94 protein-coding genes, 1 pseudogene and 3 riboswitches are annotated in these 115,343 nt (G+C 37.3%); of the genes and pseudogenes, 31 read left to right on the top strand and 64 right to left on the bottom strand.

Going from position 1 to position 115,343, the window contains the following annotated elements:
• Positions 1-424: 424 nt before the first annotated feature.
• The 24 genes and pseudogenes from bsdcttw_RS12405 to bsdcttw_RS12295 form a co-directional block, all read right to left on the bottom strand.
• Positions 425-2,005, bottom strand: a complete 1,581-nt coding sequence (locus bsdcttw_RS12405) for a UDP-glucose--hexose-1-phosphate uridylyltransferase (RefSeq protein WP_185255184.1) — start codon at positions 2,003-2,005, stop codon at positions 425-427.
• A gap of 43 nt (positions 2,006-2,048) precedes the next feature.
• Complete coding sequence (galE, locus tag bsdcttw_RS12400) at positions 2,049-3,041, bottom strand: UDP-glucose 4-epimerase GalE (protein ID WP_185255183.1); 993 nt, start codon at positions 3,039-3,041, stop codon at positions 2,049-2,051.
• A gap of 98 nt (positions 3,042-3,139) precedes the next feature.
• Positions 3,140-4,300: a galactokinase gene (locus bsdcttw_RS12395; protein WP_330602169.1), complete on the bottom strand. Its 1,161-nt coding sequence runs from the start codon at positions 4,298-4,300 to the stop codon at positions 3,140-3,142.
• 26 nt (positions 4,301-4,326) lie between these two features.
• On the bottom strand, positions 4,327-5,238 hold the full coding sequence (locus bsdcttw_RS12390) for an ArsR/SmtB family transcription factor (protein ID WP_225903643.1): 912 nt from the start codon (positions 5,236-5,238) through the stop codon (positions 4,327-4,329).
• Between the two features lie 296 nt (positions 5,239-5,534).
• On the bottom strand, positions 5,535-6,950 hold the full coding sequence (gene lpdA / locus bsdcttw_RS12385; RefSeq protein ID WP_185255182.1) for a dihydrolipoyl dehydrogenase: 1,416 nt from the start codon (positions 6,948-6,950) through the stop codon (positions 5,535-5,537).
• Between the two features lie 38 nt (positions 6,951-6,988).
• Positions 6,989-7,987 (bottom strand): lipoate--protein ligase, encoded by a 999-nt coding sequence (locus bsdcttw_RS12380; RefSeq protein WP_185255181.1) that lies wholly within the window; start codon positions 7,985-7,987, stop codon positions 6,989-6,991.
• A 116-nt stretch (positions 7,988-8,103) separates the two neighbouring features.
• Positions 8,104-9,552 (bottom strand): aminomethyl-transferring glycine dehydrogenase subunit GcvPB, encoded by a 1,449-nt coding sequence (gene gcvPB, locus bsdcttw_RS12375; protein ID WP_185255180.1) that lies wholly within the window; start codon positions 9,550-9,552, stop codon positions 8,104-8,106.
• Positions 9,536-10,879: an aminomethyl-transferring glycine dehydrogenase subunit GcvPA gene (gcvPA, locus tag bsdcttw_RS12370; RefSeq protein WP_185255179.1), complete on the bottom strand. Its 1,344-nt coding sequence runs from the start codon at positions 10,877-10,879 to the stop codon at positions 9,536-9,538. The genes gcvPB and gcvPA overlap by 17 nt, the downstream gene beginning before the upstream one ends.
• A 4-nt stretch (positions 10,880-10,883) precedes the next feature.
• Positions 10,884-11,255 carry a glycine cleavage system protein GcvH gene (gcvH, locus tag bsdcttw_RS12365; RefSeq protein ID WP_185255178.1) on the bottom strand — a complete coding sequence of 124 codons (372 nt, stop codon included), beginning with the start codon at positions 11,253-11,255 and terminating at the stop codon, positions 10,884-10,886.
• 92 nt (positions 11,256-11,347) lie between these two features.
• Entirely contained in the window at positions 11,348-12,436 is a 1,089-nt protein-coding gene (gene gcvT / locus bsdcttw_RS12360; protein WP_185255177.1) for a glycine cleavage system aminomethyltransferase GcvT, read from the bottom strand.
• Between the two features lie 82 nt (positions 12,437-12,518).
• Positions 12,519-12,591, bottom strand: a riboswitch (glycine riboswitch).
• A 3-nt stretch (positions 12,592-12,594) separates the two neighbouring features.
• Positions 12,595-12,679: riboswitch (glycine riboswitch) on the bottom strand.
• Between the two features lie 108 nt (positions 12,680-12,787).
• Positions 12,788-14,449 (bottom strand): S8 family peptidase, encoded by a 1,662-nt coding sequence (locus bsdcttw_RS12355; protein ID WP_185255176.1) that lies wholly within the window; start codon positions 14,447-14,449, stop codon positions 12,788-12,790.
• A gap of 264 nt (positions 14,450-14,713) precedes the next feature.
• The gene (locus bsdcttw_RS12350) at positions 14,714-15,817 is read right to left on the bottom strand and encodes an N-acetylmuramoyl-L-alanine amidase (protein WP_185255175.1); all 1,104 of its coding nucleotides are present in this window, start codon (positions 15,815-15,817) and stop codon (positions 14,714-14,716) included.
• A gap of 66 nt (positions 15,818-15,883) precedes the next feature.
• Positions 15,884-16,753 (bottom strand): GNAT family N-acetyltransferase, encoded by an 870-nt coding sequence (locus tag bsdcttw_RS12345; RefSeq protein WP_185255174.1) that lies wholly within the window; start codon positions 16,751-16,753, stop codon positions 15,884-15,886.
• Between the two features lie 45 nt (positions 16,754-16,798).
• Positions 16,799-18,214: pseudogene (pyk, locus tag bsdcttw_RS12340) on the bottom strand (pyruvate kinase); the annotation flags it as partial.
• Positions 18,215-18,748: 534 nt separating this feature from the next.
• Positions 18,749-19,993 carry a [Fe-Fe] hydrogenase large subunit C-terminal domain-containing protein gene (locus bsdcttw_RS12335; RefSeq protein WP_185255172.1) on the bottom strand — a complete coding sequence of 415 codons (1,245 nt, stop codon included), beginning with the start codon at positions 19,991-19,993 and terminating at the stop codon, positions 18,749-18,751.
• 259 nt (positions 19,994-20,252) lie between these two features.
• Complete coding sequence (sufU, locus tag bsdcttw_RS12330) at positions 20,253-20,687, bottom strand: Fe-S cluster assembly sulfur transfer protein SufU (RefSeq protein WP_185255171.1); 435 nt, start codon at positions 20,685-20,687, stop codon at positions 20,253-20,255.
• Positions 20,677-21,906 (bottom strand): cysteine desulfurase, encoded by a 1,230-nt coding sequence (locus bsdcttw_RS12325; RefSeq protein WP_185255170.1) that lies wholly within the window; start codon positions 21,904-21,906, stop codon positions 20,677-20,679. Before bsdcttw_RS12325 ends, sufU begins: the two co-directional genes overlap by 11 nt.
• Positions 21,890-22,987 carry a SufD family Fe-S cluster assembly protein gene (locus bsdcttw_RS12320; protein WP_185255169.1) on the bottom strand — a complete coding sequence of 366 codons (1,098 nt, stop codon included), beginning with the start codon at positions 22,985-22,987 and terminating at the stop codon, positions 21,890-21,892. Before bsdcttw_RS12320 ends, bsdcttw_RS12325 begins: the two co-directional genes overlap by 17 nt.
• 275 nt (positions 22,988-23,262) lie before the next feature.
• Positions 23,263-24,675: a Fe-S cluster assembly protein SufB gene (sufB, locus tag bsdcttw_RS12315; RefSeq protein WP_185255168.1), complete on the bottom strand. Its 1,413-nt coding sequence runs from the start codon at positions 24,673-24,675 to the stop codon at positions 23,263-23,265.
• 88 nt (positions 24,676-24,763) lie between these two features.
• Positions 24,764-25,507, bottom strand: a complete 744-nt coding sequence (gene sufC / locus bsdcttw_RS12310) for a Fe-S cluster assembly ATPase SufC (protein WP_185255167.1) — start codon at positions 25,505-25,507, stop codon at positions 24,764-24,766.
• 210 nt (positions 25,508-25,717) lie between these two features.
• On the bottom strand, positions 25,718-25,888 hold the full coding sequence (locus tag bsdcttw_RS12305; protein WP_185255166.1) for a hypothetical protein: 171 nt from the start codon (positions 25,886-25,888) through the stop codon (positions 25,718-25,720).
• A gap of 20 nt (positions 25,889-25,908) precedes the next feature.
• Positions 25,909-26,043: a hypothetical protein gene (locus bsdcttw_RS25230; RefSeq protein ID WP_269140601.1), complete on the bottom strand. Its 135-nt coding sequence runs from the start codon at positions 26,041-26,043 to the stop codon at positions 25,909-25,911.
• A gap of 67 nt (positions 26,044-26,110) precedes the next feature.
• Positions 26,111-27,820, bottom strand: coding sequence for a S8 family peptidase (locus bsdcttw_RS12300; RefSeq protein ID WP_185255165.1), 1,710 nt, complete (start codon positions 27,818-27,820; stop codon positions 26,111-26,113).
• 138 nt (positions 27,821-27,958) lie between these two features.
• The gene (locus bsdcttw_RS12295) at positions 27,959-29,836 is read right to left on the bottom strand and encodes a DUF4914 family protein (RefSeq protein ID WP_197979800.1); all 1,878 of its coding nucleotides are present in this window, start codon (positions 29,834-29,836) and stop codon (positions 27,959-27,961) included.
• Between the two features lie 639 nt (positions 29,837-30,475).
• Between bsdcttw_RS12295 and bsdcttw_RS12290 the strand changes: the two genes are divergently transcribed.
• Complete coding sequence (locus bsdcttw_RS12290; protein ID WP_185255164.1) at positions 30,476-31,795, top strand: hemolysin family protein; 1,320 nt, start codon at positions 30,476-30,478, stop codon at positions 31,793-31,795.
• 128 nt (positions 31,796-31,923) lie between these two features.
• Here bsdcttw_RS12290 and bsdcttw_RS12285 read toward each other — a convergent pair whose 3' ends face one another.
• A complete protein-coding gene (locus bsdcttw_RS12285; RefSeq protein ID WP_185255163.1) occupies positions 31,924-32,775 on the bottom strand; it encodes a MurR/RpiR family transcriptional regulator in 852 nt (283 codons plus the stop codon).
• 349 nt (positions 32,776-33,124) lie between these two features.
• Here bsdcttw_RS12285 and nagB point away from each other — a divergent pair, with 349 nt between their 5' ends.
• From nagB to bsdcttw_RS12270, 3 genes are all read left to right on the top strand, one after another.
• Positions 33,125-33,835 (top strand): glucosamine-6-phosphate deaminase, encoded by a 711-nt coding sequence (gene nagB / locus bsdcttw_RS12280; protein WP_185255162.1) that lies wholly within the window; start codon positions 33,125-33,127, stop codon positions 33,833-33,835.
• 63 nt (positions 33,836-33,898) lie between these two features.
• Positions 33,899-35,023 (top strand): N-acetylglucosamine-6-phosphate deacetylase, encoded by a 1,125-nt coding sequence (gene nagA, locus bsdcttw_RS12275; RefSeq protein WP_185255161.1) that lies wholly within the window; start codon positions 33,899-33,901, stop codon positions 35,021-35,023.
• A 109-nt stretch (positions 35,024-35,132) separates the two neighbouring features.
• Positions 35,133-35,306 (top strand): DUF1540 domain-containing protein, encoded by a 174-nt coding sequence (locus bsdcttw_RS12270; RefSeq protein WP_185255160.1) that lies wholly within the window; start codon positions 35,133-35,135, stop codon positions 35,304-35,306.
• Between the two features lie 41 nt (positions 35,307-35,347).
• On the opposite strand, the gene bsdcttw_RS12265 is transcribed toward bsdcttw_RS12270, so the two are convergent.
• From bsdcttw_RS12265 to bsdcttw_RS12235, 7 genes are all read right to left on the bottom strand, one after another.
• Positions 35,348-35,974: a DedA family protein gene (locus bsdcttw_RS12265; RefSeq protein WP_185255159.1), complete on the bottom strand. Its 627-nt coding sequence runs from the start codon at positions 35,972-35,974 to the stop codon at positions 35,348-35,350.
• Between the two features lie 931 nt (positions 35,975-36,905).
• On the bottom strand, positions 36,906-37,865 hold the full coding sequence (locus tag bsdcttw_RS12260; RefSeq protein WP_185255158.1) for a S8 family peptidase: 960 nt from the start codon (positions 37,863-37,865) through the stop codon (positions 36,906-36,908).
• Positions 37,866-38,008: 143 nt separating this feature from the next.
• Entirely contained in the window at positions 38,009-38,293 is a 285-nt protein-coding gene (locus bsdcttw_RS12255) for a hypothetical protein (RefSeq protein WP_185255157.1), read from the bottom strand.
• 254 nt (positions 38,294-38,547) lie between these two features.
• Positions 38,548-40,551 carry a ferrous iron transport protein B gene (gene feoB / locus bsdcttw_RS12250; RefSeq protein WP_330602163.1) on the bottom strand — a complete coding sequence of 668 codons (2,004 nt, stop codon included), beginning with the start codon at positions 40,549-40,551 and terminating at the stop codon, positions 38,548-38,550.
• Positions 40,548-40,778 (bottom strand): FeoA family protein, encoded by a 231-nt coding sequence (locus bsdcttw_RS12245; RefSeq protein WP_185255156.1) that lies wholly within the window; start codon positions 40,776-40,778, stop codon positions 40,548-40,550. Before bsdcttw_RS12245 ends, feoB begins: the two co-directional genes overlap by 4 nt.
• Before the next feature lie 169 nt (positions 40,779-40,947).
• Positions 40,948-41,748, bottom strand: coding sequence for an AraC family transcriptional regulator (locus tag bsdcttw_RS12240; protein WP_185255155.1), 801 nt, complete (start codon positions 41,746-41,748; stop codon positions 40,948-40,950).
• 66 nt (positions 41,749-41,814) lie between these two features.
• Positions 41,815-43,599 (bottom strand): glycoside hydrolase family 2 protein, encoded by a 1,785-nt coding sequence (locus bsdcttw_RS12235; RefSeq protein ID WP_225903642.1) that lies wholly within the window; start codon positions 43,597-43,599, stop codon positions 41,815-41,817.
• Between the two features lie 221 nt (positions 43,600-43,820).
• Here bsdcttw_RS12235 and bsdcttw_RS12230 point away from each other — a divergent pair, with 221 nt between their 5' ends.
• From bsdcttw_RS12230 to bsdcttw_RS12220, 3 genes are all read left to right on the top strand, one after another.
• Positions 43,821-44,591: an AraC family transcriptional regulator gene (locus bsdcttw_RS12230; RefSeq protein ID WP_185255154.1), complete on the top strand. Its 771-nt coding sequence runs from the start codon at positions 43,821-43,823 to the stop codon at positions 44,589-44,591.
• Between the two features lie 103 nt (positions 44,592-44,694).
• The gene (gene melA / locus bsdcttw_RS12225; RefSeq protein ID WP_185255153.1) at positions 44,695-46,020 is read left to right on the top strand and encodes an alpha-glucosidase/alpha-galactosidase; all 1,326 of its coding nucleotides are present in this window, start codon (positions 44,695-44,697) and stop codon (positions 46,018-46,020) included.
• A gap of 187 nt (positions 46,021-46,207) precedes the next feature.
• The gene (locus tag bsdcttw_RS12220; RefSeq protein WP_185255152.1) at positions 46,208-47,995 is read left to right on the top strand and encodes a methyl-accepting chemotaxis protein; all 1,788 of its coding nucleotides are present in this window, start codon (positions 46,208-46,210) and stop codon (positions 47,993-47,995) included.
• Positions 47,996-48,348: 353 nt separating this feature from the next.
• Here the strand turns inward: bsdcttw_RS12220 and bsdcttw_RS12215 are convergent, their stop codons facing one another.
• Entirely contained in the window at positions 48,349-48,894 is a 546-nt protein-coding gene (locus bsdcttw_RS12215; RefSeq protein WP_185255151.1) for a glutathione peroxidase, read from the bottom strand.
• Between the two features lie 268 nt (positions 48,895-49,162).
• On the opposite strand from bsdcttw_RS12215, the gene bsdcttw_RS12210 reads away from it, so the two are divergent.
• The 5 genes from bsdcttw_RS12210 (at position 49,163) to bsdcttw_RS12190 (ending at position 53,909) form a co-directional block, all read left to right on the top strand.
• Positions 49,163-49,627, top strand: a complete 465-nt coding sequence (locus bsdcttw_RS12210) for a MarR family winged helix-turn-helix transcriptional regulator (RefSeq protein ID WP_185255150.1) — start codon at positions 49,163-49,165, stop codon at positions 49,625-49,627.
• A gap of 194 nt (positions 49,628-49,821) precedes the next feature.
• Positions 49,822-51,096: a Y-family DNA polymerase gene (locus bsdcttw_RS12205; RefSeq protein ID WP_185255149.1), complete on the top strand. Its 1,275-nt coding sequence runs from the start codon at positions 49,822-49,824 to the stop codon at positions 51,094-51,096.
• Positions 51,097-51,109: 13 nt separating this feature from the next.
• The gene (locus bsdcttw_RS12200) at positions 51,110-51,424 is read left to right on the top strand and encodes a hypothetical protein (RefSeq protein ID WP_185255148.1); all 315 of its coding nucleotides are present in this window, start codon (positions 51,110-51,112) and stop codon (positions 51,422-51,424) included.
• A gap of 151 nt (positions 51,425-51,575) precedes the next feature.
• Positions 51,576-52,862 (top strand): glycosyl hydrolase family 18 protein, encoded by a 1,287-nt coding sequence (locus bsdcttw_RS12195; RefSeq protein WP_185255147.1) that lies wholly within the window; start codon positions 51,576-51,578, stop codon positions 52,860-52,862.
• Between the two features lie 90 nt (positions 52,863-52,952).
• Positions 52,953-53,909: a multicopper oxidase domain-containing protein gene (locus bsdcttw_RS12190; RefSeq protein WP_185259628.1), complete on the top strand. Its 957-nt coding sequence runs from the start codon at positions 52,953-52,955 to the stop codon at positions 53,907-53,909.
• On the opposite strand, the gene bsdcttw_RS12185 is transcribed toward bsdcttw_RS12190, so the two are convergent.
• The 3 genes from bsdcttw_RS12185 to bsdcttw_RS12175 all read right to left on the bottom strand — a co-directional run bounded on the left by bsdcttw_RS12185 (position 53,910) and on the right by bsdcttw_RS12175 (position 56,370).
• Positions 53,910-54,650: an amino acid ABC transporter ATP-binding protein gene (locus tag bsdcttw_RS12185; protein WP_334297355.1), complete on the bottom strand. Its 741-nt coding sequence runs from the start codon at positions 54,648-54,650 to the stop codon at positions 53,910-53,912.
• 23 nt (positions 54,651-54,673) lie between these two features.
• Entirely contained in the window at positions 54,674-55,444 is a 771-nt protein-coding gene (locus bsdcttw_RS12180; RefSeq protein ID WP_185259627.1) for an amino acid ABC transporter permease, read from the bottom strand.
• A gap of 83 nt (positions 55,445-55,527) precedes the next feature.
• Positions 55,528-56,370: a transporter substrate-binding domain-containing protein gene (locus bsdcttw_RS12175; protein WP_185259626.1), complete on the bottom strand. Its 843-nt coding sequence runs from the start codon at positions 56,368-56,370 to the stop codon at positions 55,528-55,530.
• A 117-nt stretch (positions 56,371-56,487) separates the two neighbouring features.
• Positions 56,488-56,668: riboswitch (Lysine riboswitch) on the bottom strand.
• 183 nt (positions 56,669-56,851) lie between these two features.
• On the opposite strand from bsdcttw_RS12175, the gene bsdcttw_RS12170 reads away from it, so the two are divergent.
• Positions 56,852-57,862 carry a substrate-binding domain-containing protein gene (locus tag bsdcttw_RS12170; RefSeq protein WP_185259625.1) on the top strand — a complete coding sequence of 337 codons (1,011 nt, stop codon included), beginning with the start codon at positions 56,852-56,854 and terminating at the stop codon, positions 57,860-57,862.
• A 279-nt stretch (positions 57,863-58,141) separates the two neighbouring features.
• Positions 58,142-59,860, top strand: a complete 1,719-nt coding sequence (locus bsdcttw_RS12165) for an ATP-dependent metallopeptidase FtsH/Yme1/Tma family protein (protein ID WP_185259624.1) — start codon at positions 58,142-58,144, stop codon at positions 59,858-59,860.
• 278 nt (positions 59,861-60,138) lie between these two features.
• On the opposite strand, the gene bsdcttw_RS12160 is transcribed toward bsdcttw_RS12165, so the two are convergent.
• The 4 genes from bsdcttw_RS12160 to bsdcttw_RS12145 form a co-directional block, all read right to left on the bottom strand.
• A complete protein-coding gene (locus bsdcttw_RS12160; RefSeq protein WP_185259623.1) occupies positions 60,139-60,621 on the bottom strand; it encodes a glutathione peroxidase in 483 nt (160 codons plus the stop codon).
• A 403-nt stretch (positions 60,622-61,024) separates the two neighbouring features.
• Positions 61,025-61,654, bottom strand: a complete 630-nt coding sequence (locus bsdcttw_RS12155) for a hypothetical protein (protein WP_185259622.1) — start codon at positions 61,652-61,654, stop codon at positions 61,025-61,027.
• Between the two features lie 77 nt (positions 61,655-61,731).
• Positions 61,732-62,607, bottom strand: coding sequence for an N-carbamoylputrescine amidase (aguB, locus tag bsdcttw_RS12150; RefSeq protein WP_185259621.1), 876 nt, complete (start codon positions 62,605-62,607; stop codon positions 61,732-61,734).
• 23 nt (positions 62,608-62,630) lie between these two features.
• Entirely contained in the window at positions 62,631-63,635 is a 1,005-nt protein-coding gene (locus bsdcttw_RS12145) for an agmatine deiminase family protein (RefSeq protein WP_330602433.1), read from the bottom strand.
• A 163-nt stretch (positions 63,636-63,798) separates the two neighbouring features.
• Between bsdcttw_RS12145 and bsdcttw_RS12140 the strand changes: the two genes are divergently transcribed.
• Genes bsdcttw_RS12140 through bsdcttw_RS12125 form a run of 4 tightly spaced genes read left to right on the top strand, consistent with a single transcriptional unit; the run spans position 63,799 to position 67,359 of the window.
• On the top strand, positions 63,799-64,683 hold the full coding sequence (locus bsdcttw_RS12140; RefSeq protein ID WP_185259619.1) for a 5'-methylthioadenosine/S-adenosylhomocysteine nucleosidase family protein: 885 nt from the start codon (positions 63,799-63,801) through the stop codon (positions 64,681-64,683).
• Complete coding sequence (locus bsdcttw_RS12135; protein ID WP_185259618.1) at positions 64,655-65,677, top strand: SPL family radical SAM protein; 1,023 nt, start codon at positions 64,655-64,657, stop codon at positions 65,675-65,677. Before bsdcttw_RS12140 ends, bsdcttw_RS12135 begins: the two co-directional genes overlap by 29 nt.
• A gap of 9 nt (positions 65,678-65,686) precedes the next feature.
• Positions 65,687-66,397 carry an SDR family oxidoreductase gene (locus bsdcttw_RS12130; protein WP_185259791.1) on the top strand — a complete coding sequence of 237 codons (711 nt, stop codon included), beginning with the start codon at positions 65,687-65,689 and terminating at the stop codon, positions 66,395-66,397.
• Positions 66,394-67,359 carry an MraY family glycosyltransferase gene (locus bsdcttw_RS12125; protein ID WP_185259617.1) on the top strand — a complete coding sequence of 322 codons (966 nt, stop codon included), beginning with the start codon at positions 66,394-66,396 and terminating at the stop codon, positions 67,357-67,359. Before bsdcttw_RS12130 ends, bsdcttw_RS12125 begins: the two co-directional genes overlap by 4 nt.
• Positions 67,360-67,937: 578 nt before the next feature.
• Here the strand turns inward: bsdcttw_RS12125 and bsdcttw_RS12120 are convergent.
• Complete coding sequence (locus tag bsdcttw_RS12120; RefSeq protein ID WP_185259616.1) at positions 67,938-68,660, bottom strand: sugar phosphate isomerase/epimerase family protein; 723 nt, start codon at positions 68,658-68,660, stop codon at positions 67,938-67,940.
• 195 nt (positions 68,661-68,855) lie between these two features.
• Here bsdcttw_RS12120 and bsdcttw_RS12115 point away from each other — a divergent pair, with 195 nt between their 5' ends.
• Together bsdcttw_RS12115 and bsdcttw_RS12110 are read left to right on the top strand one after the other, a co-directional pair.
• Complete coding sequence (locus bsdcttw_RS12115) at positions 68,856-69,695, top strand: AraC family transcriptional regulator (protein WP_185259615.1); 840 nt, start codon at positions 68,856-68,858, stop codon at positions 69,693-69,695.
• Between the two features lie 148 nt (positions 69,696-69,843).
• Positions 69,844-71,556: a WG repeat-containing protein gene (locus bsdcttw_RS12110; protein WP_185259614.1), complete on the top strand. Its 1,713-nt coding sequence runs from the start codon at positions 69,844-69,846 to the stop codon at positions 71,554-71,556.
• A 96-nt stretch (positions 71,557-71,652) separates the two neighbouring features.
• On the opposite strand, the gene bsdcttw_RS12105 is transcribed toward bsdcttw_RS12110, so the two are convergent.
• Positions 71,653-72,555 carry a radical SAM/SPASM domain-containing protein gene (locus tag bsdcttw_RS12105; RefSeq protein ID WP_185259613.1) on the bottom strand — a complete coding sequence of 301 codons (903 nt, stop codon included), beginning with the start codon at positions 72,553-72,555 and terminating at the stop codon, positions 71,653-71,655.
• Between the two features lie 153 nt (positions 72,556-72,708).
• On the opposite strand from bsdcttw_RS12105, the gene bsdcttw_RS12100 reads away from it, so the two are divergent.
• From bsdcttw_RS12100 to bsdcttw_RS12080, 5 genes are all read left to right on the top strand, one after another.
• A complete protein-coding gene (locus bsdcttw_RS12100; RefSeq protein ID WP_185259612.1) occupies positions 72,709-73,617 on the top strand; it encodes a metallophosphoesterase in 909 nt (302 codons plus the stop codon).
• A gap of 161 nt (positions 73,618-73,778) precedes the next feature.
• A complete protein-coding gene (gene larE, locus bsdcttw_RS12095) occupies positions 73,779-74,582 on the top strand; it encodes an ATP-dependent sacrificial sulfur transferase LarE (RefSeq protein WP_185259611.1) in 804 nt (267 codons plus the stop codon).
• Between the two features lie 198 nt (positions 74,583-74,780).
• Positions 74,781-75,509, top strand: coding sequence for a polyphosphate polymerase domain-containing protein (locus bsdcttw_RS12090; RefSeq protein ID WP_185259610.1), 729 nt, complete (start codon positions 74,781-74,783; stop codon positions 75,507-75,509).
• Positions 75,491-76,168: a DUF4956 domain-containing protein gene (locus bsdcttw_RS12085; RefSeq protein WP_185259609.1), complete on the top strand. Its 678-nt coding sequence runs from the start codon at positions 75,491-75,493 to the stop codon at positions 76,166-76,168. Before bsdcttw_RS12090 ends, bsdcttw_RS12085 begins: the two co-directional genes overlap by 19 nt.
• 53 nt (positions 76,169-76,221) lie before the next feature.
• On the top strand, positions 76,222-78,294 hold the full coding sequence (locus bsdcttw_RS12080) for a carbohydrate-binding domain-containing protein (protein ID WP_185259608.1): 2,073 nt from the start codon (positions 76,222-76,224) through the stop codon (positions 78,292-78,294).
• Positions 78,295-78,452: 158 nt separating this feature from the next.
• Here the strand turns inward: bsdcttw_RS12080 and bsdcttw_RS12075 are convergent, their stop codons facing one another.
• Positions 78,453-78,800 (bottom strand): arsenate reductase family protein, encoded by a 348-nt coding sequence (locus bsdcttw_RS12075; protein ID WP_185259607.1) that lies wholly within the window; start codon positions 78,798-78,800, stop codon positions 78,453-78,455.
• A 17-nt stretch (positions 78,801-78,817) separates the two neighbouring features.
• A complete protein-coding gene (locus tag bsdcttw_RS12070; protein ID WP_185259606.1) occupies positions 78,818-79,522 on the bottom strand; it encodes a M48 family metallopeptidase in 705 nt (234 codons plus the stop codon).
• Positions 79,523-79,813: 291 nt separating this feature from the next.
• Here bsdcttw_RS12070 and bsdcttw_RS12065 point away from each other — a divergent pair, with 291 nt between their 5' ends.
• On the top strand, positions 79,814-80,239 hold the full coding sequence (locus bsdcttw_RS12065; RefSeq protein ID WP_185259605.1) for a CBS domain-containing protein: 426 nt from the start codon (positions 79,814-79,816) through the stop codon (positions 80,237-80,239).
• 109 nt (positions 80,240-80,348) lie between these two features.
• On the opposite strand, the gene bsdcttw_RS12060 is transcribed toward bsdcttw_RS12065, so the two are convergent.
• From bsdcttw_RS12060 to nifH, 3 genes are read right to left on the bottom strand one after another with little or no spacing between them, the layout of a single operon-like run.
• The gene (locus bsdcttw_RS12060) at positions 80,349-80,699 is read right to left on the bottom strand and encodes a NifB/NifX family molybdenum-iron cluster-binding protein (RefSeq protein WP_185259604.1); all 351 of its coding nucleotides are present in this window, start codon (positions 80,697-80,699) and stop codon (positions 80,349-80,351) included.
• A 24-nt stretch (positions 80,700-80,723) separates the two neighbouring features.
• Positions 80,724-81,593: a radical SAM protein gene (locus tag bsdcttw_RS12055; protein WP_185259603.1), complete on the bottom strand. Its 870-nt coding sequence runs from the start codon at positions 81,591-81,593 to the stop codon at positions 80,724-80,726.
• A gap of 26 nt (positions 81,594-81,619) precedes the next feature.
• A complete protein-coding gene (nifH, locus tag bsdcttw_RS12050; RefSeq protein ID WP_185259602.1) occupies positions 81,620-82,498 on the bottom strand; it encodes a nitrogenase iron protein in 879 nt (292 codons plus the stop codon).
• 362 nt (positions 82,499-82,860) lie between these two features.
• On the opposite strand from nifH, the gene bsdcttw_RS12045 reads away from it, so the two are divergent.
• Positions 82,861-83,802 (top strand): coiled-coil domain-containing protein, encoded by a 942-nt coding sequence (locus bsdcttw_RS12045; protein ID WP_185259601.1) that lies wholly within the window; start codon positions 82,861-82,863, stop codon positions 83,800-83,802.
• A gap of 80 nt (positions 83,803-83,882) precedes the next feature.
• Here the strand turns inward: bsdcttw_RS12045 and bsdcttw_RS12040 are convergent, their stop codons facing one another.
• The 11 genes from bsdcttw_RS12040 to bsdcttw_RS11990 all read right to left on the bottom strand — a co-directional run bounded on the left by bsdcttw_RS12040 (position 83,883) and on the right by bsdcttw_RS11990 (position 100,235).
• The gene (locus tag bsdcttw_RS12040) at positions 83,883-84,884 is read right to left on the bottom strand and encodes a LacI family DNA-binding transcriptional regulator (RefSeq protein WP_185259600.1); all 1,002 of its coding nucleotides are present in this window, start codon (positions 84,882-84,884) and stop codon (positions 83,883-83,885) included.
• An 81-nt stretch (positions 84,885-84,965) separates the two neighbouring features.
• Complete coding sequence (locus bsdcttw_RS12035; protein WP_185259599.1) at positions 84,966-85,913, bottom strand: glycoside hydrolase family 16 protein; 948 nt, start codon at positions 85,911-85,913, stop codon at positions 84,966-84,968.
• Between the two features lie 141 nt (positions 85,914-86,054).
• Positions 86,055-87,011: a carbohydrate ABC transporter permease gene (locus tag bsdcttw_RS12030; protein ID WP_225903845.1), complete on the bottom strand. Its 957-nt coding sequence runs from the start codon at positions 87,009-87,011 to the stop codon at positions 86,055-86,057.
• A 2-nt stretch (positions 87,012-87,013) separates the two neighbouring features.
• On the bottom strand, positions 87,014-87,925 hold the full coding sequence (locus bsdcttw_RS12025) for a carbohydrate ABC transporter permease (RefSeq protein WP_185259598.1): 912 nt from the start codon (positions 87,923-87,925) through the stop codon (positions 87,014-87,016).
• Positions 87,925-90,330: a DUF5696 domain-containing protein gene (locus bsdcttw_RS12020; protein WP_185259597.1), complete on the bottom strand. Its 2,406-nt coding sequence runs from the start codon at positions 90,328-90,330 to the stop codon at positions 87,925-87,927. Before bsdcttw_RS12020 ends, bsdcttw_RS12025 begins: the two co-directional genes overlap by 1 nt.
• On the bottom strand, positions 90,320-92,392 hold the full coding sequence (locus tag bsdcttw_RS12015; RefSeq protein WP_185259596.1) for a YIP1 family protein: 2,073 nt from the start codon (positions 92,390-92,392) through the stop codon (positions 90,320-90,322). Before bsdcttw_RS12015 ends, bsdcttw_RS12020 begins: the two co-directional genes overlap by 11 nt.
• 177 nt (positions 92,393-92,569) lie before the next feature.
• Positions 92,570-93,439, bottom strand: a complete 870-nt coding sequence (locus bsdcttw_RS12010; RefSeq protein WP_185259595.1) for a carbohydrate ABC transporter permease — start codon at positions 93,437-93,439, stop codon at positions 92,570-92,572.
• A gap of 13 nt (positions 93,440-93,452) precedes the next feature.
• Positions 93,453-94,391: a carbohydrate ABC transporter permease gene (locus tag bsdcttw_RS12005; protein WP_185259594.1), complete on the bottom strand. Its 939-nt coding sequence runs from the start codon at positions 94,389-94,391 to the stop codon at positions 93,453-93,455.
• 2 nt (positions 94,392-94,393) lie between these two features.
• Entirely contained in the window at positions 94,394-97,345 is a 2,952-nt protein-coding gene (locus bsdcttw_RS12000; RefSeq protein WP_185259593.1) for an extracellular solute-binding protein, read from the bottom strand.
• Positions 97,346-97,467: 122 nt separating this feature from the next.
• The gene (locus bsdcttw_RS11995) at positions 97,468-99,081 is read right to left on the bottom strand and encodes an ABC transporter substrate-binding protein (protein WP_185259592.1); all 1,614 of its coding nucleotides are present in this window, start codon (positions 99,079-99,081) and stop codon (positions 97,468-97,470) included.
• A 647-nt stretch (positions 99,082-99,728) separates the two neighbouring features.
• Entirely contained in the window at positions 99,729-100,235 is a 507-nt protein-coding gene (locus bsdcttw_RS11990; RefSeq protein ID WP_185259591.1) for an HD domain-containing protein, read from the bottom strand.
• A 161-nt stretch (positions 100,236-100,396) separates the two neighbouring features.
• Here bsdcttw_RS11990 and bsdcttw_RS11985 point away from each other — a divergent pair, with 161 nt between their 5' ends.
• The 4 genes from bsdcttw_RS11985 (at position 100,397) to bsdcttw_RS11970 (ending at position 105,273) form a co-directional block, all read left to right on the top strand.
• The gene (locus bsdcttw_RS11985; protein WP_185259590.1) at positions 100,397-100,822 is read left to right on the top strand and encodes a hypothetical protein; all 426 of its coding nucleotides are present in this window, start codon (positions 100,397-100,399) and stop codon (positions 100,820-100,822) included.
• A gap of 129 nt (positions 100,823-100,951) precedes the next feature.
• Positions 100,952-102,220 (top strand): protein translocase subunit SecD, encoded by a 1,269-nt coding sequence (gene secD / locus bsdcttw_RS11980; protein ID WP_185259589.1) that lies wholly within the window; start codon positions 100,952-100,954, stop codon positions 102,218-102,220.
• On the top strand, positions 102,217-103,194 hold the full coding sequence (gene secF, locus bsdcttw_RS11975; protein WP_225903844.1) for a protein translocase subunit SecF: 978 nt from the start codon (positions 102,217-102,219) through the stop codon (positions 103,192-103,194). Before secD ends, secF begins: the two co-directional genes overlap by 4 nt.
• Positions 103,195-103,428: 234 nt before the next feature.
• Positions 103,429-105,273: a right-handed parallel beta-helix repeat-containing protein gene (locus bsdcttw_RS11970; RefSeq protein ID WP_185259588.1), complete on the top strand. Its 1,845-nt coding sequence runs from the start codon at positions 103,429-103,431 to the stop codon at positions 105,271-105,273.
• Between the two features lie 94 nt (positions 105,274-105,367).
• Here bsdcttw_RS11970 and bsdcttw_RS11965 read toward each other — a convergent pair whose 3' ends face one another.
• The 6 genes from bsdcttw_RS11965 to hisS all read right to left on the bottom strand — a co-directional run bounded on the left by bsdcttw_RS11965 (position 105,368) and on the right by hisS (position 115,236).
• Positions 105,368-107,719 carry an ABC transporter ATP-binding protein/permease gene (locus bsdcttw_RS11965; protein WP_185259587.1) on the bottom strand — a complete coding sequence of 784 codons (2,352 nt, stop codon included), beginning with the start codon at positions 107,717-107,719 and terminating at the stop codon, positions 105,368-105,370.
• A 387-nt stretch (positions 107,720-108,106) separates the two neighbouring features.
• Entirely contained in the window at positions 108,107-110,491 is a 2,385-nt protein-coding gene (locus bsdcttw_RS11960) for a hypothetical protein (RefSeq protein ID WP_185259586.1), read from the bottom strand.
• A complete protein-coding gene (locus bsdcttw_RS11955) occupies positions 110,472-111,362 on the bottom strand; it encodes an ATP-binding cassette domain-containing protein (RefSeq protein ID WP_185259585.1) in 891 nt (296 codons plus the stop codon). The genes bsdcttw_RS11960 and bsdcttw_RS11955 overlap by 20 nt, the downstream gene beginning before the upstream one ends.
• Before the next feature lie 19 nt (positions 111,363-111,381).
• Complete coding sequence (locus bsdcttw_RS11950) at positions 111,382-112,596, bottom strand: hypothetical protein (protein ID WP_185259584.1); 1,215 nt, start codon at positions 112,594-112,596, stop codon at positions 111,382-111,384.
• 130 nt (positions 112,597-112,726) lie between these two features.
• A complete protein-coding gene (locus tag bsdcttw_RS11945; RefSeq protein WP_185259583.1) occupies positions 112,727-113,146 on the bottom strand; it encodes a hypothetical protein in 420 nt (139 codons plus the stop codon).
• Positions 113,147-114,006: 860 nt separating this feature from the next.
• Positions 114,007-115,236 (bottom strand): histidine--tRNA ligase, encoded by a 1,230-nt coding sequence (gene hisS, locus bsdcttw_RS11940; protein ID WP_185259582.1) that lies wholly within the window; start codon positions 115,234-115,236, stop codon positions 114,007-114,009.
• Positions 115,237-115,343 lie beyond the last annotated feature (107 nt).

Raw genomic sequence — 115,343 nt, 5'->3', positions numbered from 1 at the left:
GAATCCCATAGGAAAGGGGAATATCTTATTTTTCAGAAGAATGAGATTACTATTTTATATGAAATATATTGCTGGCATATTAGTATTTGACCTTATTTATATGGGATTTGGCATCTTATTATGGAGAGTAATGTCCTTGATAACCGGTTTTATATATGGCAGTATTCAAAAGCATAGAAAAAATAATATTTAGGATAACTTACCGACGTTGATTCTTATCCAATGAAATAGCCCATCTATGTAGATATCTTATCATAGATGGGCTATTTGCTGCAATTTTATATTTGTTAAGATTAATGTTTAGATGATCTTTCTGGTTTATCCTAACCATAGGTTAGGGCTTGAAAGAATGCAGTATCTGTGGCAGTATTTATATTCCATCTACTGTTTAATTTAGCTCTCAATTCCTGTTTATTCTGTTTACTTATATTCTGCCTAACACTGAAATAAACCTCTCAAAGGCTTCCTGACCTGCGGTATCTCTTTTATAAACTCCTGCATGTTCCAGTACTTTTGCAAATACCAGACCAATCTCTTCTTGGAGAATAGAATCAATATTATCTGGCGTGATTTCCTTGTATTTGGGTAGAAATCCTTCCATCCAATCCTTGTGTTTATAAATATCTTCCTCTGCTCCAATCACTTTTGCATTTAAAATAGCAGCTCGAAGTTCTTCCATCTCAACTTTTAAGCGAGCGGGTAATACAGCTAGGCCCATAACTTCAATTAATCCAATGTTTTCCTTTTTAATATGATGAAGCTCACTGTGAGGATGGTAAACACCTAGAGGATGTTCTTTGGTAGTTACATTATTCCTTAGTACTAAATCAAACTCATAGATTCCGTCTTTATTTCTAGCTATGGGTGTTATGGTATTATGAGGCTCCCGGTTATGTTTTTCTGCCTGTGTTCCTTCTATTACTTCCTTTTTATTCAGAAGTTTGCCGGAGGCATCGGAATAGGCATAGATAAAAGCCTCTTCATCAGTATAAGTTCTCCAAGAGTTAAGTATATGATCCCCAAGTTCTATCAATTCCTCTGCCACTTTACTTCTAAGCCGAATAACTGACATTGGCCATTTTACAATACCAGCTTCCACACTCTCAAAACCTTTTATCTGAAATCTCTTTTCGATAGGAGCCTTTGCCATAGCAAATTCATAATTACCCCCTTGAAAATGGTCATGCGTCAGAATAGATCCGCCGACAATAGGAAGGTCAGCGTTAGAACCTACGAAGTAATGAGGAAAGAGCTTAACAAAATCAAAAAGCTTTCTAAAAGCCTCTTTATCTACTTTCATTGGTGTGTGCTCGCTGTTTAACACTATACAGTGTTCATTGTAATAAACATAAGGAGAATATTGGAATCCGAATTCCTGATTATTAATCCTAACTGGGATGATTCTATGATTTTGCCTGGCGGGGTGATCCACTCTGCCGGCATAACCCTCATTTTCAACACATAACAGACATTTGGGATATCCGCTTTGTTTTTTTAACTTTGCTTCTGCGATGGCTTTAGGGTCCTTCTCCGGTTTAGAAAGGTTTATGGTGATATCAATATCTCCGTAAGCTGTCTTAGTAACCCACTTTTGGTCCTTAATAATACGATACCTTCTAATATAATCCGAATCCTGACTGAGTTTATAATAATAATCTGTTGCCATTTTCGGATTTTTCTTATAAAGAGAATTAAATGTTTTAATCACAGTTGATGGAGATGGAACCAAGAGACCCATCAGTTTTGTGTCAAATAAATCTCTATATACAATACTATTACCAGTCAGGATGCCTTTATCTGCTGCATAATCCAGTATTCCATTTAAGATAGATTCAAGCCCTCCCTTAACAATTTCCTCATAGGAGGGGCTGTCCTGAGGCTCTTCATATTCTTCCAGGCTTAGAGCTTCTAAAAGCCTGTTAAGAGTATAATTCTTATCTTCTTTTACTATCAATCCTGTTTTTTCCGCATATTCCATCAAAGCCCTGATGTATTCGAATATCATAACAACCTCTTTCCTGAGCAACCAAGCTTCTAATAGATACTCGTTATTTCGTCTTATAACCATCCGGATGTGTCTGATGCCATTTCCAGGCGGTTGCTATAATTTCTTTCACATCCACAAATTCCGGTCTCCAACCAAGGACTTTCTTGGCCTTTTCACTGGAAGCTATTAATTTAGCGGGATCTCCGGCTCTTCGTGGAGATATCACAGCCGGAATTTCCTGACCGGTGACTTCTTGCGCGGCTTCTATAATTTCTTTTACAGTAAAACCTACTCCGTTGCCAAGATTGAAGATATCACTTTCATTTCCTTTCAGAAGGTATTCTACCGCAAGGATATGTGCCTGTGCCAAATCCGTTACATGGATATAATCTCTTACACAGGTACCGTCTTTTGTATCATAATCATCACCGAAGATATTGATTGCTTCTCTTTTCTTGTTTGGGACCTGAAGCACCAGCGGAATCAGATGGGTCTCGGGGTTGTGAGCTTCTCCGATGCTGCCGCTTTTATGAGCTCCGCAGGCATTAAAGTAACGAAGGGAAACATAACGCAGACCATGTGCTCTGTCTGTCCATTTAAACATTTTTTCCATAGATAATTTTGTTTCGCCATAGCAGTTGGTGGGCTCTGTTTTATCCCCCTCCAGGATGGGTACCTTCTCTGGTTCGCCGTAGGTTGCTGCGGTAGAGGAAAACACAATTTTTTTTACATCATGAGCTATCATCGACTCTAGAAGAACCTTAGTTCCACAGAGATTATTATCATAGTATTTTAAGGGGTTTGTCATGCTCTCACCCACCAGGGAATTGGCAGCAAAATGAATTACTGCATCGATTTTCTCTTTCTCAAAAACACTGTCAACGAATTCCCTGTTACGGATATCACCCTGATAGAATCTTGCTTTCGGATGAACAGCTTCCTTGTAGCCGGTTTCCAAATTGTCAACGATTACAACATCCTCACCTTTTTCAATCAATTCATAAACCGTATGGGAACCAATATACCCTGCCCCGCCTAATACTAATATTGTCATACTTATCTCCTGCCTTTCTTTTCTTATTTACTCTAATTTCCATGCAAATCACCATCTTACCGGTAATACTGCTCCAAATAGTTGTATGGAATGCCTAATTATAATCTAACAGGACCATCGCCAACTTCTACAACATAAAAGTCTGCTTTATATCCGATTTTCTTCTCGTAAATTGTTCCTACATTTTCAATAAAGGCATCTACATTTTCGTTCTTTACGATGCTTACGGTACAACCGCCAAAACCAGCTCCGGTCATACGGGAACCGATAACCCCTTCTTGAGCCCAGGCAGCTTCCACTAAAGTATCAAGCTCTATACCGGTAACTTCATAGTCATCTCTTAAAGATACATGAGAAGCATTCATAAGTTCTCCAAACAAGGTGATATTTCCGGCACTCAGAGCTTCTACCGCCTTCATTGTTCTTTGATTTTCATATACAGCATGCTTTGCCCGCTTTGTTCGGGTGAAATCTCCAATGGAATCCTTATATTTCTCGAATTCTTCTTCTGTCAGCTCTCCTAAGGATTTAATCTCAACAACCTTTTGCAGAGATGCCAGAGCATCTTCACATTCCTGTCTTCTTTCATTATATTTTGAATCGCCAAGGCCTCTCTTTTTATTGCTGCAAGCAATTACAATCTTGGAATCTTCAAGCTTAATAGGTGCATATTCATAGGATAAATCGCTGGTATCTAAGAAGATAGCATGATCTTTTTTACCCATAGCGATGGAAAACTGATCCATAATACCACAATTCACTCCAATAAAATGGTTTTCTGCATATTGACTTACCAGAGCAAGGTCAACCAGACTGATATCAAGACCAAATAATTCTTTTACCATAAAACCTGTCAGAACTTCAACGGAAGCAGAGGAGGACAAGCCGGAGGCATTGGGAATATTACCATAATATAGCAGATCCAAGCCCTCATGAATGGAATAACCCTTATCTTGTAAAGTTTTAATTACCCCTTTTGCATAGTTGGCCCAGTCATCTTTTTTGTCATATACAAGATTTTCAACAGGAACTTCAATTACGCCAAGCTCTTTAAAGTTAAGAGAATAAAAACGAAGTACTTTTTCTCCGTTCTTTCTGGCCGCACCGTAAGTACCGATAGTTAGAGCACAGGGAAATACGTGTCCTCCATTATAGTCGGTATGCTCTCCGATAAGATTCACTCTTCCTGGTGCGAAGAATAACTCTGCATCTTTAGCACCAAATACTTCTTCAAAACTACTTAATAATTCTTGTTTCACAATCTCTTCCTCCTGTTTTATATAATTTAAAATATCAGTTTCATTCGTATATCCTGATGGTAGTCACCAAAGCTGCTTCCAAATAAATTAATCCCGCCAATATGTTTTGCATCTTCTTTTATTCCAAGCCTTACTGAAATAAAACCATTTGCTTCCAGATGGTAAGCGTCTATCGGAAGCTTATTTACCTGTTCCTCATCTATAAAGGTTCCTTCAGGCTTAAAAATCCAGGTTTTTAAGATGCCATACTGAGTATTCTTATCCGGCCACCAGGAAGGATTTAACTTGCCTCTTCTGCCGCCAAAATCACTGGGGCAGGTCCAGGTTCCGGCTTCTATTCCATTTACCCATAAGGTTATATCAGAGGGATAATCCATGTTGTATTCATGATCCTCTGAACAAAGTTCCATGGATACTTCCATTCCCTTCAACTGTCTACTGACAAGTAAATGGTTAGAAAAACGGTATTCCACATATCCCTTTCCAAACCACAACAGTTTGGCTGTAGTACGGTATGGGTTATAAAAGCAACGTGGTTCGTCTTCCTCGTCAATGTAACCCTTTTCACTAACAATTCCGCAAGTTGGCTCTACATAGTAATCAACATAATTGCCAATGGGCATATGAATTACTTCTGAGTCCTCTTCTCTTTCTGTTTTCATCAGAAACTCTATGGATTCCAGGGAAAGCTTGCAAATCTTCATGGAACCTCTGCTGGCAGGCACCAATTCTGTCTCGATAAGCCCTGCCTCCTCCAAAACCTTAACATGAGTTGCTGCAGAGGACTGAGGAAGCTTTAGCTGCTCAGCAATCTCATTGATGTTATAGCTATTCTTATACAAAAGGCGGATTATTTCTATCCGAGCATCGATTGAAAGAGCTTTTGCTATCAGCACCATCCCCTCTTGATTATCCAGATCCAATCGAATGGATTTCACGGATTTTATCCCTCCCTTCTCTTGCTTTATATCAAGATTATTGATATATACTTCTTTTTCTGTTATATTTAAATAATACCATAATTTGATTAAAAAATAAAGGGCTTCTCTCTATCATTCAACATTTCTACAAATACAATTTTACATTTCCCATTATAACTGACATCATAAAGTCCTAATAAAAATAAGGCAGTAACAAAATAACAGATAAATCTTAAGCAACATTTAACTGCTAAGATTTATCTGTTATCCTTGTACTGCTAATTTTGATAATAAATTATTTTTTACACTAAAAATTATTTTCGAGGCATCAGATGAATTGCTCCCGTAAGGGTGTCTGCCAAAGCCTCAGTGATTCCTTCCTCATAAGTAGGATGTGGTCTGACAGCGGTATGCATTTCTTCTGCTGTCAAGCCATTTGCTATAGCTAATGAGAATTCTCCAATCATATCCGTTGCTCTTGCACATATTATCTGAGCTCCCAACAGCTTGCCGCTTTCTTTTTCGGCTATCACTTTTATATAACTTCTTTCATCCATGGAAAGAAGTGTTTTACAATTACCTGACATAGGGTATTTACCGGTCACAAAATCTATTTCTGATTTCTTGGCATCCTCTTCCGTTAAGCCAACAGATGCAATCTCAGGATTCATATATACACAAGAAGGTATACTCTTTCTATTAATAGTCGGTTCACTTCCGGCAATAAGCTCTGCAACGGTAATACCCTGGGCAGAAGCATTATGGGCTAATTGAATACCACCGGTAACGTCTCCAACAGCATAAATACCAGAAATGTTCGTCATAAACCTTTCATCGGTCTTAATCCAGCCTTTTTCACATTCCAAAGTTACACCTGCTGACAGAAGATTATCTACATTAGCCTTTCTTCCGATACATATAAGAACAGCATCGGCAGTAAGTTCCTTTATCTTATCAGCAGCTGAAACAGTAAGCTTTAGCGTTCTGCCATGCTCTTCATCCTTTTCGATTCTTTCAAGTTTCGATTTTGTGTGGATGATAGCACCTTTTTTCTTAAGATTCATAGCGGCACTTTGAGAAATCTCTTTATCAAGGGAAGGTAATATTCTATCCGCTGCTTCTACAATCTCCACTTCCATCCCTAACTGAGTAAAGATGGTAGCAAATTCACAGCCGATAACACCTCCGCCTACAATGATTAGCTTATTGAAATCCTTCTTTCCAGCCAGAAGGTCATCGCTGGTCATAACGTAATCCAAGTCTATGCCTGGGATATTAGGCACTAATGGCTTGGAACCCGTAGCAAGGAGCAGGTTATCTGCTTCAAGAAGCCTCACTTCTTCTGATTCCTTTAAGAAGAGTTTAACTTTACCAGGGCCTTCAATTACTCCTCGCCCATAATAAACGTCTATTTTATTTGCTTTTAAAAGAGCGCCAATTCCGCTTTGTATCTTCTCTACTACTTCATTCTTTCTTTCGTACAATCTTCCCAGGTCATAGGAGATACCATCAATTTTCAGACCTAATTCTTTAAAGTTGTTGGATTCATAATAGAGATTTGAGCTATGAAGCAATGTCTTCGTAGGAATACAGCCTCTATTTAAACAGGTACCGCCAAGTTCATTTTCTTCTACCAAGGCAGTTTTTATTCCTAGCTGAGCTGCCCGAATGGCAGCCTCATAGCCTCCTGGTCCAGCTCCTATTACGATAAGCTGGTATTTTTCTTCCATGGTATTCTCCTTCTTTCCACTATTCATACTTTGCGTGTTTATAATTGTTCCTCCATCACCATATCTGTGACATTAACAAGGATATCTTTCATATTATCTTCCGCTGGTTTTAATTGGTTAAGCCGTTCTGCCATATCCCTGCTGCTGAAACGGCAGCCCTTTAACTGTTGTTCTATTTTTTCAAAGAAAGCAACTTCCATCGCATCGGAATAAACTCTTAAATCAGATATGATTCCTTTTTCAATCTGTAGTTGGATTTCAATACCACCCCATTGAAAACGTCTTTCCATACGGTAATCAAAGGAGAGTTTCTCCCCTGCAATCCATTTCCAAGAGGAGAATTTTTCAACAAGCTCATGTAGTTTTTCTTCCTCCCCGGTATCCATTATATATTTATTTACAGGCAGATTAAAACTCTTAGAAAAAGCTTTTACAAGTTCATCCCGTACCATGTTAATGGTAAGGTCTTCTCTGAACTCATTTAAGTTTACAACTCTGGCCTTTACAGAATCCACACCCTTAGAAACTAGTTTATCCCTGGATACAGTTAAGTACTTCGAAAGTTTTTCTTTGTCAATGTGAATAAGAATCGTTCCATGATGGTAAGAATGAATACCATCCGTATAATAGGCATTACCAGAGAATTTCTTTCCATCTGCCGTAATATCATTTCTGCCATTAATCTCTGCTGGGATTCCAAGTGCTTTTACTGCTTCCACAATTACTGTCATCTGCTTTTTAACGTCATAATCTTCCTTGCGTACAAGAAAGGTAAAGTTTAGATTACCAAGATCATGAAATACAGCTCCGCCGCCGGAGAGTCTTCTAACAAGCCTTCCGCCATCGTTACTTAATTCCTCTATACGGCATTCTTTCCAGGGATTTTGGTTTTTTCCGATAACCACAGTCTTTTCATTCTGCCAAAGGTATAAAATACATTCTCCTTCCCTCACATGTTCCAGAAGATATTCTTCCAATGCCAGATTTTCATAGGGATTAACACTCTCTGCAATGCAATAGCTAAGTTCCTTAATCAACCGAATTCCTCCCGAATATTATTTAAATTTTTCATCGTATATGCTCCTATTTATTGAACAATACACTTGTAAATCCTTTAAAACTATACTTGTTACAGTTTTTAAAGAACAATGCACTAGTTAATACTTCCGGTAAAATCATAACGGATCACCGGAGTCCTTGCTGCCATAACTTCGTCCGGGCGGCCTATTACTGTTTTCTTAGGACTATTTTTTATGTCTTCGGGATCATCCTTAGCTCTTTTATATAATTCTTTATAGATGGATATCACTTTGTCAAGGTTCTCTCTGCTCTCGGTTTCCGTAGGTTCCAGCATAAATGCTTCGTGAACAATTAATGGGAAATACATGGTTGGCGGATGTACTCCATAATCCAAGAGTGCTTTTGCCATATCAAGAGCGGAAACTCCTGTCTCCTTTTTAAGTTCTTCCAGACTGATAACAAATTCATGCATACAGGGACCGGAAAAAGGGGTTAAATACGTATCTTTTAAATTCTCCATTAAGTAATTGGCATTAAGCACCGCATTCTGAGAAGCCGCTTTCAAACCATCTGCACCAAGGGTTAAAATATAGGTTAGTGCTCTTACCAGTACAAGAAAATTACCATTAAAACCTCTTACTCTTCCGATGGAATCCTCCCTGTCTTCTGACAGGACATAACTGTCACCGTTTCTTTTTACTCGTGGCACGGGAAGAAAACGCGTTAATATTTTTTTGCAACCTACCGGACCGCTTCCTGGGCCTCCGCCTCCATGAGGTGTGGAGAAAGTTTTATGAAGATTAAGGTGCATTACATCAAAGCCCATGTCTCCCGGTCTTGCAATTCCCATAATTGCATTTAGGTTGGCTCCGTCATAATAATTCAAGCCGCCTGCATCGTGTACTATCTTCGTGATTTCAAGGATATTCTCATCAAAAAGTCCCAAAGTATTGGGATTGGTCAGCATAAACCCTGCCGTATCTTCACCTACTGCTTTTTTAAGAGCCTCTACATCAACGAAGCCTTTATCCGTAGAAGGTATATTTACCACCTCAAAGCCTGCCATAGCTGCGCTGGCAGGGTTAGTACCATGGGCGGAGTCTGGAACGATAATCTTGGTTCTCTTTACATCCCCTCTTTTTTCATGATAAGCCCTAATCAGCTTAAGCCCTGTGAATTCTCCATGGGCTCCGGCTGCAGGCTGCAGAGAATAATCATCCATACCGGTAATTTCACTTAATAATTTTTCTGTTTCACTAATTACCTTTAGTGCTCCCTGAACGGTAGCTGCGGGCTGAAGCGGATGTATATCCGTAAAGCCTGGTAATGCAGCCATTTCATCATTGACCTTTGGATTGTATTTCATGGTACAGGAGCCAAGGGGGTAGAATCCGTTATTTACACCGTATACCCGTTCAGCAAGCTCTGTATAGTGTCTGCTGATATCTGTTTCCGGCATAGCTTCTAAGTGAAGTTCCTTCTCCCTTTTATAGCAAGCCTTTAATTCTGTTTCAGGTACATCAAGGGGTGGCAGCAGCATGCTTCCTCTGTCTATCTTAGTCTTTTCAAATATCAGCTTCATGTAACTGCACCTCCTTAATTCTATCTATAAGCTCATCCATCTCTTCTTTGGAATTCATTTCCGTAGTACACCATATTATTTTACCGGTATCTGTGCCTTGAAGGGGGAGACCGCCTAATATACCGTATTTCTCTAACTCGTCTAAAAGCTTATCTGTATTGCCCTCATATACCGTGGTAAACTCATGAACAAAATCCCCTTCAAATGCCATTTTAAACCTTGGCAAGGAGCATAATTTTGCTGCAAGATAATGTGCTTTTGACATACTAAGAGTCGCAGCCTGTTTCAGGCCTTTTTTACCCATGGCACTTAAATAAACACTGGCTGTCAGTGCACAGAGTGCTTCGTTGGAGCAAATACTGCTTGAAGCTTTCTCTCTTCTGATATGTTGCTCTCTTGCTTGGAGGGTCAGAACATAGGCTGTTTCTCCTCTTGCATCTTTTGTCTGTCCTGCAATTCGTCCGGGTAATTTACGCATCAATTCTGAGGTAGCAGTCATAAATCCAAGATAAGGTCCGCCGTAAGATAAGGATAAGCCTAAAGGCTGGCCTTCTCCAACCGCTATATCCGCTCCATACTCTCCAGGTGTCTTTAGCATTCCTAAAAGAATAGGATTACAACTCATTACGTATCTGGCACCGGATTCCTTTGTAATTTTTCCGAGTTCCTCATAATCCTCTAATATTCCATAAAAGTTAGGCTGCTGTACCAGAAAACAAGCTGTTTTATCGTCTAACATCTGCTGTAACGCCTGCTTGTCGGTAACTCCCTCTTTAGCCGGCACCACGAAAATCTCCGCACCGGTACCATGGAGATAAGTCTTTACCGTTTCAATTATCTGCGGGTTCATAGCACCACTAAGAAGTACCCTGTTTCTTTTTCGCTCACGGCACATAATAACCGCTTCTGCCGCGGCACTGCAGCCATCATATACGGAGGCATTCGCCACATCAAGGCCTGTAAGCTCACAAATCATAGTCTGAAATTCGAAGATTGCCTGAAGGGTTCCCTGACTTATCTCTGCCTGATAAGGAGTATAAGCGGTCATAAATTCTTCCTTCGATGCTACCTGCTTCACAATAGAGGGAATGTAATGCCTGTAAGCTCCACACCCTCGAAACAGGGAAGAAAACACCTTATTCTCTCCTGCAATCTTAGATAATTTTTTCTTAACCTGCAATTCGCTGATACCGTCTGGAATATCTAGAGCTCTGCCCAGTAATACTTCTTTTGGTATAGTAACAAAGAGATCCTCCATACCGGTATAGCCTAAGGATTTTAATATTTCCTCTTGCTCTGTTTTTGTGTTCGGCACATAGGTTCCCATTCGTTTATTCCTCCCCGTTTATAAAGCGTTCATACTCCTCTTTTTCTAACAGCTCTTCTTTGTCTGTAATCTCTTCAAAAATTACAAACCAGGATTCATAGGGTTCGGAGTTAATATAATCCGGATGATCTAAGAGTTCTTCATTGATTTTTTTCACAGTACCGCTTACAGGACTATAAACTTCCGATACTGCTTTTACTGATTCCACATCTCCTATGCTCTCACCTGCATTAATCTCATCACCTTCTTCAGGAAGATTTACAAACACCAAATCTCCCAATTCCTTTTGTGCATAATCCGTAAGACCAACTTTTGCAGTTGTTTCATCCAAAAATTCCACCCATTCATGTGTTTTGGTAAATAATAATTTGCTCATAAAATTCCTCCATTTGTTTTATATATGTTTTTTAGTCATACTATTGTCAACTGCCTGTTATAACTCTAGCTATAAAACCGCTTAACTATTTCTTATTTTACAGTGTTTTTATAAAAGGGCAGAGGAGACGCTTCTGCTTCAACTTTTTTTCCTCTGATTTCCACTGATAGCAATGCTTTTTCATCATAGTCCTTCGTAACAATCGCCATAGCTCCCGGATATCCCAGGTATGGTAAATGTGTGCCGGAAGTAGTGTATCCGATTAGAGTATCACCAGCATATACAGGGCAATTTTCCCTTGCAATTCCGCGTCCCGTTATACGAAGTCCTATACGTTTTCTCCTAGGTTCTCCGCGATTTAGTAGTCCTTCTTTTCCGAGAAAATCCTCTTTGTGAAATTTAACAGCAAAGGATAATCCGGTTTCAAGAGGTGTAATGGTTTCATCCATTTCATGCCCAAATAGCGGCATCGCAGCTTCCAGCCTCAAAGTATCCCTTGCACCAAGTCCACAGGGAATTACACCATACTCCCTGCCGTTATCAAGTATCAGTTCCCAGAGTTTTTCCCCGTCTTCTTTCTCTACATATAGTTCATAACCCATCTCGCCGGTATAACCGGTTCTTGAGATTAGTGCATTGATTTGGCCTATCTTAACATTCTCCTTAAAGGTATAGTATGCCACGGGTATATCGGAGACCTGGCATAGCTTAGACATTATTTTTTCCGCTGCCGGCCCTTGTAATGCTATTTGTGCAAGTGAATCAGAGGCATCTTCCATCTGAACATCTCCAAAAAGATGTTCGGATATATATTTTACATCTTTTTCACGGTTTGAGGCATTTACCACTAAGAGATAAGATTCTTCCGCTCTTTTATATACCAAAAGATCATCCACTACTCCACCGTCTTCATAGCACATAGGACTGTATTTTACCTGTCCGATATACATATTAGAACAATCATTGGTCACAAGCATTTGAACATTTGCCAATGAATCTTTGCCTTTCAGAAAAATTTCCCCCATATGGGAAACATCGAACAAACCAGCTGATTTTCGAACTGCCATATGTTCTGTAATTACACCGGTTTCATATTGAACCGGTAAAAGATATCCCGCAAAAGGTACGATTTTACCGCCATACTTGATATGACTTGCATAAAGAGGTGTTTTTTTATCCATGCTTTTTCCTTTCTTTGTTACAAATTCTCAACACTTATGTTTTGACCGCAAAAAAAAGGCGTACTAAATAAACTTAGTACGCCTCCGTTTTTTTACCTGAAAGATTCCCTCTAAAATGGTAGAGGTTGCTTCGTCGGTGCTTGCGCTCTCCAGAGTATCGTCCGAAATTGGTCCTTTTGCCTGAGAGTTTTTGCGAATCCCCTTCGGCGCTATGTACACCACAGTCTCTCCCAATTCCATCATCCGATTTTATTTTATTGTCTATATTGCTAAACGATATTCCTATATTAATATGATAAAAGCTAATAGTCAAGAAAAACATCTAAATATTATTATTCTTAAGCTTATATTTTATTGAATATAACCATAACCCCATTCCGGATTTGGATATAGAATGTTTTTTTGCCTGGTTGCATTAATTAATAAAGTGTTTTTTACAGCAGCTGTATTAATAATTGTTTCTGCCTTTCTGTCTAAGCTTTCTCCTATAATTCCTGCACAGATACCGGCTGTATATGCTATCGACATGCTGCTTCCGGATATAGGTTCAATGGAGTTAAAAATAGTGGGGGCAAGAAGATTTATGCCAGGAGCTGTAATAGAGGGTTTTGGAAGACCTGTGGTTGTAAAGCCTTTACCAGTAAATGAGGCCAGGGTTATTGTAACAGGTTCAAATGTATTTATGGTGATAGGAAATTCTGCATTACCTGGGCTGGAAATTGTGGTAAAAGGATTTGAATTATAAAAGAAAGTTTCATCGGTAATAAAGTTACGAATCGGAAGCCATATATGGAATTCCGACTGTAAATTGTCGGTACCGGAGACGATAAACTTCCAAATTCCCTCAATCATATTTCGGAATCGAAACATAATTAATTGCTGTTCGGAATAGGTTTCACTGTTATATCGATCAATAAATATAACTGTTTCCTGATAAATGACATTAATATTTTGCTGAGGAGAAAAATCTGCATGTATCTCATGTATATTAGTTCCGTCTGGAGCAATAATCTTAACATTTAAAAGACTTGGAAGAAACCCCCACATCTCGGCAGTAAAATTCTTATCTCTTTTTCCCACCTGTAAATATACCGTATCTGTAGGATTATCAGCTTGCAGATTCTTATAATAATGATGCCCCTGATCCCCTTCATTTCCGGAAGCCATTAACATGCATATCCCAACTTGATTCGCATTTTCGTTCAAGTAGTTACATAAGATGTCTTCTCCTTTATGAGAACTTTGAGAAGAACTTAGTCCTATACATATTACCACTGGTTTACCCAATTTAGTGGCATTGCGTATTAGATATTCTATCCCCATCATAATGTCATTTTGTTGGTAACATACAGCTTCATTTGGAATTCCATAAAAATCTTTCAAATACTTTTTGGCTGTTTTTAATTTCACAATTGCCAGACCTGCTCCAGGAACTACACCGATAGAACCGGCCATATTATTGGACAGACCTGTTGCAACACCTGCCATAGCAGTTCCTTCTCCGATTATATCTGTGGATGGAACTACCGTTAAAGGGTTTTCAGCTTGTAATGCCATATTGATGTCTTCCGAGGTGTATTCGCTTCCATAATAGAATCCCTCCGGATACCGGGGACTATCTATTGTCTGATCCCATAACAGTTCGATTTTGGTCGTTCTATCCTCCATAATAAAAAGCGGGTTTCTGTAATCAATTCCGGAATCAACTATTCCAATTAGAACCCCATTACCAGTATTTTCACCGCTGTAGACATTGTGAGCGCTTACTCCTTCTGCATTTCCATTGACAAATGCAGTCAATCCGAAGCATTTAGGAATATAAGGGTATCCAAATTCCTGAATTGCATTATTATTAAAGTTCGTAACAGGTATATGAAGCACTGCATATTTTTCGTTGATAAGATTATACGTGCTATTCTGATACCTTTCAAAAAAGCTTAGTTTATTATCATACTCCACAACAAAATCAGCATACTCCTCACTAATTATCATATGCCTATCCCTATCATTCATATTATACCGGCTCCCTTGGCATACTGTATCTCATATTCCTGATAGCTCCCCTATTCCTCCCCATCCGCCTGCAGATGAGGCGCTGCCAAAAATCAGGTAAACACCATTTTTTATTTCTAATTTATGTTAAATTTGTTAAAATCGTTCCTGTATTGAATTATTTAGAAAACATTTTAAAAAAAAGTCAATAAAAAAAATATATAGAAATTACAAGTAAAAGGATTGATGCAATTTATCTGCTAAATTCGCATCAACCCTCAATTTTTATCTATTTCCATTCCTTACAATTAATGTACTGTATCCTTGCTGTCTTAAAGTATCTTCCGCTGCTTGTGCCTCATCCAGCGAATCAAATTCGCCGGTCACAACGGCATACAGTTCTCCCTGACTTATGATATCGGCCATATACCCTGCCTGATTTAAATTATTAACCAGATTTCTTGCATTATTCCCATCTCTGAACAAACCAAGCTGTATATGGTAAGTCGGCTGTTCTTCCTGGCCTTCGCCTATCTGGTAATCTGTATCAATTTCAGACTCCTCATGTTGCCCCAAATTACTGTTAGGATTATTGCTGTTATTCATGTTATTATCCATATTACCATTGGTATTATTCCTATTTTTGTTGAAATTATCATTCATGTTACCGTTCATATTTCCGTTAAATTCATCATTCATGTTACCGTTCATATTTCCGTTAAATTCATCATTCATGTTACCGTTCATATTCCCGTTGAATTCATCATTCATGTTACCGTTCATGTTTCTGTTTCTGTTATCCATCATGTTATCTGTATCTTCATTATCATTAGATGGTTCACCTTCATTAGTGGGCGGAACACCAAGAGAATCTAATATTGCTGTTGCAATTGCATAAGAGATTTCGTCAAATCTCTCATCGAATAGTGTGTTATCTGAATCTGAATTGATGAATCCGACTTCAACCAGTACGGAGGGCATAACTGTTCTTCTTAGTACTGCAAGATCGGTTCTAACAGCAATACCAAGATCGGTAAACCCTAATTCTTCAAGCTCTTTATTTAGGTTCTCTGCGAGCTGTCTAGAAGGGTCATTCATATTATAAACCAAAGACTGCACCCCGCTGTAGGTATTTGGTGTTTGGCCGGAATTTCTATGAATGGATACAAAATAATCTGCTGGTACCATATTCGCCATATAAGCCCGTTCCAAAGGGGATACGTAGACATCCTCTGTCCTTGTAAATAAAACATTTACACCATTGCTGTCCAATATCTCACCAACAGCAAGGGCTAGGTCAAGGTTATCATACTTCTCCATTCTTCCGAAATAAACCGCACCATTATCATAACCGCCATGTCCGGGATCCAGAATGACTGTATAAGCCATATAAGCCTCGTATAATCTTTTAACACTATCTTATGCCATATACAGCCATTTGTGACTGTAACACTTTTATATATCCAGATAATAATAGTCGTATTCTTCTAGAATATCAAATCCCGTTTTTTTATATAGAAGAAAGGCCTCCTGTCTTTCGCTTTCTACCTGAAGAAGCACTTTTTCTTTACCTTCTTCTTTATAGATGTTTAAAACATGGTTTAGAAAACTCTTTCCGTAACCCTTCCCACGATATCTTTTAATAATACCAAATCCAAAGATGGAGACAGAAGAATTATGCTGATATATACTTAAAGTTCCGGCTGCCTTCCCCTTAATATAAGCCAAATATGTGTGATAATCAGTAGAATCCAACGATTCATTCAGCAGTTCTTCAATCTGTTCCTCTTCCCAGTTAAATATCTGTTGGAAAGTTTTGATACCTTCATTTCGATTAATGTTTGTTAAATCTGTAACAATAATATCATCCATTAAACCAACATCTTCTCTTTTTTCTTTTGCTTTATAATTATAAGCCATTAAATAATCAGACCTTCCCATATCCGCACCAAGGTCAACTACACATGCTTTACCATCTTTACTTTGGTACTCAACAACGAAAGCTATCTGTGAAACACCGAACTTCTTTAACTCTTTGCATGCTGCATTAAAAAGAACTTTAAAATAACCCTGTCTTCGATATGAAGGCAGGGTATATGCTGTGATTTCGGCTTCCGATTCAAAAGGCTGAAATATAATCAGGACACTTAACAGTTTATTCTGTTCATAATAACAATAAAAACTGTTAAGCTTTGCATTGTAATTATCTTCTTCCTTTAAATCCGGCTGTCGTTTAAGTTCGTCGTATTCATTGCAGATAGCTATTAGTTTTTGAATATCTTCTTTTTGAATATCATTTAAACTATGAAGTATCAAAACTGCCATATGCTCTCCGCTCTATACTTTATTTTAATTATTAATAAAATGACTTCCTGCAATATGAACCTTGATAATATTTGTTGTTCCTGAGGTTCTAAGAGGTACTCCGGCTGTAATAACAGTAAGTTCACCATCGTGCAGATAACCTTTTCCTTCAACCTTTGATATCGCATGATCAAATAACACGAAAGTATCCTGTTCTTCCTTTATCATAAGAGGTTTAACACCCCAGGATAAATTCAATTGCCTGCATACATGCTGCTCTGTTGTACAACCGATAATCGGGCAGGAAGGACGGTATTTGGATATCATTCTTGCAGTCTGGCCGGACTTGGTTACTGTAATAATAACGGCAGCATTCAGATCATGTGCTGTTGTGCAGGTTGCATGAGAAATTGCATCGGTTATACTAGGATTCTTTTCAGCTTCTAATAATTTAAAACGCTTTTTATAATCGATATCCTGCTCGGTTCTAATAGCAATACGAACCATAGTTTTTAATGAATCTACCGGATATAAACCTGCTGCTGTCTCACCGGAGAGCATGATAGCACTGGTTCCGTCATAGATAGCATTTGCAACATCTGTTGCTTCTGCTCTTGTAGGTCTGGGATTCTTCATCATAGAATCCAACATCTGGGTAGCAGTAATTACCTGTTTACCAGCATTATATACTTTTTTAATAATCATTTTCTGGATAACAGGAACATCTTCTAAAGGTATCTCTACACCCATATCACCTCTGGCAATCATAATTCCGTCAGCTGCATCGATTATCTCATCAATATTTTCAACGCCTTCCATGTTCTCTATCTTAGCGATAATATTGGTAGTTGTGCAGTTATACTCAGCCATAATCTTGCGGATTTCCATAATATCAGCTGCATTTCTTGTAAAAGAAGCTGCAATAAAATCATATCCGTTTTCAATAGCAAAGATAATATCATCTCTGTCTTTAGCGCTAATAAAAGGCATTGTAAGCTTTGTTCCGGGTACATTTACACCCTTGTTATCTGAAATAGCTCCATCATTTTTTACAGTACAGATAATATCTGTATCCGTAAGCTCTTCAACGGTAAGTTCTACTAAACCGTCATCAATAAGTATAGTAGAGCCTACATTAACATCCTTAACCAGATGCTCATAATTTATATATACACACTCATTTGTTCCTTCAATATGTCTTGTGGTAAGTGTGAAAGTCTGTCCTTTGACCAGTTCAATCCTTTTATCTGTGAATTTACCAATACGTATTTCAGGACCCTTTGTATCCAGCAATGCTGCTATGGGGATGTCCAATTCCTCCCTGATTTGTCTTAAACGAACCAAACGGTTATAATGTTCCTCATGGTCTGCATGGGAAAAATTAAACCTTGCACAATCCATTCCTGCTAAAGCCAACTCCCTCATTACATCTCCCTTGTCTGTTGAAGGGCCTAATGTACAGATTATTTTGGTCTTTCTCATGTGCTTATCCTCCTTGTGAAATTAATTAATTATTTCAAATCACCTTGGATACAGATTACAATTTCCGCAAAATAATATAATTTCTGTCTGCTGAAAACATCTTAATCCTAAACCTATTCACCTACTGTAACTGTATGAAACTTTATTAACTTTCACACCAATTCAATCGGAACATGGAAAATTCCAAAGATTACTCCGATTTTAAATTACGGGATAATGATACACCATTTTTTATAATAAATCTACAGCAAATTTATTTATTGTTTCTATTTTCAGAGTATTTTACATATCTCCTTTTGTCTATACATAAACATTACAAATAATTGCAATAAAAATTACCTTTATATAACAATTATACACATAGGAAAGGAACACTAATCAAAATATCATTGTTAATTATTTAACTATTATACTTATCAAAATCTCAATCGGAAAGCTTGACAGGGAGATTTTGATATTTAAAACAATTTTCCAGCTTACAAAATAGAACAATATAATAAATTCTTTCCGGCATCAGGTTTATACTACTTAAACTTAATCTCTGAAATCTCTTGTAAATATGTCGCTGTGTTCGAGCAGACTTTCTACTGTATCAAAACCAAGACGGTGAAGCAGCTCTATGACATAGGGGTTGTCTATCGGTGTTTCGTAAGCTGCTTTATCACCGTAATCATTAACATGCCGTTTTCCTTCGGCCTTATCAATCATAACCTTTGGTCCGCCTACACACCCGCCAACACATCCCATTCCTTCAAAGAAGTTGGCATCTGTCTTGCCTTCAATCAGATCATTAATCATCTGTTTACAAGCCGGAACGCCATCAGCTTGTTTCGTCTTAATATGAATCTTTCTGTCAGGACTTAACCGATCCAGAGTTTTTTCTACTGCTTCACTTACGCCACCTGTTCTGGCATAGATTCGGCCTGCCCTGGATGAATGGTCTTTCTCACTATCTTCCATAGAAGCTGGGTCAATTCCTGCAAATTCAAAGATATCCTGTACTTCCTGAAAGGTAAGCACAAAATCAACGGCATCCTTAATATCTTTTTCTCTGGCTTCCGCTTTTTTTGCAAGACAAGGTCCGATAAAGATGGTTGTGGCATCCGGATGGATAACCTTTATTGTACGTCCGCATGCGACCATTGGAGATACAGCTCCAGGTACATGTGGCATCAGATCATGATACACCCTCCTGATCATTCCTATCCACATAGGGCAGCAACAGCTGGTCAGCTGATAATCTCTTTCTGTCACAATATTTTTATCAAATTCCAAAGCTTCTTTTAATGTCAGTATATCTGCAAAAAGAGCAACTTCAATCATTCCGGCAAAACCCAGATACTTAAATGCATTTCGAAGCTTTCCAGGGGTTACATCTTCATTAAACTGTCCTAAAAATGCTGGTGCAATCAATACATACACTGGACCTTTTGCCTGATGGAGAGCTGATAAAGCCGGCAGTATATCTCTGCTTGCCGTAAGCTTGTCTGCCTTACAGGCATCCACACAAGCACAACAACCCACACATTTATCCTTATCAATTATCAATTTTCCGTTCTCATCTTTTGTAATTGCTTCAAAGATACAGTTATCAATACAGGAGGATGGTCCGTTAGATGGACAATTACACTCACCTATCTGTAATATAGGAGGATATTTTTCTGGGTTTAACAGGCAATCAAGATGATGGGGGTCATAGTCATCGTAATTGTTTTCACCCTCTTTTTTTTCAACATAGTCTTTCGCAAGCTTACGGTAGAGTTCATCAAATCTTGTCATAAAGCACCTCTCTTTTGAACCTTTTTAGTTTTATTTTATATATTCACCACAAAATATGCAAGTAAAGATAACAAAAGCTTCCAGAAACATAGCATCCGAATTACCTAAAAAAATGAGAAATATAACTTTTAAAGGTTAACATAAACAAATGCCATACAAAAGCTGATTTACACTTTTATATGGCACTATTATACTTTTATTACTTAGTTTCATTCATTACCTTATGGATTATACATCTATTAAACAGATATAGATAATTTTATTTACAGTTATCTTTAATACCTTCCTCTAAAGTATGCCATCCAAGAACAGCACACTTTACTCTGGCCGGCATGTGGGATATATCCTTTAGCGCAATGGCATCTTCCAAAACTTCTAAATCATCCTCATTTGTTATCTCATTCTTTATCATACCGGTAAAGGTACTTGCCAGTTGCTTGGCTTCTTCCAAGGTTTTTCCTTTGATCAAATCCACCATGATCGATGCAGAAGCTTGGGATATAGCACAGCCGCTGCCAACAAAGGATGCATCCTGTATAATACCATCATTTATCTGTAGTTCCAGTTCTATCTCATCACCGCAGCTTGGATTGATTCCGCGTTTGGTCTGTGTGGGACAGCCAAGGTGATGTTTGTTGTGATTGGAGTTCGCATGCTCTCTTAATATATCCGAATAAATATTTTCAATCCCCAAGACCCAGCCACCTCCTTACTTTTTTTAGACTTTCAATAAAGGCATTAACATCTTCCTTTGTATTATAAAAATAAAAAGAGATTCGACAGGTTGCAGCTGCTTGCATATACCGCATTAAAGGCTGTGCACAATGATGACCAGCCCGGATACAGACTCCATCTGCATCCAGAAGAGATGAAACATCATGGGGATGTACATCCGACACATTAAAGGAAATAACTCCGCTGCGGCTCTCGCTGTAACTCTTCTCACCATAAATGGTTACATAGGGCAATTCTCTTAATTTATCAAGAGCATAAACACTTAGTTCTTCCTCTGCCTTCTGGATTTTATCATATCCGACATCTTTTATATAATTTATTGCCGCCATTAATCCGATCGCACCGCCTACATTAGGTGTACCGGCTTCAAATTTCTGGGGAAGGGGGGCAAAGGTAGCATCCTGTTCAGAGACAAAATCTATCATCTCTCCGCCAGTCAGAAAAGGCGGCATTTCTTCTAAAAGCTGCCTTTTACCGTATAAAACGCCTATTCCCATCGGCCCTAACATCTTATGTCCGGAAAAGACTGCAAAATCCGTATCAAGTTCACTTACATCAAGAGGAAAATGAGGTATACTCTGAGCACAGTCAAGAACAGTAAAGGCCCCTACACTATGTGCTTTCTTTATAATTTTCTTTACAGGGTATATTGTTCCAAGCACATTAGAGACATAAGCTAAGGCTACGATTCGGGTGTTTTTGGTTATCTTCGCTTCAATTTCATCCTCTTTTATATGACCATTATCATCCAGATACAGATAGTTGAGTACGGCTTTTTTTTCTTTTGCCAGAAGCTGCCAGGGAAGCAAGTTGCTGTGATGCTCTGATATGGGAATAAGAATCTCATCCCCTTCCTTTAAGATACTTCTGCCAAAGCTATATGCAATTAAATTAAGGCTTTCTGTCGCATTTCTGGTAAAGATAATTTCAGCTGGCTCTTCAGCATTTATGAATTCAGCCGTAACTTTTCTTGCCTCTTCATATTCTTTCGTGGCCTTTTCACTGATATCATAAAGACCTCTGTAAGGGTTGGCATTATATTCGCTGTAGTAATCTTCCACTGCTTTTATAACAGCTTCCGGCTTTTGTGTCGTTGCCGCATTATCAAGATATATAAGCGGTTTTTCTCTTTGCTTTTGATTCAGCAAGGGAAAATCTTTTCTATAGGGATTTGACATGGTTTAACCTCCCCTTAACATACTCGGATACTTTTTCTCTTAGTTCCTCGGAGGGTATTGTCTGCAGTGCAGGATTAAACCACGCTTCTACCATAAGTTTCTTGGCATCTGCTTCACTTAATCCTCTGGACATCATATAAAACAATTTTTCCTCATCGATTTTACCGCTGTTAGCTGCATGTTTTCCGGATACATTTTCCTCACCGCAAAGGATAAGAGGAACAGATACATTCTTAATCGTCTTATCAAATAATAAAGTGTATTCACCCTCAGCACCTTCCGATCCGGATGCACCTTTTTTAAAATCAATGGTCCCGCGGAATATCTTCTTACTGGTATCTGAGAGTGCACCGTTTACTCGCATATCACTCTTGGAGTTCTTTCCATAATGATTGGCTACATAATTAAAATCAAGATTTCTTTCTTGATCCCCATAATAAATGGTATCTACATGCAGTTCGCTTTCATCTCCCTTTAAATCCCCTAGTATACCACTTATGCCATGGCTTCCACCCAGTTCACATTGGGTAATATAGATTTGGCCGCCACTCTCTGTCACTGCACCAATATTACTAAAATGAAAGGCATTGTCAGGAAGGAGTTGTATCTGAATGAGACGAATCACTGCATTCCTGCCGGCTTTTAGAAAAACTAAGGTTCCATGGAATAAATCCTCAGCTTTTTCTCCTTCATAGGTAACAACCAGTGTTATCTCACTGTCTTCTTCTGCGAGAATACAAGTTTCTTCGATTAATGCAGGATTTTCATCTTTCAGATTATATTTTAAAAACACAGGTTCCTTAATTCTAACACCCTTGGGAACTGTTATTGTCATCTCCTGATTCTTGTTCAGGCGGATAAAATCCGTGGCCTCTTCTCCCATACCGGTAAGAGGCAGTTTCTCTAAGGGAAGATTATTGTTTCTGGTTATAACCAGCTTCTTTACTCCCTCACCTTCCGGCTCGGTTTTATAAAAAGGGGTAATACTTGGAATCTCCCGCTTAAGTTTTAATTCATTAACACCTAACCAGCGAAAAGTCTTCACCGGCAGTTTATTTGCTTCTTTCAATTCAAGCACCATACTAACCTCCAAGCTGCCAACATACCTTAAATATGGTAGTCAGCTTATATTTATGTAGGAATTATGCTTCTCAATAATTCCTACTAATCTCAACGCACCACCAACGCGCCTTAAATATGAGCGCCAGCCCATATTTATGTAGGAATTATGTTTCTCAATAATTCCTACTAATCTCACACGTCGCCAATACGCCTTAACGCACCGCCAACACGCCTTAAATATGGGCGCCAACCCATATTTATGTAGGAATTATGCTTCTCAATAATTCCTACTAATTAGCCAATGCTGCCTTCCATTTCTAGGCGGATCAGCTGATTCATTTCAAGAGCATATTCCAACGGAAGTTCTTTGGCAATTGGCTCTGCAAAACCACTAACAATCATTGCCCTTGCATCTGCTTCACTAAGCCCTCTGCTCATAAGATAGAATATTGTATCATCACTGATTCTTCCGATTTTTGCTTCATGTCCTATGTCAACATTGTCATTACGGATATCCATAACAGGAATTGTATCAGACCTTGACTTGGAATCAAGCATCAGCGATTCACAGGACACCGCACATTTGGCACCATCTGCTTCGGCGCCCATAACAACTGCGCTGCGAAAGGTTGAGCATCCGCCATCTTTTGAGATTGATTTGGAGCTCATATGGGAGGAAGTATTTTTTGCTGCATGAACTACTTTTACGCCAGTATCCAGGTTCTGCCCGTTACCTGCAAAAGTAATACCTGTATATTCCATCTTTGCATTCTCACCTTTTAAGATGCTCATAGGATAGAGATAGGATACTCTTGAACCAAAGGAACCGGAGACCCATTCCATTGTTCCGTTTTTTTCTACAGAAGCACGTTTGGTATTTAAGTTGAACATATTTTTAGACCAGTTTTCAATCGTCGAATAACGAAGCCTTGCGCCTTCCCCTACGAATAGTTCCACACAGCCTGCATGCAGATTGGCTACATTGTATTTGGGTGCGGAACAGCCTTCGATAAAATGCAGATTAGCTCCTTTATCAACTACAATCAACGTATGCTCGAACTGACCGGCTCCCGGCGCGTTCAAACGGAAATAGGACTGTAACGGTATCTCCACCGATACTCCCGGCGGAACATAAACAAAGGAGCCTCCGCTCCATACAGCACCGTGCAATGCAGCAAATTTATGGTCTCTGGGGGTCACTAACTTCATAAAATGCTCCCTTACGATATCTTCATGCTCTCTTACAGCACTTTCCATATCCGTATAAATAACACCGAGATTTTTTACTTCTTCTCTTACATTATGGTAAACTACCTCCGAATCATATTGAGCGCCGACCCCTGCAAGGGAAGTTCTCTCAGCCTGGGGAATTCCCAAGCGTTCGAAGGTATTCTTGATATCCTCCGGCACTTCTTCCCACTTTAACTGCATTTTTGTATTTGGTCTGACATATGTTACGATATCCTCCATATTAAGACCCTCAAGGCTGGGGCCCCACACCGGAACATTAAGTTCTTTATATATTTTAAGTGAATTCTGTCTGAATTCTCTCATCCATGCCGGGTCATTTTTTTCTAAGGATATAGCATTTACGATTCCGGAAGTAAGGCCTTTTGAAGTCTTATATGAGGCATCCACTTTATCCTTTATATCATAAATACTTCGGTTCACATCTTCGACGTAAGTCTTATTCTTAACAGCTTCCATATTTGGCTCCTTTCTGCTGCAAGTCTTTGAGCTTATTACAGCTGAAACATATTTTCTTTACAATCGTTAAAATAGTTTTTCAACTGTTTTAATGAAAAGCTAATTCTTTGAATCCTTTTCTGTTAACTTCCTCAACAAGAGATGCATCTCCGGTCTTTACCAATTTACCGTCGACCAATATATGCACATAGTCAACATCCAGATATTCAAGAATCTTTGTATTATGAGTAATTATTAAAAGAGAATTGTTTTTATTTTTAAAGGTCTTTACTCCCTGGGATACTATTTTAACAGCATCCACATCAAGCCCGGAATCAGTTTCATCTAATATTGCAAGCTTGGGATTCAGCATTAGCATCTGGAGTATTTCTGATTTTTTCTTTTCACCACCAGAAAACCCAACATTGAGATAACGATCTCCATATTCTTTATCCATACCAAGGCTTTCCATGGTTTTTCCCATTTCTTTTCTATACGAAAGAACTTTTAAAGGCTTTCCGTCCACTGCTATTTTTGATGTCCTCATAAAGCTCTCTAAACTAACACCTGACAATTCTTCCGGGTTCTGGAAGGATAGAAAGATTCCCTTTTTGGCTCTTACATCCGTCTTTTCGTATGTAATGTCATCTCCCTCAAAATATATACTGCCTTCTTCCACTTCATATTTCGGATGTCCCATTATAGAATAACCCAGAGTTGATTTTCCCGCTCCATTAGGTCCCATAATGACATGGGTTTCTCCTTTATTAATAGCAAGATCTAATCCATTTAATATCTCTTTCCCTTCAACACAAACCTTAAGTCCTTTTATTTCCAATAACTTATCTGACATAGTGATCACCATCTACCTTTCATTCATAGTAAATAGGGATATTTCATAAAATAATATGCTACTATACAATATGTTTAATCCCTACTAATTTAATCCCTATTATAATGCTCGGGATTAAACTTTGCAACCCCCAATTACATATATTATTTACACTATTATTTACACGAAAAAGGCTGCTGCTATTCTCATGCAGCAGCCTTGGCTAAATTCTTACCATTTACCGTCATATTTTATTGGATTTGCCTTTTCATGACCGCTTTTTGCTTTACCCTGGATTTCAGGAACGGGCTTTTCTTCGTTTTTCTTTCTGGTAAGTCCTATATGCTCCATCGTTCCGTGAGGTTCTTCCTCATCTGGTCGTCTCATTCCTGCTTTTGCCATAATTATCTCTTTCCTGATGGTTAAACATCATTGTGCTTTATAGATTGTTTCTTAGCATTTCTATTTTGATTCTGATTTTCCCGGGTTATAGGAGTTTGATTATCCGCTTTCTCCATGCGAGCCTTTTTGTTATCCGGTTGACTGTCTTTTGGCATATTTACCTCCTTATCTATTCTTTTCAAGATAAGTATGCTTCTACTGTTTATAGCTTATTCATTCTTCTTATCTCTGTATTGTCTCACCTCTTAAACTGTCGAAGGTTCTGTATATATCAATCATACCAAATCCCCATTCTTTGTTTGGATAAGTCAATGTAGGACTGCGTTTTACTCCTCTGATAAGAAATTGCTTCACTTCAATGGTATCCATATATACCATCTTACCTTTTACTAATCCCCATTCAACAATCAAAGCACATATTCCTGCTGTAACTGCCGCAGCAAGGCTGGTTCCTGATTTTGATGTAAAACCATTACTGCCAGGGCATAATAATTCTACCCCTGGTGCTGCTAAATCCGGCTTTATACCATTTAATCTGGTATATCCTCTGCCTGCATTTCGATAAAGGCTCTGATTTCTGTAATCATAAGCGGTGACAGTTATTGGTATGCCTGCATTTCCTGGTGTTGTTATCGTGGTATCAGGATTCGGTTTGACAAATTTAGTATCTTCCTTTATAAATCCGGTTAACGGAAGCCATACATGGAATCCTGTGCTGATATCTTTTATACCATATACTTTAATTCGCCAGATGCCTTCAGCCGGTTTAATAAACTGCATGAATATGAGCTGATCTCCTGTTTGCGCCTCTGCAATCTGGTAGCTAATATTAAGGGTAGTATCCTCAAATAAAAACCGAATAACTCTGCTTTCACCTAGTCTTGCCGGTATTCTTGGTATATACTCCCCGGAAGGAGATGTGATATCAATAGAATATACACCAGGTGCCTGACCCCATATTTCAAGAGTAAACCCATTCTCACCTTTTCCTACATTCAATTCAACGGTATCATAACCTACCTTATTATCAATATTAGAATAATAATGATGTCCGGCTGCACCTTCGTTTCCACCCGGCAGGACTATAATTACACCATTTCTTTCAGCAAGCGAAGCTAACATATGGCTTATGGGCTCTCTGCCGTCATGTCCTCCCATATTGGAACTAAGCCCTATACAGATTACGATTGGCTTTTTTTGTGCTTTTGAAAGATTTACAAGATAAAGAACACCTGCCATAATATCATTTTCCTGATAGCAATCCACATCTTTTGGAATAAAGAGGTAATCTCGCAGAGCATCTTTTGCCTGTTTCAATTTCACCACTGCAATTTCAGAAGCAGTGGCAACACCGCTGAAATCATTCTCAGTAACTACATTACCGGCAGCTAATCCAGCCAAAGCGGTACCATGCCCATTCTCATCATTAGTAGGGACTACTGTTAGAGGGTTTTCACTCATAAGTGCAGTATTAATATCACTCTGTGTGAACTCTTTACCATAGTAAAATGTATTTTCCCCAGCATCCGGGTTAATGATAGTTTGATCCCAAATAGACAAAATCCTTGTAGTTTTATCACTCTTCATAAAAACCGGATTGCGGTAATCAATTCCGGTATCAATAATTCCAATAATTACGCCTTCTCCTCTCAGATTAAGCCCTGGAAGTGTCAGGAGCCTGTTAAGACCTACTGCTTCATAAGTAAGAGATTCAGCTAATCCAAATACTTTTGGTATTGTAGTATACCCAATTTCCTCGACTAATTTTAATAGTGGCTTTTTAACCGGCACATAAACAACTGCATAAGTTTCATCCAGTTTCACCATCGTTTCACCGGTTATTCCCTCTAATCTATCAAGGTCAGCATCATGTTCTACTATTATATCTGCATAATCATTGCTTGTTATTTTAATCTGTTCTTCCGGTGTCATACATTCCTCTTATAAAGTACTTTGTAATATATATGTAAGTTGAATGCAATAAATATCCTTCTGAAAATAAAAGCCCGGAAAGTAAAGCTTTCCGGGCTTTGAATCATCTATATAACAGCATATTTTATTATTAAAGAATTAATATCTCATTGGAAGAATGTCACAATAGTCATCCAATGTTCCATTGTTATAAAAGCATTCAATAATTTTTCTTCCTAAAGGATCAAGTTCAGGTGTGTTAAACTTAGCAAGCTCATCCTTAAAGAAATCAACCAGAATTTGGGCACCTTTATCATATCCCTCAATACCCACCTCAGCCTGAAGCTCTGGACGAAGGAAATCATTTCTGATATATCTTCCGTCAATACGAATTGACTTCTGACAATATCCAAGGATATTGCAGCGTGCTTCCACTAAATGTTCCGGCTTGAATTTTGCTCCGCCGCGTCTTGCAATATATTCTCTTGCTACCCATTGGGGCATGAAACTTACTTCATATACACCGATATGCTGATTAGGAATTAATACATATCTGGTATGAGAAGAATTCTTTATCTGTTCCAAAAGCAGATTGGCCTGGGTTACCATTTTACCGGTTGCAAATGGCCAATAGGAGCCAACACCTTCACTTGTCATCTTATTGGTTGAATTAATACTGGGGTTATTGTAGCCTCTTGGTGCCACAAGTCTCCATAACCATGCAAGAGCCGGAGGAAGGATATGGAACAGGCCAATAACACCATAACTTGGCTTCTCTTTCGTACAAGGCGGTGTCCTAACACCAAAGCTTCTGATGTCCACCTCAACAAGTTCGCTGACCACATCCTGAACAAATTCTCTTGGAAGAATAACTCTCGGGTTCGGACAAGGTTTACCGTCAGAATCAATGATATGCTCCCAAGGCAGACAGGTCGCACCGGAGGTTGCCTGCATGTTTATATATACTAAAGGTCTCTTAGGCTGGATTAATGTGCTTTCAAGCTGTGGAGAGTCTCCATATTTCTTTATGTTATCAAGACGTAAAAACCAACCGTCTTCTGCATCCTTTACAACTAACTTATGACTTTCATTCTGCATATCGGTATGGCATAAAGCCATATCATCCGTAACAGGACGAAGTTCGCATGCATCTACCAGTTCAATATATGTTTTTTCTTTGGTAATGGTATTCACACCAAGAACAACCTTACCGTCTAATTCTCTATGGATATTTTCTGTCATTTCGCTCTTACCGCCGCCAGAAGCACCTTCATGCATGATAACAATTTCATTATCATAGGGAGTAATTACCTTTACTGTGGATGCGTGGCATGTAGTCCAGCCTTCATTCTCACCTATATTTAGCAATACACCATAAATACCTTTTTTTGCACTGGGACCTGGATAGAGATTATAAGAAAATACTTCATGTAAATCATCAAGTCTGTTATGAACAACCACTTGCTTACCATTAAAATGAGTATGACGAAACGGCGGAGCAAGATAAACAATTGCTTTTGGGGTAAATCCATCTTCCATATCATTTATACTAACAAATTCCTGTAAATCAGCTAAAGCAGCACCAAAAAAACCTGCATTAGCCGGAGCAATTAAAATGGATGGATATCCGTACTCTTTGCCACCGGACATAAAGGGAATTAACATTAAATCCTGTCCCTTAAGCCAATTAAGTGTAGCGTCTCTTAATTCTTTAAAATCCTTGTGGTAAACCTCCTCATATCTAGGTTTATCTGTTTCCTTATCATCTGATACAATAAGGCTATCCGGATCTCTTCTTCTCATATAGTCTTCCGGATAGTTACCGATTACACCATTTCGGCATCTTGTTACTGTTGCTTCCAGAACAGAACCTTTTCCTTCTACGTCGTATCTGACCTCGAATTCATTTCCACCTTCTGGACCAAAGGAAAGAGCCAGTAATTCCTCTTTGGTAGCAGGTACTACTACGCTCTTACAACCACTAATTATTGCTTTTACATCATCTGAAAAATTAAATTTCTGTAACAATTCGTTCACCTAATCATCCTTTCTAGCCATATGCCTCCCTGACTTCTAATCTATTTCAAATAGATTTTACATCAATGTTGACACTTATAAAAACCGACACCCCTTTCATATTCAAAGGGCATCCGTTTTTTATTTACTGTCTGCTGTACTCGTAAAACTTTGTTCTGCCTGCCGTCATTTTCACCAGTTTTCATTCATAAAAGTATACATTTTTTACTTTAAAATGTTACCACAAAAAATGCCTACTTTCCCACCGATTATAAACCATTTCACTCCCACTGTCAACCTGCCTTTTTTCACCATAGCCTAACAGGATATCTCGAAACACTGGATAAATACTGGCTTTGTGGCGTATTTTAAAATTGTATACAAAAGTACAATATGCGAATAAGATGTAATTACTGGCAGTTCAATATCAATACAATTTGATTTTATCAAAAGATGGTCACTATAAGTGCATGTATTTTTATGACACAATGTGTATATTGTTGCATGCATATGTATATTTAATAGTTTTATTCCTGTTGTTTAAGTTTACAACTATTATCTCTAAATACAGCACTTTACAATAACCCCATCTGGCCTATTTACCTTTTTTCAATTTTGTGATATAATAGATACAAAATTTTTTTAGGAGGATTATTTACAATGGATTCTGACCCTGACGGGGATAGTATTTTAATTCAGATACTAATACTAATCGTTATAACATTTATCAATGCATTTTTCTCATGTGCCGAAATGGCAATGGTATCATCCAACAAAAACAAAATTAAGCGGCTGGCCGACAATGGTAACAAGAGAGCCGGTCTGGTTCAGAAAATTATGGAGGAACCTACGAAATTCCTCTCGACTATACAGGTTGCAATTACCTTAGCCGGTTTCTTTTCCAGTGCATCTGCAGCAACCGGCTTATCCGGAACCTTAGGACAATGGTTATTAAAGCTTCATGTTCCACATGGTGATGAAATATCCTTTTTTGCAGTGACCATTATCTTATCCTATTTTACTTTGGTATTTGGTGAATTAGTTCCCAAAAGAATAGCTTTAACAAAAACCGAAGAAATTAGTATGTTTGTTGTAAAGCCCATTAATACCATATCGAAAGTAACCTCTCCTTTCATCCGTTTTCTTACGGCTTCCACTAATCTGGTAATGAGAATATTCGGTTCAAAAGCATCTATTCAAGAAGATGTTTTATCCAGGGAGGAAATAAAGTCCTTAATCGATGAAGGACAAGTACATGGTGTGCTTAATGAGAACGAAAGAGAAATGATTAATTCTATTATCGAATTCGATGATAAAATAGCCAAGGAAATCATGACACCGAAGGTTAATGTTTTTGCCGTTAATATTCTGGACCCTGCGGAAAGCTATTTTGATAAGTTACTGGAAACAAAATACTCCCGTATTCCGGTATATGAAGATGATATTGACAATGTTATTGGTATCTTATATTTTAAGGATTATATGAAAGAAGTTATCAAAGCGGGCAGGGACAACATTGATATTCGTTCTATTTTAACGAAGCCTTATCTGGTTCCTGATAGTAAGAATATCTATGAATTGTTTAAAGAACTTCAGGTTTCAAAAAATCATATTGCGGTTTTGATTGACGAATATGGTGGTTTTTCCGGTATAGTTACCATGGAAGATCTTGTAGAAGAGGTCATGGGGGATATTGAGGACGAATACGATACTTATATTCCAAAGATAAAGAAACTGGATAACTCCACTTATCTCTTAGACGGACTTCTTACCATTGATGAGCTCAATGATGAGTTGGACCTTGATATCTCATCCGAGAATTATGACACTATCTCAGGTTTCCTTATTGATACCATGGGAGCCATTCCAAGTGATGATGAAGACCGTACAATAGAAATTGATAACTTGGTATTTAAAATACTCTCCGTAAAACAAAAGAGAATCGATAAGATAAAACTCTATATTGGCACCTCAGCCTGATTCTTGACCTAGGCAATACACCAAGGCGTATAATGAGAAAAGCTGCAATTTCAACCTATGAAATTGCAGCTTTTTATTAATTTTATCTCAAAATAAAATCATCAATTTTTTATTATATATATTACATATTATAGAAGCTTTGTAGATATGGACTCTGTCGTTCTTGCCTTATTCTCCATGCATTGGTTGTAGTGTTTGATAAAGTATTGCAAATACAATACCTCAAGGACATATAATTGTACCACAGAGGTAGTAGAGGCTCCCCCGTCCAAGGGTCCTTCATTTGAGCCGCATAAAAGGACTATATCCGCATCTGCTGTAAGCGCGGTTTTAGCAAAATGGGTTATTATAACAGACGGGCAGCCATTTTGCTTTACCAACTTATGTATCTCTATCATATCCTTCGTAGATCCGGAATAGGAAAATATAACAGCCAGGTCTCTGGAGTCTAACAAAGAGGCTGCCATGTGCTGCATATGTGTATCTCCGGTAAACTCTACATTAGGAATAATTCTCATAAATTTCTGTTTTGCTTCCAAGGCAATCGCACCGGAAGAACCCACTCCAAAGAAATGAATTTTTCTGGCAGCCGACATTAAATCCACTGTTTTTCCTGCCTGTTCGAAATCCAGTAATTCAAAGGTCTCTTTTAAACTTTCTATATGTGCGGATAATGTCTTTTCACAGATAGTTCTTGTATCATCTCCGACTTCAATAATACCTGCAACACTTTCCTTATTTCCTTCGTTCTTCGTAATATCCTGTGCTAAAAGCACCTTGAATTCCTGATAACCATTTAACTTTAGCTCTTTGCAAAAACGAAAAACCGTAGTATCTCCAACCTTACAGTTCAAAGCCAAGTCCGTTATGGAGGTATATAATACTTTTCTTGGATTTTCAAAGATATAATCTGCAACTTTTTTTTCGGATTTCGTAAATTTTGAGTAATTTTTTTCAATTCTTTCTAATATTCCGCTCATGTTTCACCTTCTTTTCATAACAGTATCTTAGTTGCTAGGCTATTCGTGTCAGGATTACAGTTCTATAATAAGGCTGCCCTTCCCAATATTTTATCGTTACTTATTTTTGCTGTCAATAAGGAGGTAAATAGATGCATTACTCTGTTTAAACCTTCTATTAAAAGATTATACTCATATATAAAAGGCTTGTATACTCTTTATGAAAAATATTTTTATTCTATCATGAAAATATTTTTTATTTTTCTTGCTTTTTTATTTTAGTTAAGCTACTATTATTTTACGAACCGCAGTCTTAAAACTGCGGTCAAAACTACAATTTTATACTAATTTTACAATGTGAGGTACGAAAATGAACTTGATTAAAGCTAATGGTTATAAGGATTTAAGCAGAAAAGCCGCAAATGTAATCTCCGCACAGGTTATCTTAAAACCAAACAGTGTTCTTGGTCTTGCAACTGGCTCCTCTCCTATTGGCACCTATGAACAGCTTATTGAATGGTATCAGAAAGGAGATGTTGATTTTTCAAAAGTAACATCCGTTAATTTGGATGAATACTGGGGCATTTCTCCTGAGAATCCGCAAAGCTATCGTTACTTCATGAACCAGCATTTCTTCTCCCATGTCAACATTAACCCACTTAATACAAATGTACCTAATGGTCTTGCAAATGATCCGGAAGAGGAATGTATTCGCTATGAGAAGTTGATTGCTGATCTTGGCGGTATTGACTTACAGCTCTTAGGCATCGGACACAACGGACATATAGGTTTTAATGAACCGGATGTCTCCTTTGAGAAGACAACTCATGTTGTCGAATTGGATGAAACCACACGACAAGCCAATGCTCGTTTCTTCCAGTCCTTAGAAGAGGTTCCTGATAAAGCTATCACTATGGGTATTCGCTCCATTATGCAGTCTAAGAAGATTCTTTTGATTGCGAACGGACCTGACAAACAGGATATCATCCAGAAAGCTTTATTCGGTCCTGTAACTCCTGAGCTGCCTGCTTCCATTCTGCAATTTCATCCGGATGTAACAGTTGTTTATTCCTTTGAATAAGAGATTGTAACTTTATACCTGCAGTGTAAATTTGCAGGTATCAGAAAGGATATGGTTATCATTATGTTATTAAAAAATGCATCTGTCTTTATAGACGGTAAATTCCAAGCGGCTGATATCACTGTTTCGGGCGGTCTTTTTCAGGATACAGCAGCTAACACCGAAGAACATGAGACATTGGATTTAACAGATAAGCTTATAATTCCCGGCTTTATAGAATTGCACTCCCATGGTTGTATCGGTTATGATTTTACAACATCTGCTCCCGAGGAACTGGAGAAGATGTGTGAATTCTATAGTGAAAACGGTATCACTTCCATTCTTGCGACAACTATGACAATTGGCTATGATACATACAAAAAAGCCATGGAAAACATTAAAACGGTTTGCGAAAAAGGAACAAAAGGCAGCCGTATTATTGGCATTAATATGGAAGGGCCTTTCCTTGGCGCATCAAAAAAAGGAGCTCATGATACCAGATATCTGCTCTCTATCAATGAGCAGAAATATGAGGAACTAAATGACATATCCGGCGACAGAGTTCGAATTATTGATCTTGATCCGGATTTACCAGGAGCTCTTCCCTTTATTGAAAAATACAGTAAAAAGAAAATAATATCTCTTGCTCATACCTCCTGTGATTACGATACTGCTGTAAAGGCTATTGAAGCAGGTGCAACCCACGTTACTCATTTATTCAACGCCATGAACGGTCTCCACCATAGGGCTCCGGGTATAATCGGTGCTGTTTCTGACTGCCCTGTAAATGCTGAGATTATCTGTGATGGAATCCATATCCATCCTTCTGTTATGAGACTGGTATTTAAAGCTTTCCCGGAAAAACTAATCCTTATCTCTGACTCCATGAGTGCTGCCGGTCTGGAAGACGGCCCTTACGAACTTGGCGGACAAAAAGTAATTGTTAAAGATGGAAAGGCAGCTTTGGAGGATGGAACCATTGCAGGCTCTACCACTACCATCTATAAAGCCTTTAAGAAGTGTATAGAAATCGGTATTCCTGTTGAGCAGGCAGTTCTTAGTGCTACTTTATACCCTGCCAGAGCAATACATGCAGATAACGAAATTGGTTCAATTGAAAAAGGCAAACGCGCTGATTTTATTGTAATGGATAAAAATTACAATATCGAAAAAGTTTATTCAGGCGGTAACTTAATTGTATCTCATTAGCAATAAATTACAGAATAAAAGAAGATAAAAAGTACATTCTAACTACTGCAAAGAACTTTACTAATCTTTCGCGAAAATCATTGTACCCGTTTGAAAGGAGATTTTTAAGATGGACATTAATTCAAGCATAGGTTGCAGAGTGTCAGAATGTAAATATCATGCAGGTGATTCACAGCATTGTACACTGGACAAAATTATGGTTGGCAAAAACGAATCTTACTCTTCAAAAGCAGAAGATACGGATTGTGAATCCTTTAAAGCAAAAGAAGATAAAGCTTACTAAAATAAAGCAGGAATGGAAATAACTCCATTCCTGCTCTTATTTTAATGTTCATCATCTTTATTTTTTTTTCTTGATTTATAAAACCAGAATACCAATGCTATGAATAAAATGCCAAGAACAATGATTGTGATATGTGTAAAAGTATCTGTTTTAGCTACTATCTTCTCCCAGGAATTACTTGCTGCTTTACCCAAGAATACCAAAACGGTATTCCACACGAGGGAACCAATTGCTGTAAGGAGAAAGAAGATTCCAAAATTCATGCCTGACATTCCTGCCGGTATGGATATAAGGCTTCGTACAATAGGTATACAGCGGCATATTAGAACTGTTATCTTTCCTTTAGAATTGAACCAGGTATAAGCTTTCCCTACATCCTCTTTTTTCAAATGAAGAATTTTACCAAGCTTACCGTCTAATATCTTTTCCATCCTTTCCATGGATAAGATATTTCCTAAACCGTATAGAATAGCAGCACCAATCAAGGACCCCAAGGTTGAGAAGATTATAACACCTTCTACTGTTAATGTTGTGAAGGTAGTCATGAAACCACCAAAAGTCAATATAACTTCAGACGGAATCGGCGGAAAAACATTTTCTAAAGCTATTAAAAAAGTAATTCCTAGATATCCGAATTGGTTCATAAAATCAATAATCCAGTTAGTCATAAATTCTCTCCAATTTTTAATCTATTCAGGCTGCTATAGGCTGTCTGTGTACCAGGCTCTGCAGCACTGTTAAAATTTAATTCGGAAGGGAAATTTTACTTATCAATCCCTCACACTACTACATTATATTGTATACTCGTTTAGAATACAACCTTGATTTCCGGTGTTCACAAAAAAGTCATTCTATTTTTCTTTATCGGCGGTATTCCTTCAAGAAACTTAAAAATAAACTTTAAATACGTATATTTTCTTTGATATTATACATAATAGAGAGTGGATAGCAAATCAAATTTATCTTCCCTTTAAGAACATGAACCTGATGCAGATAGCTTATATAAAAGATGAAGTCAATTTTGTTAACGAGTAATGTCTTGGAGGGATTCAAAGATATTTGTGCAGTTATCCTTCAATATAAAATTGAAATACAGTTTTTCTCATTCTGTATACAAACTAAAAATGAGATGAGTCCTACAAGACTCATTCACAAAAGAGCCTTCCAACGAAAACTCGTAAGGAAGGCTTCTTTTGTATAAATTTTATCTTTCTCTAAAATGATTTCCATATATTACAATATAAATTCTGCATAATACAAGCTCTTTTGTTTATAATAATGAATGGATACACAAGCAAATGAAAAAGAAATTTTCTTTTATTTCTAATCAGATGCCGCCTGTAGTCCATTGACTTTAAAGATAAAAAACTACAGCTCGTCTCAAACTGTAGTGGAACCCAATAACAGCAAATTTAGGAGATGGTTAAGTTGGACTGGCTATTGTCATGAAGATAAGTACTATTTCAATTGATTTCGCTTAAAGGGTATTTGTTTTAATTACAACTGAATATTGAGAGACAAATGCACTGACTAATCTTAGTGCAAAATTGATACAAAGGGAATCTGTTATTACAGATTCCCTTTGTATTTCTACATTAATTATCTGGATAAATCTATCAAACCATTTCCCTGGCTCTTCTTGCTTATTCCAAGATCCACGGTTTTCTTTATCAATTGGGCATAAAGCTCAGCTTCTGTTAAATGTCTTTGGAAGGCACTTTCACTTTCATTGACAATAAGTGCAGCTGCACCTGAAACATGAGGAGTAGCCATAGAAGTACCACTTAAGGTTGCGTATTTTCCGCCGATATAAGTTGATAATATTCCCACACCGGGTGCTACCAAATCTACGTTATCATTGCTGTTACTGAAAGTAGCTATCTTTTTATTAAAATCAATAGCACCTACTGCGATAGCTTCATTATAGGCTCCGGGGTAACTGAATTCATTGGTTTTACTGTTGTTATCTCCTTCATTTCCTGCCGCGCAGATTACCAGTATATCATTGGCAACTGCATTTTTTACTGCATTATGAAGGTTAGCGACATCGGTTGGTCCGCCAAGAGACATGGAGATTACTCTTACTTTTTCTCCATTGCTGCCTCTCCAGGTAACCGCATAATTAATGCCATCAATAATACTCTGATAACTTCCGCTGCCATTCTTATCTAATACTTTGAGAATCAAAAGCTTAACCAAAGGAGCAGCTCCGACAACGCCAACATTATTCTCGATTGCTGCGATTGTTCCTGCAACATGTGTTCCATGTCCGTTGTTATCTTCGAATTTATTAACATCCTTATTGTAATCCTTGGTAAAATTTCTTCCGCCTACAATTCTACCTATAAGATCCGGATGATCAGTCTGGCAGCCTGTATCAATAATAGCAACTACCACACCTTCCCCTTTCTTTGATGCCTCCCAAAGATAAGGCGCATTGATCATCTGAATTCCCTGAGGTATTTCACTTGCACTTTCATGAACCTGTTGTACTTCAAATGGTATTAATCCGACTTTTTCTCTCTTCAAATCCGTATGAAATTTACTCAAAAATTTCATTACGCATTTCCTTTCTTATATTTGCTCTTCCGCAATGATATACAGGAAGGCCCGATGACAAAATTTATGCTATATAATTTCCATCATCAATATTAATATATTAAGGTTTGTCGAATTTTGTACCATTCTGTTGTAAGAGAAAATTACTTCTGTTCTTTTTGTGCTACATAAAGGGTGCCGCTTAAAATCAATACGATAGTAAGGACAGATAAGATTACGATAGGGGAACGGCCTGCCTGAGTATTTATTTCATCGTTGGCAGGAATTATGGATTCCGCTTTGCTGTCCATTTTCATATATGCGGTCTGTTTATTATTAAGAGTATGTGATACTGTTTGGGCTGTAATAAAGTTAGCAGCTATCAATAAAACGAAAGCTAAACTAACTCCAACCATCATAAATACTACCTGATTATATTTTTTCAGCATAGACTCTTACCTAACCTTTCATCTTTATTTTTGTTCTTTTTAATAGATGCATTATAGTAATTTAAAGAAAATAATCTTTATTTCCACTTTGTAAACATTAGACGAGAAAAACCTTTCACTTGTTCCCTTATCATAACAAGAAAATAATGGAGTTGTTTTTTACGCTATAAATAAAAATATGTCAGATATAAGCAGCTACTTTTGCTATATCTGACACACTATTATTTTCTTATATATTTTGTTCTACTCCACTTTTAAAAGAAAATCCTTGCAATCTGATAAACTATCATAGCGCAGAACCAGGCCACCGCTGTCTGATAAACAGCAACTTTTAAGGCTGTACTGGTATTTAGCTCTCTCTTAATAATACTGATTGCCGCAACACAGGGAGAATAAATTAAAGTAAAGATCAGGAAGGCATAGGCTGCCATTGGTGTCATTAATTGTGCCAGTGCTAAAGGAAGCTTGGAAGAACCCGCACCGGTCAAAACACCAAAGGTACTGACAACCGCTTCCTTCGCCATAAAACCGGTAATTAATGCCGTGGAAGCTCTCCAGTCATCAAAACCCATAGGGCGAAATACAGGAGCAATCATATGGCCTATTCCTGCTAATATACTGCCAGCACTATCTTCTACCGGCTTTAATTGCCAGTTGAATTTCTGCAGGAACCAGATCACAATAGTAGCTAAAAAGATAACAGTAAATGCTCTCGTCAAAAAATCCTTTGTCTTATCCCATAATAATAACAATACACTTTTGGTTCCCGGCAGACGGTAATTGGGCAGTTCCATAACAAACCGATCCGGAGCCCCTTTATAAACAAATTTCTTTAACACAAAAGTACTGATAACTCCCATGACCATTCCAAATATGTATAGTGAAATCATGATAAGAGCACGATTTTTTGGAAAAAATGCCATGGTGAACATTCCATAAATAGGAAGTTTTGCACTGCAGCTCATGAAAGGGATTAAGAATATTGTCAATCTCCTGTCTCTTTCACTGGGAAGGGTTCTGGTAGCCATAACTGCCGGGACGCTGCAGCCAAAACCTATTATCATAGGTACGAAACTGCGTCCGGAAAGCCCAATCTTTTGGAGGAGCTTATCCATAATAAAAGCAACTCTTGCCATGTAGCCGCTATCTTCCAGCAAAGCTAAGAATAAAAACAGTATCACAATAGTCGGTACAAAGGATAATACACTACCGACACCGGCAAGTATCCCATCTGCTATCAAAGAAACTAAAACCGAATTAACTTTAAGGCCGGTTAACATCATTCTTATATAATCCGAGAATAGTTGTATAAAACTGCCAAGTAAATCACTTAAGGTACTCCCAATAACTCCGAAGGTGAGCCAAAAGATAAGAAACATAATACCAAGAAAGATCGGAATAGCAAGATATCTGTTGGCCAGCACGTTATCAATTAGAATACTCCGCCTATGCTGTTTGCTTTCCTTTGGTTTAATTACCGTTCTTTTGCATAACTCATCAATAAAACGGTACCGCATGTCTGCCATAGCGGCTTTCCTATCCGTAAGCATTTCATTTTCCATTCTACGGATTCTTTTCTCAATTTCATTTTCTTCTTCTTTTTGCAATTGTAAATCTTCTGCTATCTTACTGTCATTTTCTAATAGCTTGCCCGCTGCAAAAGCAGTATTTATATGATGCTTTCTGGCAGACTTTTTAAGCATTGCGTTAATGTCTTTTAATGCTTCAGCACACTTTCCGCTATAAAAATCCTTGCTCTTAGGAATTCTATTCTTTGAAACAGTATCAACAGCAGTTTGTACCAGTTTATCAATACCCTGGTTCTTAACAGCTGAAATTGGTACCACCGGAACTCCAAGGCTTTCCTGTAATTCATCAATATTTATAATACCGCCGTTTGTACTTATTTCATCCATCATATTAAGCGCAATAACCATCGGTATTCCAAATTGTATCAGTTGTAAACTTAAATAAAGATTTCTCTCTATATTCATAGCATCCACTATATTAATAATTCCGTTTGGATGCCCCTTAGCAATAAAATCTCTTGTAACAATCTCTTCCTTCGTATAAGGGGATAATGAGTAGATGCCTGGTAAATCAACTACTGTAATCTCTCTCTGTTTACGAAGGATACCTTCTTTTCTCTCAACGGTTACACCAGGAAAATTACCCACATGCTGGTTGGAACCTGTCAATTGATTAAAAAGAGTTGTCTTCCCGCAATTTTGATTACCCACCAATGCAAATGTAATCATAACTTTACCCTTTCTATCTCAATGTTTTTAGCATCTTCCAATCGCAATGTTAATTCATAACCCCGAAGAAGTATTTCCATTGGGTCTCCAAAGGGTGCCATCCTTCTTACCATAACCTCTGTTCCCGGTGTCAATCCCATATCTAAAAGCCGGTCCCGCAAAGCTCCCTTACCGCTTACCGAAACAATTCGACCTCTTTTGCCAATCCTTAACTGATCCAAAGTCATAATCTAAGTGCCCTCTTTCTCTTCCCGCAACGAGCCAAAATTCTTCTGCCTGAACTATTATAATAGGGTTGGGGTAAGAATACAATCCTTAGATTATAGAATATAGGTTTGTTCTTAAAACTATGCTTATTTTAACATACAGCAAGTTGGTATAGCAGATTTGACAGTACTATTTTCCAATTTCACTCAGGAGCTTGCTTCTATATTGCATGGGGGTAACTCCTTCTGCTTTTTTAAAATTTCTGGAAAAGGAGGACAGGTCATAAAAGCCGCAGGATAATGCTACCTCTGTCATATTATAGGTCGTTCTCTGCAGCATATACTTTGCTGTTAGTAACCTGTATTCTGTCAGATAATCTTTTACTGACTTTCCTAGAAAGTGCTTAAATATCTTAAAAAGATAAGTTCTGTCTATTCCAACATATCTTGCAATATCCGTTACCTTAATATCATAGCCATAATTATGACGAATAAAGGTAAGGGCTTTCACATAATACCCTTGTTCTGCCGCCTCTTCCTCTTTCTGGTACACCATTTCAGCTGTTGAAAAGATCTGATAGAAAAGCCCAATTAATTCATATTCATTACTGTCTGCTTTATCAAATACCTTAATAAGCTGATGGAGGTATCTAGCACAATCTTCTATTTTAAGTATGTTACAAATAGGCTTCTCATTGATAAAACCGGCACGTTTCAGCATTTCCTCTGTTTTCTCTCCATCGAAAGCAACCCAGGAGTATTCCCAAGGCTCTTCCTTATCCGCTTCATAATAAGTAATCTCCTGGGGTCTAATCAGAAATGCTTCTCCTTTACTGACGGTATAACGTTTTCCTCTGGATTCATAATAACCCTTGCCATTTAAAATAAAATGCAACAGATAATGAGGGCGGATTGCCGGTCCGAAAAAATGTCCCGGAGCACATGCTTCTTCCCCGCAATAATAAATATTGATATCGGATTTACTGTTCATAAACCTTAAATCTGCCTCCCTTACGAATGACATACTATCGCATCAACTATTATGGCATATCAATTCTTATTCTTCAATAGCCGCTTTCTGCATATTAATTTCTTTTATGAGAGCGGGATCGAATTTGGCTTTTCGCCCGTAGGTATAAAGCCCGTTCATCTCCTGTTCTACATCATAGAGCTGTGTATAGCAAAAACCGCTGACTCTTTTATTTTTTAACAAAGTCGTTGTTAAAATTCTATATCTTTCCAGGAACTCTTCCCTGGAAGCTGGCCTTTGTCCATATCCCCATCCGTCTCTTTCTTCATCGCTCCACCAGATACCGCCATATTCAGAAACAAAATATGCCTGGCCCTCATAACTCTGACGGTCAGCAAATGTAACATAAGTTTCACCACCGTTATTCATAGGCTCGAATCTCTTTGCAAAAGCCTCTCCATCCTGCTCATAATCATGGATATCAAATATATCCGTAACAACATGGAAATTTCCGCTGGTATCAATAACCGGTCGATTACCATCCAAAGCCTTTGTTACATCATATATCAATTTTAATATGGAATCCTCCTGTCTGGTTCCATACATATATTTTCCGTCAGCTATCCAAAATCCGTTTTTATCCCAAGTCTCATTAAAAGGGCACCAACCAACCAGAGCTGTACTATTAAAATCTCTGCTTACCGCTTCCATCCATTCCGGTAAGAATACATTGACAGCAGAGAGATCCGTCATATCAACTCCCCAGCTTGCATACTCTCCCCATACAAGGTAACCAAGATGATCTGCCCAGTATAAATAAGCTGGCTCAAATACTTTTTGATGAAGTCTGGCTCCATTAAAGCCCATCTCCATAGATAATTCAATATCCTTCTTTAAAGCTTCTTCTGAGGGAGCCGTATAAATACCATCGGGATAAAAGCCTTGATCCAATACAAGTCTTTGGTAAATCAATTCCCCATTAATTCTCACTCCCTCTTGGTCATAGGAAATATCACGAAGTCCGAAATAACTCTCAACTTCATCTATTATAACCTCTTCTTTTGATAAGGTAAATTTAAGATCATAGAGCTCCGGTTTACCGGGCATCCATAAATGCTTCTCATTTAGAGGAATTGAGATATTAACTTCTTTCCCTTGAATTACAGCTTCTGTCCTTCCCATCGCTTTTCCCTGATAGAATGCTTCCGCTGTAAGGCTTAAGCCCTTTATAGGTCCCTCCACATATCCGCTTACATTTAACAAGCCCTCCGCTGCATTCGGATAGTATTTTACTTCTTTTAAATAGCTCTCTGAGACGAATTCAAGCCAAACAGTCTGCCAGATACCTGTTGTTCTTGTATAGTCACAACCGGCGGAATAATATTGCCCGCTCTGCTTCCCTCTGGGTTGAAACTTCTCTCTTGGATCATCCTTGGCACATAAGGTAATCAGGTTAACTCCTTCAGTTATGAAAGCTGTAATGTCAAAGGTAAAGGGTGTATAACCACCTTTGTGCTCTCCTATTTTTTTCCCGTTAAGCCAAAGGGTTGTATGATAATCCACTGCCTGAAAATGCAGTAAGGTTCGTTTTTCAGTAACCTTATCTACAATAAATTCTCTTTTATACCAGACCATGTTCATAAAATCTTTATAATTAATTCCGGATAAGCTGCTCTCAGGACAAAAAGGAACCAATATTTTTTTAGTAAATCCTTCTCCTTCATACAGTTTACGATCTATCCCGCTCTTTCCAAAATCCATTTCAAAATCCCAAATTCCATTGAGATTCATCCATTCTTTTCTTACGAACTGCGGTCTTGGGTATTCTTCTCTCGTTGGGCACTCTGTTAAATTCATATGCTTGTCACTCATAATTATTCCCTTTCCTATCTAAATTTTAATAAACCTTTTCCTCTATCAGGTATTCCTAACTTTAATTCATAGGTCTGTCATATTTTGCAGACTCCTACCTGTACTAACTTGTATTATAATGCTATAATATTACTGATAAAATGGAGATTATTGAAATAAAGGTGAGGATTATACGCATGAGAGAGGTTATTTATAGCTTTTTACCAGACAATGGAAGGGATATGGAATTTTTTATTGACTTAACCGGTATTTCTTATTGCGATGAGACTTATCGTATATCCAGAAAAAGCAGTCCCATCTATGTTTTTGAATATATATTAGAAGGGGAAGGAACGGTATGCTGCGATGGTAAAACCTTTACTGCCTTAAAAGGAGATACCTATATCCTAAAAAAGAACAGTAATCACGAGTATTACTCTCATAAAGACAATCCTTGGACTAAGATATGGTTCAATGCCAAAGGTCCTCTTATTGAAGCGTTATTATCCTTATACAGACTGGGAAATTTATCACACATTAAAGGAATTGATTTAAGCTCCTATTTTAATCGAATTCTGAACAATGCAAAAACCCCTCTTGATAGCGGCAGTTTTACCAAAGAAGCCTCCCTTATTTTTTTTGAAATGATACTTTTTTTACACGAAAATCTGCATTCTGATATCCTGCATCAATCAGAGGAAGCTGTTCTATTAAAGAATTATCTTGATAAACATACCAAAGAACAGATCTCCCTAAATACATTGGCAGGGCTTATATACCGCTCCCCTTCCCAAACAATCCGTATCTTTAAACAGGCATTCGGCGTAACTCCCTATCAATATTTAATGAAGCAGCGACTGGATTTGGCAAAGTTACTCCTTCTTAACACAAACAAAACAATTAAGGAAATATCCCTGGATTTAAATTTTCATGACGAACATTACTTTTCTAATTATTTCAAGAATAAATTTAGCATTTCTCCGCAAAAATTCAGAAGCAGTGCAAATGAATAAAAAGCAACATAACGACAAATTTTTTGAAACAAAAATCAGAGACACTCTCTTTTGATTCAAATAAAATAGAACTATCATAGAATTCCGAAGGAGGAAATAAAAAATGATTAAAATTGCTTTTTTAGGAGCCGGAAGCACTATTTTTGCAAGAAATGTACTTGGTGACTGCATGTGCACCCCTGTTCTGTGCGAAAGTGAAATTGCCCTTTATGATATTGATCCAATAAGGCTTGGTGAGTCTCAGATCATATTAGAATCAATCAACAAAAACATTAATAACGGACGCGCAACAATCAAGACATACCTGGGTGTAGAAAATCGAAAGGATGCCTTAAGAAACGCTAATTTTGTAGTGAATGCAATTCAGGTTGGCGGCTATGATCCCTGTACCATAACAGATTTCGAAATCCCGAAGAAATATGGCCTAAGACAGACAATCGCAGATACAATGGGCATTGGCGGAATTATGAGAGCATTACGAACTATTCCTGTTATGGCTGATTTTGCAAGAGACATGGAAGAAGTATGTCCTGATACTTTGTTTTTAAATTATACCAATCCAATGGCAATGCTCTCCGGATATATGCAGCGTTATACGAAAATCCAGACAGTCGGATTATGCCACAGTGTTCAGGTATGCTCTGAAGGTCTTTTAAAAAAGCTTGGTATGGAGGACAAACTGGAAGGGCGTAAGGAATTAATTGCTGGTATCAATCATATGGGATGGCTTCTGGAATTAAAAGATAAGTTCGGCAATGATTTATATCCTGAAATTAAAAGGAAAGCCGCCAAAATGAATGCAGCAGAAAAGCATGACGATATGGTCCGTTTCGAATACATAAGAAATTTCGGGTACTATTGTACGGAATCCAGTGAACATAATGCTGAATATAATCCTCTGTTTATCAAAGCCCGTTATCCTGAGATGATAGATAAATTTAATATTCCTTTAGACGAATACCCCAGAAGATGTATTAATCAGATTGCAGGCTGGGAAAAAGATAAAGAAACGATTCTCGATAATGGCAATATAACCCACGAACGTTCACATGAATATGCTTCCTATATCATGGAAGCGGTTATAACCGGGGTTCCTTATAAAATCGGAGGTAATGTATTAAATACCGGGCTTATTGACAATCTTCCCTCCGATGCTTGCGTTGAAGTGCCCTGTCTTGTTGATAACAGAGGAATTAACCCCTGCCATGTAGGCAGACTTCCAGTTCAATGCGCCGCAATGAATATGACCAATATCAATACCCAGCTGTTAACCATTGAAGCTGCTGTGACCGGAGATCGCAGCTATATTTACCAGGCAGCTATGTTAGACCCTCATACTTCAGCTGAGCTGAATATAGAGGACATCAGAAATATGTGTGATGAATTAATCACTGCCCATGGCGATTATATGAAAGCCTTTCAAATATGATAAAAATGAGATAATCGTTTAAACAATTTGTTTTAGAGCTGAAACAGGCTGCATGCTGGCGTCCGGTTTCAGCTCTTGCTATTTACTATTTGTCGTAATAAAGCATATTTAGGATTAATTTGTAGTATTTTAACCTCTGTAATGTTATAATATTGTAAAAGATTTATAAAAACCGGAGGCAGATATTATGTTTAAGAATCTATCCATTAGAGGAAAATTATTCCTGATTATTTTACCGGCAATTATTGAAATGGTATTAATGCTATTCGCATTAATATCAACCTCAAATTCAAATTATGAGAAAAGCCGGGATATTTATTACAATGATTTATACTTGACCCATACAAGCCTTTTAAGCAGTGACAGAGATTTTTATCAGGCCAGCGTGGCAGCCTTAAAGATAAGTATATTTGACGGCTCTGATACAAAGGAACTTGCGGATTTACGTACTTCATATGCGGATAATGCCAAACAGGCAAGTGACAATGCCAATAAAATTGTAACCTATTTAAAAAATGATTCAAAACTCTTAAATGAGTATACTCCCCACAAACTATTCGTCCTTCTTAATGGTACAGAAAACGCAGATGACCCCAATGGATATCTTCAAAAAGACAAAACAATCAAAGAACTCCTGGATGACTTTAATAGAGATTTTGCAACCTGGAAAGCAGCCTATGACCCAGAAACCGGTGATGGAGACTATAAAGCAATGGATGCATCCTTTGATGCTGCCAGAAGCTGTCTGGATAATATGGAGGATATACTCACTGTCTACAGCGAATACTCTTCTGCGCAGTTAAAATCGGATATACATCAAAGTGTCATGCAGATTGTTCTATGGACAGTCGTTATCATAATAGCAATTATTTTTATTTCTGTTATTATAATACGGTATTTAAAAAACCATCTGAAAGCGGTAACTATCAGAATGAACGATCTTGCAAATAAAAATCTTGCTCTAAGCCCTCTCACCTTAAACAGTAAAGATGAGCTTGGTGTGTTATCCTCCTCCTTTAATACCGTACTCTCCTCCTTCCAGGAAATTGTAGGCCAAATAAGCAGTACCTCAAACGAAGTAAGTGAGGCCGCACAATCAATGGTAAGAACCACTAATGAAGTCAGCACCGCGACGGGCGAGATTGCAAGGGCTGTCGGAGAAATAGCAGGAACTGCTACTTCCCAGGCAAGCGATACGGAACAATCTGCAATAGAGATTGCCAGCCTAGAGCAGATTATAATAGACAGCTCCAAAAACAGTGAACTTCTTACAAAAGCCACAAAGGAGATAAATGAAGCCGGTATTGAAGGTCTAAAACTTGTAAATACCCTTTCTGAGGTTAATAAAAATAGTCAGGATACCTTTTACCGAATACTGGATGTGATAGATAAAATTAATCTAAGTGCAGACAGAATCGGACAAGCAAGCTCCCTAATATCCGAAATATCCGCCCAAACCAACCTGCTTTCTTTAAATGCCAGCATTGAAGCTGCTAGAGCCGGAGAAGCCGGAAAAGGTTTTGCTGTAGTGGCTGATGAAATCAGAAAGCTTGCAGATCAATCCTCTCATTCTGTAGGAACAATCAATGAATTGTTAAAGGAATTACAGGCCAATGCTTCCTTAGCCAAAGAAGAAAGCGGTGTTGTAAAAGAAACGGTACAAGCACAAACTAAGAGTGTGGATAATACAAAAAATAAATATATGGATATTGCAAACAGTCTTGAGATAATTATTAAACAAATTGATGCTCTGAATCAAATTACTGCAAAAACGGGTCTAAGCTGTTCTAATGTGGTTGCCCATATCAATAATCTTTCTGCCAGTGCTCAGGAAAATGCTGTTACCACTGAAGAGACCTCCGCCGGTACAGAAGAGATTCTCGCTTCTATGGTTTCAATTGCAGATATCAGCGATAAAGTAAATGGTCGTATAAAGGAACTTCAAGCTCTTATTTCTGATTTTAAAACACTATAATCTATGTAACAATTATAAAAGGGGCTGTGCTGCTTTTCCCTCGCTCGTTCAAAACGCTCCGCTTCACAAGAAGAGCTCGGCCAGTCGACGCGAAATGTATTATTATACACCCAGTCCTGTTTTAGAGTTTATTATGACTATTTTGCAACAGCCCCTTTCATGTCCATACTTATATACTAACACCAAAACTAGAGATATCAAAAACGCATTTGATATAAAACAACAGTTGCTATTCTTCAGATTATGAAAGAGCTTTAATTCAAATGCTCTTTTACTAAAAATGGCAACTGTTATTTTTAAACCAATATATACTTATTTAATCAATATTTATTTAATTTATATACACATTTTAATTATAGCAATTCTTTAATTTTTTCTTCAATTACTCCAATATCTTCAGTTGGCTCAAATCTTTCAGATACATTTCCATTCCTATCAATTAAGAATTTGGTAAAGTTCCACTTAATACTGGGTTTCTTATCAAAATCAGGGTCTGCTTTACTTAACATTTCATTTAAAACCGGTGTTAATTCATGTGCCTCATCAAAACCTTGAAAGCCTTTTTGGCTTGTGAGATATTTATATAAGGGATGAGCATTTTCACCATTTACTTCTATTTTCGAAAACATGGGGAAAGTGATTCCGAATTTGGCATCGCAAAAACTGTGTATTTCTTCATTACTGCCCGGTGCCTGTGCTCCGAATTGATTGCAGGGGAAATCAAGAATTATGAAGCCTTCATCTTTATACTTCTCATATAAATCCTGTAATTCATCGTATTGTGGTGTAAAACCGCATTTAGTTGCGGTGTTAATGATTAACAATACCTTGCCTTTATAATTCTCTAAAGATACCTCTTCTTCTCTTAGATTGTCTACTTTAAAATCATATACGCTCATATTTAATCCTCCTTGTAATTAATTGATTCATATTTTATTTATCTTAATTAGATTGTATAAAATATTATTTATTTTGTCAATACTTACTATTGACTTTTTATCTAATTTTTATTACTATTAAATTGTATAAAATTAATTAAATTTGGTTGATATTTATTATGTCAGGGTTATATGAACACAATTGAGCGCCTTGGTCTAAAATATAAAAATTTTACCAAGGAATTAGGAATATCAAATCGGAAATATGATATTCATGAAAGGAGTTATTATGAAAAATAAAATAAATGAATCCGTACCTGGGGATGAAATTCTAAAACTTGACAATCAGCTCTGCTTTGCATTATATGTCTGCTCCAAGGAAATCATTAAAAAATATAAACCAATATTAGAGCCACTTGGATTAACATATACCGGTTATATTACTATGTTAGCCTTATGGGAGGAAGACAATCTGACTGTAAAGGACCTTGGAAATAAGCTTTATCTTGATTCCGGTACATTAACACCTCTTTTAAAGAAGCTGGAATCCCAAAATTTCATCAACCGTATCAGAAGTTCTAACGACGAACGCAATGTTGTTATAACTCTTACTCAAAAAGGCCGGGAATTAAAATCAGTTGCTGTTAATGTTCCTAAAGATTTAGTATGTACTGTTAAGTTCGATAAAGAAACAATTGCAAAAACGATCGGTAATTTACACTCTATTATGGAATTGCTCACCAAAGAAGAATAGTCCGCTGCCAAATAGTAAGAAGAAGTATTACACAAACTTATCATATTACTCGACCAGACTTCTCCAAAATAACCTTGGATAGCCGAGCAGAGCCCTTATATCGGCTATGAACTTACTAATATTACCTCTTTACTTTCGAACACGCGTTTGCTATACTTTATACAAACGTGTGTTCTTTTTATGTGAGGTAAGAAATGGAGAAAATAATATTTCATATTGATGTTAACTCTGCTTTCTTAAGCTGGGAAGCAGTATATCGGTTGAAACATTTAGGTGCCACTGAAGATTTACGCAATCAGATATCAGCGGTTGGCGGTGATGTAACAATGCGCCATGGAATCATTTTAGCGAAATCCATTCGTGCAAAGAAATTTGGCATAAATACAGGTGAAAGTATTATGGAAGCTAAACAAAAATGTCCGGAGATTATTTTAGTCCCGCCTAATTATGGGCTATATGAAAAATCTTCCGCTGCTTTCATGAAGATACTGAAAGAATACACTCCAGAGGTAGAACAATATTCAATCGATGAGGCCTTTATGGATATGACAGGGACGAGAGGTTTATGGGGTGAGCCTGTTGTAGTTGCCAATATGATAAAGGACCGTATATACCGAGAGTTAGGCTTTACTGTAAACATTGGTGTTTCTTCAAATAAATTACTGGCAAAGATGGCTGGCGACTTAAAAAAGCCCAACTTAGTGCATACCTTGTTTCCATCAGAAATTGAACGTAAGATGTGGCCCCTGCCGGTTAGTGACTTATTCTTTGTAGGAAGGGCGACGACAAAGAAACTTTTCAACCTTGGTATTAAAACAATCGGAGGCTTAGCTAATACTGATGTGGGCATATTGCGCAGCCATATGAAAAGCCATGGTGAAGTTGTATGGGCATTTGCAAACGGGTATGATTTCTCTTATGTTGTTTCTGAATCAAAAGCACCAGCACAGAAAGGATATGGTAACAGCACTACTATCCCCTACGATGTCTCAACAAAAAGGGATGCATATATCGTCTTATTAGCACTTGCGGAAACCGTCTCTGCAAGGTTACGAAAGGCAAATGTACAGGCAGAAGTTATCTCAGTAGGAATCAAGGACTATGTTTTTAACTATATGTCCCACCAAACAGTTTTAATGAGTTCTACCAATATCACCAAGGAAATCCATAAAATAGCTTGTAAACTCTTCAATGAAGCTTGGAATGGGATCCCGATTCGTCATCTAGGAATACACACCAGCCGGTTAACTGACTATGATTTTGCAAGGCAAATAAATATGTTTGATTCAGAGGATTACGAAAAACTTGAATATGCTGACTTAATGGTAGACGTAATCCGAGAAAAATATGGGATAGACTCTATAAAGAGAGCCGTATTTTTAAGAAGTCCCATAGATCATATGTCTGGTGGTATATCCCGTGAAAAAAGAGATGTAGATTATAGTAAGCTTAAAATAGACAATGCATGAAAGGGGTTAAGATATGAGTGCTTTTGGAATCGGTATAAATACACAAGGCACCGAATCCGGAAAAATACGCGGAATACAAAAAGAGATTGCCTGTGATTGTTGGTTTACGAGCACTGGCAAAACCATTCCACGATTATTTAAATTCATTGATGATAACGGAACTCTTCAGACAGTTTCTGACATCTATATAGAATGTACAGAGAATAAAAATTACAGTGGAATTCCCTCTATTGAACATACCTGTGTTGTTTCGTGTGTTAACAAAGTAATCAGGGTTAAATTAATATATTTTAAAGATACATCTAAGTGGATAATGACATATCTTTAATATTCCCGGAGAAAACTCTCCGGGTTTTTAAAATTTTACTGCTCCAATATTATCTCCTAATAGTCCGATACCAAATGGCAAAAGTAATCACACCCTTGATATCTTAGCATACATTGATTATAAAGTCTCATCACAGGAGCTTTCAATATCTATGACTATCTATGTTGTCAAACCAGGTGATACCATTTCATCCATAGCCAATCAATATGGTGTAACTTCTAACAGAATTATCGTGGACAATGAGTTAACAAATGCAAATAACCTTTTAGTGGGCCAGAGCCTTGTAATACAAATCCCCGAAGTATTTCATACGGTAGTTGAAGGTGATACTTTATATGGTATTGCCCAGGCTTATAATACTACTCCTACCAGGCTTCTCCAAAATAACCCTTGGATAGCTGATACCGAAGCCCTGATTCCCGGAAGTGTTGTTGTAATCAGTTTTCGACGTGATGAAAATTTTGGTGATATTGTCATTAATGCCTACGCTTATCCTTACATTGATCGTACAGTACTACGTAAGACTCTTCCATTTCTAACCTATCTTTCCCTATTTACCTACGGTTTCACTCCACAAGGAGATTTAATTCCCATTGACGACACTGAATTAATCCAACTCGCCAGAGATTACAATGTGGCTCCGCTTATGGTACTTGCGCCAATGGATGACACCGGGTCCTTTAGTAACGAAATTGCCCATCAGATGTTTACGAACCCAGAAGGCCAAAGCCGACTTATTGACAATATCCTCGCCAATGTACAAAACAAGAATTACAGTGGTGTAGATATTGATTTTGAATTTGTATTACCAGAAGACAAGGAAGGTTTTATAAGCTTTTTAACTGCACTTAAAGCGAAACTGGAACCGAATGGTTATATTATGACTGTTGCTCTGGCTCCAAAAACCTCCGGTGAGCAAGCCGGCCTTCTCTATCAAGCTCATGACTATCCCAGAATTGGTGCAATTGCAGATAAAGTATTACTTATGACTTATGAATGGGGATATACATTCAGTGCACCAATGGCCACCGCTCCTCTTAACAGTGTCAGAAGGGTGCTCTCCTATGGTGTTTCGGTTATTAACCCTGATAAAATATTAATGGGTATGCCAAACTATGCTTACGACTGGCCTCTCCCCTACGTAAAAGGAACTACAAAGGCTGAAACAATAAGCAATGTTGAAGCGATTAATCGAGGAGTACGATATGGCGTTACCATACAATTTGACGAAGCCTCTCAGGCTCCTTTTTACTATTATACAGCATCGGATGGTGTTGAGCATGCAGTATGGTTTGATGATGCCAGAAGTATGAATGCGAAATACAGGCTAATACCTGAGTTTAATCTTAACGGTGCAGGTATCTGGCAGATTATGAATTTCTTTCCGGCTATGTGGTTGGTTGTAAACAATTTGTTTAATGTTGCTAAAGTGCTTTAAGAACGCGTCAAGTGCGAAAGAGAATTATTGTTATGCCTGCGAAATTATCGTCGCAAAGATTAGGTACCTTGGGAAGGCATGGTTGTAAGTATGAATAATAATAAGGTGAATTTATTATCTGCAGAAAATCTGTTAAACAAATGGGAATTTCATATTATGGCGCCTGATATGGAAATTGCTCATCACGAATATTCCTATAAAGTTCGTCATTTCGATTTATGGGCAGAAGAAATTGAGCATCAAATTCTGCCCGAAATCACTCTGGATACTTTTGGATATAATAAAAAGACACCAGGTCCGGTTATTATTATGAGAAAGGGCGAATGGCTTTTTTTAACATTGCATAATAAGCTTTCTGTACCTACCGGACTCCAGATACAAGGTTATGCCAAGCCTGGTGCTATTAAACATCTTTCGGATTTTAAGTTTAATGGACCGATTATTGACCCGGACGATTCCTTTACCTATAAACTTTTATGTGACAAACCTGGTACTTATCTTTACCAATCCGTACTGGATTTTCAAGTTTCTATGGGACTGATCGGTACTCTTTTAATACTACCGGATCCATCAGATGTGGATATTAATGATATACCTGATAAAGATTTTGTCTTCTTAATGCAGCAATGGGAAATACCGGACCTGACGCTTGGAGAAATCATTCCCGGCCATTATAAGCCTGATAAATATCATAGAAATCCTAACTTTTTTACCTTAAATGGGAGATGCTATCCGTATACCTCCCCTATCTACCTCTGTGACGGCGACAATGTAAGGATGCGTTTTCTTTCTAAAGCTGGGGAAGGCAGCTGGATACATTTGGAGGGTCATCAGTTTCGAGTTCTGTCCATTAATGGTTTTTCAAGGAATAACCAATATTTGAACTTTGAAAATGACACTGTTGAGTTCAATTCTGGTGTCAGAACCGATATTGCCTTTACAGCAAATAACCCGGGAAAATGGTTCATTAATGCAACTGCAATCTTCCATCAGTCCAATAATGGTGTTTTCCCGGGCGGTATTATGTCCAATATTTTATATTTTTAGTTATTCTTCCAGTACCCTGCTTAAGAACTCTCTGGTTCTTTCCTGGGTTGGGTTATTAAAGATGTCTTCAGGCTTTCCTTCCTCTGCTATGACTCCTTGATCCATAAACACTACTCTGTCTGCAACATCTTTTGCAAAGCCCATTTCATGAGTTACGATCAGCATGGTCAATCCCATTCCGGCAAGTTCTTTCATGACTTTTAGTACCTCGCCGACCATTTCAGGATCAAGAGCTGAGGTCGGTTCATCAAAAAGCATAACATCCGGCTCCATGGATAAAGCTCTGGCAATTGCTACTCTTTGCTTTTGACCACCGGATAATTGTCTTGGCTTCGCATTGATATACTGGTCCATTCCAACAGTTTTTAGATATTTTAAAGCAACTTCTTTCGCCTCTTCTTTATTTCTTTTTAAGACTTTTAGCTGTCCAATTATACAATTGTCCAAAACATTGTAATTGTTAAATAGATTAAATTGCTGGAACACCATACCTAACTTTGTACGATATTTATAGAGATCATGCTTATCATCCAGGATATTCTCACCATTGTAAGATATCTCCCCGCCGGAGGGTTTCTCTAAAAGGTTAATACAGCGGAGCAGTGTTGATTTACCGGAACCGGAGGAACCGATAATGCAGATTACTTCTCCTTTGCTAACATTAAAATCAATATCTTTTAATACATCATGATCACCAAAGGATTTGCTAAGGTGTTTTACTTCAATTATATTGTCCTTCATTTTCATTACTTTCCTCTCTGCCATTATTTCGCGGCCTTCGCTCTTCTAACACCATCTTCCGGCTTTTCTACCTGCATTTGGTTGCCAAGAAGTATATAATTATCCGGGCCGTCCAGTTTCTTTTCAGCGTATCTAAGAATCTTAGTAATAGTAAAGGTCATTATAAAGTAAATAATACAGGTAATAAAGAAAGTATCATAATAATGGAACGTAGCTCCTGCTATAGATTTAGACTGGAAGAATAATTCTGACACAGAAATTACACTTAACACAGAAGTATCCTTAATATTGATTACAAATTCATTACCAGTAGCCGGTAAGATATTTCGGATAACCTGGGGCAGTACAATATATATCATTGTTTTTATATGGTTCATACCAATAGCCTGTGCTGCTTCAAACTGTCCTCTATCAACAGATATAATACCACCTCGAACGATCTCGGACATGTAAGCACCTGTATTTATAGATACAATGAAAATAGCTGCAAAGGTTCTATTCATATCAATTTTCAAAGCTTCGGCTGAACCATAGAAAATAAGTACAGCCTGTACAATCATTGGTGTACCTCTGAATATTGCTATATAAGCGGAAAGAATAGCGTTGACGATACCTAATAGGATTTTTTTAATTCCTCTTTCCGGCACCGGTATGGTACGTATAACACCAATTAGCAAGCCGATTATTGACCCTATAACAGTTCCGATTATAGATATATATAATGTAGACCAGGAACCTCTTAAAAACATAGGCCAGTAGTCTTTTAATGTTTGAATTATTTCGGTAAAACTCATCCTTCTCCTCCAAGTCAGGGGAAAAACCGGCTGCAGACTTCACACCCGGTTTTCTCCTCTAATAAATATACGTTTCGGCAATCTTATTTGGTTGCCGGCTGATTCTTTATAGCGGTATCCATAATGTTAGTACGGTCATCTTCTGAAATTCCTTTCAGAATTTCGTTTATCTTAGCAGTTAAATCACTGTTCTTTTTCACACCGACTGCTATAGCTGTATCATCATCGGAAGTTTTAAAACCATCTTTGAATTCTACCATTGCAAATTTATCATTTGCGGAAGAAGCACTTACTCCTTCAGGACGCTCTGATACATAGCCGTCAATAATACCGGACTCCAAAGCAACTCTCATCGCCGGGAAGTTATCCATTGCAGCTTCTTTTTTAACACCATCAATCTGGTCAATTACAGTATAGTGAAAAGTATTTAACTGAGCTGTAATTTTAGCTCCTTTAAAATCCTGAATAGAGGTTGCATTCTCGTAAGCTCCGCCTTTTTTTACTACCATTACCAGATTTGATCTGTAATAGTTATCCGTAAAATCAATTACCTTTTTTCTTTCTGCCGTAGGAGACATACCTGCAATAATAGCATCGATTTTTCCTGAAGTTAATGCGGGTAAAAGGCCGTCCCACTCTGTTTTAACTACGACGAGCTTCTTTCCCAGACCATCAGCTATCTTCTTAGCGATTTCGATATCATATCCGCCTGCGAATTCTGATGCACCATCTATAGGAACAGCTCCATTCGAATTATCAATCTGTGTCCAGTTAAAAGGGGCATATCCGCATTCCATACCTACACGGAATACATTACTATCATCTGCAGCACTACCGGTACTGTTGGTATCCTTGGTTCCGCAGGCCGTAAGCAGTGCGGCAACGGATAAGGTCATAGCTATTATTGCCAGCATTCTTTTTTTCATAATTATCTCTCCTTTATTATTCCCTTAAGCGGGATATTTGTTTTTGCTTTATAGATTGCAATAAAAAAAGTCCTTACATTTTAACAAGGACTTTCTAAATAAAGTCCTCACAATCCCAGTTGAGATAGCACAACTTATCAGACCGGGTTGTCTGATAAGACAGTCCTGCAGTTCTTCACTACAGACCCAGCAGTATGTATTGAGGATACACTACCACTTCGGCGATATTTCCTTCTCATGATTTTCAAAGCTCCTCCGCTCCAATCAGACTGTTAAATATCGCGCCTCTACCCCACTGCCATAGTGAGGTTATATTCAAATTATGTTCTTAATCTTACATCACAAATTTAAGCTTGTCAATCCTTCCATTGCATTTTTTCGTCACAAGATATCAAAGGACAGTTTTATATTATTCTTATTTAGCGTATGTTAGCCAGCGTTTGCATATATATTTTAATATACGAACAAAGGACTTGATGGAATGAATCCGACTAAAAAAATATTAAATGGTCTTCTCTTAATTACAGTAACTCTATTATTTCTGTTAATATATGATCATCATTCCAATGACCATCACATTATCTCTCCTGCCGCAGGCAGTAATGTACAGGCAAAACCATATACCATCGGCTGGTCAGTGTATAACAGCGATTATGAGTTTTTTAATAAAATGCAGCAGGGATTACTGGATAAAGCAAAAGAACTTGAAATGAACGTTATCACACATAATCAAAACAGCAGCACCTCTGAGATGATTAACGGTGCCTCAAATCTGATAGCCCAAGGAATTGATGCACTTGTGATATCACCTTTTAATCCGGATGCAATGCCACTTATCTCTTCAATGGCCCAGAATGCAGGTATTCCTCTAATAATAGTGGATGTAGGGACAGGTGGCTCCTTATATGATGCCTTTATTGTTTCCGATTCCTTCGGCGGAGGGGTTCTTGCCGCAGAATATGCTTTACGTCTGATTGAAAATAATAATATAACAAGTAAAAATACCGCTATACTTAGATCACAAGAAAATAATGAAATTTCAAACCAGAGAGGTGATGCTTTTAAGAGAGTTATGACAGAAAGTGGCTACAATATTGTAGAAGAACTTCGCGCTGATGGCAGAACAGACCTGGGGTATGAAGCCATGAAAAACATACTAGCCTCTTATGGGGATGACCTGGCTGTGGTTTTCAGTGAGAATGACCGTATGGCACTGGGCGCTGCAAAAGCATTAGAAGAAGCAGGTAAAACCGGAAAAATCATGCTGATTGGCTTTGATGGAGATTCTGCTGCAATAACTGCTATAAAGCAAGGTTTAATGCAAGGCACCATAGCACAGAATCCTTATGAAATGGGAAGCCTGGGTGCAGAAACCACTTATCAGATTTTAAATAAACAAAATGTAAGATTTGATGACTCAGTAACTAAGACACTTCTTGTTGAAATTGGTCTCATTGACTCAAATGGAAATGCTTACCCCTACCTACCATAGAAAGCTCAGTTTTGCCTATTATTTTTAAGGCTATCTACGCAATCCTCCTGCCATGTGGCTTCATAATTTCCAGTAATATATTGTAGATTTATGGGATATAATGCTCTATAATGTCCCTATTGGATTATGTAAACCACATAAAATGATATTCGGGCTTTTCAAACTAACCGCCATGCCGTTTCCTACGTGCCGTTTACTCGGACCAAGGATTATGCAGGCACAAATATGTGATTGAAAATTGTCTTTTTAATTTTCGCACTATGACCGGGAGGATATTACATGAAGAAACTATATTGGTTCATCCTGTGTGCACTTATACTGTTCTGTTTGGGTGCTCTTGGGTATGAAAATTTGAATTACCGCAGTACGGACATAAGCTACCCCTCATTCCTTCAGGCAGCTGAAAGCGGCCAGGTAAAATCCGTGTCAATCACACCTGACGCTTCTTCTTTTCATGCTACTATTGTGAAGGATGGCGTGAAAAAAGTTAATGTACCCAATCCTAAAACGGAAAATTTTACAGAATATTTATTGCTTCATAATATTAAAATAAATTACACTCAAAATAGTATTTATATCAGAATACTTCAGGTTCTTTTTCTGATTGCTGCGGGCAGCGGCATATTCATGTTCATCAGAAAAGGCAACAATGACAAACCTCTGATTTCGGATGCATCGAAGAAATCACCATCTACACCGACCATAACTTTTAATCAAATAGCCGGTAATACAGAAGCTAAACTGATGGTAGAAGACATTATTTCATTTATCAAAGACCCGGAAAAGTATAACAGTGTCGGAGCCAGGATGCCTAAAGGCGTCCTTTTGTACGGGCCTCCAGGAACCGGAAAAACACTTATGGCCAAAGCCATTGCCGGGGAAGCCGGAGTACCTTTTTATGCCATGAGCGGCTCAGACTTTGTGCAAATGTATGTGGGGGTTGGTGCAAGCCGTGTTCGTTCCCTTTTCCGTAAGGCAAAGCAAAGTGAAAAAGCTGTTATTTTTATAGATGAAATTGACGCCATCGGTAAAAAGCGTGCCAGAAGCGCCAACGCCAGCAACGATGAACGCGATCAAACTCTTAATGCTCTGCTTACCGAGATGTCAGGTTTTAATGATAATAATGGGATTGTCGTTATTGGGGCAACTAACCGATTGGATACTTTAGATGACGCTTTATTAAGACCGGGCCGTTTTGACAGACAAATCGAAATTGCACTTCCTGATATCAATGCCCGTAAAAAGATTCTTAGCCTCTATGCCGGTAAAAAGCCTCTGTCCGATGATGTGAATTTGGATAATCTAGCAAAGTCCACCGTATATTTTAGCGGCGCAATGTTAGAGAACTTGTTAAATGAAGCTGCTATTAATGCTGCCAATGAGAAACAGACTGTTATCTCAAATGATCATATCGACCGAGCATTTTATACTGTTGTTGCCGGAGCTCCTGTTATGGATAGAAGCTATATCTCTGAACGGGACAAGCAAATCACAGCTTACCATGAATCAGGTCATGCTTTGGTTACAAAGTTACTGACTCCTGAGCAGTATATATCCAAGGTAACTATAATTCCAAGTGTCCGAGGAGCCGGCGGGTTTAATCTCTCAATACCAAAAGATACTCTTTTTAAAACGAAACAGGGAATACTTGCGGAAATTAAAGTATTGTTAGGCGGAAGGGCTGCCGAAGAAATAATTTTCGGCAAAGACGAAATAACGACTGGTGCTAGCAATGATATAGAAAAAGCATCAACTCTTCTCTATAATTATATGAGCCGATATGGTATGGATGATGAGATGGGCATGTTCAGTCAGGCAGCTCTGGAGGACACCACAGATAAGGAACTCCTTAACAAATGCCGTCTGCAGATGAAAGAATTATACGGAGAATCAATAGGACTTCTTAAGAATAATCTTGATTTACTAGAGAAAATTACGCAAGAGCTTTTATTAAAGGAATCCTTAAGCGGAGAAGATATTGACAGAATCTGTGCATAAAACTGATAAAAGTTCAGTACCTCTTACACATTTACTTTTTAAATTTTATAAGATTAAACTATGCTTATTAGACGAGGGGCTGTTGCAAAATAGCCATAATAAACTCTAAAACAGGACTGGGTGTATAATAATACATTTCGCGTCGACTGGCCGAGCTCTTCTTGTGAAGCGGAGCGTAATGAACGAGCGAGGGAAAAGCAGCCAAATGTATTATTATACATCCAGTCCTTTCAAAAGAGTAAATCAGCTATTTTGCAGCAGCCCCTTGTTCTGTACTTTTATTTATTACCTAATAATTCCTTAATCTTTTCTTCCATTTTAGCCGGATTTACAGTAGGCGCATATCTTTCAACTACCTTTCCGTCTCTGTCAATTAAAAATTTTGTAAAATTCCATTTGATTGTATTGCCCAGAGCTCCTTTTGCTTCATTCTTCAGGTATTTATATATCGGATGCGCATTATTGCCATTTACATCAATCTTACCGTACATATCAAAGGATACCCCATAGTTCAACTGACAAAAGGATTGGATTTCTTCATTACTACCAGGGTCCTGTGAGGCAAACTGATTACAAGGAAATCCAACTATTTCAAGGCCTTCGTCCTTGTATTTTAAATACAATTCTTCCAGATCCTTGAATTGTGGGGTAAACCCACATTTACTTGCGGTATTTACTACTATAACAACCTTACCTTTGTATTCCTCCATTGAATGTTCCTTACCATCCATTTTTTCTGCTGAATAATCGTAAAATCCCATAATAACTCCTTTCGTGCTTAAAAGCCGGACAAGCTCAATAACTGTTCTAAAGAAATAGGTATCAAATAATAAAACCTTAAAGTATCCTATCCTATCATACCAATTAAATATTTACCTAAATTAAATTGTTTACAATGTATTTATATCTTATTTAAATTATTTTGTCAACTGTTTTATAAAAAATTAAGAGAGCTGCTATCATTTCCAGATTTGCAGCTCTCATAATTTTTTGTATTTGTTCTTAACCTTATACGCAGCTGTGAAAAATAATAATTTCATTCGCCTAATAAATTTATCATCATCTATCTTTCTCAATCACCTGTTTGAGAAAAATTCATTATCTCAAATCGGTAAAATTATCCTCCTATAAGTCAAACAACAACTCTTATATATTCTTTTGATATCAGCTGTAATATATTAAACCACCATGTCTGCGGGTTGTAAGAAACCAAAGACTTAAATCGAATTCAATCACTTTTCCCTCATCAGAAGCAACTGCAATTACCTTATCCTCTGTAATCTCTGCCGAGGTAATGGTTATCCAGTGCCAACCCTGAATACGTTTTTCTTCACCTTTGGAGAGGTTTAAAAAAGCAATGGGACAATCGGAGGTGAGTCCTTCTTTTACAAACTGCGCCAGCTCTTGGAACTTCCTTTCTGTTTTTGGTACTTTATCGGTTACCAGAACCTTCGCAGTAAGCTTCACATTTCGCTCTTTTAAGAACTTGTCAAATCCAACAGTGAATTTATCCACATGGTTAACACCCATAGCACCCGGTGTGACATACAAAAATAGTTCTTCCATATGTTTTGCAAAATCTGACTTATCCATTGTTGCATATGGGTAAAGACTCTTTAATCCTCTTTCTGATGCTGCAAGATAAGCAGCTATGTTGGCAGCACTTGTAGGCCCGCAGCCTGCTTGTTTATTCCAGGTCTTTGTATACCATTCCTGATCTCCGCCAAAGTATGTTGTATTATCAATAGTATTTGTTATAGTCAGTAATTCCGGATTCTTCACAGAAACAATCATGATTACACCTCATTTCTGCGCTGCCTTTTATTTTTCTAGGTTTGTGTGGGCAGCGCATACACAAACTATTTTCTTTATTATAATCGGCTTACACCGTCAAAGGTAAGAATAGTGCTATAAAGATCTGGTCTTCTGTCACGGAAGATTCCCCATTCTATTCTTGCTCTTTCTAGCTCATCCAAATCAAATTCAGCGGTCAGAATTTCTTCGCTTCTTCTATCAGCTTCGGCAATTACTTCACCGGTCCCTCCGGTGATAAAAGACGAACCATAAAAGGTTATTTCCGAATCCTCTGATTTTTCAGTTCCTATTCGATTGGAAGCAACGACCGGAACCAGATTACATGCAGAGTGCCCTATCATACATCTCTGCCAGTGGTCCTTGGAATCAATGCCCTCGTTCTCCGGTTCGGAACCGATTGCTGTTGGATAAAATAATATTTCCGCTCCCTTAAGAACCATGCATCTGGCTGCTTCCGGGAACCATTGATCCCAGCAAATGCCTGCACCAACCTTACCATACTTCGTCTGAAACACCTGAAATCCTGTATCGCCCGGATTAAAATAATATTTTTCTTCATATCCCGGACCATCAGGTATATGACTCTTGCGGTAGACGCCAAGTATTTTACCATCTGCATCTACCATAGCCAGGGAATTATATCTTGCATAATTACTCTTTTCGTAAAAACTGATTGGAAGCACCACTTTTAATTCTGCAGCCAGCTTGGTAAAATGTGCGACCGCCTTGTTTGAGGCAAGCTCCATCGCATATTCATAATATTCCGGCTTTTCTTTCTGGCAGAAATAAGGTGTCTCAAAAAGTTCCTGCAAAAGGATAATATTAGCCCCCTTTGCAGCGGCTTCCCTTACAAGCTTATCCGCTTTCTCAATATTCTTCTCTATTTCCTCACTGCAGCTCATCTGGGTGGCTGCAACTACTACTTTTCTCATATAGACCTCTTTTCTTTAGACCATTATTTGGGCATTTGCTGTGTGATACAGTGTACATTGCCGCCTTCTTTTATAAGTGGCATACCATCTACAGTTCTTATTCTTCTCTCCGGAAATGTCCATGATAGGATTCTTTCGGTTTCGATATCCGTATCAGCAGCATCACCGCCAAATACAGGAAGTATGATTCCACCATTTACAAAATAGAAATTAATATAGCTAAGGGTCAATCTCTCCCCCATATAATTCCTTATCGGAGGCTGAGGAAGTTTTACAATATCTAATTTTCTTCCTTTCGCATCCTCTGCTTCTTCTAATATCTTAAGATTTTCATGATTTATCTGATAATTAGGGTCTTCACTATCATCGCACATCTGTATGATTACCTTACCAGGGCCGGCAAAGCAGACCGCGTTATCTACATGCCCGTCGGTTTCATCACCGTATAATCCTTTCTTTAACCAGATTATCTTATCTACACCTAGCCTTGGCTTTATGATTTCCTCAATTTCCTCTTTTGTCAGATGTGGGTTTCGATTTTTATTCAGGAGACATTCCTCCGTAGTAAGCATAGTGCCTTCTCCATCGGAATGAATGGAGCCGCCTTCTAATATGATGTCCACATTTTCTACAGGTATGTGATAATGTTTTGCAACTTCCTGTGCTACCTTATCATCCAAATCGTAGGGGATATACTTTTCTCCCCAAGCGTTAAACTTCCAGTTCATTGCTACCAGGGAGTTATTCTCACTGCGGACAAATGTAGGACCGTTATCTCTACACCAGGCATCGTTATGGGGTATCTCAAGAAGAGTGGCATATTCCTTTATTTCCGTAAGTAAGGGGTGTTCCTCGCCTTTATTTATGATAACCGTAACCGGCTCAAATTCACTGATTGCCTTTATAACCTCCCTATAACCTATTAGCACTTCGTCGTAATTGTCGGGGTTTACAAGGGAATCCTTTACCGGCCATTCTATAAAAGTCCGTTCATGTTCCATCCATTCACCGGGCATTAAAAAATTCATATTCATCATTCCTTCTACATTTTATTTGAATATTATATCTATTTCTTATGTATCAATCAATATTTTTTAAAGAAATTCTCATCAATGGATTGACATGCATTAAAAAGTTACCCATAATGAAAGGTGAGATTTTGGAAGGAGCAGGCATTTTGCCTATATTATTATGCTGATTATTGCTGCTGCGCTTCATTGTGAAGCAAAGCCCTTTATAGAATATTTTGATTTAAAAAAAGATTTATCATACTCTTCTTTTCAAGTTTTTCGAAAAGAAAATATTGTATTATATATAACCGGCACCGGTCCAATGGAGTCAGCTATCGTTACTGCTTCTTTTCTTACGAAAGAACCGCCGTCATCAGACGACTTCTTTTTGAATGTGGGAATCTGCGGCAGCATACGAAAAGATTTACCACTTGGAACTGTTATCCTGTGTAATAAATTGATAGAGCAGGAAACCGGGCACACTTATTTTCCTGACATACTCTATAACCATCCCTTTAGAGAAGGAAGCATTATAACCTCGTTTCACAAACAGTATGAATCCAAAGCCGCTAAAGAGACTTCTCCTACAGTAACGAAAGTTTCAGATTTTATAGATGGACATGTATTTGCAGATATGGAAGCCACTGCTCTCTATCAGGCGGGTATTTATTTTCTAAAACCTCATCAAATGATATTTATTAAGATAATATCTGATTATATGGATGTAAATTCTGTAAATTCCTATAAGAACCTTGATGTCAGCGCCTTAATAGAAAGCAATATTGAGATTATTACAGATTGGATAGAGAATCTCTTGAATAATAGGGCTAAAAATGACAATGATTTTGTCAAAGAGGAAATGGAGTATTTAAGCTATCTCTTTGATAATTTGAAGCTATCAGTAACTATGGAACATGAACTAAAGCAATATCTGCGTTATTACAAACTGGTGAATGGTGAATTTCTCTCCTTTATAAAACATTTGGCACAGGATTTACCTTTACCGGCTAAAAGTAAAACGGAAGGAAAGAAATACCTTGACTACTTTAAGAAAAACCTTTTATAATTCGTTTTTTTCTCACATATATATAGAAAAAGAAGCTTTTGATTATCCTCTTACTAAAAAAATACTTGATTGCTACCCAGGTGCCACGCTTATTGAAATCAATCACTATAAGGATGTATTTAACCGAAGCAGTCAGGAATTCACAGAGCAGAAAAAAAGTCCTTCTATTATCCTTGCTAAAAGCCGCTCTTCCCTGCTTTATGAAGGAGCTCCTACCTGCCAGGATTTTGGAAATAATGATTTTTACTATACTTCCTGCGTTATGAATTGTATTTATGACTGTGAATACTGCTATTTACAGGGAATGTATCCCAGTGCTAATATTGTGATATTTGTGAATCTAGAGGATACCTTTGCCGAATTGGAAGAACTGCTTCAAACAAAAGACATATACCTATGTATTTCTTATGATACAGACCTGCTGGCCTTAGAGCACTTTCTTGGGTTTGTTAAAGCCTTTCATGCTTTTGCTATGACCCATGAAAGACTTACCATAGAATGCCGTACCAAAAGCGCTTATTCCGATATATTGAGAGACCTGGTCCCTTTAAAGAACTTTATTTTTGCATGGACCTTATCTCCTCCTGCCATAAGGGAATCTCTTGAGCATCATACGCCAACCCTTTCACAGAGGCTTGAGGCAATCAATACTGCTCTTAACTTGGAATTTCAAGTGCGGTTATGCTTTGACCCCCTTTTAGCTGTGAAGAACTGGAAGGAACTATATTCGGAGTTCTTTTCAGAGGTATTTCAGAAGATTCCTGCTAACAAGGTTAAGGATGTCAGTCTTGGCTGTTTTCGGATTCCGAAAGATTTTTTAAAAATTATGCGTAAACAACGGGGCGATTCCTACGTTTTGCAATATCCCTATACTAATTCTTCTGGTGTCCTAAGTTATGATAAAGCTCTTGCGGAGGAAATGTTAACCTTTTGTACTTTAGAGTTGACGAAATGGATAAAGGAGGATACTATTTATCTCTGGAAGGAGACATAAGTGAATGATATGAAAACTGCCATAGTGACCGGCGCCTCTTCCGGTATCGGTCTTAAAATCACAGAAATGCTGCTGAAACTGAATTATCAGGTATATGGTTTTGGCAGGAACTTTGAAGAAAATTCTATAACAAACAATAATTATCATCCGGTTACCTGTGATATCACCAATGTATCCCAGCTGACGGAATACATTAAGGATATTCAAAGGCAAGCCGAAATACAGCTGTTGGTCAATAATGCTGGTGTTGGATATTTCGGTCCCCATGAAGAATTAAATCAAAAGAAAATTCATGAAATGGTCTCCGTGAATGTGGAAGTTCCGATGCTTCTAAGCCAATTGTTACTCCGGGATTTAAAAAAACATAAAGGAAGTATTATTAACATATCCTCTGTCACTGCAGGTAAAAGTAATACCCATGGCTGTGCTTACGGCGCCACCAAAGCCGCGCTGACCAGCTTTTCCGCAAGCCTCTTTGATGAGGTGAGAAAGTATGGTGTCCGGGTCTGTACCATTCATCCGGATATGACAAAAAGTAATTTTTACCGGAATGCAGACTTTAGAGAAGGTGAAACACCAGATACTTATCTGCTGCCTGAAGAAGTAGCAGACGCCGTACAGATGATGATAACCGGCAGGGAAGGTCTAGTGGTTACAGAAATCACTCTCAAACCTCAGCTGCACCGTATTCAAAAAATAAATGATAGGAGAAAATCATGATAACATTGCTTAATACACATTTAGATCACAAAATGACAGCTTTAATTGGTATCCTCTTTACCTATGCTGCTACATTTTTATTATTAAAATTCGGTACAGGTATTCTGCCAAGAGACGGCGGCCGTGAATTCGCCCATGATGGAAAGCTCTCTCAAGGAAAGCCAAGAGGTGCCGGTTTTCTCTTTATTCTAACCTTTGCGGTTTCAGCACTCCTTTTCCTGCCTATATCCACAGATGAACTGATTTATATTATTATGCTATTAGCCGCCATGCTGACAGGATTTTTAGATGACTGTTCTAAAAACCCCTGGGGTGAATTAAAGAAGGGCCTACTTGACTTTGCTATTGCATTAACAACCGCTATAACCTATGTAAATTTTAACTCTTCTACCTTTGAAATACCCTTTATGAGCAATCCGGTTACTATTCCACCGGTACTTTTCGTTATCTTAGCTACTGTATTGATCTGGGTATCCATTAATGTAACCAACTGTTCCGATGGTGTTGATGGTTTATCCGGCACTCTTTCTGTCATAACATTATTAACTATATTTGGCATAGGAAGATTAAAGGGAATGGATCCTAACGATACCTATATGTTACTAATTATGGTGTCCTGTATTATGAGTTACCTGTGGTTTAATGCTACGCCAAGTCTTATGATGATGGGCGATGCCGGTTCCAGGGCCTTAGGCTTTTTCATTGCAGTAGCAATCCTAAAAACAGGCAGTCCTTTGCTTTATATACCGGTTGCTTTTATGCTTATCGTAGACGGCGGCCTTGGACTGATTAAAGTATCTCTGATTCGTTTCTTAAAAATACACATATTAAAGAATACCATTACCCCCATACATGACCATGTAAGAAAAAGACTGGGATGGTCAAATACTCAGGTAGTATTCAAGTTTGCTATTATTCAGATACTTATCTCCTTTACATTGATTTGGCTTCTGCTTTCATAATCTTTTCTTCAGCAAAGCATGACTTTTCTTCTCCTGTAACGGAAGAGAAAGGATTCAAATACATTTTCAAACGGATCGTACCCAATCAAAATAAAAGCTTAACATAAAAAATTCCCTTCAATGGGAATTTTTTATGTTAAGCTTTTACGTTCATTATTTTGCCTTTTTCGAAGAAGCTGCTGCTGATGCCTGAGGTGCGGACTTTTCTGAACCTTGTTTTTTCTTAGGTGCTTTCTTTGGATTCTTATCTCCCATCTGTTTCACCTCCTAACGAAACATCTTCCAAACCCGGAAAATATTTAATAGTTAGCCTGTTATTAATTGTAGTGTATTTTCTAGATAATGTCAATTATTTCCTTTATGCAGTAATTATCTATTATTATATTCTATATTTTACTTTATGTCAAAATATTTACTATATTTCAACCATTTGTTGTTCTATTTCTTTATATTATGCTTCCTTTCAGTAACTTCCGACCAAATAAGTTATATTCTAGGTATATAGCTTACTTCATAACTGCCTAACTAAAAACTGCTAAACACCTCATCTATCATTGAGCTGTTTAGCAGTATATAAATTATATTAACTTCTTTAAATATTCAATACTTCTTCCGATATCGCTGATACCATCGGGCACCGGATGATCATTTTCAACGATTATCTGCTCTAAACCAATATTTTTAGCCATAGCAACAATACCTTTTACATTGTTATAGCCTTCACCAACTGCAAGAGGATGTCCTTCGAAATCTCCGTCCTTTAAATGGATTAGTGCAATTTCTTTCTCATGTTCTTTTATGTAAGAACAAGGCTCAACTCCTGCATGAAATACCCAGAAGGTATCAAGCTCTAATCTAACAGTTTCTCTGATAAGATCCATGGGTACTCTTCCGTCGGGTAATTTTACAAATTCATGAGAATGGTTATGATACAATAATTCCATACCATTCTCTTTGATTACATCTTTCGCATTCTGAAGAACACTTATAAGTTCATCCATCTCTTCCGGGGTAGAAGTCGGTGCATATGCTAAGATAATATAGGGTATTCCCAGAGCCTTATGATAACTTATTGTTTCTTCCAGATGTGATTTCAGGTTGACCAAACTTTGATGGCTGGAGATAGGTGTCAAACCCAGTTCCTTTAAATAATCTCTTAATTCCTCAGCTGTAAGGTCGGAAAAGCCGGCAAATTCCACCTGCTCATATCCAAGCTCTTTCACCGCCTTAAGAACCCCTTTAAACTCTTCACCATTTTTATAAGAGTCTCGAATCGTATATAATTGTAAACCCTTTTGCATTTTACAAATCCTCCTTCATTAATTTGCTGCCGGAAAGAAAAATATCACTTCCACAGTCAATATGATTATGTCAGTTATTGCTGTATATAACTATTTGTATTATGTTCACGAATACATTATAATAGTATAAAAGTTATATGTCGTGCCAGATGATGGTATTCTTATGTCAAAAAATGCTGCAAAGGGAATGTTCCAATGAAAGAAAAAACCAACAGTAAAGTAAACCGATACCGCGGTGATTCCTCCTATGAATATATGAGAGACAGCAAACAAACCTTTAACTGCTGGGAGGTCGTCAATAATAAGTTCTGGCCTCATTTTCACAGTAGTATCGAATTAATCTATGTAACAGAAGGAGAATTAAAAGTTACTCTGAACAGCCAGCTCTATTGTCTTCAGGAGAACCAGATTTTCATTATTCCAAGTTATTATATCCACAGCTATGATACGGATTATTATTCAAAGGCGTATATTGCAATTATTCCCCTGGATTCTGTTCCCTCTTACAAGACACAGCTTGCAAAAAAAACTTTTGTAAAGCCTTTAATTGATAATTCACCTAATACTCAAGAATTACTTCATCTTTTTAAGACCTTAAGTTTATATGATGTAAATAGTAATGAAGCGATAACAGCCGGTATTCGAAAAGGTTATTCTTATGCACTCTTAGGGCTTTTGATAAAAGAAAGCGGATTAACTGAAACCGAAAGCAGCCGAACAATCTCTCTGGCGCAAGAAATTCTTATATATTTGCAGGATAATTATCTGAAACCGCTTAAATTAGAGGAAACTGCAGCACATTTTGGCTATAGTAAGAGCCGCTTTTCTCATATTTTTAATGAATATTTTGATTGTTCTCTGGTAGATTATATTAACGGACTAAGAAGCAGGCACGCTCTAAAGCTTTTACAGGATACCAATGATACAGTTACAGATATAGCCCTCTCCTGCGGCTTTGACAGTACTAGGACTTTTTACCGTGCCTTCTACAAAGCTTTTGGCTGTACCCCAGGTGATTACCGCAATAGTATGTAATGATTTTGTCACACAAACTTAATTTGAAACCTGCCTGTATCGCTGGTATAATATACTTAGCAAATAAAGTCCATTGATATTGTTGATTCAAATATTAACTCAAATTGAAGGATAAAGAAAAAATGAAAAGACTACAAGGAGAAGCTGTATGAATAAAATCAGATTTCTTATACTGCTGCTTACAGTTCTTGCGGCAAGCGGCTGCAGCAGACAAAATAAGGATGAACAAGTGATAAAGAATGTTGATAATGCAGCAAGCCGAACAGATGTAATTACGGCTGATGCAGATGAAAATACATTAAAAGCTACCACTGACAAAGGTGTTGAGAGACTATATTCAGCCTATATTACAGACCAGAATGAAAAAAAATACGGTTATATTGATGAAACCGGTGTTTTTGTAATTAGTCCTGTCTATGACCAGGCTTCCGAGTTCAGCGAAGGTTATGCTGTCGTATATACCTCTGAGGATAATGAATATAGTGTTATTGATACGACAGGTAAGAGCATCTATAAGAGTTCCTATGCTATTGGGGATTTTCATGAAGGAATGGCTGTTTTTGATGATTTCAAAGACGGTAAAACCATGGAAGGTTATATTGATACCACTGGGACAATTGTTTTACCTGCCATTTATGACAAAGCATCTATTTTTCAAAACGGAACGGCTTATGTATATACAGGCAAGGAAATACAACAAATTGACCCTACCGGAAAAGTACTTAAGAGCTATGAGATTGATAAAAATGACATCTACATTTCCGACTTTCGTGACGGTTATATAGTTTATAACAGTGTTGGTGACAGTATTATGGAAGCAATGACTTATGAAGGTAAGAAACTGCCGCTTCCAAGTAATGTATCTAAGGATTATACCGGATATGGTAATCTGATGTACCTTGGTAACGACATATTTGCTGTAATGAAGAAAAGTGATACAGAGGATTATTCTTCAACATATACAACTCCATATGCGCTCTTTGATGCCAAAGGAAAACAACTTTCGGATTATATTTTTTATGACTTGAGTAAATATAACGATGGATTTGCTTCGGCAACTGATGATACTACTACTTACTTCATTGATACTGCCGGCAAGATATCTGATACTTTACCCAAATTTAATGGAAGAGGTACTCTAACTTTAATGGGTAATGTCATCAAGGCAGAGGTAGACGATATATTGATTTATGAAACAACTGACGGAAAAATCTTCTACCAGACCTCAGATGATGTGAAATTAAATGATACTCTCAGCTTAAAAGCAAAAAAGGTAAAGCCGAATAAATATGCCCTTATTTATTATCCTGTTCTTACCGGTCTCTCTGATAGTACCGTTGAAAAAAAGATTAATGATAACCTTTATAAAAATTTTGTAGAATCCAGAGGGGATTTAAAGAAAGAAGATAATTTTTCAGTAGAGGATTCTTTTACAGGCAAAGTAATTAATAATCTATTACTTGTAAATAGACTTGGTTACGATTATTCCTTCGGCGCAGCCCATGGTATGCCAATTAATGATTATTATCTCTATAATCTTAAAAACGGTGAAACCTTTAAGTTAAAAGATCTATTTAGAAAAAACAGTAATTATGTTGATGCTTTAAGTAAAATAATTACAAAAGATATCAATGCTGATAAAAAGAACAAAGAGTCCATGTATTTTGATGATACCTTTAAATCCATTAGTGATAACCAGTATTTTTATGTGGATGAAAATAATCTATACCTGTATTTCTATCCTTATGATATTGCGCCTTATGCCGCTGGATTCCCTGAATTTAAAATACCTTTTAACAGTATTGGCAGTATCATTAACATAGAAGGTGACTTCTGGAAAGCTTTGCATCCGCAAAATTAAAATTATTATATAAATAAAATTAGAGCAGTTAATTACCTTTCACACGAACCAGTCAATTCCTTAAAGGTTGTGAAAGCAGAAATTAACTGCTCCTTTTTATACTCCGAACTTTTTACGGTACCCACATTTTCTGCAGAGCTCTTCCACTGCTTTTCTATTAGAGAACCCTTCATAGATTCTAATAGCACGGGGACTGTTAATTATACTTTCAAAAGACTCCTCATATATGTTTCCAAGAGATATCACGCCTTCTCCGTCAAGGCAGCAGGGAATTAAAGTTCCATCTGATAAGATACCCAAATGGCTTCGTAACCCATAGCAAAATCCTTTTCCTTCATCCTCTTCTTCTATAAGGGACGGCCAGGTAAATTGATAATCTCTGCTGATGTAGACCCTATCCGTAAGTTTTAAACCTCTTCCGGGGGCAACCATATTGTTTAAAGAACCTTCTATTGCATATTCATTTTCCAGGATTCTTAAATATTTGTCCGTATCCTCTTGTATTGTGCTTTCTAATTTATGTTCTGTACCAGTTATAATCGTATCATCCTCTTTACTTAGATTCCAAAAGCGGTAAGATATATTTGCCTTTGTCGTATTTAACAATTCCTTCGAAGCTTTTAGGATATCCAGAAGGTAGTTTTCTTTGTCCTCTTCCCTTCCGCCGAAGCTGTGAAGAGAAATATTAACCTGTCTTAGTGCTTCCTTTCCCTTTAACTCTGGCAAGACTTTCATTAATAAAGTACCATTTGTAGTAATGTTGACCTTTAAACTATAATCCTTGCAGATATCCAAAAATACACCAAGTTCCGGATGCAGTAAAGGTTCTCCTTTCACATGAAAATAAACATAATCCGTATAGGGCTGAATCTCTTTCATAATATGTTGGAACTCTTCTTTTGTCAGAATAGCCTTCTGCCTTTGTGTTTTAGGACAGAATTCGCAATTCAAATTACAGATATTTGTAATCTCTATATAAATCTTTTTAAACCTTTTCATGACTTTCTCACATTCCAATATCAACTTTTTTCCTTTTGCGGCATAAACCGGTCAGGATTGTACAGAATTAAGAGTATCAGATTCCAAAACTTTTGTCCATGCTTTTACCTGATTAAAACGTACAAAGATAGATTATTCGCGAAAGGAGTTATTATGTTTACCGAACAGCGCCTTACACAGGCTTATAAAACAGCTAAAGTGGAGTATTTTGATAAAAACTCCAAATATATATTTTTTAGTGACTGTCATCGAGGAGATGACAGCGCTTCCGATGAATTCGCCAAGAATCAGCATGTTTTCTTACATGCCTTGGATTACTATTACAACAATGGATACACCTACGTCGAAGTTGGTGACGGAGATGAATTATGGGAATATACAGACTTTAATCATATTCGTCTGGCTCACAGTGATGTGTTTCTTGGTATGAAGAAATTTGCAAATGAGGGAAGGCTGCTCTTCCTATTTGGAAATCACAATATTTATCTGAGGAAAAATAAGTATGTCAGGAAAAATTACTACAGCTTTTATGATGAGTATAATCAGAAACGAACGAGTCTTTTCACTGACCTGACCCCCTATGAAGCAATTGTACTTAAGCATAGAGAATCCGGTCAGGAAATACTTGTGGTACATGGGCATCAGGGGGACTTAATGAACGACCAGTTATGGTTTATCTCCATGATAATGTTACGTTATATCTGGCGCTTTCTCCACGTAGTCGGTTTACACAATCCTGCCAGTCCTGCAAAGAATCTTTATAAGAGACATAAAATCGAGAAAAATTATAAGGTTTGGATCCGGAATAATAAACGAATGCTAATCTGCGGACACACACACAGACCGCATTTTCCAAAAGCGAAGGAACTGCCTTATTACAATACCGGCTGCTGTATCCACTCAAAGGGTTTAACAGGCATCGAAATCATTAATGATACCATCAATTTGGTTGAATGGAGAATAAAAGCAGATGATGATGGTGCTCTTAATATCGTAAGAACTATAGTTCGGGGCCCTGAAAAGATTTGTAAATATCAGAAGGATAATTTCCCAGAAAAATAAATTCTCTGCTAAAACATTTCCATAGGTAGTCTTCTCATGTCATATCCTGTACACTTTAATCTGTCTGTTGACAAGACCTGATAAGCTGTTATACTATTAGATTGTTGACAATTCATAGTTGTATAATAATAAATCAATTATGACGCATGAAAGGAGTTCATATGGAATTACAAGAAAAATTTGAATTATTAAAGAAGAATCTTTCAGCTCTTGACAGTCTTTGTATTGCCTTCTCCGGCGGTGTAGATTCTACCTTTTTATTAAAAGCAGCTTTTGATGTTTTAGGTGATAAGGTTCTGGCTATCACTGCCCGCTCTTCCACTTATCCGGAGAGAGAATACAAAGAAGCAGTTGAATTTACTGCCAAATACGGTATTCCTCATGAAGTTATCCTGTCTGAAGAACTTGATGTAGACGGTTTTTCAGATAACCCGGTTAACCGCTGCTATTTATGTAAGAATGAACTGTTTGATAAAATTAGCGATATTGCAAAAACGAAGGGAATCTCTTATATAGCGGAAGGCTCTAACATAGATGATTTAGGGGATTATCGTCCTGGACTAACAGCTGTCTCTGAACATAAAGTGTTAAGCCCTCTTCGTCAGGCTGAACTTACGAAAGAAGAAATCCGTATATTATCGAAAGAAATGGGACTCCCCACCTGGAATAAACCTGCCTTTGCCTGTCTCTCCTCAAGATTTCCCTATGGTCAGAAGATAACCAGAGAAAAGCTTGCGATGGTAGATAAGGCTGAGCAATTCCTATTAGATCATGGTTTCCGCCAGGTACGTGTAAGGCATCATGGCGATATCGGAAGGATTGAAGTTGGACAGCCGGAAATGGAAAAATTCCTGAATTTAGAACTTATGAAGGAAGTTCAGGAGTATTTTAAAAGTCTTGGTTTTTCCTATACAGCTTTAGATTTAAAAGGATACAGAACAGGTAGTATGAACGAGACATTATAGAATAAATACTTAATATTTATACAAAACATGAGGATAGTTTAGATTGTGATAATAACACAATCTAGGCTATCCTTATTTTTATGTCTTTTTGTTAAATTATGTTTTTTAATAAATATAAAATTCATAGAATTTACATGCTTTTTACACAAACGAAACATTTTTTTAGCTTATCATTTTCTTAAGGAAGGAGCAATGTTTATGAACCAGATAAAAAATAATATTTTCGAACGGGTAGAAAAAAAATACCTGTTAACCGTTATGAAGTATGAATTACTAAGAGAAAGATTACTACCCTATATGGAAATGGACCAATACGGACTACATACCATCTGCAATATCTATTATGACACCGAAGACTATGAGCTGGTACGAACCTCCATTGAAGGTCCAGTTTATAAAGAAAAGCTTCGCCTTCGAAGTTATGGTGTACCAGATAATGATTCCCCGGTTTTTCTGGAAATCAAGAAGAAATACAAGGGGATTGTTTACAAAAGAAGGGTATCCATGACCTTAGAAGAATCTGCAAGATATTTAAATCATGGAATAAAACCCGCTTCAGACAGTCAGATTCTAAGAGAAATTGACTACTTCTTACGTTTCCACAAACCAATTCCGAAAGTTTATCTGGCTTATGACCGAATTGCACTCTTTGGTATAGAAGATTCCGAAATCCGAATTACTTTTGACCAAAATATTAGAAGCCGAATGACTGAACTTGACTTAAGTGAAGGCGATAGCGGTAAATATCTCCTTCGTAAAGGTGATGTACTAATGGAAATAAAAGTTCCCTATGCCTATCCTTTATGGCTTGCCGGTGTCTTATCAGATTTAGAAATCTACCCTGTTTCTTTTTCAAAATATGGTAATGTTTATAAAAATCAATTAATCGATGAAAGGAATGAAAGCTTATGTTTACAAGCATTATAGCTTCTGTTACAGGAAGCCTTACAATAGAAACGGCCTTAATATGCACAATAACATCACTGGTATTAGGAGGTATTATAGCTGCAATCTATATGACTCAAGGCACTTATACTAAGAACTTTATCTTAACACTTATCCTGTTACCGGCATTGGTACAGGCTGTAATTATGGTTGTTAACGGTAATCTTGGTGCCGGTGTGGCAGTTATGGGGGCTTTCAGTCTTGTACGCTTCCGTTCTATTCCTGGTAGCTCAAAAGAAATCAGCAGTATCTTCTTTGCAATGGTAGTAGGTCTAGCAACCGGAATGGGTTATATTACTTACGCTGTTTTAATTACAGTGATTGTAGGACTCGCTCTATTCCTATTATCCCGTTTCAGTTTTGGTGAAAAGAAAAACACTCAGAAAGAACTTCGCATTACGATACCTGAGAATCTTGATTATACTGAAATATTCGATGATATCTTTAATAGGTATACAAAAGGAGCTGCTCTTACCAAAGTAAAAACAACTAATCTTGGCAGCATGTATGAATTATATTATGAAATTGAGCTTTTAGATATCGTAAAAGAAAAAGAAATGATTGATGATATCCGCTGCCGAAATGGCAACCTTACTATAATCTGCGGCAGAATCCAGCAGACACTTAACATGGAATTATAAACAAGGAAAGGTAAAGGTCTGTAACAATTTACAGGCTTTGAAAGGTAAAATATATGACAAAACGAAATAGAGTTCAAAAAAGCTTAAGTTTGGTAATCATACTATGCCTAATACTATTTACCGGGTGCTCCAATAAAAATAGCAGCTCAATAGCCAATAGCTCTAATAAAACATCTGATAGAGATGCCAATACAACTCCCAAATCTGATACAAAAGCTGTTATCACTAGCACTGTAACGCAAACAACCGGTGAATATAGCGAAAAGGATTTAGATGCTTCCTGGGACGGAGCATCTGCCGTAAAGATTACCTTTGAGAATAAGAACATAACAGGGAGCGACAGCAGTGTTAATGTAAAAGATAATACTGTTACCATTACCAAAGCAGGTACTTATGTGCTAAGCGGCACCTTAACCGATGGAAATATAGTAGTGGAAGCCGGTGATAATGATAATGTCAAGCTTGTATTAAATAATGCTTCAATCTCAAGCAGTACTACTGCACCTATTTACGTTAAGAATGCTAAAAATGTATATATTACATTAGCAGACTCAAGCACTAATACTATAACTGATGCAGCCAACTATGTCTATGAAGACGATTCCACTGACGAGCCAAGTGCTGCTATCTTTTCAAAGGCAGACTTAACCATCAATGGCAACGGCAGTCTGAATGTCACTGCAAACTATAACAATGCCATACAATCTAAAGATGATTTAAAGATTATAGCTGGAACAATTAATGTAACTTCAGTGGACGATGGAATCATCGGAAAAGATTCCGTATCCATTAAAAGCGGAAATATAACCGTAAATGCAACAGGTGATGCCATAAAGTCCACTAATTCAGAAGACTCCAGTAAAGGCTATCTTATCATTGACGACGGTGCATTTTATATAACCAGCGGAGCTGACGGCTTTCAGGCAGAAACTAGCCTGATTGTAAATAACGGAGAATTTCAGATCACAACAGGCGGTGGAAGTAAAAATGCTGCCCCGAAAGCAAATAGTGACTTTGGAGGAGGGTTTGGTGGTGATAGCAGACAAAGACCGTCCTTCGGCGATAGTAATTCTGATTCAAATTCTGAAACCGATGGTACTTCCAGTGCAACTTCCCCGCAAAACTCTCAGGGAGGTTCTACTAGTTCTATCGAAAACGAAAGTACCAGTGCTAAAGCTTTTAAATCAGGTTCTGTCCTAACTGTTAATGGCGGTACTTTTACGACAGACAGTGCGGATGACAGTTTCCATAGCAATGGGACTTTAACTATGACAGATGGAATTTATACCATTTCATCCGGTGATGACGGTATACATGCAGATTCAGAACTTAACCTTTCCGTTAATAAGCTCGATATTAAGAAAAGTTATGAAGGAATCGAAAGTGCAGCAATTAATATAAACAGCGGTAATATTACTATAGTATCCAGCGATGACGGATTAAATGCTTCCAGCAGCAGTGAAAATACTTCTGCAGACAGCAGCCAGAGAGGTTTTGGATCGAGCGGGAACGGGGTACTTATTATTAATGGCGGAATAATAACCGTAAACGCTGAAGGAGACGGTCTTGACGCTAACGGCTCAATTACCATGAATGACGGAACTGTATATGTATCTGGTCCCACCAATGACGGCAACGGCCCCCTTGATTATGATACTACCTTTGCAATGAATGGTGGAACAATAATAGCAGCCGGAAGCTCCGGTATGGCACAGGCTCCTTCCGAGGATTCCAAGCAATATTCCGTTGCTTATGTCTTTGATAATGTGCAGTCAGGCGGCACAGAGATAACCTTAAAGGATGCCAGCGGTGAAGAACTTCTATCCTATACACCTGATAAGAATTATCAGTATATTATGATATCCTCTCCTCAATTAGAAAAGGATAATAAATACACCTTATATTCAGGCAAAAACAGCTTATATACCTTTACTGTCACTAACACTGTAAATGCCAATACAACCCTTCAAACTACCGGAGGACCCGGAGGTTTTGGCGGCGGCAAAGGCGGCCCTGGTAATGAAGGTCCTGGTGGAAAATTTGGTGGCAGCAGCGATGGCAGCGGGGAAAGTGCCCCAAATAACAGTGATAATTCAAACAGCACTGACAATGGTTCCGGTACCTGATTCAGAAGCAATATTTAAGAGGTATAAAGGCTTATAAATTCATTCTACTGAAATAGAATTAATTGTTCGTCATTTGTAGAATAAAGAATTATCTCTAAGGACTCGTTAAAAAGGCCCTTTATAAGAATTAATATAATTTCTTATAAAAGGCCTTTTTCCTACTTCAATACAATCCAATCCTCTTCCTTAAATCCTATTAATACCTTATCTCCATCAATAATCAATGGTCTTTTAACAAGCATCCCATCTGAGGCAAGGATATCTATCTGTTCTTCCTCTTTCATATCTGGCAGCTTGTCTTTTAATCCATATTCCTTATACAGCATTCCGCTGGTATTAAAAAATCGTTTTAGCGGCATACCGCTTATTTTGTGCCATTCTTTTAATTCTACAGCCGTAGGATTGTCTGTTTTTATATCTCTTGCTTCATATATAATATTATTGTCATCTAACCACTTCTTTGCTTTCTGACATGTTGTACATTTGGGGTACCATAAAAATAGCATCACTATCTCCTTATCTATTAGTAGATTGAAAAATATCGTCCGTTTTTCTTAAGCCATTCTCTTCTATCTCTGTAATCCGGCAGTGTTTTCTCGACTTCTCTCCAAAAAGAAGACGAATGATTCATATGCTTCCGATGCGCCAATTCATGAACAACAACATAGTCTATGGCTGCCTCAGGCATCATCATTAATTTCCAGTTGAAATTCAGATTGCCTTTACTGCTGCAGCTGCCCCATCTGGTTTTCTGCTCTTTTACTGTGAGTCTGTTGTAACTCGTCTGCATTAGCTTGCTGTAATAAACAGTCTTTTTGGCCAAGGTTTCCTTGGCATATTTCCGATACCAGTTGGTGATGCAATTTCGTATGAAGTCAAAATCCTCCGAATCAGTAATGACCGTAAGAGTTCTGCTTCCATCCGTAAGCCTCCGATAATAAATTTTTGAATCTTCTATCCCATGGCCTTTTTCAAGGATAAGCTTTATATCTCCCAGTACAAAGGGAAGGGTTGCACCGTTGTAATAGATATCACCATATCCTTTTGCTCCTAAGAGCTGATGATTCCCCTCCATGTAATATTCTTTGTATTTAGAATATAATTTTGATTTATTTATTTCTATAATTCTCCTGATTTCTTTATCCGGTAATAAATTTGGTATTCTGGCGATTATCCTGCCTTCTGCTTTAATCTCCAGGCTGATGGTTTTTCGTTTTGAATATACCACTTGTACAGGAATTTCATTACCTTCAATTGAAAATTTAACCTCTGTCAGCAGTTTTTTCCACCTCCTTGGATGTAAAAATACTTGATAATTGTACTGTATATTCTGTTTTTAGAATGTAGTTATTATAACATAACTTAGCTTCATTATCCAATTATAAAACAATCCTTCTATGGGCATTCTAAGATAGGAATAATTCACTTTAGATTCATTTACGAGAATTTATGATCCAAGATATTATATGAAATAAGAACTGATGATTTATCCAGAAAACCATTTTGAAAGGAGTTCATTATGAAAGTAAAAGATATTATGTCAACAGATATAGCAAGTGTTTGCTGTGATGATACCGTTGAGAAATGTGCTCAGCTGATGAAGCAACATGATGTGGGTTCTATTCCTGTATGCGAGGAGAAAAAAGTTGTAGGAATTGTTACAGACCGTGACTTAACCCTGCGCAGCATTGCTGAAGGACAGGATTGGAAGAATCAGAAAGTATCTGATGTTATGACAAAAAATCCTTCTTTAGGTAACCCGGATATGAATGTTAGGGATGCTGCTGAAATCATGAGCAGAGAACAGATTAGGAGACTACCCATCGTAGAAAACAATTCCCTTGTAGGAATAGTAGCTCTTAGCGATATTTCTCTGGAGCCATCGCTTTCAGACCGAGCAGAGGATACTCTGCATGATATCTCAAAGCCGAATCATTTTCACTAATCAGCACCACATGTATTAGCAGCTAAATTTTTTATATTCTTATTGTAATACCTTAATACCTTAAAAGGTTGTTACTCTAAATTGGGTAACAACCTTTTAAGTACTAAAATTAATATATGAAATTTACTTTCTCATCATATTCCATCAATTTTTGTATGGCATTATCAAAATAATCTCTTATTACCAATACCGTAACACCTTTTTGATTTAATACATATTCTGCACCAGGCCCAATCTGGCTTACCAAGACATATTTACAATCCGCAAGTTTATCTGCTATTGTATTTAATGCACTGGCATCATGTTCCCCTCCCATACAGATTGCTCTTATCCTTCGTTCTTCCAATAAATGATATGACCGATTGTCATTTACTTCACTGATGTAAAAAGTCTCTGTTCTTCCAAAATGCTGATTAATAACTTTTCCATCACTGCTTGCTACTGCGATTTTATATAACATTATGCCCCCTTCTTCTTTTAACCATTAACCATGAGAAAAAGTCTCCTTTGCAGTCAATTTGCCAAAGTATATCTGCTCGGCATATTCCTTTACTCCCGGTATTCCGACCGCATCTGCTCGGCATCTTTGGCAATGCCTGAAAACATCTATATACTTACCAGCTTGTTGCCTGGCCCTCTCAATCTCCGCACAACCTGGAGCTTTAGCAGCCTTTAAAGCATGTTGGGGGATAAGCGGGATAATATTATATATTGAAGCCCCGGCTTCGCTGACAGCTTTTGCAATTGCTTCAATATGTTCATCATTTATTCCCGGTACTAAGACCGTATTCACTTTAACGGTGATTCCTGAACTGGCTACTTTTCTTATTCCCTTTAATTGGTTAGTGATAAGTATAGCTGCTCCTTCTTCCCCTTCATAGAACCTTCCATGATAACTGATTCCAGAGCAAAGATTTGCTTCAATAACCGGATCGACAGCATTTACGGTAACAGTGAGGCTGTCAATACCAACAGTGATAATCTCCTCAGCCATTTCATAGAGTAACAGCCCGTTGGTGCTCATACATTTGAGCAGATCCGGGAATTCGACCGCCAAAGTTCTAAATGTATTCAATGCATGGGGTGAAGCAAGTGTATCACCGGGACCCGCTATTCCTGCCACTGAAATCTCCGGACAAAGCTGCAATGCTCTTCTAATAGTCTCTATGGCTTCCTCTTCCTTTAGTATTGCCTTTGCAACACCCGGCCTATCTTCTGTTTCATTGAATTTTCTGTCGCAAAATTTACAGGCAATGTTACAAGAAGGACTGACCGGCAGATGAATACGGCCCTTATTGATTTTATTACCTCCAAAACAGGGATGGGAATTCTTTAAATTCATGTAATTATCCATACTTACCCCCTTAATAACATGATAGGCTATAGATTCACTGCATTTTCTGTTCTGACCGTTCCTGTCTCTAATGCCAGGAGATAGTCCCCCCACCTGGCAGCCCATTCTCTTAATTCATTGGTGGCCAGTGGTGCCGGGATTTGAGATGTGGTATGTGCCGCTATTTTACTTGCAAGAGAACGATAAACATCCGCCTGAGCAGATTTTGGTGCCGCTTCAATGGTAGTCTTACCCTGAAGCTCACTTTGGGTCACCGTAACAGAACGGGGTACATATTCCACTACCCGGGTATTTGTCTGTTTAACAAAATCATCAATGATTTCTTTTGCATAAGGAGCATTAATAGAATTCGCAATCACTCCTCCCAGGAGCGCTCCTCCGGAATTGGAATACTTATAGATGCCTTTAAACAAGTTATTAGAAGCGTAAACAGACATAAAATCAGCAGAAGATACCGTAAAAACATGTTCTGCTATACCCTCCCTAATCGGAACTGCAAAGCCCCCGCAGACTACATCCCCCAGTACATCATAGATTACATAGTCCAATTCCAGCTCTTCAAAGGTTTTCTGTTGTTTAAATAATTCAACTGCCGTAATAATGCCTCTTCCTGCACAGCCAACACCCGGTGCAGGACCTCCTGCTTCTACACAATAAATCCCCCGAAACCCTTCAAATATTACGTCGGTAGCTTTCACTGTACTTTTTTCTCTTAAAGAATCTAATACTGTTGGTATGTATTTTCCATTTCTTAGCGTGTTTGTAGAATCACTTTTCGGATCACAGCCAAATTGCATCACCTTATAGCCCATCTCTGCCAATGCGGCAGAAATATTAGATGTGGTTGTAGACTTGCCAATACCACCTTTTCCATAGATTGCAATCTGTTTAGCCTTTTTTGCCATATCTTCCTCCATTTCTGTATAACGATGCAAGTTTCATCTTTTCTGATAGAAAAGAAAAAGACCTCAGAAAACAGGGTATGTTTTCTGAAGTCTCTAGTTGTCTAGTCAACTTACAAGTGCATAAAACAATATTCAGGGTTAGATATCATACTATTTATATATGATTATATGTTTATTGATAGTATAAATATACTTCCACTCTTTGTCAAGTAATTTTTATTTTCATTTGTATTCCATTTATTAGCAAAATGTCAGCATTACTTAATGTATTTTTAATTTTTTCATGTTAAGATAAAAGTATGTTCGAATCAAGAATATATTTGTGGAGAAAGATATTATATTACTGGAAAGGGTGTAGGAAAATGTTTGATACTATTAATCAAAAGCTGGAGGAAAACCGAAAGGGAATGGATAGATACCAGCGTCTTGGCAGTAAACTGGCAGATTACAGAAAACAATTGGAGGAACTGGAGGTAAAGCGCTATAACCTACAGCAGCAACTTACCAAAGAGGAAGAAGAATACGACAGTTTGTTTAAAAAGAACCTAAATAATCTTGTCTTGGATTTACTTAATAAAAAAGAGAAAAAAGAAACAAAAGAATATCAGGATGTTGTTACAGCTAAATTAAAGCTTGATGAGGCTGAAAAACAGGTTGCAAATATCTTATTGTCCATACGAAGTCTGGAGGAGGAAAGGGTTCAATACTCCGAATGTGAAGGTATTTATCATAAACTTTATACAGAAAAATATAGACTTTTATCAGAAAGCAATCCTGAAAATACAGAAAAAATGAAAGCCCTTGAAGAGGAAATTAATTTCCATACAAAAAATCTAACAGAAATAGAGGAAGCTCTAAGAGCCGGCCGTTTAGTACATGATAAAATTACAGAAGTACGTAAAAGCCTCGATGATGCACATGGATGGGGCACTTTTGATTTATTAGGTGGCGGACTATTAAGTGATATGATGAAGCATTCTCATCTAGATGATGCTCAGGAATTGATAGATGAAGTTCAGTCTCTTTTGCATCAGTTTCATTCAGAACTGGCAGATATACAGATTAATGAAAATATCAGTATTCAAATAGAAGGCTTTACGAAATTCGCAGACTTTTTCTTTGACGGAATCTTTTCCGATTGGATGGTCCAATCAAAAATAAATTCTTCCATACAATCGGTTTCTGATCTGGAAACGAAAGTTGACAGAGTAATATACCAGTTGCATGGAGCAAAGACATCCAGTGAAGCTTCTTTGGCTCAGGCTAAACAAGAGCTGGATAATTTTATTAAGAATACAATATAATAAAAAAGTAACCGGTGTTAATAAAACCCCGGTTACTTTTTATTGACTAGCTATCTTAATAGCCGGTATACCTCATATTCTTAACCAATACGAAGCTTACAGGAGTCTCTAATTACCAGAGTAGGGGACAAGCGGAAAACTCCTCCCTGCTCACTCTCATCGCTTTGCATTAATCTTATAATCTCAGTTGTTGCATAGGTTCCAAGCTCGGCTACAGGACTGTGAACTGTAGTAATAGAGGGGGTATTATATCTGGCAACCGCATTGTCATCAAATCCGACCACGCTGATATCATCCGGTACCCGAATTCCTCCTTCCATAAGAGCTCTTACACATCCCCAGGCCATTTCATCATTACCACAGAAGAAAGCTTCCGGTAATTTTATACCTTTTAGTAAAAATACCCTCATCTCACTGTAAGCTAAGGCTTCTTCAAAATAACCTTTTAAGATTATTGATTCGTCAATAGGGAGATTATATTTTTTTAAGACATTCACATAAGCACTATAACGGCATTCATCATCAAAATTATAAATTCCATGGAAGTAACCAATTCTTCTGTGTCCTTGTTTAATCAAGTACTCCATAGCAAGAGTAGCTCCCTCCATGCTGTCTATGATAACACTGGACATATGCTCAGCACTGTATTCACGATCAATAAATACAAGCGGCATGTGAGCCATAGCAAGTCTGTTAATATACTCCTGAGATAAATGCTCATTTAAAACAATCGCACCCTCTACGCCTGAGGAAATTATCATACTGTAGATTTCTTCACTGGTATTTTCATTGCTAATGTAGATATTCAGCTGATATCCTTTAATCTTACATTGTAAATGTATTGCCTGTATCAAGTCCTTATAGAAATCGCCCTGAATACTGGTCAAAAATAAACCGATAGAGTTCTTTTTATTCGACTTTAAAAATTTTGCATTCATATTTGGAACATAGTGAAGCTTCTCAGCCGCATCCAGCACCTTCACACGGGTTTCTTCGCTTACTACATCCACATTGTTAAGAACATTGGATACCGTAGATATTGCTACTCCTGCTTCTTTGGCCACATCCTTTATTGTTACCATTATGGTTTCTCCATTCGCCTTTCCAAAATTATTCCAAGTAATGTGTCAGCTATTAGCTGTCTCTGCTAACGACAGCATTGGCTATTTGCCGACAAGGCTGTTAATTTCATCACTTTGATAAACCCTTACATAATCCACTTCCATACGCTGAGGAAAAATAGAAGTATCAACGCCTTTTACTCCGCCCCAGTTGCCTCCTACTGCTATATTCAACAATAGATGCATTTTCTTATCAAAGGGCCATTCCTTATAACTTGGATTCTCTTTGTAATCTGCAGGCATAAAAGTAAAGTAAGTATCACCATCCATTTGAATCTCTATCTTATCCGGAAGCCAGATTAGAGTGTAAATATGAAAATCCTCACTGACACCTTTTAAATACTTTGTAGCAGTTTTTTGGGTATTTATTGTATGATTATAAGACTGAGTATGTACGGAGGCATGAATTGTATCCTGATTATACCCCACATGCTCCATAATGTCAATTTCTCCGGAAGCCGGCCAGGACCCATATTCCCAGTCTGTAGGCAGCATCCAGATAGCCGGCCAGGTTCCTATTCCTTGTGGAAGCTTAGCACATACTTCAATCTTGCCATACAACCAGTCAGCCTTATTTTTGGTCACCATTCTGGCGGAGGTATACTTCATCCCCTCCTTCTCTTCTTTCCTGGCTTCTATAATAAGCTTACCATCCTTAACCCAGGCATTATCTTCCTGCGTATAATATTGCAATTCATTATTGCCCCATCCGCTGCCACCAATATCATAGCCCCATTTCTCTTCGTCAGGAGCTCCGTCTTTATCAAATTCATCGGACCAGACAAGCTTATAATCTAAGCTGTTTTCATCATAATTATATCCTTTTGCCTTCACCTCGTAGTTTTCCTCCTCTTTTGCTGTCTCGGGATTTACGTAAGCATCTGATGCCATGCTTCCAACCGGATATGAATTCTCCTTCTGACAACCGGAAAGGACTGCACTAAGTGAAAGCATAAGTATCATTATTTTTATCCCCTTATTATATCCCATCTAGCTAACCTCCATCACCGATATCCATCTTTTTGTATTTTCCAAATTCGCTTCTTGCCCTTCCTCAGCAAACCTCAAGTATGTGCCGAGGATTTCGCAGGCACATACTTGTGCAGGAAAAATTGCTTTTTATTTTTCCTGCTACTCTCCAGTTATTCCGGTATTTTCAATACCCTGTATAAATTGCTTTTGAACAAAGGCGTAGAGTATCAAGAGTGGTGTTATGGATATTAATGTAGCTGACATTTTATAAGCTTCATTTATCCTGAATTCTGCCGTAGCCGGGCCAGCATTGGCATACGCCTGAAACACACTGTCAAAGATATTTAGCTTCGCCGGCAGCAGATCAATACTACTTCTTACCAAAGTTCCGGTTATGTAGGTTTCATTCCAGTTCCAAACCAGTGAGAACAGAAATACCACCAGGACAGTAGTAGATGAAAGCTTCATTACAATTTCCACAAATACCTGTCTTGGACTTGCACCATCAATCATGGCAGCTTCATCCAAAGAATGAGGTATCAAGTTAAAGAAATTATAAAATATCAGAATTAAAACAGTTGAATAAACTCCTTGACCGGTGATAGACATTAATATCTGAGGAATTGGTGTACCTATCAGGTTAAAGCCTAAAAGGTTCTGGGCTGATATGAATATCATAAGTCTTGGAATCATAAGCAGCGGTACCGGTATGATAAAAGCAATGAGTATCATAACAAACCAAATACGCTTTCCTTTGAATTCATATCTGGAGAGTGCAAAGCCCGTCAAAGCTGAAACAACAGTTTGCGCAATGGCTAAAAGTGAAGAAAACCATATGGAATTAAACAAGGTCTTCTTAATATCAAGAACGTCAATGGCAACTTTTAGATTGTGAAAGGAAGGATGTTTAGGCACCCATTCCACAGAAGGGTCAATAACATCATTTCCGGACATAAAAGCCATGGAAATCATACGTATAATCGGTTCCAGATATATGTAACTGATACAGATAAGTACAAAATAAATACAAATCTTTAAGAAGGTCTTAAACTTACCGTTATGGAGGAATCTCCGAAATTTTCTTTTAAGTTTCATATTACCTAAATCTGCTTTCAATCTCAGTGCCTCCTTTCCTTCTTATCACGGAACATTAAAAATGCAAGGCCAATGATAAGCAATACCGTAAAGCTGTAAATCCAAGCATAGGTTGCAGCGATGCCAAGTCCGCCGCTGGTATTTTCCATCGCAGTTTTTATCAGTGTATATACCGGATTCGTTGAAAAAGTACCAAGCTGTGCTATGGTAAAGATTGTTACTACCAACGCAATAGGTTTGATAATTGGGATAGTAATCTTCCACAGGGTCTGCCAGGCATTGGCCGAATCTATCTGAGCAGCCTCATATAGATTTGGATTGATCTTTTGTAATCCGTTAATAAACAGAATAATGGGTATTCCCGTAAACCACAGAATAATAGATAACTCTCTGAAAATTCCGATGAGCACTTCTGCTGCAGATCTGGAATAGGCACTGATCATCTGGAGAATAAAAATGTTGTTATACTCTCCTATCTGGGCTAATTGGTTTGCTTTCGTGGTAGAATCAACAAGCTGGTACATAACCGGTCCTGATAAAATAATAACCGGAAGGAAATAGATTGTACGCAACGCTCCCTTTAAAAAGGTAATATGGTTTAACAGATATGCCAATATGAATGCTACGATAACAATAACAAATGTGTAGGGAATAACCATCCGCAAAAATGCTAACATAGCAGGAGTAAAATCAACATTTTCGAAGAAGGTCATTACATAATTATCCAGCCCGATAAATTTTATCTCAAAACCAACTACTGTCTGCTTTACCTCTGTAAAACTCAATACAATTGTAAAAATAAAAGGGATAGCAGTAAATACGATAAAACCTATAATCCATGGAAGCATGAAGAGATATCCTCTTTTATTCTGTCGTTGTTTAAAGGATTTCATCTTCTTGGGTTTCAGTGTTTTTTCAAGTTGCTTCGTGCCCATTACTTTTCGCCTCCCTCTGGAATAATTACTGCGCTTAGCGGAGGTATACTTACAGCTTTTACATTAACGGTATCCTCTGTATAATTAATCACAATATTTTTTACTGCTCCATTCTTTTGATAGCTGTTTAGAATCACCCCATCCTGTATCACACTTCTATTTACCCATTCAAATCCATTTACCTGGCTTAATATCACATTCACCTTATCATAAACAGATTTAATCAGACCTCTGTATTGTGCAAACTCCGTAGAATATAAATCGGATGAAGCAGTTGAAGCCAGATTATAAGAAGGTTCTTTTGTTACAATGAAAGATGGGTACAGATTATAATCTATCATCCTTAAAATATCCGACTGGGTATAGAAGGAGAAGTTTGAATAAGGTGCATACATTTCCATGGTACCGTTTAAAACTAACTGCAGAAAAGGTACAGCGTCGGTCTCAAATACATATTGGGAAGTGCCGACAGGACTTTGAAGATATCTGTCAGTATATTTCCAAAGATACATATTAGGAGCTTCCATATTAAACTTTACTTTACCCTCGGTCTTCTCAAAGGTTTTCTCGTAGAGTGCAATCGTATCCGTAACAGAAGTTTCAAGTCCGTTGCTGGAGTAACCGGATAATAATGTATTTGAAATTCCTCCCACTGTCATAGACTCTGAATACTTAGAAAAGCGCTTAAACTGAGTAGTGAACCACTGAGCGCTTTTTTCAGGTGTTGCAAAGCCAAAATTATCAACAGGGACATTATTTTCATATAATGCTCCTTTATCAAATTCCAGATACCAGGAATTTACATGTCTTGCCGCTGTTCCATTGTAATTCAGCATCAGTTTATTAATGGTTGTATAATCAACTGCCTGAGAGATATCAATATTCTTATCTTTAAATTCCTGAATAAGCTTCTGAAACTCCTTCCTGCTTCCGATGCTCTTTGAATATTTGTCCTTATATGGTTTCGCCAGAGTTTCCCCATTCTTTTGCCATCCATAAAGACCGCTGTTTATATTCTTGATACCATCTGACAATAAAGTGTTTAGCATCTCTTTTACATCGTTCGCGGTGGTTGTAACTACCTGTTCCGTACCTACAATACTTTTCTTGGAATCTGCCATCATAAAATCAAGACGAATAGGAATATCTCCAGCGGTTTCTTTTTCTTTCAGGACACCTGTTTTTATAAGATGGTCTCTGTATACTTTAGCCATACCGGTATAATCAGCTGCTGGTGTACCGTCTTTTCCATCACCTGCCAGAAAAGAATAGGTCATCTCAATGTCAATCTTATTAGGTTCCTTCATCAAAGTGAAATAGCCGTCACCCTTCTTGTTATATACCTGAAAATAATTCACATTATAAACGAATCTTGGATAAGCCCAGTTATAATAGGTCATATTCTCTTCCGGTCGAACTGCAACCTCCATATATTCCCCACCTTTATCTGCATAGGCTACAAAGGCGGCCTGGCCGTTGCCATGAGCGATACCAAACACCGGCATTACCGGCTGTTTTAAAGGAATAGCATCCGTAAGTTTGGATTGATAATAAGGAGCCTGGGAATAATCCATGCCATAGACATCTCCTGCGTAATTGGAAAAGGATACGGAATTATCCTGGAAACGAATCAAGCTTCCGCTGCCGTCAGGTACCATGACATAACCGGGAATTTTGTATTTCTCCACTTCAATATCATACATACCGGAATCCTTGTTATAAATTTTATTCTTACCGCCGTTGGCTCCCAGGAAAGGTGAAATATCTACGGATACCAGTGTACTCTTTCCCTTACCGGTTATTTCTTCATAAGGGATCTTATAGGTAATGGAATCTTCTCCAAAGGTAATGTATACCTTCATTTCAAGCTCAATGGTCTTAAAATTAATATCCAGCCTTCTGGTTGCTGGGTTATCATTTAAGGTCATAAGAGTGGAATCTACCCCATCCTTGGAGGCGGAGGAGATATTCTTTAGAGATTCAGCTTCGTAATATTCCACTGTTATCAAGGAATTAGCAATGCCAATATAGGTAGTATTCATTTTTGCTTCTTCCGGAACTGCCAGCTTTTTAGCCTCCTCCGGAGTTGCAGCATCCCTAATCTGCTGGTCTATCACGGCATTAAAAGGAATATCAAGACCTGTTTTCCAGGTATAGCCGGTCCTCTTGTCCTGTATAGCTAATATATCTCTGTCTTCTCTGTAATAATAAGCCACCGTGTTTGTCTCATAGAGAAGTTGATACTCATTCATACTTACAATATCATATGTTACCTTATCCGGTGCCGGTTTTGTATCCCTGTTCGTTGTAAGGTATGCACCATTTGCCTGACTGTAGGAAACAAACAGCAGTATAAGTACTGCAATCAGGATTACTGCTTTCTTTTTCCGTAGGTTACAGAACATTTTGTGTTATCTCCTTTCCTAATGTCAGGAGGAACTGCCATAAGCGTTCCCACATAATAATGATAATTAACAGCATAATTGCCGCTATAATCATAAATATAAAGGTTAAAATCAGACTCATGACATTTTCTCTGAAGGTATAGTCATGTACTGTCAAAAATCCTATAAATATTAGAATAATGCTCCAGACAACGCCTATGTACAATATAATAGTCAATATAAAGGCTTCATTGGTAGTCAGAAAATAAGATAATGCTGTAATACTAACCATCGACGTAATCACCGGTATCATACTATAAGCCGGTATCATATATACCTGCTTGAAACTTCCGTCACCCTCTTTTATAGAAGTAACCAAGTAATTGCTCACAATAAACAAAAAGAGCAGAAAAAAGAATCCGATTACGATAGCATTAATATCCATATCTTCAACAGCTTTGAATTGATAAACAAAACCTTTCTTCGTTTGATACGCCATAAATGATATAAACATAAGGAGATACAGTATAGTTGCACCGAATACACTTCCTCCCCGTTTTACTCTAATATCATAATATCTGTCCAGGGGATGCCTTGGTACTCTAAATCCATATAGGATACCTCTTAAATAATGATTACTGCTGATTTTACTCCAGAAATTCCTGCGGATTTCACGTACTCTTTTCTTTTTATCTATATTCTTCACAATAAAAGATATCAGCCATAGAGTAAAGATAACTCCGACAAAATACTTTAGTCTTTCCTGTATCCAGGTATTACGTACTTCCCAGAAAGCTTCCGAATAGTACTTACGATTACCTGCTACTTTAAAATGCTCCATAGCATCTTTATATTGTCCGGCATGCAAATATGCTTTACCGACTCCGTTATGGGCCAGTACAGACATTTCATTTAATTTTAATACCTCATTCCATTTATCCAAAGCTTCTTTATATAATCCTTTTTCGTATAGACCTATGGAATTGTATACCATTTTGGCATAATCGGTAGGCTTAAACGATTGTACATATCCTTTATCACCGTCAATGGTCCAGATATCTCCCTCTCTGTCCACTGCTATGGAAGGCAGTGATGTATAGAGACCCGATATATCTAGATCTGATATGAAAGAGCCGAACTCAAAAATCAACTCTCCACTGGAGGAATAAACATCAATGTAACCATAGCTGTTACTGGTATAGATGATTCCCTGGTTATCAACAAACACGTCTGTTAAAGAATCGTAACTCCATACCGGGTCTTTAAACATATTGCCTCCGGCAGTATTATGCTTCTTTAAGCCATCATTATTGGAACCTATGGTCGTTGTATAAACAATACCTTTATTATCCAAAAAGATATTGGAAAAGGTAGTTGGAACTCTTGGTATCAGATTTTCCAGCTGAGCTCTGGTGAAAATAGCATTCTGCATTGCTTGCATAAAAGTCAGCTTTGTTTTATTTACAGTAAAGTAACCAAGAAATTCACCGGCAATGCTAAGCTGAATAACTCCGTTGTATACACCTTCACCGATTATATACATATTACCGCTCTTATCCACTGCAATCTTAGATGGTTCAAAGGGAGTATCGGAAAAGGATGGTGCCTCCGGCCTTCCGATACTTTCAATTAAATTAAAGTTTTTATCAAAATGAAATACTTTTTTAGCTCCGACATCCGCTACATAGATGTCACCATTCTCCGTTACAAAAACACCTTTTGGGGTAGTAAACTCCTTAAAACTCAGGATATCAGAAATCTTTCCTTCCTGAATATTATACTTTACAATCCTCTTGTTCTGGGTATCGGCAATATAGAGCATGTCGTTCCCATCAATATATATATCTTCCGGCTTCATAAGACCCAAATCAGTTATTGTCTTATCCGGCAGATATGCATCCTGAGTCCTTACATAATGGCCCTTTTCATTTAAAGTATAAGTATAACTGGTTGCCTGGGAAGCCGATACCGTAATCGGAGGCAGCAAGCAGCCTGTAAGTATAAGGCTAATCATTGCCATTGCTGCTATCCTGACAGCCAAAAGGTTACGCCTTATTCTCATAATTCGATTTTCCTTTTTCATTCTATTCCCTTTCGCGAATGTCAAACCTTCCATTTGATATCCCTCAATATGTTAACGAAAGACAGCAGGTATCAAATCTTAGATTTAAAATTCCTGAATATGTAATTAAAAACTATATTACCTCTTTTCAACATTACCCTAAGGGTTCATGCTTTACATACTTTTTCATTCATTCAATTATTTAATTCCTGAATGTGTCATAGTGTTCATAACCTGTGACTGCATACAAATAAAAATAATCAGATTGGGAACAAAAAGAATGACTGAGGCTGCCGCTACCATACCGGATGCTGCCACTGTATTATTCGTTGCAATGGAGTTCAAATAAAATGCAAGTGTTCGCATGGTCTCACTATTCATATAATTGTTCGATGCCTCCGTAGCATTCCAAATTGTCTGAAAGGTTAAAACAACAGAGGTTGCTATTGCAGGCTTTGTTAGGGGTACAATAACTTTCTGGATTATCTTGCCATCCTTAGCTCCATCCATTATTGCTGCTTCAATCAAGGCGTCTGGAATCTGGTCTACGAATTGTTTTACCAAAAATAGACCAACAGGCATTGCAATAGCCGGAAGAATATGAGCAAGCCAGTTATTAATAAGTCCAAGATGCTCTATTACTATATATCTTGGTACCAATACCGCTGTCTCTACAAACATCAATGCCATCTGATTTATCTGAAAAAGAGAATTCTTTATTTTGAATTTCTTTTTCGAAAAGACATATGCCGCACTGATTGTAACAATTATATTTAAGATTACCGTTACTGTAGTTATAAAAAGGGAATTCAGGAGATACCTGGCCATTGGTACTCCTGTCAGACCTACTAAGGAAAAGAGGTCTTTAAAATTATTCATAGTCGGATTGCTAACAAAAATTTTCGGTGGGAATGCGAATAATTCTCCCAGAGGCTTAAAAGCCTGATTTATGATAAAAACAACCGGCAGAAGCATAAACACTGCCAAAGGAATCAAAATAACATAAAACTTAAGCTGCGATACAGAAAATCTTTTTGGATTAATCTTAGAACCTTGAAAATTAGACATTTTAACTCCTTTCCTATTCTTTCTCACCAAAAAGGCTATGAGCAACCTTTGAGAACAGCGTTACAATTAATAGTAATACTACAGATGCCGCCGCTGCATATCCCATTTCATACCTGAGAAAACCGTAATCATCAATATGATTCGTAATTAACTGTCCGGCATAACCAGGTGTAGGATTACTGCCTGATAACTTCACACCAATCCAGCCCATATTAAAAGCATTTACGATAGCCATAACTGCACCAAAGAGCATTTGAGGCTTCATGGAGGGAATCGTTATATAGATAATCTCCTGGAAACGGTTCTTAAGCCCATCTACATAAGCAGCTTCATAAAGTTCTTCATTGATATTTAAAATACCGGATATCATAGCTAAAAAGCCAATTCCCATGGAGGACCATAAGGATACAAAGATCATAACCTGCATAATATAATCAGCTGATAAGAGAAACTGAATTGGCTGGTTAATCATTCCCAACTGTATCAGAATATGATTCAATATACCTCTCTGGTCACCGGAGAAAATCGTAGTCCAGATAACACCGATAAATACCTGTCCGACCATGGAAGGCGTATAAAGTGCCAGGGATAGCAGAGTTCTTGGAATAGGTTGTATCTGAGCCAGCATCCACGCTAAGAGAAACGAAAGTACATATCCGCCAGGGCCAACGATAATGGCATACTCTAATGTGTTAGGCAAAACATATTTTAAGAAAACCTCATCCTGCGTAATAAGAGTGATATAATTCAGTAATCCGTCAAACCTAGGTGGATTGATGGAATCAAAATAGGTAAAGGAAAGTCCGATTGCCATTCCTACCGGTACCGCGATGAAAGTAAAAAACAATAATCCATAGGGAAGCAAAAGAAAGAACGTGGAAAGTTTATCTCTTGATGCCCGTTTTTTCAAACCTGAACCCTTTGGGGAAGCTACACGATTATAGAATGCCATTCTTACTTACCTTCCCTTTCTGCCTGTTCTATATGTTCCGTTATCCAATCAACATCTCTGATAACATAGGGTTTTAAAAGATTTCCCTGGCTGTCACAGTATCCGATTTCCATCATTTTTCTCCTTATCTCACGATTGATGGCGATAACTTTCTCATCTACTGCTACCTGAGCCGAGGTGCCATCAAATACCATAGTGTTCCAGATATCGGATATGGACCTCTCTAACAGGTATTGTCCGGGAGTACGAGGTACATCCCTTAACCATTGAACCTGATCTACGATAACATTCTTATCCTGTTGTTCAATAGGCGAATCCTTTAAAGCTTCTAAATTAGAGGATAACCATACGAATTGCTTTCCATAGGTTGATTGCAGTGTATAGGTGTAATCTACCTGCGTCTTATAATCTGTCCACCACTTTAAAAATTCCCAGGCATCTTCTTTTTGCTTCGAATTCTTAAAAATGATCCCACCCATACCATTGGATATAAACCATCTGCTGATGGAACCATCCTCTTGAACCGTACCTGGTAACGGTGCTAATTTCCACTGTCCCTCCAGTTCCGGGGCTCCATTTTTTATAAGGAGATAATCATCCAAGGTAACAATGCCTACAGGTAGTACACCATAGCGGAAGGAATTAAAGAAGGAGCCCACCTGGGTATCAAGAGAATAAGCAATAAACAGGTCTCCAAGTTCCTGAATTCCCTTTACAGCATCCGGTTGGTCAATAGCCGTATGCATACCATCCTCCGTATAGAACTTTCCATTATTTTGGTATATTAAAGGAGAAGTCTGATAGAACCATTTATATCCAACACCACTTGATATATTATGATAAAAATTCATACCGTACCTTTGTAAAGTCGGAAGCATGTTTATTACCTCCTGCCAGGTATCCGGAGGTGTAAGCTTCAGCTTATCAAAAATATCTGTGCGGTATATGAGGGTATTGAAATTTAAGGTCTCTGGAACTGCATATACTCCTTCGTTAAATACATAGGAAACATAAGCACCAGGTACAGACCTTCCTGCAACCTTCCAGAAATCATCAAAATTAGTCAAATCATACAGTGCCCCACGGCTTGCGAGGTCAAAAGGTACATAAGACCCTAATCCCAGTGCAATATCCGGAGTCTTACCGGAAGAAGCAGCCAGAGTCAGTTTATTTACATCCGTCATAACAGATACCTTAACTTTAATTCCTGTTTTCGCTGTAAACTCTGTATCTGCCATCTTTTGCATAAGGTCGGTATGGGTAACAGCACGATTAACCCAAATATTTAAACAGTCTTCTTCATTTTTGGTAGAATACTTGCTGGAAACGAAGGTATTCCCAACAGTCTTCAAATTGTTTGCTAATGCTTTTAAAAGATTGGAATTTGGCTTTGGAAGCTTTTTATCTCCATAAAAATATATCATATCCAGTGAAAAATCCTGTTCTGACAACATAGATGAAAAGTTACCCATTGCTTTTAAAACAGAATTATCATTTCCAGTCAAATCATCTCTGTACAGAGATATCTCATCAGGATATTTCTGCATTTTATGGATTAAAGCAAGAGATTTGCTTAAATCAGACATAATAGCAGACTTAATCCCTCTCTCTGTATAATCCTGTAAATGATATTGAATATAATGAATTAATGTTTCATAAGCATCCAGATAGTCAGTTATCTGAGGTATGTATTTTGTCATCTTCCAGGTTCTGTTCTTATCATTTGTTGAACCTGTAATCTTTGTGATTTCTAATTCAAACTGGGTAACATGTTCCGAAATAAGTTTAGAATAACGTTCTATAACCGAAATAGGATCCTGCTCAGAACGAATTGTAATCGTATGCTTCCCTTTCGTCAGATATATTTCATAAGGAGTTCCATTTTTATCTGACAATACTTCATTTGCCCATTTCCCGGAAGTGGATGGAAATGCATAGTTTAACAATTCTTTAAATGGTACCTTTCCATCTATTCGAATTGAATCAAATACCGCCATTTCTTCTTTTTTATTTTGGTAGTGTAAAGCCAAATGATAAAAGCCTTCCGCCGGTGCCTCAAATTCATAGGTTACTTCCGTACCGGGCATGTTCCATGACAAAGTATTGATTAATTTTCGTTTACTGTTTTGCGGTGATAGTGCAGGATTATTGATAGCGGAGTAAATTGCCTGAGATGAATTTTTATAAAGATAATCATTGGAATTAACTTTATATAATCCTTTTACCAGGTCACCACTGTAATTATTCTTGTAATCCTCATAATTCATAATATTCTGCTCAGGTGCTTTAATGGTCATCTCGCCAAGTGCAAGCCCGTCAGAAGATGCATTCTTTATAATGATTGTATTAATTCCCTTTTTTAATTTGAATTCCAAAGGCAAAGCTGAAACATAAGTATAGTTATACAGAGGCAGATTTCTCCATTCCTCTATTCTTATCTGTTCCGGAGCAACCTGATCTCCATAACGGTCTTCCGGATAGCTCTTTGTACTATCCTTCCAATAAAGAGGAAATGCAATATTGTCCATCTCTGAGAACTGAACTTCACCATTTATCTCCATGGAAGCAATGAAATCAGAGAGAGAATTTCCCGTTGGCTTATAATCGAGATAAATATTATAAACTCCCTCTTTCTCTGCATTGATTATATATTCAGCAGATTCATTATATTTTAAAGAAACGTATTTTCCCGGATAATTTTCTTCGTTAATTCCATTTTCAGGGTAGCTCTTGGCTTCCCCTGTTCCCGTTTCCCTATGCTCCTCGTAAAGATCAGTATATTTTACTGACTTACTGCTTAAGGAATCATTTAATAGTTGGTAGGCAGCCTCTGCTTTCTTATCATCCACCTTTTCTGCATAATCTGTTTTATTGCGTATGATATAAAAGGCAGCCGCAAGTACTGCTATCACTGCAATAGCTGCTACGGATATGATTATCTTTTTCTTTTTCATGGAAGCTCCCTTGCATAAACTCTCGCATCTACTGTTCAGGGACTGCCGCAAGGCCTTAGTTCCTGCAGCAGTCCCTGATAAATTATCCTGTTCAAGGGATATTTACCCTTAAACTCTCAATATTATTTGAACTTGTCGTCGGTATAACCGTAGTAATTCTTCAGTCCGTCTTTTAATTGATTTTCAGATTCAACAAAACGGGCGTTTATTGTTGTATTCCAGTCAGGAAGTTTTGCTTTGATCTGATCGAGCCAGTTGGCATCTACTCTAAAAGCACCGGTTATATCTTTATTATAATAATTGGACCATTCATAGTTGCAGGCCTTTTTGGTACCGTCTTCCGTTATATAATAAGGATATGCCTTATCGGATACATCCCAGAATTGACCCTTCTCCCAAAGCTCTACTACTTTCTGGAAGCCAGGCATCTTATCTTTATCCTTATAACGCTGGTGTGTAGTTGTTGAGTACCAGATATCCATCTGCTTAGAGAATTCATCTCCGGTTACCAGAGGGAAAGAGTCATTTAAGCAGGTTTTTTCTACGCCTTGATCAGTGAAGTTCTGATTTGCTCTTGCCTGCATACCATCAGTACTGCCTGCCCAGAAGGAAGCAAAAGTATAAGCAACTTTAAGGTTATTCTTCTCTGCATCTGTCCATTCAGGTTTGCCGTCATCCATTGCATAGTTATGTAAAGCCATAGGATCAAGAACTATACCAATTGTATTTTCCTGATACTTTGTACTGGGTCTGGGATAAATATCCCAATCACTAGATTTAACAGTTCCCCAGAAGCCTTCCGTAGGATCAGCAGCGGCGCCCATCATCCAGGGATCACCATCATAGGAAAGGCAATAGTTGTTAATAAAGAAGTTATATCCCCAGTTTCCATTGGCTTCCATAATTTCTTTCGGTACTGCAGCAACATCATTTTGTGCCCAGATACAGGATTTTACCCAAGTAGGAACATAGGAAAGTAAATCTGTTACAGCTTCAGAAGTCAGATTGATATGATCTCCTGTACCCTTATAATTAAAAAGAGAATAATTAATATCTTTGGTTCCTGTATTAATAAAGCTTAACGGAATATCCATAGCTCCCCAGAACTTTTTATTATCTCCTGAAGTTGCAAATGCTGTGTATTCATCAATATTCCAATCAACCGGCGGAACATCGATATTATTCTGTTCTGCTAATTCTTTGTTTACATATACACCCCAGGGCTGGATGAACTGAGGTAATCCTGCCTGGAAACCATAATAATTCATCATCTTCATAACCGAAGGATTAAAAGATTTGTAAACCGGGTCGTCAGAGAAAACAGAAAGGTCTGCTATCATACCTCTTGCCACATCACCTGCAAGATCAGTGGACGCATAGATATCCGGATATTTTCCATGTTCCGCTTTAAAATCTTCAAGTTCCTGGCTCCAAGGTTTATCGTTTCCGTTTGGATCCCCAACCTTGGCATATACATTAATCTTAATATTGGGATAGGTCTTATTAAATTCTTTCGCCATTGCATAAATGGCTGCTTCATTTTGTCCCGTAAAATCTGCTGCGGTTAAGTCTTTATGCCCGATGTCCTCCATATACTGTCCCGAACCGGACCATACCATAACTGAAATATCACCCGATATTCCCGTATCCAGCTTTTCGTATTTCTTTCCGCAGCCTGGTATTACCATTACTGCAAGTAGCAAAAATACGAGTACTAACGCTTTTAACTTTTTCATGTCGTTCCCTCCACATAATATATAGTTTTAAACTACAAGCTGATTATAATATAAGATTTTATATTTTTCAATACATAAAAACATTTTTATTTCGTTTTTTATATTTTAAATTATATATATTATCTATTTTATTTCATTTGACGTGGTTGTAATTGTGCATATTTTAATTTTATATGTCATTTATCTTTTAAATTCTAATTCTATATATTATAATATCCCATATTATAACATTTAGTATGGTAAATACGTTTTTATATATTTTTGATACTGTAATTATGTTGCTATAAACTATATTAATATGCTTTTTTTAATACATATATTACAGTTTTTATTAATGCTAATCTTTCAGAATACGATTTATACATGATTAATGTTTAGTCATTTTAATGATTGTCTCGTATAGTTTAAAATAATTATACTTTAGAAGAATATATTGGTATTATATTTGTATATTATCACAACATCCTTATTTATATATAAAATTGTTTTTTATTTATCAAAGTTCTTAAATGCTGATTGGAGTTATGGAATATACAGGAACAATAAAAAGCTGCCGAAACCCCTTGATTTTTCTAAGGATTTTCCGGCAGCTTAAGAAGGCCTTTTAATTTAATTTGAAAACTTATCATTTTTTTATCAATGGGTTTTTATACCATGTTTAGATGCACTGAATATTTCTTCATAATATTTAAATATGCTCTGCTATTAAATACCTCATACACCGAACATGCTTTATCGATGATACATACGATAATACTTTCACGATAAATTGGAGGACAAGGTGTAAGCGGAAACATATGTTTTCTTATGATATCATCTTCTACCTTATCCAGATTCTTGATTTTTAGGGCATTATGCCAGGCAAGTTTCGGATGTCTGAAACCATGCAATCTATGACTCTTGTCTTTTACATGCCAGTCATAAAATACATAATCGTGGAGCAGCGCTCCTACAATAAGGTATTCGTAATTGCATTTAATTCCCAACATTCCGGCAAACTTTACACTATAATATGCAACCGCAATACTGTGCCAAAAACAACTGGTTGAATTATGCTGTATATTTCTGTTTAGCAGGCTATAATCTCCTACATTAATAAGCCATAATATTTTACGGAGGATTAAGTCCTCGGTATCTTTACTCCGTACTTCCATATTGATGTCATTCCCTTCTAAGAATAATCATTGGGCTTTTGGAAATCATCTTTTATGAAATCCTACAAAAATTAATATACAAATGTCTTTAATTGTGGTATTTTATAATAGTAGTGTCATGCAATAATATGACTTAAGTCAGGGAAAAGGAGAGGGATTTTATGAAAAAAAAGCATTGCAGCTTTCATCAGGCTATTTTAATTATTGTCCTGATTATTACTTATTCTTCCTTCTCCGATTATTCTTATACCATAACCTCCTCTGCCGGCAGCAATGATATGCGACTTAATCCAAATGCTATGCCACGCAGCGGTCCTTATGTATTCTATGCCCATCTTCCTTCTATGCCTTTAGAAGAAGAATATGCCAATACTCTCTATAAGGTTCCGTACCGACTATTTACATACCGTCTGGGAAATGCAATCGGTATGCTTCATACATTTTTAACCAGTACCTTCTCCATATCGTTTGTATTAGCTTTCCTGTATTTTCGGCTGCCGAAAGCGGACAAGCCCAGATTGTATTCTCTCTTACCCTTTGGGGGGCACGGGCCACCTAAGGATGGACTTATACTTAGTCTATCATAAAAATGTGAATAAAGAATGAATGTTTTACTGTTTTCATTCCCTGGCTGGATACGGGAACTTCCGGTACAGGTTCACTCTGCGTAATAGCGCAGGCATAATTATTAATATGCATAAAGAAAGGATTCAGAAATGAAGAACAAGAAACCCGTATTTTTTATTGTTTTATTAGTAGCCGTAGCAATGGCATACCTGGCAGCATTCGGTTTGCAAATTGGCTCTTTTAAAATTAAAGGCGCTCCGGATATCCGTTTCGGTATCGATATTCGCGGTGGTGTTGAAGCAGCTTTCCAGGCAGCTAATTTAGACCGCAAGCCTACTCCTAGAGAATTAGAAGCCGCTCGTTCCGTTATTGAAACAAGACTTGATAATAAGAATATTCTTGACCGTGATGTAACAATTGATAAGCAAAACGGATATATTATTGTACGTTTCCCCTGGAAATCCGATGAGAAGAACTTCGATCCCGATAATGCGATTGCAGAATTAGGTGAGACTGCTCTTTTAACTTTCCGTGATGATGACAAAAATATATTAGTAGAAGGTTCTCATATAAGCAACAGTGCTCCTGAGCTTGACAAGCAGACAAACCAATATGTAGTCAGCCTTACCTTTGACGAAAAAGGAACAAAGCTTTTTGCTGATGCTACTGCAAAGCTTGTAGGAAAAAACATCAGTATTTATATGGATGATACACTTATCCAGACAGCTGTTGTAAATGAATCTATTCCAAGTGGTAAAGCTCAGATTTCCGGTCATTTTACTTATGATTCTGCGAAAGCACTATCTGATAAGATCAATTCCGGTGCTCTTCCTTTCTCATTGATCACTAAGAATCATAATACCATAAGCCCTACCCTTGGTTCCGGTGCTCTCGATGTTATGCTTGAAGCAGGTATCCTTGCATTTGCAATTATTTGTTTACTACTTATGGGTTACTATAGAGTACCCGGAGTTGTAGCATGTATCTCCCTTTTAATTCAGACCTCCGGTCAGATACTTGCTCTTTCCATCCCTCAGATGACACTGACTCTTCCCGGTATTGCAGGTGTAATCCTCTCCATCGGTATGGGTGTAGATGCAAACGTTATCGTATCTGAACGTATTAATGAAGAAATCCGTTCCGGTAAGACCGTTCGCTCTGCTATTTCTGCTGGTTTCAAAGGTGCTTTTTCATCCGTATTTGATGGTAATATCACCGTGTTAATCGTTGGTGTAATCCTTATGATATTTGGTTCAGGTGCTTTACTTTCCTTTGCTTACTCACTACTTACTGGTATCTTCTTTAACTTCGTAGCTGGTGTTACAGCATCAAGGCTTATGATACGCTCCTTAAGTGAGTACGATGCATTAAGAAAGCCTTCACTTTATACTTGCTTTTCAAGGAGGAGAACACTATGAATAACGAAAACAACAATGCTTCCTTAACCATTGCTCCTACTACCGGTAAAATCATACATTTTTTCAGTAAACGTTTCATTTATTTTGCATTTTCACTGACCATTATGATTATCGGCCTTATCACTCTTGCAACGGAAGGTGTACAATTAGATATACAATTCAAAGGTGGAGCCATGCTGAAATACACCTATACCGGTGATATCAGCGCTGATGATGCTGATAATGTGGCATCTGAAATTCTCGGAAGGCCTGTATCTTCCAATATAACCGAAGATATGAGAACCGGTGATAAGCGTCTTGTTCTTAATATTGCCGGTAATTATGGTGTAGATGCCAAAGATCAGGTTAAATTTGACGATGCATTAAAAGCTAAATTCCCCGATAACAAATTAGAGCTTAGTGAATCCTCCATGGTTGAACCATTTTTTGGGCATAAATTCCTGACCAATGGTGTTATTGCTATAGTACTCTCATTCTCTTTGGTATTAGTATATGTATGGATCCGCTTTAAGAAAATTGGTGGTCTCTCCGCAGGTTTTATGGCTATCGTAGCTTTAGTACACGATGTTTTAGTCGTATTTTTCACCTGCGTTGTATTCAGAATTCCCATTGGTGATTCTTTTGTTGCGGTCGCATTAAGTATTATAGGTTACTCTGTAAATGATACTATCGTTATTTATGACCGTATACGTGAGAACCATGATCTTCATCCTAAATTAGAGGTAGATACTCTTACAGACTTATCCATATCACAGTCAATTACAAGATCTTTAAATACTAACTTTGCAGTATTTTTAAGTGTAACTCTTGTATACGTTATGGCTCATATTAATAGTATTGATTCAATACAAAGCTTTGCTCTTCCTATGGCCATCGGTTCTGTAAGCGGATGTTACTCCACTATTTGCATTGCTGGTCCGCTTTGGGTAATGTGGCAGAAACATAAGGCAAAGAAGGCAGAAGTAAGAAGATAGTTAGAATCAGATATTTTAGTTCCCGATAACAAACAGCAGCGAATAGTTCTTTAACTATTGCTGCTGTTTTTATTTGTATAAAAGATTACAATTTCTTTAAGTTTCTATACATAATATTTACAATCCACATTGTTTGGGATACACTAATAGAATATCTGATATACATAGTAAAAGTGGCTGTTCCGGCAGATAAAATCACAACAGGATGAACAGTCATAATGAAAGGGTTTTGATATGAAAAAAAAATTTATAATCGCATTATCATCAATTGCAATGACAGCTCTTCTCTCCCCTCCTGCATATCATGGACTGGCTTATTCAAGTACCGGGATTGATTCCGTAACTGCTGCTTACGAAACAAATGATTCGGAATCAAATGTTTCGGAATCACTTGAACCCAAAGAGGTTTCTGCTGCTCCTGGTTATACCTCAACTGAACTCCAAAGTCTTCTAGATTATAACAAAGACGGTAAATATCAGCTTACGGTACATATTCCTGCGGGAAAATATATCACTACAAAAGAATTAAGGATCTACAGTAATACAACCATTTTGGCGGACAAAGATGCAGTGATTTATAAAAATCATCAAAGAGGCTCTTTCCTTGCGAATGATGTGAGCAAAGACCAAGGAGGTTATAATACCTCTTACAATATTACTATCAGTGGCGGTGTGTGGGATTCCTCTCCCATAGCGGATAAGAATAAAGGTACTGAAAGCTTCCGCTTTATTCATGCTACTAATGTAACCGTAAAAGATGCAGAAATATGTAATGTACCTGTTAACAGTCATTTAATTACCTTTGCTGGTATCAAAAATGGTTTAATTGAGAATTGTAAAATCCACGGCTATGATGGTGCGGCTCCCAAGGAGGCTATCCAGTTAGATATTGTCCATAACAATGTTGTTGTACCATCTAACCAGTCAAAATACATCAAATATGATGACCTTCCCTGCGATGGAATTATAATTCGCGGTAATGAGATCTACGATTATCCGAGAGCTATCGGCTCTCATACCTCTATAAAAGGGGTATTTCATAAAAATATTACGATTACCGGAAATACACTGCATGATTTGACAGAAGCAGGAATTAAAGCCTACAATTATGAGAATCTTGAAATCAGTAATAACGATATATCAAATGTCGGAGTAGGTGTTCTAGCTTATACTTATATTAACAACGAATCCAATCACTATTTGGATGCTTTAAGTACCACAACCCAAGAACCGCTTCCGGATAATTATAATATTAAAATTTCGAATAATACCATATCAGACATACATAAAGCGCCTTCTACAGCTGTCACAAGCTGGGGAGATGCAATAAGGGTTATCGGTACCTACCAACGTCCTATGGCAGGCGTTACAATTGAGAATAATACAATAAGTGCTACTAAACGCTATGGTATATTTATAGAAAAGGCACCTAACAGTACGATTGTTAAGAACAAGATTAACTCGACTGCCAGTACAGGTATCTATTTGATGAACGGCTGCGATAATTCCAATATTCAAGACAATAACATGGATAAGATTGGAAGTTCAGGTGGAAATGCTGCCGGGATAGGGTTATTAGGTACGAATAATACTACAATAACAAAAAATACTATTACTTCTCCTGCTAAGAATGGAATTTATCTGACCAGTAAGAGCAGTTCCTGTAATGTTTCGGGTAATGTAATATATTCTTCTGGAGGTAATGGTATCGCAACATACAGCAATAGTGATAATACAGTTATTTATGGTAACTTTATTTCCGGTTATAATCTTAATGGAATCTTTGCTTATGATACGGCTTCTGCTGACATCAGTCAGAATGAAATTTATGGTAACATCAGCAAAGATAAAGATGGTATTCATATACAGGGTGTAAAAGATATTGATAATACCTTTACTCTAAAGAATAACTATATCAATTCTACCAACAGGTACGGAATATATGTCAATGCAAGCAATAGTTTAATTGAGACAAATACAATTACAAAAACAACAGAATATTCAATCTTCCTGGACAGCAGAAGCAATGGAAGTAAACTATTCGACAATACATTTGATAATAGTATTTGGCAAAGCTAGCTATTATTAAAATAAAAGCCCTATGCCTTCAACAACTTATCGTTATATGTGAGCTGTTGATTGTCATAGGGCTTTTATTTATTATTTTTATTTATTATTCGGAACGCAAAGCTTCTATTGCATTTTTTCTGGAAGCCATCTTTGCTGGTATATGTCCTCCCAGTACTGTTAGTATTGTACTAATTGCTACTAATAGGACAGCATGCTCGATTTCAAGATGGGCTACATTATTAAGTTCTGTCATCTTATAAAGAATCGAATTAATAGGGAAAGTTAACAGCCATGCTAACACCACTCCAAGAATTCCGGAGAATACGCCAAGTATTGTAGTCTCTGCATCAAATACACGGGTAATATCTTTTTTTCTGGCACCTAATGCTCTGAGTATCCCGATTTCTTTTGTTCTTTCCAGTACTGAGGTATAAGTTATAATAGATATCATAATAAGACTCACCACAAGTGATATTCCTGCAAAAGCAATTAGGACAATCGTTATTCCATCCATAATACCGCTGGTTAGGCTTGACATAGTTGCTGCAAGATCCGTATATACCACTTGATCCTTTGTATCTTTTCCTTTGTTATACTGATCCAAATAATCCGTAACAGCGTCCTTATCATTAAAATTATATGGGTATACCATTATAACATAAGGAGTGGCATTTCCACCAAGATAAGAAAGAAAAGTATCTTTCGTTTCTTCGTTCAGTTTCTCATTTGTAATTATATTCAAATCACTTTTTTCCTGGGCCTTAACAATATCAGAAGTTTTAGCATTTTTAATTACCATGTCAGATAGCTCATCACTGTATGCAATGCCGGGATTTAGAAGCGCCATTGCTACATCTTCTTTCTGCCTTACCACTCCTGCAATTTTAACCGAGATATCTTCTCCTGCATCATACATTGCCTGATAATCACTTCCGGGTAGATAGGTTCCCACCGGTGTCTTAGTATAATAAACATTGTTCGGAATTATCTTAAACTCTGTACCTATAATATCGCTAAAATTGATGTTCTTTTTCCCTTCTGTATCAAACCCAAGGTTTTTTAGGATGTTATAGTCCAACTTGTTATTCTCATCTATAACTAGTACCAGATCTGTCGCACTGGTAGGATATGCACCTGCCATAAGGTCATAATTCTTCGTAAGATAGGACTCCTCATCTGCTTTTAGCTGTTTGGGATAAGAAGATAGACCCATTGCAGAAGCCAAACCGCCGCCCTGGGATTGTCCATTTCCTGATGTGCTGTCTTTACTGCTTAAGGTAACCGGTATAACCTTTTCATCCACTTTACGTACCATATTCATAGAGACTAATCTGGTATAACCAATACTGCTGCAGATATTGGGATCAATCTTATTCAGGTAATCAAGATAATCCTGTGTAAAAATGTTCTTATGACTTATTTGGGTATCTGTCGGATCATAGAGTGTAACTTTATCAGTGGCAGCATAGGCACTCTTCTCCTCCTTATTGTCGGCTCTCATCTTTTGCATGCTTTCTGCATCGATTGTTGCGGCAGTTTGTGATATGATAATAGGAAATTCTGCCATGGCATCTCTCTGAAATTTATCAATTTGAGTCTGAAAGCCTGATGATAAGCTTAAAATCACCGCAATACCAATAATCCCGATACTGGATGCAAAAGCAGTAAGAATGGTTCTGCCCTTTTTCGTACGAATATTATTAAAGGATAATCGAAGGGCTGTAAGAAAATTCATACTTGTCTTTTTCAGCTTGAATTCATCAGCCTTCGGCCTTTCCTTATGAGGATGAGAGTCAGATATGATTTTACCATCCTGAAAACGGATAATACGATCAGCATAGTTTTCAGCAAGCTCCGGATTATGCGTAACCATAATAACCAAACGTTCCTTGGCAACTTCCTTAATCAGTTCCATAATCTGTATACTGGTAGTGCTATCCAGTGCACCTGTAGGTTCATCACAAAGTAGAATCTCCGGATTATTTGCTAAGGCTCGTGCAATAGCAACACGCTGCATCTGTCCTCCGGATAATTGATTAGGCTTCTTATGCAGATGCTCTTTTAAGCCGACCTTTTCCAGTACCTCTAGTGCTTTCTTATGCTTTTCTTCTGCGGACACACCGCTTAAGGTCATACCAAGCTCAACGTTTGCTACAATGCTTAGATGCATAATTAAATTATAACTTTGAAATACAAAACCGATAGAATTATTCCGGTACGCATCCCAATCTCTTTCACTAAAATCCGCAGTTTTCTTTCCCTTAATAACAAGTTCACCCGAATCATAGCGGTCAAGTCCACCAATAATATTAAGACAGGTAGTCTTTCCGGACCCACTGGAACCAAGAATTGCAACGAATTCTTTTTGCCTGAAGGCCACACTGATTCCGTCCAACGCTCTTGTTTCTATGCCACCGACATTATAACTTCTTTTTATATTTATTAACTCCAGCAATTTTTTTCTCCTCCTTATACATTAAGTATCCTGCTGTATTCATGCCATTATACAAAGGAGGCGGTTATAAGTCAAAAAAAATGCTCTTAAATATTGTTAAAATTTTATTATACATATTGTATATTTTTACTTCATAATTTTATGCATTTTTTATAATTACCAGTTTCATCTCATAATCTATTGATTATAAAATGTGCCAAAATAAATATTAACAGTATTTAGACATTCTTAACATTGAAAATCCCTCAAAGGTAGGTTTAGTCATTTATCATATCTACTCTTGAGGGATATATCTCAGCATATTTTATATATTTCTTTTAGCCTTATTAATAGCTCCTTCATTTTTATGGATGAAGCTCCTTTGTTTTACTTACCCTTAATGTTTCATCAAATAAAGATTATCTTTTTTCTATAAATTCTAACATTAATGAAAGTAACTCCCAATGTTATTACAACGACTGCGATAAAATACAGGATGTTCTCTTTCATGTTCGAATTATCTGACATAGTCTGAAATAGTTGAAACGAGTTATTGATACTTAAAAAGTTTAATGTTGTAACTCCAATATACCCTAGAAATAAAGGGAATAGGAAAAGTACTGATGAGCACAATATTACTAATGATTGTTTTCTTAATAACAGAGACTGCAATATAACTATCTGGGTTATCATTACAACTGTCAATAATGTTAAGAATATAGCAAAGATAATAAAGCCTATAATGCTAAACTCAATGGTCAGATTTGCGTATTTTTGTATGCTTTGTATCGGCAGTTTTACATCGGAAATTCTATATTTAAGAAACATATTTATATAACTCATAAAAGAAATCAAGATAAATAGGATGGATGAAAATAAAGTTGCCACAATAGTTTTTATATAGAAAAGCTTCTTCTCTCCGCCTACTGTACAGCGTAAAATATTTTCCATCCCACTTTGGGAATCTACTGGAAAAATACAGCTAATGCAGACGATAATTAATACGACGATATAAATGGCATATATATAATCTCGTTTTTCGTTATCAAACAAATAGTCTGAGGATACCTCAGATACAATCCCGGGCTTTGATGAAAGTTTTAGCGACGTAAGATACTCGAATTGCTTTTCAAAACGCGAAAAACCGACGTTTTTCTCAATGTCAAATTGCAGAGAATTGAATTCGTTCTGATATTCTTCTTTTGAACTAGTACCATTTTTGTATTTTTCACTAATTGCAACCATCTTGTCCGGAATACTATTGATATCATTTATTTCTGCCTGGATTAAACTGTTTTTATCTTCTGTCAGTATACCCTCATACTTGTTAATAAAAGTTAGATAACTTGAAGTTTCTCTGTTAACATACAAAGGAGTTTGATCGATAGAACAATACAAAATAAACCCTAATGCTAAAACAACAAGAAATCGCTTATTCGTAAAAAAGGTTTTATAGAATTCATGGTACAATAAACTAACAGAACCAAAGTACCTTTTTCTGCGTTGAAAGAGCCTGTTCACAAGATGAGGCCTTGTAAATCCTTGCCATCTCAAAGTGAATAGCCTTAGATTAATTAATATCAATAAAATAGAAGCTATTATGATTGAAACAACTGTGATGAAAATCCTGTTACACGGATACCCAAACAAGTTGATATTCGTATAAATCCGAAACATACCAAAAGTATCAAGAAAGGAAAAAATATTAATATATTTCAAAAGATTAAATACAGAAGCAGGATGTATCAATAAATAAAATAAATATTCCACACAGAAGAATACAAGAATCAATAAATATATAAATGAAGAAGATTCACTAAGCTGAAAAAACAGCGCAAGAATAAGCGCAACTAAAACCATCACCGCAAGCTTTGTGAAAAAAAAGCATAAAAGATATTCGCCTATCGTAAGGATAACAGGACAATCTCGAAAAGCACTTATGGACTGGATATATCTTGATAACTCTCCAAAACCCAGCATTTGCTTCGCCAGATATAGCTCTGTTCCATACACTACAGTAACCCCAAGAATCGTAAACAATAGCAATACTATAATTTTAGAAAATATAACGGGCAGATGACCTTTAACCGTAGCCTTAAGTATCTTTAAGAGCCCATTCTCACGTTCCACAGTAAAAATATAGTAACATAATATAAACAGAAAGGCTATTAATAAGCCATCAGTATATATGAACTTTGAAATGGTCAAAACACCGGAATCATTACCTATCGACAGCTTAATAGTCTTCATTTTATCAAAATCAGACTGTGTTTTTTCTATATTACGATGTGCAAATGATCCTTTCGTACGAAAAAGTGAAGAGTTTAGCATAGCTTGCGTGCGTTGATCCAAGGAGGAAATAAAGACATCATAAGATTTTATATACTCTAATTGAGAAATCAAATAATATAGTTGTTCATTTTCCATCCCGAGTCTGGACACATCAATCTTATCTTGATCTTTTAGAAGAGCTAACGCTTCAACATCATCCCCATAAAAGGTACTAGCATAATCCAAAAAAGCTTTTTCGGCAAGTTTCTCATCCTGATAGGTCGAGCGGAGATTTTGCAGTGTCATTCGCAAATCATTTATTTCCCGCCGACTACTCGCAGTGTTAAGGGCTTCGTCTACCGGCATGTTTGAATAATAATCTATGTAAGTGTTCTGAATCACATTAACCGAATGGGCTTCTTTTATAAATAAAAAAATAGACAATGTCAGAAAGAAAAGTAAAAGAAACCAAATGACCTTATTAAAAAAATTTTTAATTAATTCACCTGAAAATATTCTCATTGTTATCCTCATTAAATAAGTACAGATAGACGCTTTCTAAATTTGGTACGGCAGCCGTCCACGAAAAATCTTTTGGGCAAGATTCTGACATTACATATACACAAAGAGTACCATCCCTCTGAGGGACTACACTGCTGACTGCAAATTTTTGCCGAATCCCTTCAAGCTCATCTGCAGGGATACTGCTTTGCCATATCTTAGAGGACATGGATTGTAAAATGTTAAGCGGGGAATCCTTTAAGACCAGCTGTCCCTGCTTAAGAAAGATAATCTCTTTTGCAATATTCTCAATATCACTGACTACATGGGTGGCAAAGATTACTATCTTACTTAAAGATATCTCACTGATAAAATTTCGGATGCTTACTCTCTCCATCGGGTCAAGACCAGCTGTTGGTTCATCCAGAATAAGCATCTGCGGGTCATTCAGAAGTGATTGCGCAATGAGTATCCTCTGTCTCATACCACCGGAAAATGTGCCTAATTTTTTATGTGCATCTTTCTGCAAATGGGTTAATTCTAATAAAAAGTCAATTTTATCTGATGCTTGTCTGCGGGTCAGACCTTTTAAGGCAGCCATATACCACAGAAATTGCCTGGCTGTGAAATTATGATATAAATTCTGCTGCTGCGGCATATAACCTAATATGTTCAGGAACTTTTTTCCCAAATCTTCAATGTTTTGACCGTTCCATAAACATTTTCCCGAACTGGCATTGATATTGCCTGAGATAATATTCATTAATGTGGATTTACCGGCACCATTTGGCCCAAGTAACGCATAGACACCTTCTGATAAGTCTGCGCTAAAGTTATTTAGTGCAATGGTATTCTTGTAATTTTTTGATACACTTTCAAATGAAAACATCATTGTGGAGTCTCCCCGGTTCTTATGAAGTACTTTTAATTGTAGGACGCATCTTTCCCTGCTCTATTTTAAATAATAACTTCCATTGCATTTTTCCCGTAGATATCTGACTCTTATCCGTATAATAAATTGTAAAAAAGTTATTATCCAGTTGTTGTAAAAACATATGATCTTTACCACCGGGAATGATGCTCTGTATACTTCCAAAGGAACCCGTCGGAATGCTGTCTACCACTTTGCCGTCAATTGTATATAACGTAAGCCGTTGCTCTTCTGCCGGCTTGCTGAAAGGACTCCATTCCACGTCATGGGCATATAGATACTGTCCATCGGAGTTGACTCCAACCGGAAATCCGGGGTCAAAACTACTTTTTATATTATTTCCATCAATATCAGCGATAAACGCTTCCTGGTTTTCAAGTGACATTTCAGGAAACTTCAGCTTCGTTTTTCTAAAATACATTTTATCATTAATAAAGGAAGGTATACCGGTGGAAACCAGTACCGGATTGTCAAATAGCACTTTTGTTTCTCCGGTTACTGTGTTATATCTCACTGTCCTATCAAGATTTCCTTTCTCAGTAAAATCAAAAGAATCCATATATACGTAATTCCCATAGCACAGTATGTCACTCACATTCCCAAAAACGAATTTATCTTTATAAATTTCCTTACTTCTTCCATTTAGCTTAGCAGCATTAACACACACAGTCGACTGTCCATCAGCGTCCCATACTTGTGCTGCGTAATACACTGTCCCTCTATGTAGAGCAGCTGCGCTGATAATCCCATCAACCTTGAATAAAGATTTCCTCTTGGTTCCGTCAAGCGAGACCTTCAATAATTCACTTTCGCTCGTTGTTGTGGTGCGAGTTACAAAGATATATAGCGATCCCTTATAATAAAATAAGGATTTTGCACCCTGAAAAAATGCATTGCAATAAAGTCTTTTTGTGGAATCAGTTTCTTCATCGTGCAGACAATTTGGTTTATCGCAAACAATAACAGGCGTCATATTCGATTTATCCGCACAATATAGATAGTCACCGCTAAAAAAATAGTAGCCTTTCTCACTTTCAGCCATAGGCTGTGCATCCGCGCTACAATAGTAATAAAATTGGGAATCTTCACCTTTTATATAACGGTTTTCATTTAAAATTTTGGGGGAGCATCCTGATAGCAATACTATCCCTACTATCATTATTAAGAAAATCACTTTTAGAACATTCTTCAACATTTATTCCTCTCAGCTTCCTAAGTGGGGGATTAAATCCCCCACTTAATCTTCCTTTTGATTTGTAAATAAAATTAAATCTTTTAAATGAAAATAATTTTAGAGGCATTTACATTCAATCTCTCCTTTTCAATTAAGGAGTTACATAGCTGCTCCAAGTGGCAGTTTCTCCAATACCAGTTGACGTATTGTATGCAGCATAATAGTGGCTGCCTGTTGCGGAAATTGAGTTGACATATGTATAAGGTGCTGTCGCTGTTACGGATTTCTGGTTAGCAGGACCACTTTCAGTTGCAGTAACTGTCTTTGTTGTATTTGCAACTCCATAGGTAAGCGTTACTGACACACTTACACCATTGATACTACCTTTAGGACCAGCACTAGCAACGGTTGATCCCGTAGCTGAAACAGAAGTAACCGATGCCAAGGTTACTGATCCTGTACCACTTGCAGAAGGTGTACTGGCGTATGTAGTGTTGGTTGCTGCATTTACAGATAATGTACTAGAACCTAATAAGCAAAGAGCTAAAGCCATAGAGATAAACTTTTTCATTATGTTGTTTCCTCCTTTATTTATATGTTTTATAATAATTTCACGGTTTTCTGTAAAACCTCAAATAAACTTCTTGCTGTTTTCATATATACCTACAAGCGTTTTTCTTAGTCCCTGATGGGGCTCAAATAGTTCCATTACAAGTTCACGCTACCCAGTTGTAATTTTCAAGGAACGTATTATATATATGGATACAAAGCCTATGATTTATAAGGAATATAAATCCCGAAACAACTGAAAAGCTAAAATAACTTGTCCATTGGAATCACTCCCTTCTATCAATTCACCTGTATACAAATGTTTTATACATGAATTGATCCCCTCTTGCAAATGAATCAGCTGTTTTAATAATTATAATTCTAGGTAATTTAAATGGAATTTTGAACATTGTCTACAATTAATCCAAATCTAATTAATGCAGAAATATTAATATCCACTTACTTTTTAACAAAATTGAAATTAATTGCCTAAAATTATAAACGATTATATATTCAGCTATCAGTGGTTTTTAATTATTTTTGTTATAATATAAATGTCAATATTAATATTAATACCTTCCAAAATAAATCATAGGAAAAACACATAAAAACGCACTATTATAGTAGTCATATATAATATGATTGTATAATACTATATATGTCATTATCTGTCAATATTTTATTTTACTACCGAGCTCTATAAAGCAAGTTACTGAAATAATTGTTAATATTATTATTTAAAACAGGGATACATACATTCTAACTAAAAATTCAAATCTGATTTTGATTACTCGTAAGTGTAAAATCACTTATTTATAAGAACATAAAAAAATAGCCAGCAAAACCATCTGGTTATGCCAACTACTTTTTGTTTAAAACATATTATAAGAAATTGATTTCCTCTGACTGTCCAAAAATATAAAATCCGTCGCAGCCCTGTTCCTGTAATTTATCAATAAACTTACCGGTTTTCTTTGGTTTCACATACATAGCAACGTTAAATTTACCACGGATTTCTTTTGCATACTCCATGGCCGGGATAAAATCTTTCTCCTCATAGAGAACCGCAATCTGTTTCATCCTATCCGGAATCTGGAATCCTATGTCGGTAAGTATCCCAAAGATTCTCTCAAAACCTATGGAGAAGCCTACTGCAGGAACAGTCTCATTTAAGAATTTACCAATCAGATTGTCGTACCTACCACCGCCTGCTATGGCACCTCTGAATTTGGTGCTTTCAACTTCAAATACGGTTCCGGTATAATAGCCCTGTCCTCGGATAAGGGTAATATCATATTCCACATCAAATTCACTATTTAATGCTTTAACTGAATCCAGTATGAAACGTATCTCCTTAACACTCTCTTCCTCGGGGCATAGTCTTTCTGCCTCTTCTAAGGTGAATGGCTTAGTCGATAACACTTCTGCTAATTTATGAATACTTTCTGACTTAAAACCTTTTGTACTTAACTCATCCTTTACACCATCCAGTCCGACCTTATCCAGTTTATCGATGGATATACAGACACTGTCTAACTCTTCCGGCTGAAAACCTGTGGTCATAAGAATTGCTTTTAAAAGTTTTCTGTTGTTAATCTTAACTTTAAAATCACCAATACCGATATTCTTAAGTGCTTGTGCAGTGGTGGTTATTAATTCCACTTCAGCAGTCAGGGATGAAGTTCCGATAATATCAATATCACATTGATAGAACTCTCTTAAACGGCCTTTTTGTGGGCGTTCTGCACGATATACTCTGTCAATCTGAATGCATTTAAAAGGAGAAAGCAGTTTTTCTTTATTATTGGCATAATATCTGCTAAGAGGAAGTGTCAAGTCATAACGAAGACCCATGTCACAAAGTTCTTTCTCATCTTTTGCTTCCAAGGCTTTTTCCAGCTTATCGCCCCTCTTTAACACTTTAAAGATTAGATTTAAGTTTTCTCCGCCTTCGCTCTTATCCAAATTCTCTATATCTTCGATAACCGGAGTCATTATTCTTTGAAAGCCGCAGGACTGGTATGTTCTAAGTATCTCCTCCATTAAAAAGTCTCTTAATGCTGCTTCCTTGGGTAAATAATCATTGGTACCTTTTACGGTAGAAGTTTTCATTTTTGGTAAATCCTTTCTTACGTTTTTTACTAAAGTTTTCTCTACTTATTCTAATTGAAGGGCTATCCTTCATAAAAATTTCGATGTATCACATGCATTGGGCATAC

The sequence above is a fragment of the Anaerocolumna chitinilytica genome, from assembly GCF_014218355.1.
Lineage (GTDB): Bacteria > Bacillota > Clostridia > Lachnospirales > Lachnospiraceae > Anaerocolumna > Anaerocolumna chitinilytica.
This window is presented reverse-complemented; position numbering and strand designations above follow the sequence as displayed.

What these genes read in the sequence shown, in the direction of transcription:
- bsdcttw_RS12405 (WP_185255184.1), bottom strand. Translation starts at nt 2,005, where the DNA reads ATGATATTCGAATACATCAGGGCTTTGATGGAATATGCGGAAAAAACA.
- galE (WP_185255183.1), bottom strand. Translation starts at nt 3,041, where the DNA reads ATGACAATATTAGTATTAGGCGGGGCAGGGTATATTGGTTCCCATACG.
- lpdA (WP_185255182.1), bottom strand. Translation starts at nt 6,950, where the DNA reads ATGGAAGAAAAATACCAGCTTATCGTAATAGGAGCTGGACCAGGAGGC.
- gcvPB (WP_185255180.1), bottom strand. Translation starts at nt 9,552, where the DNA reads ATGAAGCTGATATTTGAAAAGACTAAGATAGACAGAGGAAGCATGCTG.
- gcvPA (WP_185255179.1), bottom strand. Translation starts at nt 10,879, where the DNA reads ATGGGAACCTATGTGCCGAACACAAAAACAGAGCAAGAGGAAATATTA.
- gcvH (WP_185255178.1), bottom strand. Translation starts at nt 11,255, where the DNA reads ATGAGCAAATTATTATTTACCAAAACACATGAATGGGTGGAATTTTTG.
- gcvT (WP_185255177.1), bottom strand. Translation starts at nt 12,436, where the DNA reads ATGGATAAAAAAACACCTCTTTATGCAAGTCATATCAAGTATGGCGGT.
- bsdcttw_RS12355 (WP_185255176.1), bottom strand. Translation starts at nt 14,449, where the DNA reads ATGAATGATAGGGATAGGCATATGATAATTAGTGAGGAGTATGCTGAT.
- bsdcttw_RS12350 (WP_185255175.1), bottom strand. Translation starts at nt 15,817, where the DNA reads ATGGCTTATACAGTCATTCTGGATCCCGGACATGGCGGTTATGATAAT.
- bsdcttw_RS12345 (WP_185255174.1), bottom strand. Translation starts at nt 16,753, where the DNA reads ATGGCAGTTTTGATACTTCATAGTTTAAATGATATTCAAAAAGAAGAT.
- bsdcttw_RS12335 (WP_185255172.1), bottom strand. Translation starts at nt 19,993, where the DNA reads ATGACAAGATTTGATGAACTCTACCGTAAGCTTGCGAAAGACTATGTT.
- bsdcttw_RS12325 (WP_185255170.1), bottom strand. Translation starts at nt 21,906, where the DNA reads ATGTCAAATCCCTATAGAAAAGATTTTCCCTTGCTGAATCAAAAGCAA.
- bsdcttw_RS12320 (WP_185255169.1), bottom strand. Translation starts at nt 22,987, where the DNA reads ATGGTGCTTGAATTGAAAGAAGCAAATAAACTGCCGGTGAAGACTTTT.
- sufB (WP_185255168.1), bottom strand. Translation starts at nt 24,675, where the DNA reads ATGGAAGCTGTTAAGAATAAGACTTACGTCGAAGATGTGAACCGAAGT.
- sufC (WP_185255167.1), bottom strand. Translation starts at nt 25,507, where the DNA reads ATGTCAGATAAGTTATTGGAAATAAAAGGACTTAAGGTTTGTGTTGAA.
- bsdcttw_RS12305 (WP_185255166.1), bottom strand. Translation starts at nt 25,888, where the DNA reads ATGGCAAAAGCAGGAATGAGACGACCAGATGAGGAAGAACCTCACGGA.
- bsdcttw_RS25230 (WP_269140601.1), bottom strand. Translation starts at nt 26,043, where the DNA reads ATGCCAAAAGACAGTCAACCGGATAACAAAAAGGCTCGCATGGAGAAA.
- bsdcttw_RS12300 (WP_185255165.1), bottom strand. Translation starts at nt 27,820, where the DNA reads ATGACACCGGAAGAACAGATTAAAATAACAAGCAATGATTATGCAGAT.
- bsdcttw_RS12290 (WP_185255164.1), top strand. Translation starts at nt 30,476, where the DNA reads ATGGATTCTGACCCTGACGGGGATAGTATTTTAATTCAGATACTAATA.
- bsdcttw_RS12285 (WP_185255163.1), bottom strand. Translation starts at nt 32,775, where the DNA reads ATGAGCGGAATATTAGAAAGAATTGAAAAAAATTACTCAAAATTTACG.
- nagB (WP_185255162.1), top strand. Translation starts at nt 33,125, where the DNA reads ATGAACTTGATTAAAGCTAATGGTTATAAGGATTTAAGCAGAAAAGCC.
- nagA (WP_185255161.1), top strand. Translation starts at nt 33,899, where the DNA reads ATGTTATTAAAAAATGCATCTGTCTTTATAGACGGTAAATTCCAAGCG.
- bsdcttw_RS12270 (WP_185255160.1), top strand. Translation starts at nt 35,133, where the DNA reads ATGGACATTAATTCAAGCATAGGTTGCAGAGTGTCAGAATGTAAATAT.
- bsdcttw_RS12265 (WP_185255159.1), bottom strand. Translation starts at nt 35,974, where the DNA reads ATGACTAACTGGATTATTGATTTTATGAACCAATTCGGATATCTAGGA.
- bsdcttw_RS12260 (WP_185255158.1), bottom strand. Translation starts at nt 37,865, where the DNA reads ATGAAATTTTTGAGTAAATTTCATACGGATTTGAAGAGAGAAAAAGTC.
- bsdcttw_RS12255 (WP_185255157.1), bottom strand. Translation starts at nt 38,293, where the DNA reads ATGCTGAAAAAATATAATCAGGTAGTATTTATGATGGTTGGAGTTAGT.
- feoB (WP_330602163.1), bottom strand. Translation starts at nt 40,551, where the DNA reads ATGATTACATTTGCATTGGTGGGTAATCAAAATTGCGGGAAGACAACT.
- bsdcttw_RS12245 (WP_185255156.1), bottom strand. Translation starts at nt 40,778, where the DNA reads ATGACTTTGGATCAGTTAAGGATTGGCAAAAGAGGTCGAATTGTTTCG.
- bsdcttw_RS12240 (WP_185255155.1), bottom strand. Translation starts at nt 41,748, where the DNA reads ATGAACAGTAAATCCGATATCAATATTTATTATTGCGGGGAAGAAGCA.
- bsdcttw_RS12235 (WP_225903642.1), bottom strand. Translation starts at nt 43,599, where the DNA reads ATGAGTGACAAGCATATGAATTTAACAGAGTGCCCAACGAGAGAAGAA.
- bsdcttw_RS12230 (WP_185255154.1), top strand. Translation starts at nt 43,821, where the DNA reads ATGGAATTTTTTATTGACTTAACCGGTATTTCTTATTGCGATGAGACT.
- melA (WP_185255153.1), top strand. Translation starts at nt 44,695, where the DNA reads ATGATTAAAATTGCTTTTTTAGGAGCCGGAAGCACTATTTTTGCAAGA.
- bsdcttw_RS12220 (WP_185255152.1), top strand. Translation starts at nt 46,208, where the DNA reads ATGTTTAAGAATCTATCCATTAGAGGAAAATTATTCCTGATTATTTTA.
- bsdcttw_RS12215 (WP_185255151.1), bottom strand. Translation starts at nt 48,894, where the DNA reads ATGAGCGTATATGATTTTAAAGTAGACAATCTAAGAGAAGAAGAGGTA.
- bsdcttw_RS12210 (WP_185255150.1), top strand. Translation starts at nt 49,163, where the DNA reads ATGAAAAATAAAATAAATGAATCCGTACCTGGGGATGAAATTCTAAAA.
- bsdcttw_RS12205 (WP_185255149.1), top strand. Translation starts at nt 49,822, where the DNA reads ATGGAGAAAATAATATTTCATATTGATGTTAACTCTGCTTTCTTAAGC.
- bsdcttw_RS12200 (WP_185255148.1), top strand. Translation starts at nt 51,110, where the DNA reads ATGAGTGCTTTTGGAATCGGTATAAATACACAAGGCACCGAATCCGGA.
- bsdcttw_RS12195 (WP_185255147.1), top strand. Translation starts at nt 51,576, where the DNA reads ATGACTATCTATGTTGTCAAACCAGGTGATACCATTTCATCCATAGCC.
- bsdcttw_RS12190 (WP_185259628.1), top strand. Translation starts at nt 52,953, where the DNA reads ATGAATAATAATAAGGTGAATTTATTATCTGCAGAAAATCTGTTAAAC.
- bsdcttw_RS12185 (WP_334297355.1), bottom strand. Translation starts at nt 54,650, where the DNA reads ATGAAGGACAATATAATTGAAGTAAAACACCTTAGCAAATCCTTTGGT.
- bsdcttw_RS12180 (WP_185259627.1), bottom strand. Translation starts at nt 55,444, where the DNA reads ATGAGTTTTACCGAAATAATTCAAACATTAAAAGACTACTGGCCTATG.
- bsdcttw_RS12175 (WP_185259626.1), bottom strand. Translation starts at nt 56,370, where the DNA reads ATGAAAAAAAGAATGCTGGCAATAATAGCTATGACCTTATCCGTTGCC.
- bsdcttw_RS12170 (WP_185259625.1), top strand. Translation starts at nt 56,852, where the DNA reads ATGAATCCGACTAAAAAAATATTAAATGGTCTTCTCTTAATTACAGTA.
- bsdcttw_RS12165 (WP_185259624.1), top strand. Translation starts at nt 58,142, where the DNA reads ATGAAGAAACTATATTGGTTCATCCTGTGTGCACTTATACTGTTCTGT.
- bsdcttw_RS12160 (WP_185259623.1), bottom strand. Translation starts at nt 60,621, where the DNA reads ATGGGATTTTACGATTATTCAGCAGAAAAAATGGATGGTAAGGAACAT.
- bsdcttw_RS12155 (WP_185259622.1), bottom strand. Translation starts at nt 61,654, where the DNA reads ATGATTGTTTCTGTGAAGAATCCGGAATTACTGACTATAACAAATACT.
- aguB (WP_185259621.1), bottom strand. Translation starts at nt 62,607, where the DNA reads ATGAGAAAAGTAGTAGTTGCAGCCACCCAGATGAGCTGCAGTGAGGAA.
- bsdcttw_RS12145 (WP_330602433.1), bottom strand. Translation starts at nt 63,635, where the DNA reads ATGAATTTTTTAATGCCCGGTGAATGGATGGAACATGAACGGACTTTT.
- bsdcttw_RS12140 (WP_185259619.1), top strand. Translation starts at nt 63,799, where the DNA reads ATGCTGATTATTGCTGCTGCGCTTCATTGTGAAGCAAAGCCCTTTATA.
- bsdcttw_RS12130 (WP_185259791.1), top strand. Translation starts at nt 65,687, where the DNA reads ATGAAAACTGCCATAGTGACCGGCGCCTCTTCCGGTATCGGTCTTAAA.
- bsdcttw_RS12125 (WP_185259617.1), top strand. Translation starts at nt 66,394, where the DNA reads ATGATAACATTGCTTAATACACATTTAGATCACAAAATGACAGCTTTA.
- bsdcttw_RS12120 (WP_185259616.1), bottom strand. Translation starts at nt 68,660, where the DNA reads ATGCAAAAGGGTTTACAATTATATACGATTCGAGACTCTTATAAAAAT.
- bsdcttw_RS12115 (WP_185259615.1), top strand. Translation starts at nt 68,856, where the DNA reads ATGAAAGAAAAAACCAACAGTAAAGTAAACCGATACCGCGGTGATTCC.
- bsdcttw_RS12110 (WP_185259614.1), top strand. Translation starts at nt 69,844, where the DNA reads ATGAATAAAATCAGATTTCTTATACTGCTGCTTACAGTTCTTGCGGCA.
- bsdcttw_RS12105 (WP_185259613.1), bottom strand. Translation starts at nt 72,555, where the DNA reads ATGAAAAGGTTTAAAAAGATTTATATAGAGATTACAAATATCTGTAAT.
- bsdcttw_RS12100 (WP_185259612.1), top strand. Translation starts at nt 72,709, where the DNA reads ATGTTTACCGAACAGCGCCTTACACAGGCTTATAAAACAGCTAAAGTG.
- larE (WP_185259611.1), top strand. Translation starts at nt 73,779, where the DNA reads ATGGAATTACAAGAAAAATTTGAATTATTAAAGAAGAATCTTTCAGCT.
- bsdcttw_RS12090 (WP_185259610.1), top strand. Translation starts at nt 74,781, where the DNA reads ATGAACCAGATAAAAAATAATATTTTCGAACGGGTAGAAAAAAAATAC.
- bsdcttw_RS12085 (WP_185259609.1), top strand. Translation starts at nt 75,491, where the DNA reads ATGTTTACAAGCATTATAGCTTCTGTTACAGGAAGCCTTACAATAGAA.
- bsdcttw_RS12080 (WP_185259608.1), top strand. Translation starts at nt 76,222, where the DNA reads ATGACAAAACGAAATAGAGTTCAAAAAAGCTTAAGTTTGGTAATCATA.
- bsdcttw_RS12075 (WP_185259607.1), bottom strand. Translation starts at nt 78,800, where the DNA reads ATGCTATTTTTATGGTACCCCAAATGTACAACATGTCAGAAAGCAAAG.
- bsdcttw_RS12065 (WP_185259605.1), top strand. Translation starts at nt 79,814, where the DNA reads ATGAAAGTAAAAGATATTATGTCAACAGATATAGCAAGTGTTTGCTGT.
- bsdcttw_RS12060 (WP_185259604.1), bottom strand. Translation starts at nt 80,699, where the DNA reads ATGTTATATAAAATCGCAGTAGCAAGCAGTGATGGAAAAGTTATTAAT.
- bsdcttw_RS12055 (WP_185259603.1), bottom strand. Translation starts at nt 81,593, where the DNA reads ATGGATAATTACATGAATTTAAAGAATTCCCATCCCTGTTTTGGAGGT.
- nifH (WP_185259602.1), bottom strand. Translation starts at nt 82,498, where the DNA reads ATGGCAAAAAAGGCTAAACAGATTGCAATCTATGGAAAAGGTGGTATT.
- bsdcttw_RS12045 (WP_185259601.1), top strand. Translation starts at nt 82,861, where the DNA reads ATGTTTGATACTATTAATCAAAAGCTGGAGGAAAACCGAAAGGGAATG.
- bsdcttw_RS12040 (WP_185259600.1), bottom strand. Translation starts at nt 84,884, where the DNA reads ATGGTAACAATAAAGGATGTGGCCAAAGAAGCAGGAGTAGCAATATCT.
- bsdcttw_RS12035 (WP_185259599.1), bottom strand. Translation starts at nt 85,913, where the DNA reads ATGGGATATAATAAGGGGATAAAAATAATGATACTTATGCTTTCACTT.
- bsdcttw_RS12025 (WP_185259598.1), bottom strand. Translation starts at nt 87,925, where the DNA reads ATGGGCACGAAGCAACTTGAAAAAACACTGAAACCCAAGAAGATGAAA.
- bsdcttw_RS12020 (WP_185259597.1), bottom strand. Translation starts at nt 90,330, where the DNA reads ATGTTCTGTAACCTACGGAAAAAGAAAGCAGTAATCCTGATTGCAGTA.
- bsdcttw_RS12015 (WP_185259596.1), bottom strand. Translation starts at nt 92,392, where the DNA reads ATGAAAAAGGAAAATCGAATTATGAGAATAAGGCGTAACCTTTTGGCT.
- bsdcttw_RS12010 (WP_185259595.1), bottom strand. Translation starts at nt 93,439, where the DNA reads ATGTCTAATTTTCAAGGTTCTAAGATTAATCCAAAAAGATTTTCTGTA.
- bsdcttw_RS12005 (WP_185259594.1), bottom strand. Translation starts at nt 94,391, where the DNA reads ATGGCATTCTATAATCGTGTAGCTTCCCCAAAGGGTTCAGGTTTGAAA.
- bsdcttw_RS12000 (WP_185259593.1), bottom strand. Translation starts at nt 97,345, where the DNA reads ATGAAAAAGAAAAAGATAATCATATCCGTAGCAGCTATTGCAGTGATA.
- bsdcttw_RS11995 (WP_185259592.1), bottom strand. Translation starts at nt 99,081, where the DNA reads ATGAAAAAGTTAAAAGCGTTAGTACTCGTATTTTTGCTACTTGCAGTA.
- bsdcttw_RS11990 (WP_185259591.1), bottom strand. Translation starts at nt 100,235, where the DNA reads ATGGAAGTACGGAGTAAAGATACCGAGGACTTAATCCTCCGTAAAATA.
- bsdcttw_RS11985 (WP_185259590.1), top strand. Translation starts at nt 100,397, where the DNA reads ATGAAAAAAAAGCATTGCAGCTTTCATCAGGCTATTTTAATTATTGTC.
- secD (WP_185259589.1), top strand. Translation starts at nt 100,952, where the DNA reads ATGAAGAACAAGAAACCCGTATTTTTTATTGTTTTATTAGTAGCCGTA.
- secF (WP_225903844.1), top strand. Translation starts at nt 102,217, where the DNA reads ATGAATAACGAAAACAACAATGCTTCCTTAACCATTGCTCCTACTACC.
- bsdcttw_RS11970 (WP_185259588.1), top strand. Translation starts at nt 103,429, where the DNA reads ATGAAAAAAAAATTTATAATCGCATTATCATCAATTGCAATGACAGCT.
- bsdcttw_RS11960 (WP_185259586.1), bottom strand. Translation starts at nt 110,491, where the DNA reads ATGAGAATATTTTCAGGTGAATTAATTAAAAATTTTTTTAATAAGGTC.
- bsdcttw_RS11955 (WP_185259585.1), bottom strand. Translation starts at nt 111,362, where the DNA reads ATGATGTTTTCATTTGAAAGTGTATCAAAAAATTACAAGAATACCATT.
- bsdcttw_RS11950 (WP_185259584.1), bottom strand. Translation starts at nt 112,596, where the DNA reads ATGTTGAAGAATGTTCTAAAAGTGATTTTCTTAATAATGATAGTAGGG.
- bsdcttw_RS11945 (WP_185259583.1), bottom strand. Translation starts at nt 113,146, where the DNA reads ATGAAAAAGTTTATCTCTATGGCTTTAGCTCTTTGCTTATTAGGTTCT.
- hisS (WP_185259582.1), bottom strand. Translation starts at nt 115,236, where the DNA reads ATGAAAACTTCTACCGTAAAAGGTACCAATGATTATTTACCCAAGGAA.